General features: G+C 34.7%; 100 protein-coding genes, 2 tRNA genes and 1 pseudogene (1 of these 103 running past the window's edge). 56 read left to right on the top strand and 47 right to left on the bottom strand.

The features are described from left to right. The first annotated feature begins 18 nt into the window (after nucleotides 1-18). The 14 genes from ACFEMA_RS02580 to ACFEMA_RS02645 are packed head-to-tail and all read left to right on the top strand — an operon-like array spanning nucleotide 19 to nucleotide 11,843. A complete protein-coding gene (locus tag ACFEMA_RS02580; protein ID WP_411766806.1) occupies nucleotides 19-696 on the top strand; it encodes a DUF6090 family protein in 678 nt (225 codons plus the stop codon). Between the two features lie 42 nt (nucleotides 697-738). Beyond that, the gene (locus ACFEMA_RS02585; RefSeq protein ID WP_411766422.1) at nucleotides 739-1,446 is read left to right on the top strand and encodes a DUF6090 family protein; all 708 of its coding nucleotides are present in this window, start codon (nucleotides 739-741) and stop codon (nucleotides 1,444-1,446) included. Next, nucleotides 1,443-2,216 carry a DUF6090 family protein gene (locus tag ACFEMA_RS02590; RefSeq protein ID WP_411766423.1) on the top strand — a complete coding sequence of 258 codons (774 nt, stop codon included), beginning with the start codon at nucleotides 1,443-1,445 and terminating at the stop codon, nucleotides 2,214-2,216. The genes ACFEMA_RS02585 and ACFEMA_RS02590 overlap by 4 nt, the downstream gene beginning before the upstream one ends. After that, nucleotides 2,209-2,973 (top strand): DUF6090 family protein, encoded by a 765-nt coding sequence (locus ACFEMA_RS02595; protein WP_411766424.1) that lies wholly within the window; start codon nucleotides 2,209-2,211, stop codon nucleotides 2,971-2,973. The genes ACFEMA_RS02590 and ACFEMA_RS02595 overlap by 8 nt, the downstream gene beginning before the upstream one ends. A 42-nt stretch (nucleotides 2,974-3,015) precedes the next feature. Further along, nucleotides 3,016-3,699 (top strand): DUF6090 family protein, encoded by a 684-nt coding sequence (locus tag ACFEMA_RS02600; RefSeq protein ID WP_411766425.1) that lies wholly within the window; start codon nucleotides 3,016-3,018, stop codon nucleotides 3,697-3,699. Between the two features lie 32 nt (nucleotides 3,700-3,731). Beyond that, on the top strand, nucleotides 3,732-4,436 hold the full coding sequence (locus ACFEMA_RS02605) for a DUF6090 family protein (RefSeq protein WP_411766426.1): 705 nt from the start codon (nucleotides 3,732-3,734) through the stop codon (nucleotides 4,434-4,436). Then, nucleotides 4,429-5,199: a DUF6090 family protein gene (locus ACFEMA_RS02610; protein WP_411766427.1), complete on the top strand. Its 771-nt coding sequence runs from the start codon at nucleotides 4,429-4,431 to the stop codon at nucleotides 5,197-5,199. The genes ACFEMA_RS02605 and ACFEMA_RS02610 overlap by 8 nt, the downstream gene beginning before the upstream one ends. Then, the gene (locus ACFEMA_RS02615) at nucleotides 5,192-5,977 is read left to right on the top strand and encodes a DUF6090 family protein (RefSeq protein WP_411766428.1); all 786 of its coding nucleotides are present in this window, start codon (nucleotides 5,192-5,194) and stop codon (nucleotides 5,975-5,977) included. The genes ACFEMA_RS02610 and ACFEMA_RS02615 overlap by 8 nt, the downstream gene beginning before the upstream one ends. 32 nt (nucleotides 5,978-6,009) lie before the next feature. Next, nucleotides 6,010-6,774 carry a DUF6090 family protein gene (locus ACFEMA_RS02620; protein WP_411766429.1) on the top strand — a complete coding sequence of 255 codons (765 nt, stop codon included), beginning with the start codon at nucleotides 6,010-6,012 and terminating at the stop codon, nucleotides 6,772-6,774. Continuing rightward, nucleotides 6,767-7,531: a DUF6090 family protein gene (locus tag ACFEMA_RS02625; protein WP_411766430.1), complete on the top strand. Its 765-nt coding sequence runs from the start codon at nucleotides 6,767-6,769 to the stop codon at nucleotides 7,529-7,531. The genes ACFEMA_RS02620 and ACFEMA_RS02625 overlap by 8 nt, the downstream gene beginning before the upstream one ends. Continuing rightward, a complete protein-coding gene (locus ACFEMA_RS02630; protein WP_411766431.1) occupies nucleotides 7,524-8,309 on the top strand; it encodes a DUF6090 family protein in 786 nt (261 codons plus the stop codon). The genes ACFEMA_RS02625 and ACFEMA_RS02630 overlap by 8 nt, the downstream gene beginning before the upstream one ends. Nucleotides 8,310-8,340: 31 nt before the next feature. Further along, nucleotides 8,341-8,733: a cupin domain-containing protein gene (locus ACFEMA_RS02635; RefSeq protein ID WP_411766432.1), complete on the top strand. Its 393-nt coding sequence runs from the start codon at nucleotides 8,341-8,343 to the stop codon at nucleotides 8,731-8,733. 34 nt (nucleotides 8,734-8,767) lie between these two features. Beyond that, complete coding sequence (locus tag ACFEMA_RS02640; protein WP_411766433.1) at nucleotides 8,768-9,217, top strand: Na(+)-translocating NADH-quinone reductase subunit F; 450 nt, start codon at nucleotides 8,768-8,770, stop codon at nucleotides 9,215-9,217. Nucleotides 9,218-9,245: 28 nt separating this feature from the next. Continuing rightward, complete coding sequence (locus ACFEMA_RS02645) at nucleotides 9,246-11,843, top strand: NACHT domain-containing protein (protein WP_411766434.1); 2,598 nt, start codon at nucleotides 9,246-9,248, stop codon at nucleotides 11,841-11,843. 77 nt (nucleotides 11,844-11,920) lie between these two features. Here the strand turns inward: ACFEMA_RS02645 and nqrF are convergent, their stop codons facing one another. The 6 genes from nqrF to ACFEMA_RS02675 all read right to left on the bottom strand — a co-directional run bounded on the left by nqrF (nucleotide 11,921) and on the right by ACFEMA_RS02675 (nucleotide 18,155). Continuing rightward, entirely contained in the window at nucleotides 11,921-13,231 is a 1,311-nt protein-coding gene (nqrF, locus tag ACFEMA_RS02650) for an NADH:ubiquinone reductase (Na(+)-transporting) subunit F (RefSeq protein ID WP_411766807.1), read from the bottom strand. Between the two features lie 4 nt (nucleotides 13,232-13,235). Next, on the bottom strand, nucleotides 13,236-13,982 hold the full coding sequence (nqrE, locus tag ACFEMA_RS02655; protein ID WP_411766435.1) for an NADH:ubiquinone reductase (Na(+)-transporting) subunit E: 747 nt from the start codon (nucleotides 13,980-13,982) through the stop codon (nucleotides 13,236-13,238). Between the two features lie 84 nt (nucleotides 13,983-14,066). Beyond that, the gene (locus ACFEMA_RS02660) at nucleotides 14,067-14,711 is read right to left on the bottom strand and encodes an NADH:ubiquinone reductase (Na(+)-transporting) subunit D (RefSeq protein WP_411766436.1); all 645 of its coding nucleotides are present in this window, start codon (nucleotides 14,709-14,711) and stop codon (nucleotides 14,067-14,069) included. 7 nt (nucleotides 14,712-14,718) lie between these two features. Next, nucleotides 14,719-15,507 (bottom strand): Na(+)-translocating NADH-quinone reductase subunit C, encoded by a 789-nt coding sequence (locus ACFEMA_RS02665; RefSeq protein WP_411766437.1) that lies wholly within the window; start codon nucleotides 15,505-15,507, stop codon nucleotides 14,719-14,721. Between the two features lie 2 nt (nucleotides 15,508-15,509). Next, entirely contained in the window at nucleotides 15,510-16,736 is a 1,227-nt protein-coding gene (locus ACFEMA_RS02670; protein WP_411766438.1) for an NADH:ubiquinone reductase (Na(+)-transporting) subunit B, read from the bottom strand. Nucleotides 16,737-16,802: 66 nt separating this feature from the next. Beyond that, a complete protein-coding gene (locus ACFEMA_RS02675; protein ID WP_411766439.1) occupies nucleotides 16,803-18,155 on the bottom strand; it encodes a Na(+)-translocating NADH-quinone reductase subunit A in 1,353 nt (450 codons plus the stop codon). 165 nt (nucleotides 18,156-18,320) lie between these two features. Between ACFEMA_RS02675 and ACFEMA_RS02680 the strand changes: the two genes are divergently transcribed. The 4 genes from ACFEMA_RS02680 to apaG all read left to right on the top strand — a co-directional run bounded on the left by ACFEMA_RS02680 (nucleotide 18,321) and on the right by apaG (nucleotide 22,264). Then, entirely contained in the window at nucleotides 18,321-19,100 is a 780-nt protein-coding gene (locus ACFEMA_RS02680) for a DUF6090 family protein (RefSeq protein WP_411766440.1), read from the top strand. A gap of 46 nt (nucleotides 19,101-19,146) precedes the next feature. Continuing rightward, nucleotides 19,147-20,388, top strand: coding sequence for a DUF5103 domain-containing protein (locus ACFEMA_RS02685; protein ID WP_411766441.1), 1,242 nt, complete (start codon nucleotides 19,147-19,149; stop codon nucleotides 20,386-20,388). A gap of 79 nt (nucleotides 20,389-20,467) precedes the next feature. Then, the gene (locus ACFEMA_RS02690) at nucleotides 20,468-21,853 is read left to right on the top strand and encodes a pyridoxal phosphate-dependent decarboxylase family protein (RefSeq protein WP_411766442.1); all 1,386 of its coding nucleotides are present in this window, start codon (nucleotides 20,468-20,470) and stop codon (nucleotides 21,851-21,853) included. Nucleotides 21,854-21,877: 24 nt separating this feature from the next. Beyond that, the gene (gene apaG / locus ACFEMA_RS02695) at nucleotides 21,878-22,264 is read left to right on the top strand and encodes a Co2+/Mg2+ efflux protein ApaG (RefSeq protein WP_411766444.1); all 387 of its coding nucleotides are present in this window, start codon (nucleotides 21,878-21,880) and stop codon (nucleotides 22,262-22,264) included. On the opposite strand, the gene ACFEMA_RS02700 is transcribed toward apaG, so the two are convergent. Continuing rightward, a complete protein-coding gene (locus ACFEMA_RS02700; RefSeq protein ID WP_411766445.1) occupies nucleotides 22,261-23,268 on the bottom strand; it encodes a DUF6695 family protein in 1,008 nt (335 codons plus the stop codon). The genes apaG and ACFEMA_RS02700 overlap by 4 nt on opposite strands. Before the next feature lie 171 nt (nucleotides 23,269-23,439). Between ACFEMA_RS02700 and pruA the strand changes: the two genes are divergently transcribed. Beyond that, nucleotides 23,440-25,065: an L-glutamate gamma-semialdehyde dehydrogenase gene (gene pruA / locus ACFEMA_RS02705; protein ID WP_411766446.1), complete on the top strand. Its 1,626-nt coding sequence runs from the start codon at nucleotides 23,440-23,442 to the stop codon at nucleotides 25,063-25,065. A gap of 154 nt (nucleotides 25,066-25,219) precedes the next feature. Here the strand turns inward: pruA and rsmG are convergent, their stop codons facing one another. Beyond that, a complete protein-coding gene (gene rsmG / locus ACFEMA_RS02710) occupies nucleotides 25,220-25,846 on the bottom strand; it encodes a 16S rRNA (guanine(527)-N(7))-methyltransferase RsmG (protein ID WP_411766447.1) in 627 nt (208 codons plus the stop codon). Nucleotides 25,847-25,988: 142 nt separating this feature from the next. Between rsmG and ACFEMA_RS02715 the strand changes: the two genes are divergently transcribed. Together ACFEMA_RS02715 and ACFEMA_RS02720 are read left to right on the top strand one after the other, a co-directional pair. After that, nucleotides 25,989-27,089, top strand: coding sequence for a fatty acid desaturase family protein (locus ACFEMA_RS02715; RefSeq protein WP_411766448.1), 1,101 nt, complete (start codon nucleotides 25,989-25,991; stop codon nucleotides 27,087-27,089). 21 nt (nucleotides 27,090-27,110) lie between these two features. Next, nucleotides 27,111-28,295, top strand: coding sequence for a pyridoxal phosphate-dependent aminotransferase (locus tag ACFEMA_RS02720; RefSeq protein WP_411766449.1), 1,185 nt, complete (start codon nucleotides 27,111-27,113; stop codon nucleotides 28,293-28,295). Between the two features lie 5 nt (nucleotides 28,296-28,300). Here the strand turns inward: ACFEMA_RS02720 and ACFEMA_RS02725 are convergent, their stop codons facing one another. From ACFEMA_RS02725 to trkA, 4 genes are all read right to left on the bottom strand, one after another. Then, nucleotides 28,301-28,564, bottom strand: a complete 264-nt coding sequence (locus ACFEMA_RS02725) for a hypothetical protein (RefSeq protein WP_411766450.1) — start codon at nucleotides 28,562-28,564, stop codon at nucleotides 28,301-28,303. Nucleotides 28,565-28,726: 162 nt separating this feature from the next. Beyond that, a complete protein-coding gene (locus tag ACFEMA_RS02730) occupies nucleotides 28,727-28,975 on the bottom strand; it encodes a hypothetical protein (protein WP_411766452.1) in 249 nt (82 codons plus the stop codon). A gap of 152 nt (nucleotides 28,976-29,127) precedes the next feature. Then, nucleotides 29,128-30,630, bottom strand: coding sequence for a TrkH family potassium uptake protein (locus ACFEMA_RS02735; RefSeq protein ID WP_411766453.1), 1,503 nt, complete (start codon nucleotides 30,628-30,630; stop codon nucleotides 29,128-29,130). A gap of 3 nt (nucleotides 30,631-30,633) precedes the next feature. Continuing rightward, nucleotides 30,634-31,983 (bottom strand): Trk system potassium transporter TrkA, encoded by a 1,350-nt coding sequence (gene trkA / locus ACFEMA_RS02740; protein WP_411766454.1) that lies wholly within the window; start codon nucleotides 31,981-31,983, stop codon nucleotides 30,634-30,636. Nucleotides 31,984-32,115: 132 nt separating this feature from the next. Here trkA and ubiE point away from each other — a divergent pair, with 132 nt between their 5' ends. Together ubiE and ACFEMA_RS02750 are read left to right on the top strand one after the other, a co-directional pair. After that, nucleotides 32,116-32,847 carry a bifunctional demethylmenaquinone methyltransferase/2-methoxy-6-polyprenyl-1,4-benzoquinol methylase UbiE gene (gene ubiE, locus ACFEMA_RS02745; protein ID WP_411766808.1) on the top strand — a complete coding sequence of 244 codons (732 nt, stop codon included), beginning with the start codon at nucleotides 32,116-32,118 and terminating at the stop codon, nucleotides 32,845-32,847. Nucleotide 32,848: 1 nt separating this feature from the next. Then, on the top strand, nucleotides 32,849-33,562 hold the full coding sequence (locus tag ACFEMA_RS02750; protein ID WP_411766455.1) for a porin family protein: 714 nt from the start codon (nucleotides 32,849-32,851) through the stop codon (nucleotides 33,560-33,562). On the opposite strand, the gene ACFEMA_RS02755 is transcribed toward ACFEMA_RS02750, so the two are convergent. Then, nucleotides 33,555-34,283: a TrmH family RNA methyltransferase gene (locus ACFEMA_RS02755; RefSeq protein ID WP_411766456.1), complete on the bottom strand. Its 729-nt coding sequence runs from the start codon at nucleotides 34,281-34,283 to the stop codon at nucleotides 33,555-33,557. The genes ACFEMA_RS02750 and ACFEMA_RS02755 overlap by 8 nt on opposite strands. A 108-nt stretch (nucleotides 34,284-34,391) precedes the next feature. Here ACFEMA_RS02755 and ACFEMA_RS02760 point away from each other — a divergent pair, with 108 nt between their 5' ends. The 3 genes from ACFEMA_RS02760 to accD all read left to right on the top strand — a co-directional run bounded on the left by ACFEMA_RS02760 (nucleotide 34,392) and on the right by accD (nucleotide 39,136). Then, nucleotides 34,392-36,959, top strand: a complete 2,568-nt coding sequence (locus ACFEMA_RS02760) for a POTRA domain-containing protein (RefSeq protein ID WP_411766457.1) — start codon at nucleotides 34,392-34,394, stop codon at nucleotides 36,957-36,959. Nucleotides 36,960-37,083: 124 nt separating this feature from the next. Further along, entirely contained in the window at nucleotides 37,084-38,151 is a 1,068-nt protein-coding gene (gene fbaA, locus ACFEMA_RS02765; protein WP_411766458.1) for a class II fructose-bisphosphate aldolase, read from the top strand. Nucleotides 38,152-38,278: 127 nt separating this feature from the next. Next, a complete protein-coding gene (gene accD / locus ACFEMA_RS02770; RefSeq protein WP_411766459.1) occupies nucleotides 38,279-39,136 on the top strand; it encodes an acetyl-CoA carboxylase, carboxyltransferase subunit beta in 858 nt (285 codons plus the stop codon). A gap of 51 nt (nucleotides 39,137-39,187) precedes the next feature. Here accD and ACFEMA_RS02775 read toward each other — a convergent pair whose 3' ends face one another. Then, nucleotides 39,188-40,033, bottom strand: a complete 846-nt coding sequence (locus tag ACFEMA_RS02775) for a hypothetical protein (protein ID WP_411766460.1) — start codon at nucleotides 40,031-40,033, stop codon at nucleotides 39,188-39,190. Nucleotides 40,034-40,214: 181 nt separating this feature from the next. Between ACFEMA_RS02775 and rpsO the strand changes: the two genes are divergently transcribed. Together rpsO and ACFEMA_RS02785 are read left to right on the top strand one after the other, a co-directional pair. Beyond that, nucleotides 40,215-40,484, top strand: a complete 270-nt coding sequence (rpsO, locus tag ACFEMA_RS02780; protein ID WP_411766461.1) for a 30S ribosomal protein S15 — start codon at nucleotides 40,215-40,217, stop codon at nucleotides 40,482-40,484. A 329-nt stretch (nucleotides 40,485-40,813) separates the two neighbouring features. Beyond that, a pseudogene (locus ACFEMA_RS02785) lies at nucleotides 40,814-43,070 on the top strand (polyribonucleotide nucleotidyltransferase). 99 nt (nucleotides 43,071-43,169) lie between these two features. Here ACFEMA_RS02785 and ACFEMA_RS02790 read toward each other — a convergent pair. Beyond that, nucleotides 43,170-43,685 carry a hypothetical protein gene (locus ACFEMA_RS02790; protein WP_411766462.1) on the bottom strand — a complete coding sequence of 172 codons (516 nt, stop codon included), beginning with the start codon at nucleotides 43,683-43,685 and terminating at the stop codon, nucleotides 43,170-43,172. Between the two features lie 314 nt (nucleotides 43,686-43,999). Between ACFEMA_RS02790 and proC the strand changes: the two genes are divergently transcribed. The 6 genes from proC (at nucleotide 44,000) to rpe (ending at nucleotide 49,100) form a co-directional block, all read left to right on the top strand. Further along, complete coding sequence (gene proC, locus ACFEMA_RS02795; protein ID WP_411766463.1) at nucleotides 44,000-44,806, top strand: pyrroline-5-carboxylate reductase; 807 nt, start codon at nucleotides 44,000-44,002, stop codon at nucleotides 44,804-44,806. A gap of 1 nt (nucleotide 44,807) precedes the next feature. Next, a complete protein-coding gene (gene proB, locus ACFEMA_RS02800; RefSeq protein WP_411766464.1) occupies nucleotides 44,808-45,587 on the top strand; it encodes a glutamate 5-kinase in 780 nt (259 codons plus the stop codon). Between the two features lie 12 nt (nucleotides 45,588-45,599). Next, a complete protein-coding gene (locus ACFEMA_RS02805) occupies nucleotides 45,600-46,799 on the top strand; it encodes a glutamate-5-semialdehyde dehydrogenase (RefSeq protein ID WP_411766465.1) in 1,200 nt (399 codons plus the stop codon). A gap of 78 nt (nucleotides 46,800-46,877) precedes the next feature. Beyond that, the gene (locus tag ACFEMA_RS02810; RefSeq protein ID WP_411766466.1) at nucleotides 46,878-47,252 is read left to right on the top strand and encodes a hypothetical protein; all 375 of its coding nucleotides are present in this window, start codon (nucleotides 46,878-46,880) and stop codon (nucleotides 47,250-47,252) included. A 94-nt stretch (nucleotides 47,253-47,346) separates the two neighbouring features. Further along, nucleotides 47,347-48,210, top strand: coding sequence for an RNA polymerase sigma factor RpoD/SigA (locus tag ACFEMA_RS02815; RefSeq protein WP_094967995.1), 864 nt, complete (start codon nucleotides 47,347-47,349; stop codon nucleotides 48,208-48,210). Nucleotides 48,211-48,437: 227 nt separating this feature from the next. Then, complete coding sequence (gene rpe, locus ACFEMA_RS02820; protein ID WP_411766467.1) at nucleotides 48,438-49,100, top strand: ribulose-phosphate 3-epimerase; 663 nt, start codon at nucleotides 48,438-48,440, stop codon at nucleotides 49,098-49,100. Here rpe and wecB read toward each other — a convergent pair. Both wecB and ACFEMA_RS02830 read right to left on the bottom strand, forming a co-directional pair. Next, entirely contained in the window at nucleotides 49,097-50,203 is a 1,107-nt protein-coding gene (gene wecB, locus ACFEMA_RS02825) for a non-hydrolyzing UDP-N-acetylglucosamine 2-epimerase (protein ID WP_411766468.1), read from the bottom strand. The genes rpe and wecB overlap by 4 nt on opposite strands. A gap of 43 nt (nucleotides 50,204-50,246) precedes the next feature. Further along, nucleotides 50,247-51,101, bottom strand: a complete 855-nt coding sequence (locus ACFEMA_RS02830) for a zinc-dependent peptidase (RefSeq protein WP_411766469.1) — start codon at nucleotides 51,099-51,101, stop codon at nucleotides 50,247-50,249. Between the two features lie 172 nt (nucleotides 51,102-51,273). Here ACFEMA_RS02830 and ACFEMA_RS02835 point away from each other — a divergent pair, with 172 nt between their 5' ends. The 9 genes from ACFEMA_RS02835 (at nucleotide 51,274) to ACFEMA_RS02875 (ending at nucleotide 67,152) form a co-directional block, all read left to right on the top strand. Next, nucleotides 51,274-51,747, top strand: coding sequence for a hypothetical protein (locus tag ACFEMA_RS02835; RefSeq protein ID WP_411766470.1), 474 nt, complete (start codon nucleotides 51,274-51,276; stop codon nucleotides 51,745-51,747). Between the two features lie 265 nt (nucleotides 51,748-52,012). Then, nucleotides 52,013-53,779 (top strand): hypothetical protein, encoded by a 1,767-nt coding sequence (locus ACFEMA_RS02840; RefSeq protein ID WP_411766471.1) that lies wholly within the window; start codon nucleotides 52,013-52,015, stop codon nucleotides 53,777-53,779. Nucleotides 53,780-53,825: 46 nt separating this feature from the next. After that, nucleotides 53,826-54,617, top strand: a complete 792-nt coding sequence (locus ACFEMA_RS02845; protein ID WP_411766472.1) for a gamma-glutamylcyclotransferase family protein — start codon at nucleotides 53,826-53,828, stop codon at nucleotides 54,615-54,617. Nucleotides 54,618-54,643: 26 nt separating this feature from the next. Beyond that, on the top strand, nucleotides 54,644-55,360 hold the full coding sequence (locus tag ACFEMA_RS02850; protein WP_411766473.1) for a hypothetical protein: 717 nt from the start codon (nucleotides 54,644-54,646) through the stop codon (nucleotides 55,358-55,360). Then, nucleotides 55,360-60,741: an AAA family ATPase gene (locus ACFEMA_RS02855; protein WP_411766475.1), complete on the top strand. Its 5,382-nt coding sequence runs from the start codon at nucleotides 55,360-55,362 to the stop codon at nucleotides 60,739-60,741. The genes ACFEMA_RS02850 and ACFEMA_RS02855 overlap by 1 nt, the downstream gene beginning before the upstream one ends. Nucleotides 60,742-60,792: 51 nt before the next feature. Further along, nucleotides 60,793-61,773 (top strand): glutathione synthase, encoded by a 981-nt coding sequence (gshB, locus tag ACFEMA_RS02860; RefSeq protein WP_411766477.1) that lies wholly within the window; start codon nucleotides 60,793-60,795, stop codon nucleotides 61,771-61,773. Then, nucleotides 61,770-63,104, top strand: coding sequence for a glutamate-cysteine ligase family protein (locus ACFEMA_RS02865; protein ID WP_411766479.1), 1,335 nt, complete (start codon nucleotides 61,770-61,772; stop codon nucleotides 63,102-63,104). Before gshB ends, ACFEMA_RS02865 begins: the two co-directional genes overlap by 4 nt. A gap of 164 nt (nucleotides 63,105-63,268) precedes the next feature. Beyond that, nucleotides 63,269-64,585, top strand: a complete 1,317-nt coding sequence (locus ACFEMA_RS02870) for a hypothetical protein (RefSeq protein ID WP_411766481.1) — start codon at nucleotides 63,269-63,271, stop codon at nucleotides 64,583-64,585. Between the two features lie 44 nt (nucleotides 64,586-64,629). After that, nucleotides 64,630-67,152: an alkaline phosphatase family protein gene (locus ACFEMA_RS02875; RefSeq protein WP_411766482.1), complete on the top strand. Its 2,523-nt coding sequence runs from the start codon at nucleotides 64,630-64,632 to the stop codon at nucleotides 67,150-67,152. A gap of 13 nt (nucleotides 67,153-67,165) precedes the next feature. On the opposite strand, the gene ACFEMA_RS02880 is transcribed toward ACFEMA_RS02875, so the two are convergent. Beyond that, a complete protein-coding gene (locus ACFEMA_RS02880; protein WP_411766484.1) occupies nucleotides 67,166-68,662 on the bottom strand; it encodes a pyridoxal phosphate-dependent decarboxylase family protein in 1,497 nt (498 codons plus the stop codon). A 328-nt stretch (nucleotides 68,663-68,990) separates the two neighbouring features. Between ACFEMA_RS02880 and ACFEMA_RS02885 the strand changes: the two genes are divergently transcribed. After that, nucleotides 68,991-70,088, top strand: coding sequence for a formylglycine-generating enzyme family protein (locus ACFEMA_RS02885; protein ID WP_411766485.1), 1,098 nt, complete (start codon nucleotides 68,991-68,993; stop codon nucleotides 70,086-70,088). Between the two features lie 137 nt (nucleotides 70,089-70,225). Here the strand turns inward: ACFEMA_RS02885 and ACFEMA_RS02890 are convergent. From ACFEMA_RS02890 to mraZ, 15 genes are all read right to left on the bottom strand, one after another. Continuing rightward, a tRNA-Arg gene (locus ACFEMA_RS02890) sits at nucleotides 70,226-70,299 on the bottom strand. Nucleotides 70,300-70,333: 34 nt separating this feature from the next. Then, nucleotides 70,334-70,786 carry a GatB/YqeY domain-containing protein gene (locus tag ACFEMA_RS02895; protein ID WP_411766486.1) on the bottom strand — a complete coding sequence of 151 codons (453 nt, stop codon included), beginning with the start codon at nucleotides 70,784-70,786 and terminating at the stop codon, nucleotides 70,334-70,336. Between the two features lie 140 nt (nucleotides 70,787-70,926). After that, nucleotides 70,927-72,834 carry a cell division protein FtsZ gene (gene ftsZ, locus ACFEMA_RS02900; RefSeq protein ID WP_411766487.1) on the bottom strand — a complete coding sequence of 636 codons (1,908 nt, stop codon included), beginning with the start codon at nucleotides 72,832-72,834 and terminating at the stop codon, nucleotides 70,927-70,929. 43 nt (nucleotides 72,835-72,877) lie between these two features. Continuing rightward, nucleotides 72,878-74,209, bottom strand: a complete 1,332-nt coding sequence (ftsA, locus tag ACFEMA_RS02905; RefSeq protein WP_411766488.1) for a cell division protein FtsA — start codon at nucleotides 74,207-74,209, stop codon at nucleotides 72,878-72,880. A 3-nt stretch (nucleotides 74,210-74,212) separates the two neighbouring features. Further along, nucleotides 74,213-74,887 (bottom strand): cell division protein FtsQ/DivIB, encoded by a 675-nt coding sequence (locus ACFEMA_RS02910; RefSeq protein ID WP_411766809.1) that lies wholly within the window; start codon nucleotides 74,885-74,887, stop codon nucleotides 74,213-74,215. Nucleotides 74,888-74,921: 34 nt separating this feature from the next. Further along, the gene (gene murC, locus ACFEMA_RS02915) at nucleotides 74,922-76,274 is read right to left on the bottom strand and encodes a UDP-N-acetylmuramate--L-alanine ligase (RefSeq protein ID WP_411766810.1); all 1,353 of its coding nucleotides are present in this window, start codon (nucleotides 76,272-76,274) and stop codon (nucleotides 74,922-74,924) included. After that, entirely contained in the window at nucleotides 76,271-77,365 is a 1,095-nt protein-coding gene (murG, locus tag ACFEMA_RS02920; protein WP_411766490.1) for an undecaprenyldiphospho-muramoylpentapeptide beta-N-acetylglucosaminyltransferase, read from the bottom strand. The genes murC and murG overlap by 4 nt, the downstream gene beginning before the upstream one ends. After that, on the bottom strand, nucleotides 77,365-78,555 hold the full coding sequence (locus ACFEMA_RS02925; RefSeq protein ID WP_411766491.1) for an FtsW/RodA/SpoVE family cell cycle protein: 1,191 nt from the start codon (nucleotides 78,553-78,555) through the stop codon (nucleotides 77,365-77,367). The genes murG and ACFEMA_RS02925 overlap by 1 nt, the downstream gene beginning before the upstream one ends. 11 nt (nucleotides 78,556-78,566) lie before the next feature. Beyond that, nucleotides 78,567-79,898, bottom strand: a complete 1,332-nt coding sequence (murD, locus tag ACFEMA_RS02930; protein WP_411766493.1) for a UDP-N-acetylmuramoyl-L-alanine--D-glutamate ligase — start codon at nucleotides 79,896-79,898, stop codon at nucleotides 78,567-78,569. Beyond that, on the bottom strand, nucleotides 79,899-81,140 hold the full coding sequence (gene mraY / locus ACFEMA_RS02935) for a phospho-N-acetylmuramoyl-pentapeptide-transferase (RefSeq protein ID WP_411766494.1): 1,242 nt from the start codon (nucleotides 81,138-81,140) through the stop codon (nucleotides 79,899-79,901). A gap of 1 nt (nucleotide 81,141) precedes the next feature. Further along, nucleotides 81,142-82,605, bottom strand: coding sequence for a UDP-N-acetylmuramoyl-L-alanyl-D-glutamate--2,6-diaminopimelate ligase (locus tag ACFEMA_RS02940; protein WP_411766496.1), 1,464 nt, complete (start codon nucleotides 82,603-82,605; stop codon nucleotides 81,142-81,144). Beyond that, nucleotides 82,602-84,614 carry a penicillin-binding protein gene (locus tag ACFEMA_RS02945; RefSeq protein WP_411766498.1) on the bottom strand — a complete coding sequence of 671 codons (2,013 nt, stop codon included), beginning with the start codon at nucleotides 84,612-84,614 and terminating at the stop codon, nucleotides 82,602-82,604. Before ACFEMA_RS02945 ends, ACFEMA_RS02940 begins: the two co-directional genes overlap by 4 nt. After that, the gene (locus tag ACFEMA_RS02950; RefSeq protein ID WP_411766500.1) at nucleotides 84,615-84,935 is read right to left on the bottom strand and encodes an FtsL-like putative cell division protein; all 321 of its coding nucleotides are present in this window, start codon (nucleotides 84,933-84,935) and stop codon (nucleotides 84,615-84,617) included. Next, entirely contained in the window at nucleotides 84,932-85,828 is an 897-nt protein-coding gene (gene rsmH, locus ACFEMA_RS02955) for a 16S rRNA (cytosine(1402)-N(4))-methyltransferase RsmH (protein WP_411766502.1), read from the bottom strand. The genes ACFEMA_RS02950 and rsmH overlap by 4 nt, the downstream gene beginning before the upstream one ends. After that, nucleotides 85,815-86,285: a division/cell wall cluster transcriptional repressor MraZ gene (gene mraZ / locus ACFEMA_RS02960; protein ID WP_411766504.1), complete on the bottom strand. Its 471-nt coding sequence runs from the start codon at nucleotides 86,283-86,285 to the stop codon at nucleotides 85,815-85,817. Before mraZ ends, rsmH begins: the two co-directional genes overlap by 14 nt. Before the next feature lie 285 nt (nucleotides 86,286-86,570). Between mraZ and ACFEMA_RS02965 the strand changes: the two genes are divergently transcribed. Together ACFEMA_RS02965 and yihA are read left to right on the top strand one after the other, a co-directional pair. Then, complete coding sequence (locus tag ACFEMA_RS02965; protein ID WP_411766506.1) at nucleotides 86,571-87,335, top strand: alpha/beta fold hydrolase; 765 nt, start codon at nucleotides 86,571-86,573, stop codon at nucleotides 87,333-87,335. A gap of 30 nt (nucleotides 87,336-87,365) precedes the next feature. Further along, a complete protein-coding gene (yihA, locus tag ACFEMA_RS02970; RefSeq protein ID WP_411766507.1) occupies nucleotides 87,366-87,983 on the top strand; it encodes a ribosome biogenesis GTP-binding protein YihA/YsxC in 618 nt (205 codons plus the stop codon). On the opposite strand, the gene ACFEMA_RS02975 is transcribed toward yihA, so the two are convergent. Both ACFEMA_RS02975 and ACFEMA_RS02980 read right to left on the bottom strand, forming a co-directional pair. After that, entirely contained in the window at nucleotides 87,980-89,074 is a 1,095-nt protein-coding gene (locus ACFEMA_RS02975; RefSeq protein WP_411766509.1) for an ABC transporter permease, read from the bottom strand. The two genes, yihA and ACFEMA_RS02975, sit on opposite strands and share 4 nt — an antisense overlap. A gap of 9 nt (nucleotides 89,075-89,083) precedes the next feature. Further along, nucleotides 89,084-91,216, bottom strand: coding sequence for a carboxy terminal-processing peptidase (locus ACFEMA_RS02980; protein ID WP_411766511.1), 2,133 nt, complete (start codon nucleotides 91,214-91,216; stop codon nucleotides 89,084-89,086). Between the two features lie 160 nt (nucleotides 91,217-91,376). Between ACFEMA_RS02980 and surE the strand changes: the two genes are divergently transcribed. The 5 genes from surE to ACFEMA_RS03005 are packed head-to-tail and all read left to right on the top strand — an operon-like array spanning nucleotide 91,377 to nucleotide 96,124. Further along, nucleotides 91,377-92,153, top strand: a complete 777-nt coding sequence (gene surE / locus ACFEMA_RS02985; protein WP_411766512.1) for a 5'/3'-nucleotidase SurE — start codon at nucleotides 91,377-91,379, stop codon at nucleotides 92,151-92,153. Beyond that, complete coding sequence (locus tag ACFEMA_RS02990; protein ID WP_411766513.1) at nucleotides 92,146-92,433, top strand: hypothetical protein; 288 nt, start codon at nucleotides 92,146-92,148, stop codon at nucleotides 92,431-92,433. The genes surE and ACFEMA_RS02990 overlap by 8 nt, the downstream gene beginning before the upstream one ends. Then, nucleotides 92,433-93,545 carry a lipid-A-disaccharide synthase gene (gene lpxB, locus ACFEMA_RS02995; RefSeq protein ID WP_411766515.1) on the top strand — a complete coding sequence of 371 codons (1,113 nt, stop codon included), beginning with the start codon at nucleotides 92,433-92,435 and terminating at the stop codon, nucleotides 93,543-93,545. The genes ACFEMA_RS02990 and lpxB overlap by 1 nt, the downstream gene beginning before the upstream one ends. Beyond that, on the top strand, nucleotides 93,529-94,065 hold the full coding sequence (locus tag ACFEMA_RS03000; RefSeq protein WP_411766517.1) for a C40 family peptidase: 537 nt from the start codon (nucleotides 93,529-93,531) through the stop codon (nucleotides 94,063-94,065). The genes lpxB and ACFEMA_RS03000 overlap by 17 nt, the downstream gene beginning before the upstream one ends. Nucleotides 94,066-94,087: 22 nt before the next feature. After that, a complete protein-coding gene (locus tag ACFEMA_RS03005; RefSeq protein WP_411766519.1) occupies nucleotides 94,088-96,124 on the top strand; it encodes a ComEC/Rec2 family competence protein in 2,037 nt (678 codons plus the stop codon). Here ACFEMA_RS03005 and ACFEMA_RS03010 read toward each other — a convergent pair whose 3' ends face one another. From ACFEMA_RS03010 to ACFEMA_RS03020, 3 genes are all read right to left on the bottom strand, one after another. Next, on the bottom strand, nucleotides 96,125-96,679 hold the full coding sequence (locus ACFEMA_RS03010; protein ID WP_411766520.1) for a thioredoxin family protein: 555 nt from the start codon (nucleotides 96,677-96,679) through the stop codon (nucleotides 96,125-96,127). An 83-nt stretch (nucleotides 96,680-96,762) separates the two neighbouring features. Continuing rightward, nucleotides 96,763-98,358, bottom strand: coding sequence for a peptide MFS transporter (locus tag ACFEMA_RS03015; RefSeq protein ID WP_411766521.1), 1,596 nt, complete (start codon nucleotides 98,356-98,358; stop codon nucleotides 96,763-96,765). A 25-nt stretch (nucleotides 98,359-98,383) separates the two neighbouring features. Continuing rightward, nucleotides 98,384-100,615 (bottom strand): S9 family peptidase, encoded by a 2,232-nt coding sequence (locus tag ACFEMA_RS03020; RefSeq protein WP_411766522.1) that lies wholly within the window; start codon nucleotides 100,613-100,615, stop codon nucleotides 98,384-98,386. Nucleotides 100,616-100,763: 148 nt separating this feature from the next. Between ACFEMA_RS03020 and ACFEMA_RS03025 the strand changes: the two genes are divergently transcribed. Both ACFEMA_RS03025 and ACFEMA_RS03030 read left to right on the top strand, forming a co-directional pair. Then, entirely contained in the window at nucleotides 100,764-102,065 is a 1,302-nt protein-coding gene (locus ACFEMA_RS03025) for a hydroxymethylglutaryl-CoA reductase, degradative (protein ID WP_411766523.1), read from the top strand. Between the two features lies 1 nt (nucleotide 102,066). Next, a complete protein-coding gene (locus tag ACFEMA_RS03030; protein ID WP_411766524.1) occupies nucleotides 102,067-102,978 on the top strand; it encodes a GYDIA family GHMP kinase in 912 nt (303 codons plus the stop codon). A gap of 52 nt (nucleotides 102,979-103,030) precedes the next feature. On the opposite strand, the gene ACFEMA_RS03035 is transcribed toward ACFEMA_RS03030, so the two are convergent. The 7 genes from ACFEMA_RS03035 to ACFEMA_RS03065 all read right to left on the bottom strand — a co-directional run bounded on the left by ACFEMA_RS03035 (nucleotide 103,031) and on the right by ACFEMA_RS03065 (nucleotide 110,803). Beyond that, nucleotides 103,031-105,181, bottom strand: a complete 2,151-nt coding sequence (locus tag ACFEMA_RS03035; protein WP_411766525.1) for a peptidylprolyl isomerase — start codon at nucleotides 105,179-105,181, stop codon at nucleotides 103,031-103,033. A 97-nt stretch (nucleotides 105,182-105,278) separates the two neighbouring features. Beyond that, complete coding sequence (locus ACFEMA_RS03040) at nucleotides 105,279-106,568, bottom strand: hemolysin family protein (RefSeq protein ID WP_411766526.1); 1,290 nt, start codon at nucleotides 106,566-106,568, stop codon at nucleotides 105,279-105,281. 3 nt (nucleotides 106,569-106,571) lie between these two features. Then, nucleotides 106,572-106,763, bottom strand: a complete 192-nt coding sequence (locus ACFEMA_RS03045) for a hypothetical protein (protein ID WP_411766527.1) — start codon at nucleotides 106,761-106,763, stop codon at nucleotides 106,572-106,574. 32 nt (nucleotides 106,764-106,795) lie between these two features. Continuing rightward, nucleotides 106,796-107,314 (bottom strand): LPS export ABC transporter periplasmic protein LptC, encoded by a 519-nt coding sequence (lptC, locus tag ACFEMA_RS03050; RefSeq protein WP_411766528.1) that lies wholly within the window; start codon nucleotides 107,312-107,314, stop codon nucleotides 106,796-106,798. A 39-nt stretch (nucleotides 107,315-107,353) separates the two neighbouring features. Continuing rightward, complete coding sequence (locus tag ACFEMA_RS03055; RefSeq protein WP_411766529.1) at nucleotides 107,354-108,730, bottom strand: hypothetical protein; 1,377 nt, start codon at nucleotides 108,728-108,730, stop codon at nucleotides 107,354-107,356. Between the two features lie 16 nt (nucleotides 108,731-108,746). Further along, on the bottom strand, nucleotides 108,747-110,075 hold the full coding sequence (locus ACFEMA_RS03060) for a hypothetical protein (RefSeq protein WP_411766530.1): 1,329 nt from the start codon (nucleotides 110,073-110,075) through the stop codon (nucleotides 108,747-108,749). Continuing rightward, nucleotides 110,075-110,803: a type III pantothenate kinase gene (locus tag ACFEMA_RS03065; protein ID WP_411766531.1), complete on the bottom strand. Its 729-nt coding sequence runs from the start codon at nucleotides 110,801-110,803 to the stop codon at nucleotides 110,075-110,077. Before ACFEMA_RS03065 ends, ACFEMA_RS03060 begins: the two co-directional genes overlap by 1 nt. A gap of 139 nt (nucleotides 110,804-110,942) precedes the next feature. Here ACFEMA_RS03065 and ACFEMA_RS03070 point away from each other — a divergent pair. From ACFEMA_RS03070 to ACFEMA_RS03080, 3 genes are all read left to right on the top strand, one after another. Next, a tRNA-Phe gene (locus ACFEMA_RS03070) sits at nucleotides 110,943-111,015 on the top strand. A 231-nt stretch (nucleotides 111,016-111,246) separates the two neighbouring features. After that, nucleotides 111,247-112,560 carry a carboxypeptidase-like regulatory domain-containing protein gene (locus ACFEMA_RS03075; protein WP_411766532.1) on the top strand — a complete coding sequence of 438 codons (1,314 nt, stop codon included), beginning with the start codon at nucleotides 111,247-111,249 and terminating at the stop codon, nucleotides 112,558-112,560. Nucleotides 112,561-112,735: 175 nt separating this feature from the next. After that, nucleotides 112,736-113,188, top strand: a complete 453-nt coding sequence (locus ACFEMA_RS03080) for a hypothetical protein (RefSeq protein WP_411766533.1) — start codon at nucleotides 112,736-112,738, stop codon at nucleotides 113,186-113,188. Nucleotides 113,189-113,528: 340 nt separating this feature from the next. On the opposite strand, the gene ACFEMA_RS03085 is transcribed toward ACFEMA_RS03080, so the two are convergent. After that, nucleotides 113,529-114,905: a sugar porter family MFS transporter gene (locus ACFEMA_RS03085; protein ID WP_411766534.1), complete on the bottom strand. Its 1,377-nt coding sequence runs from the start codon at nucleotides 114,903-114,905 to the stop codon at nucleotides 113,529-113,531. Nucleotides 114,906-115,021: 116 nt separating this feature from the next. Further along, nucleotides 115,022-115,343 carry the 3' end of an endonuclease/exonuclease/phosphatase family protein gene (locus tag ACFEMA_RS03090; protein ID WP_411766535.1) on the bottom strand. It continues 482 nt past the right edge of the window, so the window shows 322 of its 804 coding nt (coding positions 483-804); its start codon lies beyond the right edge, outside the window; its stop codon occupies nucleotides 115,022-115,024.

Consider the following 115,343-nt stretch of genomic DNA (forward strand, 5'->3'; position numbering starts at 1 on the left):
ATCCGTCAATCTTTAATTATGGAAAACAAAACTTCTAAATACTTTAAATACGCCATTGGCGAAATCATACTCGTAGTCATTGGGATTCTTATTGCATTGAGCATAAACAACTGGAATGAAAACCGAAAATTAAAAAACAAAACCCAAGGCTATATAGAAAGTCTTCGGTCTGATTTAATTAGAGATACAACAAATATCAATAACCATATAGGAGTAGGTAAATCTCAATTACTGGAAATCGGGAAATTCAAATCTTTTTCAGCTCAAAGCACTATTTCTATTGAACAAAAGCTTGACAGTTCGCTTAATCTCAACACACTTTTTTATCGTTATTTCCCTATCAATCAAACATTTTTGGACATGCAATCTTCTGGCAATTCTGCTTTGTTGACGGAAGATCAGCGACGCGCTTTAATTGAATTAGGGTATTTGCAGAATCGATTGGTTATAGCCAATGATAAAATCATAGATATCGCCATTGGCGAAATTAGTGAACGAAATAAATATATTACAGAAGGTTATGATTTTTATAAATCCCAGGGCATAGAACCAGATAAAAACACCCTCATTAAAGCACTGCTACATCAGCACAACCGTCTTGAAGAAATGGAAGATCTTGCCAATGTCATGGAGCGTTTTGGGACAATGATAAAAGACAAATCAAAAGAAGCCCTGTTATTATTAGAACAATTATAATTGAGAATGAAAAGCCTTTTACGAAAAATAAGATATGACCTTATGAGTCAAAACAAAACTGGTAAACCTGCCTTACCGGCAGGCAGGTACCTCAAATACGCCATAGGAGAAATTATTCTCGTGGTTATAGGCATTCTAATTGCATTACAAATAAATAATTGGAATGAGAATAGAATCAGTCGTAAAAAAGAAAGGTCTATTATATCAGAAATCCATCAAGAATTTCTAAAGAATAAAGACCAGTTGGCCTTTATAAAAACCAAGCACCAAGGTCATTTATATTATATAAATAAAGTTGTAGCGCAGTTTCCTATTGATTCTAAAACAGTAAATTTAGACTCAGTGTCCCATTTTATGCGAATGTCTTTTGCAGATTGGACGTTTGAACCTGTCCAAGGTAGAATTGAATGGCTGATAAACAGCTCTAACTTTGACCTTGTACAAAATGACGAACTTAAGGACGCCCTGCTTTTATGGCAGCCAACATTTGAAGATTATCACGAGGACGAACAATCGGCGTTGAACTTTAATGAACAAAGCCTATATCCTTATTTGAGAAAAAACTTTAGCCAAACAATAAATTTAAAAGACGAACGGATGAAACTTCAAGTTTTGGAATCCATGGAGTATGAACATATGATGCTCAGTCGTAAAAACAGATTAAGAGCTATTCTAGAAAATGACACTAATGAACTTCAGCGGCTCGAAGAACTAATTGATAAAATCATCTTATTGACATATCAAAAATGATTAAATTCTTTAGACATATTAGATACAATCTCATGGAAACAGGAAAAACTTCTCGGTATCTCAAATACGCCATAGGCGAAATTATTCTCGTGGTTATAGGCATTCTAATTGCATTACAGATTAATAACTGGAATGAAAATCGGAAAACTGAAGTTACTTCACAAAAACTATTTAATGAACTTTATAATGAATACATAGTAGCAGGCAAACATTTTAAAAATTCCTTCGAGGCAAATAGTCTTTACATTTCCTTTTTAGAGGATATACTAATGAATTGGTCCCAATTGAATATTGAAACAGTTAATGAGTTTCAGCAGAAATATTTTAAAGTGAACTTATCCACCACATTCTATCTATCCTCTTACTCACAGTTTAACGATCCTGAGATTGTTATATTTCAGAAAGCGGTAAATGATGGCACGATTAATTTGGTAAATAACGAATTTGCAAAATCAATTTCCAGAAGATATAACGGAATCAATAGATTAAACGAAATGATTACGCAAGAGTACCAGATTGGGCAAGAAATCAACCTCCATATAGCCAAGTCTTATAGTAAGATATTGGTTGGATTTAAAGAAAATAGAACGGTAAATATAGACGCTAAAACCTTGGACACGCTTTTTAAAGCATTCAGGTCTGATGGTACACTTAAATTTTTAATACGTTCGCGCTTGGATTTAGCAAAAATAAGAGGTTTTATATTAAAAGGTGATTATGAGGAGATAGAAAACGATCTCACAAAATTTAAAAGTTTATTGGATGATTAAATTCTTTAGACATATTAGAAGAAATCTCATGGAGCAGAACAAAACTTCCAAATATCTAAAATACGCTATAGGCGAAATCATCCTAGTAGTTATAGGTATTCTCATCGCTTTACAAATTAACAACTGGAATGAAGAAAGAAAGGCCAATAGCGAGGAACAAAATTTATTTAAAAATCTAAAGATTGATTTTGAGTCACGTTTATTGGAGTTTAAGGAAATGAATTCGGCAAGAGAAGTTGCAACAAATAGTTTATTAAGATTAAATAAGATCATTGCTCAAAAAGACAGTCTTTTTATTGAGGCAGAAATTGATAGCCTACTTTCAACTTTAATTAACGGATTTAAATTTAATGAAGAGTTTAAAATGCTCGATGTTGTTTTCAATACAGGCTTAATAAATGACATAAAAAATGAAAACCTAAAACGCCAGCTCATTGATTGGCCTCAAAAGGTTGAGGAAATGTTAGAAGAACAACGCATGCATAATCACTTAATTGATGACCAATGGATCTACCATTTATCTAAATATCTATCTATTAGAGACATCTATGAAAAATTTAATTTTAGAGAATACAAAATACCTACAGGTGAACCCGTGACACTCAAAAAAGACTATACCGGTTTTTTAACTGATATACGAACAGAGAACTATTTAGCCCAATTTCAACTATTAATGAGAGTAAATCATATTGACACCCAGACATTAATTGCTTCGGCAGAAGATATTATACGATTGTTAGATCAAGAAATACTATAATTTATCGTGATTAAATTCTTTCGCAAAATACGCTACAACCTTATGGAAACAGGAAAAACTTCTCGGTATCTCAAATACGCAATAGGCGAAATCATCCTTGTGGTTATTGGGATTCTCATTGCTCTTCAGATTAATAATTGGAATGAAAACAGAAAGTTACATTTAGAAGTAACTAAAAGCCTCAAAGAAATAAGACACAATCTTGTGGGGGATAGCATCCCTATTTTTTATGTGTTAAAAACTCAGCGAAAAGACGTAAAAATGCAAAGAGAGCTTGTAGCAAAGTTAGAGTCCAAGGAACTTTTAGACAGCAGTTTTAATGAACATTTTGGTAGAGTTTTGATTATGCGCCGAATCCTACTGGTTGATAATGGCTATAATACCCTTAAAAAATTAGGAATGGAACAGCTCAAAAATGATGCTTTTGAGAAACAAATCATTAGATACTATAATATTTTGTTGAGCAATCTCAATTCAGCTACCCTTGATGATGAAACAGAATTTTTAACTGACTGGCGACCTTATTTAATAAATAATTTCAAGGACTGGAAGTTTGGTGAGTATGGCATACCTAGTGATTACCAAAACCTCAGTAATGATTCACGACTTTTAATGATGCTGAAAATGAACCTTGGCAATAGGGAATCTACGCTACAAAGCTTGGAAATTACTCAAAAAGAAAACAGAGAACTTATAAAGGCAATTGATAAATATTTAAAGAAATGATAAAGTTCTTTAGACAAATAAGATATAACCTAATGAATCAGAACAAGACCTCTCGTTATTTCAAATACGCCATTGGCGAAATCATCCTCGTGGTAATAGGTATTCTCATTGCGCTACAGATTAACAATTGGAATGAAGGTAAAAAAGCAAAAGAAAAAGAATGTCAAGTACTAACTGAGATTATTTCTGACTTAGAGTATACACTTGCAGATATAGATAGAGTTCTTAATACAAGAACAAATAATCTAAAAAGAACTATTAACTCTATGAAAACGATAATAACAGTTCTAAAAACAAATCAACCCTATTATGATTCCTTAGCCTATAATTTTAGAGCCATAAATGCTTACGATGAAATTAATTTTAAAACAAGTGGGTATCAATCCTTAGTATCCATAGGAACTGATCTTGTTGAAAATCCAGAGCTTCGTTCTTCGATAGGACAATTTCATACCTCATCAATAAATTCAATCAAAGGAGGTTTTCAAGAAATACATTTAGATTTTTATAGCTATATGATAGATTTTTATAGAAAAAAGTTTACCACAAGTTTTAATCAGGAAGGCCTTGATAAATTGGTCCCCAATGATTTTGAAGCCTTAAAAAAAGACAAAGAATACCTACAATCACTACACGCTTTTTTGGGTGTTAATATTGCTTATTTAGACATATTAAATGAAGCCTATGCAGAAGCTGAACAGCTAAAAAAAGATATTGAAACTTACATAAATGATTAAATTCTTTCGCCAAATACGCTATAATCTTATGGAAACAGGAAAAACAGGCAAATACTTTAAATACGCTATTGGCGAGATTATCCTAGTGGTTATCGGTATTCTCTTTGCACTACAGATTAATAACTGGAATGAAAAGCGAAAAGACAGAACAAAAGAACAGACCGTTTTAATAAGCCTACAAGCAGACTTTAAAACCAATATTGCTAATGTAGACTTTGCATACAATAGCTTTTTAGAAGCTTATGAGGCATCAGTAGATTTGCTCGAGATTATTGGCGATACTGATGATATTAATGGCTCAGAAATTGAAAAATTAATAGACGAAATTACTAATAAAACGATGTCACTAGATATCATTACTGGGTCATTAGACGAAATGCTTAACACAGGTTCCATTAACTTAATAAGAGACACTAACTTAAAGAGTCAGCTATCTAATTGGTCTTATTTTAAAACCGATACAGAAGATGATATTGTTATATACAGAAACTACTTATTTGATTTCTTTATTCCTTCATTGACCAATAAAGCGCTTTTAAGAAACATGGAAAACCCTAGTTTTTTTGAAGACGATCTTAACCTAAGAAAAATCACGAAATCTAAATTCAAAATTAATTACAACACTACAATTAGAACTGTTGAATTTGAAAATGAACTTTATAATAACACCTTAAACTATATGTACACCATTAATTCTTATAAGGTGTTTAAAGGGTATTTAATGGATACTTTAAAACTCATAGAATCAAATATCAATGATTAAATTCTTTCGTCAAATACGATACAATCTTATGGAGCAAAACAAAACTGGGCGTTACCTTAAATACGCCATTGGTGAAATCATCCTCGTGGTTATAGGAATCTTAATTGCGTTACAAATCAATAATTGGAATGAGCAGCGCAAGGAAAACATACAAGAACAAGCTATCCTCAAAAGATTACAAAAAGAATTTAATTCTAACAAAGAGCAACTTCAACAAAAAGTTACGATACGAGATAGAATTATTAGAAATTGCACCGAATTATTAGAGTATTTTAATGACCCAAATGAAGCAACACTAGATAGTATTATTGTTAAACATTCGAGATTAATGACACCAACAAGTTTTGATCCTATCCAGAACGATTTAGTAAGCTCAGGAAATATTGAGATTTTAAAGAGTGAAGAACTAAAGCAATTACTCATTAATTGGAGCACTGATGTCATTCAGTTACAAGAAGTAGAACAAATGTTTTATAGGTATCACGAAAATAATGTAGTGCCATATCTCGATGAAATAGGCTTACAAAGAAATATTATGTATGCCTTTTGGGAAGACAATCCTATAAACCTATTAGAATCTAAATCTTATAAAAACCCCATATCGGGTAAGTCTAAACTCTTTAATACAACTAAAGATGACTTATTAAATAATACTAAGTTAGAGAGTCAAATTGTCTATACATTGACCTTAAATGAGTTTAACAATCAGGAGTCCATAACACTTATGAAACGCATTGAGGAAATATTAGAAACGATTAAATCTGAAATTAAGAAATGATGAAATTCTTCCGAAAAATACGCTATAAACTTATGAGTAAAAACAAATCTGGACGTTACTTCAAATACGCCATAGGCGAAATTATCCTTGTAGTCATTGGTATTCTCATTGCTTTGCAGATTAACAATTGGAATGAAAATAGAAAAACCAAAAAGGAAGAGTTAATTGTGCTTAAACAAATGCAATTAGGCTTTAAAAGTAATTTAAAACAGCTTCGACAAAAAATAGACATACGTAATCAACAATTTGCGGCTATCGATTCACTTTTTATGATGATAGACAATAATGAATTAAGATCGGTGAAGAAATTTAATCGATTACTTACAACAACAATGACCTACACTACTTTTGATCCATATAATAACGATTTCTCTAACTCAACTAACCTGAAAATTATTCAAAACGATTCTTTAAAAACCTACCTCTCTTCATGGACTAGCGATTTGGTTCAGGTCACCGAAGAAGAGCAAAACTGGAAATCTCATAGAGAGCAATTTTACATCCCATTTATTTTTGAGCATTACCAATTAAGAACCGCCAGAAACGAATCTTACGAAAGAAGGTTTTCGCAAAGCTTTTTAATTGACAACAGAGCTAATGAAATATCGAATATCGGCGAATCTAAACACCCAATTGATATAGAAAATATATTGGATCATCCAGAATTTGAAGACCATTTATCTAGAGCGCATTTTGTATTAAGGATAACAAACTTACAATCAAAAATTTTAGAAGAACGTATTGAAAAAATATTAGAACTTCTACAGAGTGAAATTAAACTGAATGAGAATGATTAAATTTTTCCGTCAAATACGATACAACCTCATGGCACAAAACAAAACGGGTAAATATTTTAAATACGCTATAGGTGAAATTGTCCTCGTCGTGATAGGAATTCTTATTGCACTGCAGATTAATAACTGGAATGAAACTAAAAAGGAGCAAGCTGAGTTGAATGGTTATCTCAATAATATTTCAAAAAATATAATGTCCGATATAACTGAACTTTCTAATATTAAAGCATTTAGGGACAGTGCTAAATTGGGGGCTCAGCAATTTGTTAAGCTCAGTAACCAAGAGAACATAACACCCAATGAGTTTAGCAGTTATACTTCTACGTATTTACAAAAGTATTTACCGTTTTTTGACATCTATTTTAAAGCTGATAAAAGTGGCTTTGAAGCCTTAAAAAATTCTGGATATCTCAACAAAATTCATGGCACAGACCTAGAAACGAAACTTTACGACTACTACAAGGCAATTGCCTCTCTAGAGGAAGAAGAGAAAAGCCTTAATAACTTTATCGAGGAAATGGAATACGACATGTTTAAATCTAATGTGGTTTTAGACTTTATAGATGTGACAAGAGATATAAATCAACAACCGACTCATGATAACCTAAAAAAAGTACACCAACTTATGAATTTCCCTTCTTTTAAAGGGGTTAACTATAGAGTTTCTAGGTTAAACACTATTCTTAAACGCTATGAGATTACCAGTGATTTAGGTCAAGATGTTATATTATTAATAGATAAAGAAGACAAAAGTGATTAAATTCTTCAGACAAATAAGACACAACCTCATGGAAACCCCGCCCGAACGTACCGATTCGGTACGGGCAAGAGGAAAAACAAGTCGCTATTTTAAATACGCTATAGGTGAAATCGTCCTCGTCGTGATAGGAATTCTTATTGCGCTACAGATTAATAACTGGAATCAAGATAGACTAAACCAAATTGAAAAAAAGGAACTACTTTCAAAATTACATATAGAATTTAAAGCTAATAAGAAGACGCTGTCTAAAAATAGAGAAGCAGAAAATAGAGCTATGAGTGCAGGTATAGCACTAATGGAGTTAATTGGTGCCTCCGAAGAGGAACTATCAAAACATAATTTAGACAGTTTGCTTTTTGAATCTTTCCCTTCTAATGAATTGGCATTTGCCAATAATGCTGTAAATAATATTGTACAAAATGGGCGTCTTAACCTATTTCAGGACGAATTAATTGATGAGTTGCTTAATCAATGGAATTCTATAAGTGCAATTCGTAAAGCTCGTATTGAAAAACTCGACTCTTGGAATAATGTTCAATTTTTGCCTTTTTTATTACCTTACATTTCATTAAAAGAAATGGACAGCAATGCCAACTATAGATGGACTGGAACATCTAAAGTAAAACCTAATTATTATCCATTATTTCAAAGAATTGAATTCGAAAATTTATTAGATAATTCTCTATGGCTACATCAAAATATTATTGAACGACTAGATGAAACTGAAGCTCTTATCGATAACATTATTCAGACTACTAATCCAAAAAACTACGATTAAATTCCTCAGTCAAATATCCCAACCTTTAATTATGCAAAAAAAGTCCCTTAAACATTCCTCAGGTGAAATACTTCTTTTTCTTATAATCATTTTATTTTCTAGTTGTAAAAACAAACAAGAACTGCCAGATCCATTAGAAGCAGGATGGCAAGGACAATCTGTCTGTGAGGTATTAGAAGATAATAAAGAACTGCGCTTATTAAAATGTACCTTTCCACCAAATGTTGGGCATGAGAAACATTACCATAATCCCCATACTGGTTATACCATAGCCGGGAGTACGTTTAGAATAACGGATAGTGAAGGCACAAGAGAAGTCGATGTGCCAGCAGGCTACACCTTTAGTAATGATAGCATAACAGAGCACGAAGTATTAAACATCGGTGATTCTACTGCTGTATTCCTAATTATGGAATACAAATAGATTTTGTATCTTTTTAGAAAGAAATCTATTTGCTATGGAAACTTCTAAACGATTTGGTGACGCCATTAAAAAACTATACACTGCTTTTTATAACAAAACGCTGAACCCAGAATGCTGTAAACAGTGTGCTGTTGGTAACATCTTAGACCAAAATGATAGTTGGAAACATTTATCTGATCATCATGGCACTACTGAATTAAATTATGTCGGCAGAGTCCACCAGTTAATGGGAAGACGTTTTAATGGGTACACACCGTTAGAGTTATTAAAAATTGAATCCGTTTTTCTTAAAGCTTGTGGTTTTCAGATTCCGATTCACTACAAAAATCAAAAGCCAAAAAATCCAACAAACCCAGACATTTTATTTAAAGGTCTTTCGGAAGTGGTGAGATATCTATGCCGACTAGATAGAATTGAAAATGTTATGGATTACACCTCTATTTTTAAGCAGCAATCAACGGCCAAAAAAACATTAAAACTGTAAATAAGATAGATATCTAAAACTTATTTAAATGAAAATAAAACTTAATAGCTCTAAGCTAGATTATAAAATAGAAAAGAAGAAAATTTTTCAAAATTTATTTGATTTTAATTTAGGTTCTACTGTTTCTGAGATTCTGGATGTAAACAAATCTAAGGAAAGTAAAGCTTTTGAACTTCTTTATAACACAACTCAAAAAACAAATATTGAGCTTTCTAAGGAATTAGATCAAAAAATTATAGATAATACAAAAAACTTAGTTGTAAAATACGAAAGCATTATAGGTGAATGGAAAGAATTTTTTGAACAAGAAATAACTATTAGTGCTGAATTTTTTCATGATGTATTGCAGCACGACCCTGAATATCTTAAAAAATCCTTTATATTATTTTCTAAGTATTTATCCTTATTAAAAATAAATATTCCGAATGGCTATTATTACAAATATTATGTACGTTACAGAAATAATTTATCACAAGAATTTGAGACAAACCCTTCTAAATATCAAGTGTTAATTGATGCTTTTAGTAATCCAATTGAGTTAGGAAATCCATCCTTTACAAATTTAATGAACCATTATATTTCTATAAATAAGCACTACATATCCTATCTTCAACCTGATGTACCAGATTCTAATGAAACCTTAGCTGATTTATATACTGAACCTTATTTCAAGGTATATAAAAACAACTTATCAAAGAAAAGTAGTGAAAATACTGACTTCTTAAATCCATCAAAAAAATTAACTATCCACGACTATTTAAATAATTACTATTTAATTGATAAGCCACTACCTGGGTCTAGGAAAAATTATAATATGATTTTTATTTTAGGTCAACCTGGGCAAGGAAAAACTTCATTTTGTTACAAATTAGTATATGACATATTAAAAAAATCAAATGGTTTACCAAATACCCCACTGCTTTTTATTAAAATACGTGATTTAGTTGCAAAAGATTTTATTAATGACACATTTAACACGATAAACAATCATTTATCTCAAAACATAAATTTTACCAAAGATGGTTGTTTATTGGTACTTGATGGGTTAGATGAAGCTTATATGAGTGGTGGACTTACTGATGAAGATTTGAAGAATCTTTACGAAAGGCTCAACAAAACATCTCAACAAAATAATAATTTAAAGATAGTCCTTACTTCAAGGCTTAATTACCTTAAATATAATGATCCAAGTGTTGAAGGATCAATGGTTTTATACTTGAGCGTACTTGATGATAAGCAATTAAAATCTTATGTTGATAAATTCACTGGCTTCTATCCTGAAAATCATCTAACAAAAAAAATTGATGACATAATTCAAAAGAAAAATTATGCCCATATAAAGGAATTGTTACAGCAACCAGTTATAATGTATTTTATAGCACTAGCTGACATAATCATAGATCGATCTGATTCTAAGGCTATTATTTATGACAAAATCTTTGATTCACTGGCAAAAAGGAGCTGGGATAAAAATGGTCAATTAAATTATATTAAACCTTCATTGAAGGAAGATTATGGAAAATACAGTAAGTATTTAAGACAGTTTATCAGAAATATTGCTTTTGAAATTTACCAATCACCTAATCTTCATATATCAGTGAAAAAACTGAATTCATTAGATTCAACTGCCAATTTTATTAAGAAATGTTTTCATAATGACCTAAGTAAAGATTCGGAAAGGATTAAAGAAGTAAGCAAGTATCTTTTAATCAGTTTTTATTTTCAACAGTCAAATAAGGATCAAGAAGAAGATACGGCCATTGAATTTTTCCATAATTCATTATGGGAATTTTTAACTGCCGAGTATATGTGGGAAGAAAATAAGAGATTGGTTCTGAATAAAGATGAGGACAATGATTTAATTCCATTAGGAATGGAAAATTATTTTGCCTTATTACAAGGGTTAATAGGTAATAAAGAATTAAAGGCAGAAATAAGAGAAAACATAAAAAACATTATCCGAATTGAAAAAAGCGATTTAAAAAAGCAGATAACAAAGCAAACAAAAAGTGTATTCTATAAACTTATAAAGCAAGAAATAGTTCTCGACTATAATTACAAAGTTGAAAATTTAAACGTAGTTGAGAAATCACAGAGTATATTTGAGTTATTATGGACATTTTATTATGAATCTGGTATTGATTTTAATAACAAAATAGCTACTAATACCTCATTAAATAATTATTTATTGTTTAAATCCCCTTTTTCACACAGGTATTATCTTAAAAATATTGAGTTTAATGACGACATGAACGATTCTTATATTACTCAATGTGAAATTGTTAATGTTGATTTCAACCTACACATTGTTACCATTTACCTTGACTCAAACCGTATTTTAGATTCAAAATTTACTGGAATTTTTTATGACTTAAAAATGCATCATTCTAATTTGGTAAATGTTAGTTTTATTAATTCATATATATCAGATAATTCAATATTAAAAGAGAATTCTTTTAAAAATTGTAAGTTTGAAAATGTCCAAGTTAAAAATAGGAAGTGGTTTAACCAATTCAAAAAAGACAATAGTTTTGATGAAGCTACTATAAAAAATTTAAAACTTACTTTAAAAAATAATGATGTCAATTCAGACAAACAAACTAAAACTTATCATATGAATAACTAGCAACTAGCCAACATATAAAATAAAGCTAAATTCAGATATTATTTTTAAAGTGTATAATATTTAATTTTGGAAGTGACCTATCCCCCAAAGTCATCAAATCTAATATGCTCATCTGGGATTCCAAAATCTTCACCCATTTTCTGTACCGCTTGGTTCATTAATGGAGGCCCACAGAAGTACAATTCAATATCTTCTGGTGCATCGTGATCATTGAGATAGTTATCAATCACACAATTGTGAATAAAGCCTACAAAACCATCTCCTTCTTCATCATCAATATTTTCCTTCACTTTCCAGTTATCCTCTTCTAAAGGCTCTGACAATGCCATGTAGAATTTAAAATTAGGGAAGTCTTTTTCGAGTTCTCTAAAGTGATCGATGTAGAATAACTCTCGCTTAGAACGTCCACCATACCAATAGGTGACTTTACGACCTGTCTTAATCGTTTTGAACAAGTGATATAAATGAGAACGCATCGGTGCCATACCAGCTCCACCACCTACATATAACATTTCACTTTCGGACTCATTGATGAAGAATTCACCATAAGGTCCTGATATCGTTACTTTATCACCTTGTTTCTGCGCAAATATATAAGACGACGCAATACCTGGATTAACATCCATCCATCCATTTTTTGCTCTGTCCCATGGTGGAGTTGCAATACGTACATTCAACATAATTTCACGTCCTTCAGCTGGGTAAGACGCCATAGAATAAGCTCGTTCCACAGTCTCATCATTCTTCATTACTAAGGGCCACAAGTTGAACTTATCCCACTCTTCTTGAAACTTATCTGGTTTGTCGTGCTCTTCTGGGTGTGCCGTAATATCAATATCTTCATATTTAATGGTACATGGAGGAATTTCAATCTGAATATATCCACCTGCCTTATACCCCATATCTTCAGGAATCTCAACGACGAATTCCTTAATAAAGGATGCTACGTTATAGTTACGTACAACAGTGGCTTCCCATTTTTTAATACCAAAAACTTCTTCAGGAATGGTGATTTCCATATCCTGCTTCACTTTTACTTGGCAAGCTAGACGGGCACCATCTTTCAATTCTTTTCTTGAAAAGTGAGGAGTCTCTGTTGGTAGTGCTTCACCTCCACCTTCTAAAACATGGCACTCACACTGAATACAAGTTCCACCACCACCACATGCAGATGGTAAAAACACTTTATTACTACCTAATGTAGATAATAAGGTTCCGCCAGAAGATACTTCAATCTCTCGTTCTCCGTTAATCATAATCTTAACAGGCCCCGAAGGCGATAACTTTTGTTTTACAAATAATAAAAGTGAAACTAAAACGAGTGTCACCAACAAGAAAGCAGCTACTGTAGCTATTACTGTTCCGACTGTATTTGCGGCTAATAAAATCATATTAATTTAGTTCTTTATTAGTGTTTTCGGCTACTTCTAATTTATCCTCTTTAGCAACCTTTGTATCAACGTCTTCTTCTATTTTTTCTTCAATGGAAACTGTTTCTTCCTTTGGCGCTTCACCTTCATCTCCTCCTGTTAACATACCACCAAAACTCATAAAACCGATAGCCATAAGCCCAGTAATGATAAATGTAATTCCTAGTCCTCTCAACGGAGCAGGAACCGCACTATATCTAATTTTTTCACGAATGGCAGCAATGGCCAAAATAGCTAAAAACCAACCAATTCCCGATGCTACTCCATAATTTAATGCCAATCCTAAAGTGGCAATTTCTCTAGACTGCATAAATAATGATCCCCCTAAAATAGCACAGTTTACTGCAATTAATGGTAAAAATATCCCCAATGAATTATATAAAGATGGTGAAAACTTCTCCACCACAATCTCAACCAATTGCACCATAGTTGCTATAGTAGCAATAAACATAATAAAGGATAAGAAACTTAAATCATAATCAGCATACTCAGGGCCTAACCACGTTAACGCTCCAGGCTGTAAAATATATTGATCTAACAACCAGTTTAGCGGCACCGTAATGGCCAATACAAAGATTACCGCTGCTCCTAACCCTACTGCTGTTGACACCTTTTTAGATACTGCTAGGTAAGAACACATTCCTAAGAACGTGGCAAATACCATGTTATCTATAAAAATCGATTTGAAAAATAATTCTATATGTTCCATTTTTTTTAAGTCTTCAGTTTGCAGTTTGCAGGTCTTCAGTTTCAGCATTGACTGCTAACTGAATACTGTTTTACTGCTAACTAATTAATCTTCTATTAATGCTTTATTTCTACTACGTTGTACCCAAATAATAATACCTACAACAATTAATGCCATTGGTGATAACAGCATAAAGCCATTATTCTCATAACCTATTGAATATAATCCTGTTTTCTCTATCGGATCTCCCAATACAGGAATACCTAATAAAGTACCAGAACCTAATAACTCTCTAAAGAAACCAACAATGATTAATATAACACCATATCCTAGAGCGTTTCCGATACCATCCAAAAAAGATTTCCATGGCCCATTACCAAGGGCAAAGGCTTCAAAACGTCCCATAATAATACAGTTGGTAATTATAAGTCCAACAAATACAGATAAGGTTTTACTCAATTGGTAGGCAAATGCCTTCAACACCAAGTCCACAATAATAACAAGCGTTGCAACAACGATAAGTTGCACTATAATTCTAATTTTTGAAGGAATGATATTTCGCATCAACGAGATAACAACGTTACCAACACCCAATACAAATAGTACTGAAATTGACATTACAATAGAAGCTTCGAGCTCTGCTGTAATTGCCAATGCCGAACAAATCCCCAATACTTGTATGGTAATAGGGTTATTATCCGCTAGTGGATCTGTTATTAATTTGCCGTCTTTTTTTGATAAAAGTCCCATAAATTAATTAAGGTTTTAAAGTTTTAAAATAAGGCACATAAAGCTTAAGATCGTTTTTAATCATCGCTGTAACCCCATCTCCAGTAATTGTTGCACCTGCCAAGGCATCAACCTCATTATCTGTTTTATTTTCGTTTTTAGGATCTGCATTACCCTTTGCAACAGTTATGCCTTTAAATGCACCACTTTTTGATAATAAATGCTCACCTTGAAAATCGTCCATAAAGTAACGTTGCTTAATATTGGCTCCAAGACCCGGTGTTTCTCCCTTATGGTCAAAATATGCTCCCCTAACAATCATTTCTTCATCCATAGACACATACCCCCAAATGGCATCCCAAAGTCCTTTACCGTATATCGGTGCTATATAAAATGTCTTTCCGTCCTTTTCACCTACAAATAATGGCAACTGACGAGGTTCGCCCTTTTTGGCCATTGTTTTTTGTTTCTTAATGTCAATAAGATACGGCTCTTTATTATACTCAGCGACATACTCATCCCGCGTCTGTTTCTTTATGTTATTACCTGAAGCATCAACTGTCAGTACCAACTGTTCCTTTATATATTTACTAAAGGCTTCTGGTGCTTCTTCTGTAGAAATAAATACGGCGCTTCCCTCCTCATTATCATTTACACCCATGGCATAAAGGATGTTTTGTTGTTTTTCTAAACGTTCGTTTTCAGAAATAGTCGGTTTTAAAGATGAAGCCAAATACGCTAATAATGAACCAACAACTAACACCATGCCTATGGCGAATATAACTGTATATGAATTTTTTTCTGTTTTTTGTCCCATGATTACGCTGCTTTAACTTTAACACGTTTTAATCTTCGCTTTACATTGCCTTGCACTACATAGTGGTCAATGGTTGGAGCAAATACATTCATCAATAAAATAGCTAAAAATACTCCTTCTGGATAGGCTGGATTGAACACTCGAATCATAATGGAGATAAACCCTATTAAAAATCCATAAATCCATTTTCCTTTATTGGTTTGAGAGGCTGTTACAGGGTCTGTGGCCATATAAACGGCTCCAAACAAAATACTTCCAATAATGAGATGTTGCCAGAATGGAACACTCATTAATCCGTAGAATTTACTGGTATCACTTATCCATCCTGCATCTACAACTCCATTAAAAATAAGTCCCATCACTAAAGCTCCGATTATAGTACTAAGCATAATCCTCCAACTTCCAATCTTGGTAAAGATTAAGAATAACGCCCCTATAATAATCAAGAATTTTGAGGTCTCTCCTACTGAACCAGGAATTAATCCCCAGAACATATCCCAATAGTCAATACCAGCGAGAGAACTATTTTGAGCATACGCTCCTAATATGGTTTCACCAGAAATAGCATCTACATTTTGACCAGCAGCAATCATCTGATCGCGTTCAACTGCTCCGTGAACCCATACTTTATCTCCAGACATCCATGTTGGATAGGCGAAAAACAAAAACGCTCTAATGGTTAGTGCAGGGTTTAGAATATTCATACCTGTACCACCAAAAATCTCTTTTCCGATAACAACACCAAATACCACTGCTACAGCTAACATCCATAACGGAATATCAACCGGCACAATCAATGGCACTAACATCCCCGTTACCAAATAGCCTTCCTCTACTTCGTGACCTTTTATCACTGCAAATAGAAACTCTACTGCAAGACCAACACCATAAGACACGACGACAAGCGGTAACACTTGCCAAAGACCGACAATGAAATTATCCATTGTCCAAAATGAAGCTCCTAAAAATCCATTGGCTGCCTCTATTTCACCAAGCGCTAAATAATGTTGATACCCTGCATTGAACATACCGAAAATTAAACATGGCACTAAAGCCATGATTACGGTATTCATCGTACGCTTTAAATCATCAACTGCTTTTATATGTGTACCGCCATGTGTAGTTTCGTTTGGCGTATACAAAAACGTAAAAAGTGCATTAAAGCCAGGAAGCCATTTCTTGTCTTTATTTTTTACTTTAAAATTGTGTAAACTTTGTTTTAAACCCATTTTAAAAATGTTTAGCATTTAGATGCTTCGACTGCGCTCAGCGTGACACCTAAATTCCTATAATTACTAGCCTATTTCTTTAAGCATTAAGTCTAAGCCTTCTCTTATTATTTTTTGATGTGGTTGTTTAGACACACAAATAAACTCTGTAAGTGCAAAATCTTCTGGTGCGACCTCGTACATTCCCAAACCTTCCATTTCATCCAAATCTTGGTACATACAAGCCTTTAAAATTTGAAGCGGATAGATATCTAATGGAAAAACCTGTTCGTAGTTACCTGTAACTACAAAAGCACGGTGCTCGCCATTGGTATTGGTATCTAAATCGTATTTTTTGTTTGGAGTCAACCATGAAAATGTCAAAGCTCGTGATGGTGATATTTTATCAAATACCGGCTTGTTCCATCCAAAAAACTCGTAATCATCTCCTTCTGGTATAACAGTAATCACATTGCTGTAATAATCTAAATTACCATCTGGCTTCACCTCTTTTCCTGTTAATACATTACCCGAAATGATTCGGTCATTACCATCTTGCTCAACGCCATTATCATAAACCATTGTAGAAACTTCAGAACCTATTTTAGTTCTAAAATATCTGGGCTTTTTAACTGAAGAACCAGCCAGAGCGATAACACGTTCTGCGTTGAATTTTCCAGTCAATAACAGTTCGCCAATAATGACTAAATCTTGTGCACTAACCGTCCAAACCGTTTCTCCTTTATTGATGGGATCCACTTTATTAATCAATGTACCTACGTTACCCGATGGATGTGGACCAGACACTTTATGAATAGTGACATCATTTAAACCAGCTAATGGAGAATCAGAATTTTTCCCTACAGAAATATGTACAGCTCCTTCTGTTAATTTAGACAATGCTGTTACAGCAGCTTGTAACTCTGCCTCTTTACCTTGTAATGTAAAATCTAAATCTGCTGCTAAAGGCGCACTGGCATAACCCGAAATAAAAATAGCTTTAGGAGCCACATCTGGTTTTGCAACAACATCATAAGGTCTTTGCTTAATAAATGCCCAACAACCAGAAGCTAATAAATGTGCTTTTATTTTTTCAGCGTCCAATGACATATCAAACTTGCCATGATCTACATAGCTCTGCTCTTTGTCTGCCGTAATCTTAATGGCCTCGATGCGTCTTCTTGCTCCACGTTTTACTTCTACAACCTCACCAGAAACTGGTGATACAAATTTCATAGCTTCAATATCCTTATTGTAAAATAAGGTCTCCCCAGCTTTTACTCTCGCACCCTCTTTAGCTATTAATTTTGGCTTAATACTATGGAAATCTTCGGGCCTTACTGTATAAGAATTGCTAATGATAGCACTTTCTATGTTCTTGTCTGCTTCACCAACAAGTTTTATATCTAAACCCTTTTTAATTCTAATGTCCTTTGACATATTTCTTAAAGATTAGTTATCTAAAAATCGCTGCAAATTTACGAATTAACTGTGAAAAAGTTTTTATAAATACGCATCTTTTTTATTTATAGTGATTATAAATAAGGCGTCTTTTTATGGCGTGTTTTTATTAAGTATATTTAAACCCAGCCAATTAGCAACGTAATGATTAAATTTTTCAGAACTATTAGAAAACGAACCATTGAAGATAATAAATCTGCTCGCTACTTTAAATATGCTATAGGCGAAATCATCCTTGTTGTTATAGGTATTTTGATTGCCTTACAGATTAACACTTGGAATGAAAACAGAAAAGCTAAAGCCGAAGAACAAAAAATCCTAAAAGCTTTACAGTCTGACTTTAAAGTTTCTAAAACCAGAATTGAGGAAACTCTTTCAGTACAAACTAGAGTAATGATCTGTAGTAAAACTTTAATTAATATTCACGAAAGAAATAACTCTGAAGAATATCTGTATTTTAACACGCATTTAGATTCATTAGATTATTTAACTTCTTACGGTACCTCATGGTATAGAGCCGAGCCTGTTACTGGAGCTTACAATTCTTTAATTAGTGCTGGAAAAATTGATTTAATACGCAGCGAAGACCTTAGACACCTATTAGCGCAATTTGCAGCAGATTTAGATTCAGGATTTGAGGATCAAGATACCGCAATGATTCTTTTAAATGATCTCAATGACATAATAAATCCTTTTACACTAAAAATAGCAACCAATAAATTTAGAAAACGTTTAAACTTAAATCCAAGAAAAATTCAAAATCTAGAAATCTCTGAAGAGTTTTTTAATAATGAGGCTTTTTTTGGAAAATTATATTTAAAAAGCATATTAGAGTATAACAGGATTACCCGGCAAAAGAAATTTTTAGAACAAGTTAATTCTATTTTAAGATTAATTGAAGAAGGGCTTCAAAATTCAGCATGAGAAAACAGGCACAGAAATTGATTATCTTTGTTAAAATTGAGATTCGATGCGATTAGTACTATTATATTCATTATTTCTCTTTTCAATAATTGGGTATACCCAAGTTGAAGAGGTCAATCCACCAGACTTTATAAAGACTATCACTTTTGCGAGTAACACACCGCAAAGTCAACTACCAATTTTAAGATTAGGCGAACCTTTGAGGCTTCAATTTGATGCACTGACTGGTAACGAAGAAGATTTTTACTATAAAATTGAGCACTTTAATTACGATTGGACACCGTCTAGCCTTGCCAAAGGTGAATACCTGAGAGGATTGGATAATCAACGCATCCGAAACTACCTCAATTCACTGAATACCTATCAAATCTATTCGCATTACGATTTAAGAATCCCGAATGAAAACACAAGAGCACTTCTAAAAAGTGGAAACTATTTGATTTCTGTTTACGACAACTATGGCGAGTTGATGTTTTCTAGAAAGTTTATGATTTACGAAGATTTAACCTCGGTTGGTGCAGCGGTAAAACGAACTCGGAGTTTAGAAACCATAAACGAAAAGCAAACATTTCAAATAACCATTAATTCTGGAGAAACCATCTTGAATAATCCCTTGGAAACCGTAAAGACCATGATTATTCAAAACAATAACCTTTCAACAGCCATCACAGATTTAAAACCACAATACACGCTTGGCAACCAATTAATCTATCGCTACGACCAAGAGTCCGCTTTTTGGGGTGGTAATGAATACTTGTTTTTTGAGAATAAGGATGTAAGGGCTGCCACTGTTGCTATTCAGTTTATTGATCTTTTAGACGTATACCACAATTACCTTTTCGCCAACATTAATAGAAGTAAGCGACCATATACCTATTACCCCGACATTAATGGCAATTTTCAAGTTAATGTCATTGATAGGGACAATGCTAATATTGAAGCTGATTACACGGTCATTCATTTTACATTAAAACATGATGAGTTAAAAGGAAAGAATGTTTATGTGTACGGCAATTACAATAATTATGCATTAGACGAATTCAATCTTATGGCATATAATTATGAAAAGCGGGCTTACGAAGCTCAAATTCTTTTAAAACAAGGCTTCTACAATTATAAATATGTAGTCGTTGATGGCAAAGGAGACATGGACGAAGGTGCTATCAGCGGTAATTTTTGGCAAACTGAGAACAACTACAAAATTTTGGTTTACTACCGTGATTTAGGGGCACGTTTTGATCGTATCATTGGTTTAGGCGAAGCCAATTCTGAAAACATCACCAATTAAATTTCCCTATTCATCTTTAAGTTTGTAAGTTTTAAGGGTATTTTTGACCAATACAATGAAATTACGACCTTCTAATACTATGAAAAACGATATTGCCCTATTTTCAGACTTGTGTGATATACTATTAACAGAAGAGAAAGAAAACCCAGTTGCAAAACCCATTTCTACAAATAAGTTATTACAAGAACTTGATTTACATTTATCGGACGCTCCTACACTTGATGACGACTTAAAAAATGTCTTGGCAGATATTATAAAGAGCACGCCAAAAACAGCTTCTAAAGCTTTTTTCAATCAATTGTTTGGTGGACGAATGAGTAAAGCTACACTTGGGGATTTGTTAGCCGTAATGCTTAATAACAGCATGTACACCTACAAGGTAGCTGGCCCTCAAGTAGGCATTGAAAAAGAAATTATTAATAATATAAGCAAACTTGTTGGCTATCCCGAAAATAGTAACGGCACCTTAGCTCCTGGCGGATCCATGACCAATATGATGGCCATGCTTATGGCTAGAGACGCTAAACGCCCAAATATAAGAACCGAAGGGTCCAAAGAAAACCTCATCGTTTATACTTCAGAAACGTCTCACTACTCTATCGCCAAGAATGCCGCTATGGCCGGAATAGGAAAAAACAACGTTCGCTTGGTCAATACCAATGAACAAGGTGAGCTATTGGTTGCCCATTTAGAAGCTTTGATAAATGAAGATCTAAGAAAAGGAAACGTTCCATTCTTTGTTAATGCCACAGCTGGTACAACGGTGCTTGGAGCTTTTGATGATATTACTGCCATTAGCAGAACATGTAAGTTATACGAATTATGGCTACATGTTGATGGAGCCTATTGTGGAGGAGTTATTTTTAGTCAACGTTACAAACATTTAGCTAAAGGTGTTGAACTTTCGGATTCATTTAGTATCAATGCCCATAAGATGCTGGGGACTCCACTCGGTTGCTCAATCATTGTGACCAAACATAGAGAGCAATTGCATCATAGCTTTTCTAATGAAGCGGATTATCTTTACCAAACCGATGGGGATGATTTTAATCTCGGCAAAACCTCTATACAGTGTGGTCGCAGAAATGACGCCCTTAAGCTATGGACACTTTGGAAATCCATAGGCACAAACGGCTTGGAGGATCTTGTGAACAAACAATTTAAACTTGCCGAAGCTGCAAGAGATTATATAAGTAACCACCCTGATTATACTTTAGAAAGTTTTGACGACTCTATCTCAGTTTGTTTTAATTATAAGGACATTCCTGCCAAGGAGCTTTGTACAAAACTATACAAAGACGCACAGTTGATGGTTGGCTTTGGATCTTTTAGGGATAAAGAGTTTGTAAGAATGGTGACCATCAATTCAGTCTTAGAAAAAGAGGATATACTCAATTTCTTTGAAACTTTAGAAATTTTTGCTGAAACACAAATGCCAAAATTGGTTGAAAATGCACATCATTAAAAAATTTAGTATTTTAGTCCAAGCATGGTACAACAAGTTACAAGTGGTATAAAGATTTCGGTGGACACCGAATTTGAAGGTACGTTTTATAAAGACTATAAAGTGACCTTTGCTTTTGGCTATAAAATTACCATTGAAAATCAAAGTAAAGACGTGGTGCAGCTAACATCTCGCTATTGGCATATCCTTGATGCTTTAAACCATGAAGAGACCGTAGAGGGAGAGGGAGTTATAGGACAAAAACCGATGCTTTCACCAGGACAGTCGCATACATACACCTCTGGCTGTTTACTTAATGCACCATTTGGCACAATGAGCGGACATTACAATATGATGAATTTTTCAACAGGAAAACTATTTAAGGTCTTTATCCCTGCGTTTAAATTAAATGCTCCTTTTGCACTGAATTAAGCATTTAGCTTCTCTTTAAAATTAAATCTGTATCGTTGCCCATTTTGTTCAACATGAAAATATAAGCAATTAGAATATTGAACAAATTTATAGTCCAAAGCATAAACGAAACTTTGATTATCTATTTCAAATAAACCATCAATATCTATATGTCCATCTGGAGACACACGCCTAAACCTGTATTGACCATCTTCATTTTTGGAGTATAATTCAAACCAAGCACCAGCAGCAATACCAGATAACCATTGCGCATGATTCGCTTTTTCAGCATTCTCTTTTGGCTTTAAAGTACCAATAAAATTCGGTCTGTATTCCCTTAATCGATCTAAAAATAATCGCCTGTTTTCTTTTGAGGTATTCGATGAAAACTTACCAATATTTCCATTAATATCGACTTCATAAATACGTTGCTCAGTATCTGCAATAACCACATTACCAATTGTGCTTGGTGTAAACCATTTTGAGCGTTTCAATTTTGCGACTATCTCATTATTCGTTACGCTGGCGATAAGTGCATCCGTAACAAATCTGGCACAATTACAAGCCACTTTTTTAAAAGCTGCGTAAATGATAAATTCTTCAGCCTGCATGTCATCGATATGCTGTCGTGCTTTTTCATAATTCACAAAAGTGCAAAGCGATGCTACCAATTTACCTTCCCCATGAGTTAGTTTTGGATGGGTCGCCAAGAATTTCAGAATATCCTCTAAATTCAGAATTGTGTTATTTTCAATCTCTGCTTTTAAAGGAAAGTCCAACTCAGTATCAGTTTTTTTTCCTCTCACTCTACCATAAGGTTCTGGCGTTATGTACCGCCCAAAATCATGATACTCTAAAATTCCTGTACTTTTTTCAATAAGCACTAAGGCCGCGTGACCAGCTCTTACATAGTTTTTTTTTCCAACCCCAACAACATGAAGATACTTAGAATACCATTCATCGGCAACCATAACTATAGTTTCAGGGTAAGCTAGGGTTAAAATAATCGCATCATTTTGCTTCATGTAATTATGAAAAAGATTTTGTTATGGACTACAGTCAATTTTGTGGCTGACAACTTACAAAATATTAGATAAACATTAAGGTTTCCTTAAGAGCAATTCCCTTTTAGACTCTATTAAAAATTGTACATTTGCAATTCATAAAAATGTATAATACTAAAAACAAAATATAACATGGGAAAAGGATTCTTCAACGTACCAGTAGCCATAAACGAACCGGTAAGATCTTATGCTCCTGGCTCACCTGAACGCGAAGACGTTTTAAAAGCCTACAAATCACTTTTTAATAGTACTACGGATGTGCCAATGTATATTAATGGTAAGGATGTGACAACAGGAAACACCAAGCCCATGTCTCCACCACACGACCATAAACACATTGTTGGTCAGTATCATTTAGCAGAGCAAAAACATGTCGAAGAAGCTATTGCAACAGCTTTAGAAGCTCGCAAAACATGGTCTAAAATGGACTGGGAGCAACGTGCAGGTATCTTTTTAAAAGCTGCTGAATTGGTAGCCGGGCCGTATAGAGATAAAATCAATGCTGCAACAATGATTGGTCAGTCAAAGACCATTCACCAAGCTGAGATTGATTCCGCCTGTGAGTTGGTAGATTTTCTGCGTTTTAATGTACAATACATGACTGACATCTATCACGATCAGCCAGAAAGCACAAGTGATGCATGGAACCGATTAGAATATAGACCTCTTGAAGGTTTTACCTATGCAGTAACACCTTTCAACTTTACTGCTATCGCAGGTAATTTACCTGCATGTATGGCACTGATGGGGAATGTTGTGGTTTGGAAACCAAGTGATAGCCAGATTTATTCTGCAAAAGTCATTATGGATATTTTTAAAGAAGCCGGTGTTCCCGATGGCGTTATTAATGTCGTATTTGGTGACCCAGTGATGATAACCAATACGATATTGGCCAGTCCAGATTTCTCTGGCTTACACTTTACAGGTTCTACACACGTCTTTAAAGAATTGTGGAAACAAATTGGAAACAACATCCATAATTACAAAACCTATCCACGCATTGTTGGTGAAACAGGTGGTAAAGATTTTATCATCGCTCATAAATCAGCCAATGCAAAACAAGTGGCTACTGCTATTTCTAGAGGTGCTTTTGAATTTCAAGGACAAAAATGTAGTGCTGCATCAAGAGCTTATGTACCTTCAAATTTATGGGAAGAGGTTAAAAATTATGTCATTGAAGATGTAAAGTCTTTCAAAATGGGTTCACCAGAAGACATGAGTAATTTTGTAACTGCCGTAATCCATGAAGGGTCATTTGATAAATTAGCGAAATATATTGATGGAGCTAAAAATGATGCGGATGCTGAAATTATTGTTGGTGGCAACTATGATAAATCCAAAGGCTATTTTATTGAGCCGACAGTCATTTTAACATCGAACCCAAAATACACAACCATGTGTACCGAATTATTTGGGCCTGTTATCACTATTTATGTGTATGATGGAGATCAATATTCCGAAACTTTAAAATTAGTTGACGAAACAAGTGAATATGCATTGACTGGTGCTATTTTATCTGCGGACAGATATGCCATCCAAGAAGCCACAGACGTTTTGCAAAATGCTGCAGGTAATTTCTATATAAACGACAAACCAACGGGAGCTGTAGTTGGTCAACAACCTTTCGGAGGAGCAAGAGCTTCTGGGACTAATGACAAGGCTGGTAGTGCTCTTAACTTGTTGCGTTGGGTTTCACCGCGTATGATTAAGGAAACCTTTGTAACACCAACTGATTATAGATATCCATTTTTAGGATAAAAATATTTGTCATTCTGAAATTTGTCATTCTGAGTGAAACGAAGAGTCTCTGCTAATAATATGTAAGATTCTTCACTTGCTTCGCAAGATACTTTCAATCAAAAAATATTTTGATTTCAGTAGTGTTTAGAATGACATTTTGCATTTTTAGAATTTATCTATACTTCAACGGCAAGTGAATTACCTTTTTAGTTTCAAAAAAGTCTTCTTCAAAATAATCGGATAGCAAATAAGCTTTTACAGTCTTATATTGCTTCAGTTCCTCAGTTAAGTCTCCACCTTTTAAATACAAGATGCTATTTTTAAGGCTATTTTTTTGTGGTTTTGAAATCTTGCCTTTTACCCATTTTGTAAATTCTGGCATAGCTGTCACTGCTCTACTGACTATAAAATCATAGGTCTCATCAATCGCTTCTACTCTACTGTGAGTGGTTCTAATATTATTTAATTCTAATGTTTCAGCAACACCATTAATCACTTTCAGTTTTTTACCGATACTATCTACTAAATGAAATTTACAATTTGGAAATAAAATGGCCAATGGCACGCCGGGAAATCCACCACCAGTACCGACGTCTAATATAGAACTGTCATCCGAAAATTCAATAACTTTTGCTATGCCTAAGGAATGTAGCACATGCCTTAGGTACAGCTCATCTATATCCTTGCGGGAAATGACATTGATCTTGGTGTTCCAGTCTTTATAGAGATGCTCTAAAGCTGAAAATTGCTCTATTTGATGTTCAGATAAATTCGGAAAATATTTTAAGATGAGCTCCATTCTAATAATTTGTCGCAAAAATAGTTAATTTTTATGGGGATAATTTATGATAATATAAGGTTGGTGGCTTTGATTTATTAATATCTTTGCCCTTTCCATAATGAATAATTTTTATATTCGTTATGGTTTAAATTAATTTATTATGTCTCAACAAACATTATCATTTTCTAGAGCTGACTCAGCAAAGTTCTTTAGAACATTGAACAAAAGAGTAAATACCTACTTTAAGGAAAATGACATTAAACGTACAGGTAACTGGAAACTTTGGCTAAAAACCATAGTGATGTTTGCCATTTTTTTAACTCCTTATTTTTTATTGTTAACGCTTAACATTCCTGCATGGGCACAAATACTTTTAACCATTGTCATGGGTATTGGTATGGCCGGTGTCGGTATGAATGTGATGCACGATGGCAATCACGGCTCATTCTCAAACAAAGAATGGATCAACCGATTAATGGGAAGCAGCATCTATATTTTAGCAGGAAACGTTTACAACTGGAAAGTTCAACACAATGTCTTGCACCACACCTACACCAATATTCACGGGCATGACGAGGATTTGGAAGCCGGGCGAATTTTACGCTTTTCAAAACATTCAAAATGGCATAAATACCATAAATTTCAGCATTATTACTCTATTTTATTATACGGATTATTAACTATAAACTGGGCAATTACCACAGATTTTCAACAGATGAAACGCTACATGAAGCGTAAATTATCTTATGGTAAATTACCGAACCCCGTTGTAAACTGGAGCAAGCTAGTGATATCTAAACTTATATATGTGGCCATGTGGATTGTTATTCCAATTGCGTTAACTGACTTAGCTTGGTACGAAGTATTGATTGGGTTCTTTATAATGCATTATGTGGCTGGTCTTATTCTTAGTGTGGTCTTCCAATTGGCACATGTTATGGATGAAGCTGAAATGTTAATGCCAGAGGAAGATGGTACCATGAAAAATACTTGGGCTATTCACCAGTTAAAAACCACTGTTAATTTTGGTGCAAAAAACTGGCTAGTTAACTGGTACACCGGAGGTTTAAACCATCAAGTTGAACATCATATTTTTCCACATATCAGCCATATCCATTATGGCAAAATTGCTGAAATTGTAAAAAGTACAGCTAAAGAATTCAATTTACCTTACAAAGAGTATAAAACCACAAGAAAGGCCATTGCAGCCCATTTTAAATTTCTAAAGGAAATGGGAACAAAACCAGCTATGGCAGTTTAATTAATAGTTTACAAAGAAAGCATGAACCAACTTTCTGATAGAATTAACAAGCTATCGACCTCTGCAACATTGGCTATGGCAGCAAAAGCTAGAGAATTGCGTGCTGAAGGCAAGGACATCATTGGACTAAGTTTAGGCGAACCAGATTTTAACACTCCTGATTTCATTAAAGACGCTGCTATACAGGCTATTAATGACAACTACAGCAGTTATACTCCGGTTGATGGTTATGTAGAACTTAAAGAAGCTATTATAAATAAGTTTAGAAGGGATAATCAACTAAACTATACATTACCACAAATAGTAGTGTCCACAGGTGCAAAACAATCGTTGGCAAATGTGGCTTCTGTAATGCTTAATGATGGTGACGAAGTCATTTTACCATGTCCATATTGGGTGAGTTATGCTGACATTGTAAAACTGAACGGAGGAGTCCCTGTTGAAGTGAAAACGGATATCACTAACGATTTTAAGATGACTGCGGATCAGTTAGAGGCTGCCATTACCCCAAAGACCAAAATGATTTGGTACAGCTCCCCTTGTAACCCTAGTGGCTCTGTTTATAGTAAAGAAGAGTTGCGTGCATTGGCAGATGTGCTTCAAAAACACCCAAACATTTATGTGGTTTCTGATGAAATCTACGAGCACATCAATTTTATTGGAGGCCATTTTAGTATGGCTCAGTTTGAAGACATGTACGATAGGACGATTACCGTTAATGGAGTGTCTAAAGCTTTCGCCATGACAGGCTGGAGAATTGGTTACATTGGCGCTCCAGGTTGGGTTGCGCGTGCTTGTAACAAATATCAAGGTCAGATTACAAGTGGTGCCAATTGTATTGCCCAACGTGCCGTAATTACAGCTTTAAATGCAGATCCTTCGAAGGTGCAATATATGATTGACCAATTTAAAGAACGCCGTCAATTAATTTTAGGGCTTTTAAATGAGATTGAAGGTTTTAAATCCAATGAACCAGAAGGTGCGTTTTACGTATTTCCTAACGTATCCCATTATTTTGGAAAAACCATAAAAGGAAAAACCATTAACAATGCTTCCGACTTCTCTTTATTTTTATTGGAAGAAGCCCATGTTGCTACTGTTACCGGTGACGCTTTTGGAAACCCCGACTGCATCCGTATTTCTTATGCTGCTTCTAAAGAGCAGATTGTTGAAGCTTTAAAGCGTATCAAGGACGTTTTAAGTTAACAAGTTTACTTTATTACTAGAAAATAAAACAAGACAATAACTCCTACAATACCAATTATAGTTAGGGTAATCATTTTTAGCCACCAAAGTTGTCTTTCCGTTTTAAGTCTTTTTCTAATGGTGCGTAATTGCTTTTCAGATGCTTTAGGCAGATTAAATTCAGAGCTATTTCCAGTATCATAACCACCAAGTGTTTTCTTAAATCTTTCGCGCTTTGTGCGCATAAGATTATTGTTCCTAATAGCTGTATTCATTGCTTGTATAGCCATAATAGTGGATTTTATAAATGATTTGTAATTTACTGCTGCAAGAGCGGGATTAATTCTACCATCTATTCTGAATAAACTTTCTCAGGCTTTTCAAAATAGAGTTTAATAAAAAATGCTTTCCGTTTTGGAAAGCATCAGTTAAAGGTCTTTTTTATGTTCTTTCTAAAAGAGAATTGCGAGTACTACTGCAAATATTGAAACTTTTAGAACGACGTCAATAGGTAAAATACTATTGAAACGCTTTATTTTAAGATGCTGTCTTATTCCGAATACGGAGGTTGAACTTGCCGATTTATATGTTTTGTCTGCTATTTTTTTATAGTTTGAATTAGACAATGGTTCTACGGCAAAATTATGATATCTGGGTTCAGGTTCCGAAGATATTGCTCGATTGGTTACAAATAATTCCATGATTGATAAAGTTAATTGGTTACATCTATATGACGCTAAACACTTAAAAATGTTACAAGTAGAAATTAAAAAAACATAAAATGCAAACACGCAAATATCCTGAAGATATGATAAACTCTAATAATTTCAGGAAAATAACCTATGTAAAAAATTTATCTATTTCGCCAAAAGAATGGCGTTAATAATATAAGAACTGTGAACAATTCTAAACGTCCAATAAGCATTAAAAAGGAAGCCCACCATTTACCTAAATCGGGTAATGCTGCATAATTGTTTACAGGACCAAAATCCCCCAAAGCCGGTCCAACATTCCCTAAGCTTGAAGCTGAAAGACCAATTGCTGATTCAAAATCAATGTTAAAGGTCGAAAATACTAGGGCACCAACAATAAAGGACAGCATGTATAAAATGAAAAAGCCTAAGATATTAAATACAATACCACCTGAAATTGACTTATTGTTATATCTCACTGGTAGAATAGCATTTGGGTGCAAGGCTCTTTTAAATTCTAGAAAACCATTTTTAATTAACACCAAATGTCTCACTACTTTTACACCACCAGAAGTACTCCCTGCTGAACCACCAAGGAACATTAAACCAAAAAAGAAAACAGTTAAAAAAGGTGTCCATGCAGTATAGTCGGCTGTAACAAAACCTGTAGTAGTAACAATTGCCAACACCTGGAATAGCGCATGTCTAATTGTAGCTTCTACTTCTCCAAATACCATAGGATGCTCTACTGTAGAGTCTGAAAAATCTGCCTTAAAATAAATAACAAGAGCTGCAATTATGGTAAAACTTGCAATAAACTTAAAATACAGCTTAAACTCTTCGTCCTTTATTATTTTCTGAACTCTACCCTTAAAAGCAAAGTAGCTCAACACAAAGTTAGCACCAGCTACAAACATGAAAAGTATAACGATATATTGAATCTCTGGAATAGCGTTCCAATGTGCTAGACTAGCATTCTTTGTTGAAAAACCTCCTGTAGATAAAGTACTCATCGCATGGTTAATGGCATCAAAAAACGTCATTCCAGCAGCATCTAACAAGATGGTTTCTGCAATGGTATAGCCAACATATATAAGCCATAGACGTTTCGCTGTATCCGTAATTCTTGGATGCAACTTATCGCCACCAGGCCCAGGCGCTTCAGCTGCAAATAATTGCATACCGCCAATACCTAACAATGGTAATATTGCAATAGCCAAAACAATAATCCCCATACCACCAATCCAATGCGTAGTACTTCTCCAAAATAAAACTCCTTCGGGGATGACTTCAATATCATTTAAAATACTCGCCCCTGTTGTGGTATAACCAGACATGGTTTCAAAAAAAGCATCTGTAAAGCTAGGGATAGCTTCTGTAATCAAATAGGGTAAACTTCCAGACAAAGACATAATTATCCACCCAAAAGCCACCACCATATACCCTTCCCGTTTATTCATTTCTTGAGAATGTTTACGAGTAGCCAACATTAACAATGCGCCAGCGGCAAGTACAGTAATTCCGGATAAGAGTAGTTTTAAGGTAACACCATCTTTGTAGATATAACTTATTAAAGTAGCAAGCAGCATAAACCCACCATTAAAAAGCAGGAGTAACCCAAAAAAATAAAGAATGATTTTATAATTAAGTTTAAATGAAGCCATTGCTTAAGAGAAAAACTTTTCAACTTCGGAAATGGATCGCGGCAAACAACACACAACAACTTTATCACCTGCACGGATACTAAAATCACCTAAAGGAATCACCCCTTCTCCATCTCTTATCACTCCACCAAATATTGCTGACCTTGGGAATTTTAAATCTTTAATAGGTTTTTGGGTGATTTTTGTTCCTGCTTTAACGACAAACTCTAATAATTCGGCATTCATATTAGTCAGTTTAGTCATAGCAACAACTTCCCCCTTTCTTATATATCTAAATATATTGTTTGCAGCAAGTAGCTTTTTATTAATTAAAGTATCAATACCAATAGATTGAGACAATTGGTAATAATCCATGTTTTCGACTAAAGCAATGGTTTTTTTTACTCCTTTGGACTTAGCTAAAAGACATGACATTATATTGGTTTCTGAATTGCCAGTTACAGAAATAAAGGCATCCATATCAGAAATATTCTCTTCTTCTAAGATCTCAACATTTCTACCATCGCCACAAATAATTAGAGCATTAGGGAGTTCATCGGCCAAATCCTCTGCTGAATCTCTTTTATTTTCTATAAGCTTAACGTTAAACTTACTCGCACAAAGATCTTTTGCAGTTTTATAGCCAATTTTACTTCCTCCTAAAATCATCACATTCTTAATCTCAACGGCAACTTTTCCAGAAAGTTCAAAAAGCTCTTGGTCACCTCCTTCTGTCGTCACAAAAACAACCTTGTCACCTTCTTTAAAATAAGTATCCCCTCTTGGTATTATTGTATATTGAGTTCCAAAACGTTGAATGGCAATCGGAATAAAATGTAACTCAGGATAAATTTCAGCAGCCTCCTTAACTGTTTTACCAACAAAAACCGCAGTCCTTGACAAGCGTAAACCAAGCATAGTGAGTTCACCACTTTCAAACTCAAAAGTATCATTAAAACCGTACTGATTTAGTAACAGCTCAATTTCAGAAGCTGCTAATGATTCTGGCGAAATGAGTTCATCAATTCCAAATTTTGAGAAACCAGCAACTTCCTTGTTGTCAATAAACTCAGTATTAGAAATTCTGGCAATAGTACGTTTTGCCCCTAACTGCTTTGCCAATACACAGGCAGTAATGTTTGTAGTTTCGGAAGATGTCACAGCTATGAACAAACCAGATTGATCTATACGGGATTCCTGCAACACTTTTATAGAAGTGGTATCTCCCTTTATGGTTCTGATGTCTAAATGTTCATCAGCATAAGTTAGTCCTTCCTTATTAATATCAATCAAGGTAATCTCTTGGGATTCAAAGGACAAAAGCTTTGCCAAATGGAATCCAACCTCACCTGCACCAGCAATGATTATTTTCATGTAATTATGACTTGAAAAATCATACAAATATACATTTATTTTAAGGCATGCTTCAAAATTATGGTCATTATAATATTAGACGCAGACCATCAAAAAACAGATTTGAAACTGTTATATTTGCCAAAATTTCTAATGTCAGAAAAAGTAAAACCATACAAGGATAGTGACCTCAATAAAAAAGAGCAGGTTACCAAAATGTTCGACACCATTTCTAAGGAATACGATGGGCTAAACCGTGTTATTTCTTTTGGTATTGATGTGAAATGGCGCAAAAAGGTGGTTAATCTTGTCAAGGAAACAGAACCTAATAATATTTTGGACATAGCTACAGGAACGGGTGATTTGGCCATTAATTTAGTTAAAACTGGTGCTGACGAGATTATTGGACTTGATATCAGTGATGGTATGTTAGAAGTCGGACGTCAAAAAATAAAAACAAAAAATCTAGATGGTGTCATTAAAATGGTCATTGGCGATTCTGAAGATCTTCCTTTTGAGTCGAATTCCTTTGATGCCATTACAGTAGCATTTGGAGTTCGTAACTTTATGAACCTCGAAAAGGGATTGGCTGAAATATTACGTGTCCTAAAACCTAATGGCATTTTTGTGATTTTAGAAACTTCTGTGCCAACAAAACCGATTTATAAGCAAGGATATTTAGTCTATTCAAAATATATTTTACCAACTATCGGAAAGGTGTTTTCCAAAGATCGAAGTGCATACAAATACTTAAGTGAGTCTGCCTCTGTTTTTCCTTATGGTGAAGCTTTGAACAATATTTTAAGAAAAACTGGGTTTATAAATGTCGAAGATCATCCACAAACGTTTGGTGTCGCAACAATTTATACAGCATCTAAATCATAATATGAAAAAATTAATAATCGTCTTACTTACTGTATGTAGTTTCAATACTGCCTTTGGACAATTGTTCAGCAAGGAAAAGATTATTAACCTAGAGAATATGGACAAAAAAGTATTGTCTTGGGGTTATTTTTTAGGGTTTAATAGTTATGACTTTAAGTTTGAATACGAAGAAGATTTACGGGACATTTTGGTTGATAGATCAGCAGGATTTCAATTAGGATTAACAGGGGATTTAAGAATAAATGAACACATCAACCTAAGGTTTGAGCCTGGTGTTTATTTTACGACCCGCAACCTACGCTATGACGAAAGTTATTTTGATGGTACTGATTTTAATGATTCGGATTTACTGCGTGAAGTAAAATCCACCTATGTACATTTCCCGCTGTTATTAAAATTTTCGACCAAGCGCATCAATAATTTTAGGCCCTTTATTGTTGGTGGAGTATCGACATCCATTAATCTTTCGAGCAACGAAAAAAACCCTGATGATAATAACGCAGGGCAGTTTAGGATGACTACCAATTCGTATTACTACGAACTTGGTTTTGGCATTGACCTATATCTACTCTATTTTAAGTTTACACCCTCAATCCGTGGTGTATTTGCGTTAAATGACGAAATTATTAGGGATCGTGACCCAAATAGTCCATGGACAGGAAACATTCATAGTATGAAGACCCGTGGGATTTTTATCAACTTTACCTTCAGGTAGTAGAACGCTTAAATTCACTCAAGCAAATTGATGTTGCCGTTGCCACATTTAAACTTTCGGTGATCTTTAAATTTCCAAATCTTGGAATAGATAACTTTTTATTTATTAGTCTTTCAATCGCTTCTGATATGCCATTAGCCTCATTGCCCATTACTAAAATACCTTTGTCAGGCAAGGAGGTTTTGTAAATGGACTCCCCTTTCATAAAAGTGCCATATGTTATGGATTCCGTGGTTTCTAGGAAGTGCTCTAAATCCAAATAACAAATATTTACTCTTGTCAATGACCCCATGCTTGACTGCACTACCTTTGGATTAAAGCAATCTACCGTCGTTTTACTGCACACCAAATCATTAACACCAAACCAATCGCAAAGCCTAATTATTGTTCCTAAATTACCAGGATCACGAACAGCATCCAGTGCCACAATTAGCTGAGAGTCTACTATAGTTTTTGGCTTGGGCATTTTAAAAACCCCTACAGCTTTGTTTGGGGATTTAAGTTGGCTCACTTGTTTCAACTGAGCTTCAGAAATTAAAGAATAGTGTGCTGTAGACACTTTAAAAATATCTTCAGTTGTGTATAAATAATAAAGTTCAATATCTGAATTTAGAAATTCTTCAATCCCTTTTACCCCTTCGACCACAAAAAGGCCATTCTGCTCCCTATATTTTTTTTGAGCTAAACTTTTAATTAATTTTATCTTGGCCTTTGATAACATCAAAATGTATTTACATTTGTTAGAACAAATTTAATCTTTAATTAAATATCGGTTTGGACTACTTTTTGTTATAGCATAACAAATCAAAACTATCAATTCAACTTGAACTTGCAACATCTTACAACTTTACAATTATTTTCTGGCAAAATGATGTTGCGGTTTCTTTTTTTACTGGTCTTTATCCTTTTAAATTCGTGCAGTGCCGTAAAACGTGTTAAAGATGGAGAGCATCTACTTACAGACAACACCATAATTGTTGACGATAAAGTCATTAAGACTGAGCGGGTCAATAATATTCCGCTACAAAAACCTAACGCAACAATCCCTTTGTTAAACACACCTTTGCGTCTGCATGTTTATAATTTAGCTAGACCCAATATAGATTCTATCATCCATGAAGATCTTTATGGGGATCCAAAAAAAGCCCGAAGAAGGATCAGATTACTTTCTAAAAAACAAGTAGATCGGTTAGCAGAATCCCGAAAAGCCTTTAATTCATGGTTAAAACGAACAGGTGAAGCCCCGACGATTTTAAATGATGCTAAAACTGAAAAATCAAAAAACCGCTTACGTTCTTATTATTTTCAAAATGGGTGGTTTAATAATGTCGTGAATACTGAAGTGGTAAGAGACTCTAATAAGCGTGCTGAAGTGACTTATAAAGTTACAAAAGGTCAACCTTATATGCTCGATACGCTAAAGACATTTATCAGTACACCCGCTATCGATTCTATTTATAAGGGCAACACAACCGACTCTTTTATAAAAAAAGGCGATCAATATAAGGAAGAGAATTACGAGAAAGAACGATCTCGTATCAATGAGGTTATGAGAAACTCTGGTGTTTATCATTTTGGCACTGAAAATGTCAGTTTTGTTTTGGATACTATTGGTTTTGACAATGCTTTTAATGCCGAACTCTATATTAATGACAGAACCATTAGAGGGTTAGATTCGACTAGAGTGGAACCTTTTAAAATTTACAAGATTAAAGAGGTAAATATTTTTACAGATTATTCTTTTGAAAATCAAACCAACAAAGAGGTTTCTGATTCCACTACTTATGAAGGCTACAATATCTATAGTTTTGATAAGTTACGATTTAGACCTCAGGCACTGACTGATGCTGTTTTTATAAAGGAGGGTGATTTATACAAGGATATCAACCGAACACGGACGTCGAGATATATTAATCGTCTTCAGATGTTTAGGTTCCCGGATATTGAATATATAGAAAATCCAGAAGACACCACACTAACGGCAAATATTAGACTCTCGCCTTTAAAAAAATACAATCTAGGGTTTTCGTTTGATGTCTCTCAAAGTAATATTCAGACCATAGGCTTTGCATTTAGTACAGGTCTTAAAATAAGGAATGTATTTAAAGGAGCTGAAGTGCTAAATATATCAGCTTTGGGTTCCATTGGAGCATCAAAAGACAGTGGTGACCCTAATGATCCTTTTTTCGATATTAACGAGTTTGGAGGGACTATTGGCTTAACTATGCCTCGATTTTATTTTCCCTTTAATACCGAAAGAATTATCCCAAAATACATGTCGCCAACGACAACAATGAATATTTCGGCGACGAGCCAAACCAATATAGGTTTAGATAAACAAAACCTCTCGAGTATTTTTGGGTATAATTGGTTGCCGTCAGAAACGGTTTCTAATAGTCTTGAGTTATTTAATATTCAGTTTGTAAAAAACCTAAACACCAGCAACTACTTTGGGGTTTATGGCAATTCTTATAACCGTTTAAATAACATCGCAAGAAACATAAACTATATTGGAAATACGGATGATTTAACAATCCCTGAAGGGACAAATATGTTCATCGATGACGTACTGTCTAATAACACATCCTTAAACCCTTCAGATACAGACTATGTTACTGTTAATAATATTGATCAACGTCGAGATAGGTTAACTGAAGATAACCTTATTATATCTACGAGCTTTGATTATAAAAAGGATAAGCGTGAAAGTATTTTTGACAATAACTTCTCAACCTTCAAATTCCATTTAGAAGTTGCGGGTAACATTCTTTCTGCTGTTTCTGATTTCGCTGGGGTAGAAAAAAACGAAAACGATCGTTATGAAGTATTTGGGGTGGCATTTTCACAATACTTTAAAGCAGAGTTAGATTATATAAAGTACTTTGAAACCGGAGGGAAAAGCGTATTGGCATTTCGAAGCTATTTTGGGGTGGCTATACCTTACGGCAATTCTGGAAGCATACCTTTTGTAGAAAGTTTTTTTGGAGGTGGCCCAAATGACAATAGAGCTTGGACAGCATATAATTTAGGCCCAGGCAGCTCTCAAAACACCAATGAATTTAGTGAAGCTAATTTAAAATTACACTTCAGCTTAGAGCAAAGGTTTAACCTATTTGGTCGCTTTTATGGTGCTTTATTTGCTGATGCTGGTAATATCTGGAACGCTTTCGGCAATGTTAACGATGACCCTCCTTCAACGTTTAATAATTTGAGTTCCTTAAAAGATATAGCTGTCGGTAGTGGGTTTGGTGTCCGCTACGATTTTACATTTTTTGTATTTCGTTTTGACGTTGGTTTTAAAACCTATGACCCATCGAAAGAAGTTGGCAATCGTTGGTTTACCGATTATAACTTTAGAAACGCGGTTTACAATATCGGTATCAATTATCCTTTTTAAACTCCTTCAACGAAACAAAATCTACATCGTTTTCGTAACTTTTCCTTTAATCAAAGGCTGTTTCAAGGTTATAAGTATTTAAAAATTATGTATTTTTGAATCTAACTTTTCAACTAAAAAAACGATGAGTCATAATATCAAACCTGGAGTTGCAACAGGAAAAGAAGTTCAAGACATTTTTAATTTAGCTAAGGAAAAAGGATTTGCTTTACCTGCAGTCAATGTTATTGGATCTAACACAATAAATGGAGTATTAGAAACAGCCAAAGCGTTAAACGCTCCTGTGATTATTCAATTTTCAAATGGTGGTGCGCAATTCAACGCTGGGAAAGGACTTAGCAATGAGGGTCAAAAAGCAGCTATTGCAGGTTCCATAGCAGGAGCTAAACATGTACATCAAATGGCAGAAGCCTACGGTGTTCCGGTAATATTACACACAGACCATTGCGCTAAAAAATTATTACCATGGATCGATGGTCTTTTAGATGCTAGCGAACAGCATTTTAAAGAAACAGGAAAATCTCTCTATAGCTCTCACATGATCGACTTATCTGAAGAGCCTCTTGAAGAAAATATAGCCATCTGCAAAACGTATTTGGAGCGCATGAGCAAGATGGGCATGACCTTAGAAATAGAATTAGGTATTACCGGTGGTGAGGAAGACGGTGTTGATAATACAGATGTTGATGATTCTAAGTTGTACACACAGCCTGAAGAAGTGGCCTATGCTTACGAAGAATTAAGTAAAGTCAGTGACCAGTTTACAATTGCTGCTGCTTTTGGGAATGTTCATGGTGTTTATAGACCTGGAAATGTAAAATTAACGCCAAAAATTCTTAAAAATTCTCAAGAATACATTTCAGAAAAGTATGGGGTTGAGCATAATCATATCGACTTTGTATTTCACGGTGGCTCTGGTTCTACAGTTGAAGAAATCAGGGAAGGTATCAGCTATGGTGTTATAAAAATGAATATTGACACAGACATGCAATGGGCATTTTTAAGCGGTGTTAGGGATTATATTCAAGACAAGGCTGATTATCTTCAAACTCAAATTGGAAATCCTGATGGAGACGATGTGCCTAATAAAAAATACTACGATCCTCGTGTATGGTTGCGTAAAGGGGAAGATGCCTTTGTGACTCGCCTTAAAAAAGCATTTGAGGACCTCAATAACGTTGATACTTTATAATTATCTAGCTTTAATTCTTAAATTGGTTATTTAATAAAGTTATACATTTGCATTAAATAACTAACTAAACTTTTATAGAACGAGGGCTAACTTGTACCCAAATTCTAAATCTAAAAATCGTAAATCAATGGCTTGGTTTAAAAGAAAAGATAAAGGCATACAAACAGCTACCGAAGAAAAGAAAGACACCCCGAAGGGTCTTTGGTATAAATCACCAACAGGGAAAATCATCGACACTAAGGAATTAGAACAAAATTTCTACGTCAGTCCAGAAGACGGTTACCATGTAAGAATTGGAAGTAAGGAATATTTTGAAATTCTTTTCGACGACAATAAATTTAAAGAACTAGATGCTGGATTATCTTCAAAAGACCCATTGAAGTTTGAAGACACTAAAAAATACCCTGATAGATTAAAAGCTGCTCAGGCAAAAACAAAACTCAAAGATGCTGTTCGGACAGCAGTAGGAAAGTCTAAGGGGAAGGACTTAGTGATTGCTTGCATGGATTTTACATTTATTGGTGGTTCTATGGGAAGTGTTGTTGGTGAAAAAATTGCACGTGCAGCTGATTATGCTTTAGAAAAGAAAATCCCATTTATGATTATCAGTAAGTCTGGTGGAGCCCGTATGATGGAAGCGGCACTATCCTTAATGCAATTGGCAAAAACCTCAGTTAAATTAGCTCAGTTAGCTGATGCTGGGATTCCTTATATTTCTTTATGTACCGATCCAACGACTGGTGGTACTACAGCTTCTTTTGCTATGTTGGGAGACATTAATATTGCAGAACCAGGAGCCTTAATTGGTTTTGCTGGACCTCGCGTCGTGAGAGATACTACAGGTAAAGAACTTCCTGAAGGATTTCAAACTTCAGAATTTTTGCTAGAACACGGCTTTCTAGATTTTATTACGCACCGAGCAAAATTAAAAAACAAGGTCAATCAGTATATTGATTTGATTACAAATCAACCATTAAGAGCATAAAAAAAGCGAGCCTCACAGCTCGCTTTTTTCAACTTAACTCAACCAAAGAATTTAATTCAAGGTTATTTCTATTTCATTTCCGTTATTGAACGTAAATGTTGCTTTATTATCACAATCACCTTCACCAAAATCTAGAGTACCGCCAAAGTTAGTCCGCTGAACATCAACTGTTCCTGAGACAAAATAGGTACAGATTACTTCGCGACGCAATGGCTGCATGACTTCGTAAGTGTGGGTGTTTCCATTCACAAAAGTTGTTGTCCAATTCCCGGAAACTTCAAATACATTATCACTAAATACACCACTCCCAAAGCCTTCAATCCATTCTCTAATTTTTGTACCTTCTCGTGAGGCTTGTAATCCATTCGGCCAAATAACAGTTAAATCAACCGTATGGGTAAATTGCGGGTTACCATTGTCGTTAGATAACTCTTTTAAAATGGTTCTACTGCCAATTACAGCTTTGGCGTCAATAAAAAAGTCTTCGAGCTCATAAGTAATCACTCGTTGTTGAGCTTCGGGGTCACGCGTCCAACTCAAAATAATTTTCCCCATGAGTTCATGTCCTCTTACCATACATCCTTCTGAACCGAAATCTATGGTAACTTCTCGGAAGTTTTGCTGGGCAATTATAGTAATGGTTACACAATCTGGTAATTGAGGAGGTTGAACCACTCGACCAGTTTCAGAGGCTTCTTGATTTTCATAAACTTCAATAACCAAATCCTCTAAAGCTCCTTCTATAGCATCTACTTCTGCTGAAGCTTCAATTTCTGTAATATCCAAATTAGAGTCTTCAACTTCTGTTGTCTCATTGTCTTTAGAACACGACACTACAACTGTACTAAAAAGTAGTAGAGCAAAACATGCTTTTAATGTTGATTGTAAGGTTTTCATAATATTTCATTTTAGATTTGTTTCATAATTAAGACCTAACAGATTTAAAAAGGTTTAATGCAGTTCGTCGAAAACTTAAAACAATCCCTAAAAAGAGGTGTAAATTTCTAAATATTACTATCTTTGCCGCTCGAAAGAAAAACTTTCGACGTACATAACAATCATTTACAATAATATTAGCATGTATATTACTAAAGAAAAAAAGGAAGAAATCTTCGCAAAGTACGGATCTGGCAAAAAAGACACAGGTTCAGCAGAAGGTCAAATTGCATTATTTACTGAAAGAATCAATCACTTAACAGAACACTTAAAAACAAATCGTAAAGATTTTAATACTGAGCGTTCATTAGTAAGTTTGGTAGGTAAGCGCCGTGCGCTATTAGACTACTTAACCAAAAAAGATATCTTAAGATATCGTGCAATCGTTAAGGAATTAAAATTAAGAAAATAATTTTTTCAACATAAAGACCACGTTTTTTAGCGTGGTTTTTTATTTTAGTCACTGAGGCGATGTGTTGAGTTTATCGAAACATTACTCAAAGTGATATATATAACGCAATCGGAAGCGTTTAAAATCCGAAATTATAATTAAGCAGATATTGTCCTGAATCGAGTTCAGGATTTGCAGTTTTTCATTGGTCAAGGCATAAATGCCATACACAACACTACACACAACAACACAGCGACCATTGTTTAACATTGTTTTGGTGGCTGAGGCTTGGTCATTGAGCTTGTCGAAATGCTCGAAGTCACGAAACCAAAACACGAATTAAAAAATTTATGATTCCAAAGACTTACAAAGAGGTCATAGACCTTGGTGACGGTAGGGAAATTTCTATCGAAACCGGAAAACTAGCAAAACAAGCGCATGGTAGCGTTGTTGTGCAATCAGGAAAATGTATGCTACTGTGTACAGTTGTTTCCAATTATGAACAGAAAGACCTTAACTTTCTACCTTTAACAGTAGATTATCGCGAAAAATTTGCTGCTGCAGGTCGTTATCCAGGTGGTTTCTTTAAAAGAGAAGCAAGACCAAGTGACGGTGAAGTTTTAACAATGCGTTTAGTGGATCGTGTTTTACGTCCATTATTCCCAAAAGATTATCATTCTGAAACTCAAGTGATGATTCAGTTAATGTCTCATGACGATGATGTTATGCCAGATGCTATGGCAGGTTTAGCGGCTTCTGCTGCAATTCAATTGTCAGATTTTCCTTTTGAATGTCCAATCTCTGAAGCCAGAGTTGGTCGTGTAAATGGTGAATTTATTATCAACCCAACATTTGCGCAATTAGAAGAATCTGATTTAGATATGATGATTGGTGCCTCTGCAGATTCTGTAATGATGGTAGAAGGTGAAATGGATGAGATTTCTGAAGAGGAAATGGCAGATGCCATTAAGTTTGCTCACGAAGCTATTAAAGAGCAATGTGCTGCACAAGTACGCTTAGCTGAAGCATTTGGTAAAAAAGAAGTACGTGAATACGAAGGTGAAAGAGAAGAAGAAGATTTAGAAAAGAAAATTCACGATATGGCATATGATAAAGTTTATGCTATTGCAAAAGCTGGATCTGCTAAACATGAAAGAAGTACTGCGTTTTCTGAAATAAAAGAAGAAATTAAAGCGACTTTTTCTGAAGAAGAATTAGAAGACTTTGGTGACTTAGTGTCTAAATATTACTACAAAGCTGAAAAAGCTGCGATTAGAGATTTAACCTTAAATGAAGGGTTACGTTTAGATGGGAGAAAAACTGATGAGATTAGACCAATTTGGTGTGAAGTGGATTACTTACCATCAACACATGGGTCTTCAATCTTTACACGTGGAGAAACTCAAGCTTTAGCGACAGTAACTTTAGGAACATCTAGAGATGCTAACCAAATAGATATGCCATCTCAAGAAGGGGAAGAGCGTTTCTATTTACATTATAACTTCCCTCCATTTTCAACTGGTGAAGCTAGACCAATCCGTGGAACATCTCGAAGAGAAGTTGGACATGGTAATTTGGCACAACGTGCCTTAAAAGGTATGGTTCCAGATGAATGTCCATACACAGTACGTGTTGTATCTGAAGTTTTAGAATCTAACGGTTCTTCTTCTATGGCAACCGTGTGTGCAGGCACAATGGCATTAATGGACGCAGGTGTACAATTAAAAAAGCCTGTTTCTGGTATTGCCATGGGATTAATTTCTCAAGGTGAAAAATATGCTGTTCTTTCCGATATTTTAGGTGATGAAGATCATCTTGGAGATATGGACTTTAAAGTTACGGGTACGGCAGACGGTATTACTGCTTGCCAAATGGATATTAAAGTCAAAGGACTGTCTTACGAAATTTTAGTAAATGCATTAAAGCAAGCTAGAGAAGGAAGGCTTCATATCTTAGGAAAACTAACAGACACTATAGCTACTCCAGCTGAAGATGTTAAGGCTCATGCTCCTAAAATGATTACACGTCGCATCCCGAATGAATTCATTGGTGCATTGATTGGTCCTGGTGGAAAAGTCATCCAAGAATTACAAAAAGAAACTGACACGACTATCGTTATCAACGAAGACCCTGTAACTGAAGAAGGTATTGTTGAAATCTTAGGTACAGATCAAAATGGTATAGACCAAGTATTAGCTAAGATTGACTCCTTAATGTTTAAACCAGAAGTTGGTAGCGTTTACGAAGTTAAAGTCATTAAGATGCTAGATTTTGGTGCTGTTGTAGAATATGTTGAAGCACCAGGAAACGAAGTGCTGCTTCATGTATCCGAATTAGCTTGGGAGCGTACCGAAAATGTATCTGATGTTGTAAACATGGGAGACGTTTTTGATGTGAAGTATTTCGGCATCGATTCAAGAACCAGAAAAGAGAAAGTCTCTCGTAAAGCTATTTTACCAAAACCAGAAGGCTTTAAGGAAAGACCACCAAGAGATAATAACCGAGGACGTGATAATCGCGGACGTGATAATCGTGGACGCGACAACCGTAACAGGGGATAATCGTAGAGACGATAGAAAACCTCGTAATGAGAATAAAGAAGATTAATAACTAATCTTTTTGAGAATTTAGAACCGCTTCAGTATTGGAGCGGTTTTTTTATAACCACAAACTAAATAAAAAATAATATGTCTGAATAGATATGATTCAATCATTTTTTATAATTGCATAATTCTTTATTTCACTTAGACTATTTAGATACTTAGTGACATTAAAATCAATATCAATCTTCTTCTTACCAGTACCTATTATTGCACCTACTCCACCACCGATTAACCCTAAAGTAATTCCACTTATCAGTCCTTTTTCCTCTTTAGATAAAGAAAAAAACCCTCCTTGATCATCCCCATCAGCATACCCAACTATAAATCCTAATGTTCCCCCAATGGATGCACCTATTAAAGTCCCTCTAACTACACGTCCTTTCTTTCCTATTTTAATTCTTCTAATATCAGTATTTTTTACAGTTATTAAGTTAGGTTCACGGTCTTTAACATCTTCTAAAACATTTAATTTAGAAGTATCAGCAGAATGTAAAAAGCCTTCTATTCTTTCACTTTCAGTAATAACTATAACTTTATAGGCCTTTATTTTTTCACTTTCGGTCTGGGCAAATGAAAAAAAGTTTAAGCTTAGTACAAACAATAATATGATTGATTTCATAATTTAAATTGAATCAAAAACAACTATCTTCTAAATATAAGTTTTTTACACTTGTAAATAACAAAATAGCTATACCTATTAAATAGTTCATTAAAAGATATGGCACATTATGTCACCGACAAACTGTCACATTTTCAGTCTCTTCTAAAAATTCAAATTTACATATCAACAAACTATGGTGTCAAAACCCTCCATAATCGCACCTTTTGCTATTAAAACTTTCGGATTCGTGAATTCTTAAAATTAAAACCTCGTTTTGGCACTGTCGCACAGTCCTTGAGGCTTATAGAGTATATTTATTATAAAATAAAATTATGAAAGTATTAGTCATTGGAGCTGGTAACATGGGTTTGACCTATTCTGAAGGAATGGTAAAAACATCACTTTTAGGAAAAAAACGCCTAAAGATTTATGATACAGATCCAAAAAAAATTAAAACTTTAAGAGAAGAACCTCACTTTGAGGTGTACAATGCATTGGGAGATTGCCTTCCGCATGCCGATATTGTATTTATTGCCGTAAAGCCATACCATTGCGATGCTCTTTTTGAAGAAATGAGATCCATGGTAAACAGTGAACAACTATTTGTTTCACTCATGGCCGGTGTGACAATCGAAACTATTCAAGAGAAACTGAATATCAAAAAGGTGGTCCGTACAATGCCAAATCTCCCTGCAAAGGTTGGTAAAGGAGTCACTTCCTATACCGAAGCAAAAGAAGTGTCGCGAGTTGAGTTACTCATGGTGAGGCATTTATTAGACTCTACTGGGACATCCATCCATGTTAAAAACGAAAACTACATTGATGCTTCAACAGGAATTTCAGGTAGTGGTCCTGCATATGTCTTTTACTTTATGCAATCTATGTTAGAAGCAGCACTAAAAATGGGCTTTTCTGATTACGATTCTAAAGTATTGGTGAGTAATACTTTTGAAGGAGCTATAGAATTATTCAATCAGTCAAATTTATCTCCTGAACGCTGGATTGATAAGGTGGCTTCCAAAGGAGGAACAACTCAGGCTGCCATAGACTCTATGGAAGATAATAATGTAAAGCAACTTATACAAGATGCTGCTTATGCTGCATTTGATAGAGCTGTGGAACTTGGAGAAAACAAGTAATATGAAAACAGATATTAAACGTATTGTTGTTAAAGTTGGTACTAATGTACTAACCAATAGAGATAACAGAATTTTAGGACCAATTTTAAGGGAATTGGTAAGACAAATCTCTGTATTATACGAACAAGATATTATGGTCGTCCTGGTCAGCTCTGGTTCTGCAATGGCAGGCATGGAAGTTCTTGGTGACACCAAAATACAAGACAAAGCGATAAGAAGACAAGTTTATTCTTCTGTTGGGCAGCCAAGGATGATGAGACATTACTACAGTATTTTTCATGACTATGGAATGCGCTGTGCCCAGGTTTTAGCAACAAAGCGCGATTTTGACCCAGGTAAGCATCGACAAAACATGATTAATTGTTACGAAGGTTTATTGTCAGAGGGAGTTATACCGATCGCTAATGAGGATGATGCTGTATCACTATCCATGTCTATGTTTTCAGACAATGATGAATTGGCCAGTTTGGTAGCAGAATTATTGGACGCAGACCGATTGATTATTTTGTCAGATACAGATGGGCTTTACACGGGACACCCTGATGATGAAAATTCCACAAAACTAAACGAGGTTAAAACAAACCAAAACGTTGAAAAATATGTGAAAGCATCTAACAAAAAAGAAGGTGAAGGTCGTGGCGGCATGGAGTCAAAATTAAAGATTGCCAAAGGGACAGCACAAAAAAACATTCCGACCTATATCGCAAACGGAAAACGAGAAAATGTCATTGTTGACATTGTAAACGATATGCCTGTTGGAACAAAATTTATTCACGCTTAAAAAAAACAAACAATGAAACTTATACATACAGATAAAAAAAATAACGTTTTAAAATCTATGATTCGGATTATAGATGAAGAACGTTCTAATATAATAGCAGAAAACAAAAAAGATCTTGAAGCTTTTAACAGAGACGACCAAGCACTATACGATCGCTTGGTGGTTAATGACAGAAAAGTCGATGATATGATTGCGGCTGTAAAAGCAGTAAAAAACCAAGATGACCCTGTCGGGAAAGAACTATCCAATCTTACGTTAGACAGTGGGCTAAACATCGTTAACAAGACGTCCCCTTTCGGAACAATCTTGATTATATACGAATCTCGCCCAGATGTCACAATTGAAGCTGCTGTATTAGCTTTTAAGGCCAACAATAAAATTTTATTAAAAGGAGGAAAAGAAGCTTATAATAGTAACATCATTCTCGAAAAATGCTGGCACAAGGCATTGGAAGAAAATGGGCTTTCAAAAGAATGGATTAAGCTTTTACATTTAAAAAGAGAAGAGACCCAAGAATTTTTAAGAAACCCTTCAGAACCTTTGGATTTAATTGTTCCAAGAGGTGGAGAACGTCTTATTAAATTTGTGAAAGACCATGCAGAATGTGCAGTTTTAGTTAGTGGTCGAGGAAATAACTTTCTGTATGTATCTGAGCATGCAGATTGGGGCAAAGCCGTAAAAGTTATTATCAATGCAAAAACGGATAAGATTTCTGGTTGCAATGCTTTGGATAAGGTACTTATCAATAAAAATCTACCGGAATATGAGAAAAAGGTAAACGTATTGAGTGAAAAACTTAAACAAGCTAATGTTGAAATTGTTGTAGATGACAAGATTTCAAAGGTATTGCCTAACGAGGAAACCATACCTAGCAAGGAGTTATGGTACGAAGAATTTTTAGCTTTAAAAATACTAATAGCCGAAGTCAACACTATTGAAGATGCTATTGATAATATAAACACCTTTTCTGGAAAGCATTCCGCAGCAATTATTACAGAAGACAACTCCGAAGCTGAGACATTTATGCAAAATGTTGATAGTGCAGCCGTTTACCACAATGCCTCTACTCGGTTTACTGATGGTGGACAAATGGGAGTTGGAGCAGAATTGGCTATTAGTACGGACAAATTGCACCATCGCGGACCACTTGGACTAAATCAACTAGTCACCAATAAATATTATGTATTTGGAGATGGACATGTAAGAGTCTAAGCAGCAGTTATACTGTATTTATGTGTTCAAAGGGTTCAATATTTTGAATTGTGCTCAAAAATGCTTATATTATCGGTTATGATACAGCAAGATAAAGACAAGTACCAAGAAGAATTAAGCGCATCAATCAGTTATTTAGAGAACCTAGGTTACAATAATATTAAAGCAGATATGGAAGGTTACGAAACACCAAAATCGTACCTAAAAAAAGGGAGTGATGTTTCCGTAACACCAGATATAGTGGCAGAAAAAGAAGGCAGGAGATATATGTTCGATTTAAGCCTTAAAAGTGTTAAACCAAGATTATTAAAGTCAAAATGGTTGTTTTTAAACACATTAAGCCAAATAAAGTCATATCGATTTAGGCTAATTACCAAACGTGGTCACTATAAGTTTTCTAGTGAAATTACAGATGCCATTAATTTGGATACTGTTAAAATCATTAAATTATAAACTTTTTTTTAAAGTATTGTAACATTTTCATGCATATTTACGTATAACTACTTAGCAACACGAAGTTGCTGTTAATTTGTATAGTAAATAAAGCATGAGACAGCTTAAAATTACAAAGCAGGTTACCAATAGGGAAACTGCTTCTTTAGACAAATATTTACAAGAAATTGGAAAGGTTGACCTTATCACAGCTGATGAAGAGGTAGAATTGGCACAGCGTATAAAAGCTGGTGATCAAATTGCTCTTGAAAAGCTAACTAAAGCGAATTTACGATTTGTGGTTTCTGTTGCAAAGCAATACCAAAACCAAGGTTTAACATTGCCAGATTTAATCAATGAAGGTAATTTAGGTCTTATAAAAGCAGCGCAACGTTTTGATGAAACCCGTGGTTTTAAGTTCATTTCTTATGCGGTGTGGTGGATTAGACAATCGATTTTACAGGCCTTAGCTGAACAATCTCGTATTGTTAGATTACCGCTTAATAAGATTGGTTCTATTAATAAAATCAATAAGACGTTTGCCTTTTTAGAGCAAAGTCATGAGCGTCCACCTTCGGCTGAGGAAATTGCCAAGGAGTTGGATATGACCATAAACGACGTAAAGGAATCAATGAAGAATTCTGGCCGTCACGTCTCAATGGACGCACCATTGGTTGAAGGAGAAGATTCTAACCTCTATGATGTATTACGTAGTGGTGAATCACCAAATCCGGATAAAGATTTGTTGCATGAATCTCTAAGAACTGAGATTGAGCGTGCATTAGAAACATTGACACCACGTGAAGCAGATGTTATTAGGTTATATTTTGGTTTAGGTAACCAACACCCAATGACTCTAGAGGAAATTGGTGAAACATTTGATTTAACTCGTGAGCGTGTTAGACAAATTAAAGAAAAAGCAATTAGACGTTTAAAACATACGTCTAGAAGTAAAATATTAAAAACATATTTAGGTTAGTAAACTTTTTACGACCTAATGAAGGCAACAACAGTTACAAACATAACTGTTCGTTTTTTGATTGATGAAAGAACCCACGGCTGATTACCGTGGGTTCACTTTTATATATAGTCTACATTTTAAAATCTTCTTTATAAGCTGTTAGTAATTCTTAAAAGTCTTGGAATTCTAATCCCTTTCAAAATTCATTTTTAACTACTTTTGTATAAATTAAAATTCTACAAATAATGGCTGAAAAATTAATTGCCCCATCAATGTTGGCATCCGACTTTGGAAACCTACAACGCGATACAGAAATGGTAAATAACAGTGATGCTGATTGGTTTCACATCGATGTTATGGATGGACATTTTGTTCCTAATATTTCTTATGGGATGCCAGTAATTTCAGCTATTAAAAAACATGCCACCAAGCCACTTGATGTACATCTTATGATTGAAAAGCCCGAGCGTTATATTGAAGAATTTGCTAAAGTTGGGGCGGACATTATAACCGTACATCACGAATCGACTGTTCACCTTCATAGAACGTTAAGACAAATTAAAGATGCTGGTTGTAAAGCGGGCATTGTTTTAAATTTAACGACACCTGTTTCTGTTCTTGAGGATATTTTACCCGAGTGTTATATGATTCTATTAATGTCCATTAATCCTGGATTTGGTGGTCAAAAATTTGAAGACATTACCTATCAGCGTATTAAAAAGCTACGTAAGATGATTGACGACAGAAATTTAAACACACTTATAGAAATCGATGGTGGTGTTACTGACAAAAACATTAAAAAACTTGTGGATGCTGGTGCTGATGTGTTTGTTGCAGGCAGCCATGTATTTAGAAGTGAGAGTCAACCACAAACTATAAAAACACTGAAAGAATTAGCTAATTCTTAAGCCTCAGAAACACCTTCTGCTTCTAGCAAAGCTTTGAGCAATCGCTCGGCGGTTTGCCCATCCCACAAAGGTATTTTACGACCCTTTTTCCAATTGCCTTCAAAAAGGCGATCAAAAAGTGGTTTTAAATTTTCAGGTTGTGTTCCTGCTAAAATATTAGTTCCCAAGCTAATGGTTTCAGGACGTTCAGTATTATTACGTAATGTAATGCATGGCACATTTAAAACAGAGGCTTCTTCCGTTATACCGCCAGAATCTGTGATTACGGCTTTTGCATGTTCTACCAAGTAATTGAATTCTAAATACGATAAGGGTTTAACAATATGTAATCGCTCATCTTCAATATGCAGTTTAGATAGCATTTTGACTGTTCGTGGATGTGCCGGAAAAATAATTGGCAACTCACGAGTTTGAACAATGATTTCTTTTAGCAACTCCTGTAATTTCTCTTGTGCATCGACATTAGCTGGCCGATGCATGGTTAAAACAAAATAATTCTGGTTTTTTAAACCAATGCTATCCCAACATGGTGGTTTTATAAAATTAGGCTGTTGTTTTAAAAGAGTATCTATCATAGTATTACCAACCAAAAACAATTGCTCTTCTCCCATACCCTGCTGCTCTAAGTTTTCATTTGCTTTTTTGGAAGTGGTAAAGAAATAATCTGTTATGCTATCAGTAATTATTCTATTAACTTCTTCTGGCATATTGATGTCACCAGACCGAATACCACCTTCTACATGCGCTACTTTTGTATGCATCTTTTTAGCCACAATCGCACAGGCCATTGTTGAAGTAACATCACCAACAACCATCACTAAGTTCGATGGGTGCTCAATTAAATCCTTTTCAAAAGCAATCATAATGGCTGCTGTTTGCTCCGCTTGTGAATTTCCTGAACATTCTAGGTTTATGTGTGGATCTGGAATTTCTAACTGTTCAAAAAAACTACCAGACATATTCTTATCGTAATGCTGACCAGTATGCACCAATCGGTAATCTATTTGCACACCATTTTGCTCCAAACGCTCTATTTCGTGGATTATCGGAGCAATTTTCATAAAATTAGGACGTGCCCCAGCAACAATGGTAATTCTATACATGACTAATTTCTTTATACTTTCAAAAATAAGCTATTCAGAAAAACTAATACCCTGCAAAATTAAAATTGAGCATCTGTTTGGTGTATTCATAAAGTTTTGGGAATTGAGCTTTAAAATCCCTTGGGGTCTCTATAAAACATTCGAGTAAGACAGCAGTAAATTCAAATTCATTGGTATAAGCATAGGTTCTAAAATAATGAGAGGCAATTAATTTTTGACGTATTGGCTCATTATCTCTTAAGTAGCGCTTGAGTTCCTTAAGGCCATTACTAAAGATAACAGCACTGATGTCTTCGTTCCTAAAACTATTAAAGTGAATAGCATGGCCAAACTCGTGAATCCCCAAATTAAGATTGTCGTTACCAATTTCATAACCAAATTTAAAATCCTCCCAAGAAATGACAATGGCACCCATCTTAGGGTTAAATTCACCTTTATGTAAAACTCCAGATTTGTTGATGTATTTAGTTGGGTATATTAAAATCGCATCTATAATGTCCAGTATATAATGCTTAAAACCAAAAGTTAAAGTGGTTGCAGTAGCGGCAATCAAGACTTTCATTTCATCTGTAACGGTGAGCCCTTCCCTACCAACAAAATCCTTGGAGTCGATAAATGTGGCCACTCTATGTCTAAAGATTCTTTTCTCTTTTAAGTTCAACTTCTTATAAAACGAATAGTGGTTCCGTAGGATGTGACGTTGACTTTTGCTTAATTTCTTTCTGAAAACAATTGGACTATAAAAAAAAGGTCTATTATATTTTTCAGCATAAAGTTGCTCAAAATATATATAGAAACGGCTTAGAACAATCCAAGCCATACCCACAAAAAAAATGATGATAAGCACCAAACGGGTCGTTGGGTGCATTTCTATGGCAATAGTTAGGGGCGTACTCATTTTACAAATATAATCAAGACTACAATACCATTATTTTTCTAAACAAAACGAAGATGTTTTAGATGAATTGTAACTATTGACCAAAAAGAATTAGCGGTTATTGGTTATCTTTGGAATATAAGACAACTACAATTGTGTTTGCCTAACCGTTACTAATTAATCAAAAAAGACCATGATTGAAAAAGGAAATTTAAATAGTTTACATCTATTTGGTATCTGTGTCTTCTCATTTCTTTCCATTTATGAGTTTACAAGTCTTATTGAATACCTTTCTGAACAGGTTTTGTTTATAAACATCCCTAATTCCATTTCCATTCTTTGGTTGCCAGAAGCGATTGGTTTAACTACATATATCCTTCTATTAGTATGGCTGGTCAAAAAAATAAGAAAACAAGAACTGATCTATTCAAAAAGGTTATTGGCAACCTCTATTTTTATCTTTTTAGGCCTGATCCTTTTTAGGTTTTTATACTCTTTCTATGGCACAGGATTACTTTTTGAAAGCTTTCCGGAAGCGTTTGATGCATTTCACCAATTAAGGGAGGAAAATCAGAATCTTCAGCGTATTACGTCTTTTGTCCCTACATTAAAATATGTGATATTGGCTACGTTACTACTCTTTAATAAAAAATTGTTTCATACTTAGAATATAAATCACTGGCCAATAATACACTACTTAACTTAAAGGTAATAGTAAAATTTTATTATTATTACTTACCCCCACGATATAATTTATCATCATCATAATTCTTAAAAAAACTTCTTTTTTCATTTAACAATAATTTCATACCTTCAAGGTCGGTTTCCTACGCTGCCTTATGATATAGATTTCGACTGATTTAATCAATAGTCGTTGATGATTGCCCTATCAAATCACAATTGAATATTAATTGAATTAAAAAGCCAGAAATATGTCAAATAAAATGGATTCTTCTAAATGGAAATCTGATCCAAAAACTAATTTTTGGAACAATCAAAGCAATTGGGAATCAGATAATATACCAAGTAAACTTGCTATTTTTTCAATCTCCTGTAATACAAATATTGGATTCACTGAGGATAGTGAAGCTCAAATTGACCAGATAGAATTTACAGAAGACGCCCCCTCCTATAACTTCAATATAAAAATATACAAACAAATTCCAGCTTTAACAATTAAAGGAAAAGGAGTAATTAATAACTCTAAGAGGCAACAGTGCTTTAGTATTGCTTCGAGAGGTGTTGGTCGTGGTACACCGCAATTGAAATTTGCAAATAATGCATCAGCTGGAAATTTTAATATGCTCTATTATGCAGGGCCTGAATCATTAGAAAATGGATTTGGAGGCGGCGTTATCGCTTTTACTGATAAATCAACAGGTGGCTCGGCCTTTTTCACAATCAGAACAGGTAAACTTAGACCACCATCAGAAAATAGTACCGTTGGCGCAGAGGTAAGCTTTAATGATTTTTCTAATGCAGGCAATGCTCGTTTTACAGTGTTTGGCACACTAGGAACAGATGGAGATACCTTTGGAAATGCTGTTTTTCATGATAATGCTTCAGCCGAGCAGGCAGTGTTTACTAATATTGGAGGAACAGTACATAGTGGAGATGGCGGTAATACGCAATTTTATGACAAGACAACAGCTGCATTCGGAACATACGATAACTACGGTGGCAATGTAGAGAAAGCAAACGGTGGAGATGTAGCTTTTGACGGAGTTGCGACAGCTGGCAATGGCTTATTTTATAATAGAGCAGCTAAGGTTGACGGGGCTTATGGTGGTGTCACTAGTTTTAACAATAATCCTAATATTTTTAGTAACCACCCTCATATTACTACTAAAAAAGGTGCAACCGCAGGCTCAGCTACACTTCATAATTTTGGTGCTTCAGAAAATTATTTAGGCGGTGGCGGACATACAGAATTCACAGCAAAATACGCGTGTTGCACTGCAGGCAACGGCACTTTTTATAATTATGGAAGCATCTTAAACAAAAGATCTTCTGCTGGGCATACAATTTTTTCTGTTAGTAAACCAACTAAAAACTTTCCTTCTGCAGGCAATGGTACGTTTTATAATTATCCAAGCACTGTAAAAAATGGTGCTGGTGGATTTACCGAATTTAGTATGTATGATGAAGGTACTTATATTGAGCCACCGACTGCTGAGCAAGGAACGTTTATCAATCTAGGTGCATCAGTTAAAGGTGCTAATGGCGGATATACATCTTTCTCTAACGAAACAACAGCTTCAAAATCTACACTAATTGCCTACGGTGGAATAAACGGTGGCAATGGTGGACGGGTACTGTTTAATGACAATAGTAACGGCGGCTCATCAAATATCGAACTTTTTGGTAACGCTGAATTAGATTTAAGTTACCATAATGGTCCAATTACTATTAAAAGTTTGAGCTTACAAGGAGGTATAATTAAAATGGCTATTAACGATAATCCTACAGCAATAAAGGTATCTCAAAAATTAATTTTAAACTCTTCAGAAATAAATTTCTCATTTTATCTAGACGAAAAAAATGGATTTAAATATGATACACCATACTCTATTTTGTTTGCAAAAAACTTAAATAAATTTGAAACGAGTATATTTAAAGGAACCAAAGTCAATAATATAGACCCTGTTTTTACTATTGCAGAAAATGTATTATTTGTAATCTATCCTACAAAAAATTAGGAATACAAAAAACTTGGTTTCTAGGACTAAGCAATAAATTTATTAGATGTTTAATTATTTCGGATATGGGTCGAATATTAATTTAACCGCTCTTAAAGCAAAGGGCGTAGAACCACTTTCTTCAGAGGTTGGAAAACTAAAAGGCTGGCGTTTAAAATTTAATGTGCAACACTGGTTTAAACATGAAGGTGGAATGGGCAATATTGAAAAAACTAATTCTATTAACGATTATGTGGAGGGAATTCTCCATGTGTGTGAGGACGACTCTTTAATTCAGCTAGATAAGTTAGAAGCATTAGGTATCGGCTATGACCGAATCGAAATAGATGTTGAAACAAAAAATGGTCGGGTAAAGGCCCTAACTTATGTTGGGTTGCCAAATTTTATTAATAATAATTGCTTACCAACTCAAAGGTACAAGAACATAATAGTTTCGGGGGCTGAGAAAGCTGGTCTTACAAGCTCATACATAAATAAAATAAAAAAAGTTAAAACCCATAAAATAGCAGACTATCCAAAATTTGTATACCCTTTACAAAATAATAATACTTTCAATAAAAAAACGCTTTCTGATAAAACCTATTTAACGGCATTAAATGGATTTGTTTTTGATATGAGAAATTCAAGAAAAGAATTAGAATGTCTATTAGATATTTTTGGAGGTAAGGACATGACACTTTTTCATTTAAAACGATTGGATAGTAGTAAGGGAAATGAATCTTTAGAAGATATTATAAATGGCAATATTAGTGAAGAGGGATTAAATTACATAAACATCTATTTACACGAATATTCAAAAGAATTTAAGTGTGTTGGCAGATATACCTACACACAATAATTGTTAACCAACTAAACCATATTGTAATGTGTAATCAACAAGAAATAGTAAATCATAGTAAAATCCAAAAAATCTTTGAAGATGTTTTTTTTGTAACAGGAACGATGAAAAATGAATTTTTTGGTTCCATGTGGCAGTTTAGCAGAAATATGACAATTGTTAGGGAGGATGGAAACCTCAGCATTTTTAATTCAGTTAAGTTAAATGAAGATGGACTGAAAGCATTAGATGAGCTTGGAAAGGTAACCAATGTTGTAAGAATTGGCGATATGCATGGAATTGACGATGAATTCTATATAAAACGCTACAACGCTAAATTTTGGGCATTACCAGATATGACTATAGAAAGTGCTCTAAAAATTGATGAACCTTTAATTGAAGGTAATAAGTTGCCTATAAAAAATGCTTCCTTATTTATATTTAATACTGTAAAGCGTCCAGAATGTATTATTAGACTCGACAAAGAAGGTGGGATTATGATTGCCTGCGATTCTCTTCAAAATTGGGAAGCCCCAGATGAATTTTTTGATGAATCAACGATAAAAACAATGAAGCAGATGAACTTTTTTCAATCTGCTAACCTTGGTCCTGCTTGGATGCATGAGAGTCAACCTCAAAAAGATGATTTTGTAAGATTAAAAGACATCCAATTTAAACATGCCCTTTGCGGTCATGGCACACCTCTATTGCACAATGCACAACAAGCATTTCAGGAAAGGTTTAAACAAGCTTTTAATATTTAATGTCTCTAAAATTAAATAAAGAATATTTAGAAATTATACCTGGGTATATGCTTAATGATGAGATTCATAGATCTCAAAAACACGTATTATATAAGGCCACAAGAAAGACAGATAATCTAGATGTTGTTATTAAGACTTTTAATTCTGAATTTTTAAAGAAAGACGATTTATTAAAAATTAGGAGGGAGTACGAAATAATTACACAATTTGAAGATGATCATATTATTAAATGCCATGATTTAATACAATATGGTAATGCAAATGTTGGACTAGTATTAGAGGATTTTGGAATTTCACTAAGTAACTACCAGAAACAACATTCCCAAGATGTGTATTCTATTAACGACTTTTTATCAATTGCAACAGACTTGGTAAATACTATTAATGTTGTTCATAGCTATGGTATCGTTCATAATAATATCGAGACATCTAACTTTTTAATACATCCAAAAACAAAAAAAATCAAATTAATCGATTTTGATCAATCTTCTGCACTATCGCAAGAGTACTTAGAATCATCATCATTAAAAAATTGGGCCATAAAGTCTTTACCGTATTTATCCCCAGAACAAACAGGGAGGATAAACCGAGGTGTAGACTATAGATCAGATTTTTATGCCTTAGGTGCCGTATTCTATAAATTGCTAACTGGCCAGTATCTCTTTGAAGCTAATGATAATTTAGAATGGGTATACCATATTATAAGTAAAGAGCCAAAAGCACCAAACTTAATTAATAAAAATATTCCTGAAGTCTTATCTAAAATTATATTAAAATTAGTTTCGAAAAACGCTGAAAACAGGTATCAAAGTAATTATGGGCTTTTAATTGATTTACAGAAATGTAAAGAGCAAATTAAAATCCATGGTAATGATTTTTATTTTGATATTGCCCAGTCAGATATATCACAGAAATTTAAAGTTCCTCAAAAGCTCTATGGCAGAGAAAAGGAAATTAAAAAATTAGAGTCACACTTGCAAAATGCAAGTTTGGGAAGTGTTGAATTCTGCTTAGTATCTGGTTATTCAGGAGTCGGTAAAACCGCAATAGTAAAAGAATTAGGAAGAAGCATTGCGAGTAAAAATGGCTTTTTAATTGAGGGTAAATTCGATCAATTTAAACAAAACGCACCATACACAACTATTATTAGTGCCCTTGGTAATTTAATAAAGCTTTTACTAGGTGAGCCTATAAATCGATTAAAAGCCTGGAAAAAAAGAATTCTTAACGCCTTGGGAAGCAACGGTCAACTTATTATAGATTACATACCCGAACTAGAACTTATCATTGGGCAACAAGAATCGGTTTTAAACCTCCCTATAGAAGAAAGTCATAACCGTTTCCTTACTTGCTTAATTAATTTTATAAATGTTTTTGGCAGTGAAAATTATCCTCTAGTTATTTTCCTCGATGACCTTCAATGGAGCGATATCCCAACCCTAAATCTAATTAAACAATTGGTGTTATCCGAAGAATTAAACTATGTTTTTCTAATTGGCGCATATCGTAATAATGAAGTTGATGCCACGCATCCGTTAGATTTAACTCTTAGGGAAATTGAAAGGCAAAGGTTTGTAGACAACCTAGTTTTAAACCCTCTAAACAAATCTGCTACTTCATCACTAGTAAAGGATACTTTGCTCTGTAATTTAATCTTGGCAAAAGAATTGACTCAAAAAGTTTACGAAAAAACACATGGTAATCCGTTTTTTTTAATTGAGCTTTTAAAAAACTTAAAAGATAAAGGTGTTATCTATTTTGATTTAGATAAAGGTTATTGGAACTGCAATATTAATGCCTTAAATAAAGAAAAATATTCGGATAATGTTATTGACATTTTAGTAAGTAGGCAATTAGAACTTGGGGCAACAACCCAAAAAGCACTTCAGTTAGCTGCATGTATTGGATCCACATTCGATTTAAATACACTATCCATCATTCAAGAAGACTCCTTTGAAGAAACAGGTGCTTGTCTTTACGAAGCACTATTGCAAAACATGATTACACCTCTTGACGATAACTATAAATTTTTTGAAGACTACAAGAGTAAAAAGAACATAAATATAAGCTCATCTAAAACTATAAATCCAGTATATAAGTTTCAACACGACAGGGTTCAACAGGCAGCCTATTCGCAAATACCAGAGAACAAAAAAGAAACTATTCATCTGTCTATCGGAAGATTGTTACTTAAAAATTCGAAAGAAGTAAATCAAGATGAGAAATTCCTAGATATTATTAATCATTTAAATATTGGCAGACAATTAATAACTGAACAAGAAAACAGAATTCATATTGCAAAACTTAATTTAGAAGCAGGTAGAAAAGCCAAGGAATCATCAGCATATTCTTCAGCATTAGACTATTTAAAGATTGGGCGTGAAATGCTTGGTAAAATGTCCTGGCAAATCAACTATCAGCTAACATGGGAACTACACAACGAATTACAATACAGTTATTACTTAACCGGGGACTGGGAAAATGCCGATAAACTCACAAATACACTTCTAGAAAAATCAAAAACACCAATTGAGAAAGGGCTAGTATTGTCGTCTAGGACTAGACAATATTCTACAACCCAAAGGATGAAAGAATCTATTAAAGCCGCTTATGATGGCCTTTTAATATTAGGGTTCAATTTTAATGACAACCCTTCAACTAAAGATGTAGACAAAGAAGTAGAATTGGTAAAAAAACACTTAAATAATCGAGAAGTTTCAGACCTAATTCATCTACCAGAAATAAAAGATCAAAAAGCACAAATCGCGAGCCAATTAATTATGGAGATTTTCCCCGCAGCTTTTTTATCCGGAAGCGGAGAAATGTTTCCTTATTTGGTATTAAAATCTGTAAATATTGGTCTTCAATATGGTAACAGCCCAGAAACTGCATTCTCGTATGCTGCGTATGGGATGTTATTATGTGGTCACTTTAATGATACTGCCCAAGGGTACGAGTACGGAAAATTGGGAGTAAAACTCATTGAGAAATTAGATAATGTGCCTCTTAGAGCGCGCATAATGTATGTTTATGCCATGTTTGTGCATCATTGGAACAACCACTGGTCTACCATGACTCCTTGGTTTAGAAAAGGCATTGAAGCTGGCTACCAATCAGGCGATCTATTATATCTTGCATATAGTGCTCAAGACTGTATAATTTGGGATCCGTCTCTAGACCTTGAAACCTCATCTACTGAACATAAAAAATTATTAGAAATAGTTAGAGAATGTGAATATAAAGACTCACTAGATTCTGGTACTTTGTTTTTGCAAATGCAACTTAACTTTATGGGCTTAACGGTAGGAAAATTTTCACTTACCGACGAAAATTATGATGAAGATGAATGCCTAAAAGGCATGCACCAACGTCATTTTATGACTGGGATATGTAATTATCATTTGTATAAGGCTGAAATTTACCTTTTATATAACGACCCGGAAGGTGCCTTACCCCATATTATTAAATTAGAGGAAAACATCTCATCCTTTATGGCGCTTCCGCAGGCAACTAGATTTCAAATTGTTGCTTTTTTAGTGAGAGCCATGCTGATAAACCTAAATCCCAAAAAAAACAAGGGTCAATGTTTATTAAAAATGATAGAGAATCGGGATATTGTTTCAAAATGGGCCAATCAATGTCCAGAAAATTTTATGCACTTACTTCGTTTAATGGAAGCTGAACTAGCAAATATTTCAGGTAATATAGATACTGCTATAACTTTATATGAAAGCTCCATCAAACTTTCAAAAGACAATAATTACAGAAGGGATGAAGCAATGGCAAATGAGTTTACAGGAAAGTTCTTTCTAAAAAACAATCTCGTAAAAGCAGCGGAAGGCTATCTTAAAGAATCTCAGTTTTTGTACTACAGATGGGGAGCAGCTAGAAAAGTTAATGAAATGACCAAATCGTATGGTATTTATACAAATAACTCTAGAGACTCTACTAAAAAACTATTCTCCAATGACAATACGGACCAAGACACATCGCTTGATTTTAGCTCAATTTTAAAGGCTTCCCAATCCATCTCTGGAGAATTAATTTTAGATAAGCTATTGCTTTCTACCTTAACTATTTTAATGGAAAATGCAGGTGCACAAAGAGGCTTCTTACTGCTAGAAAAAGAAAATAAAATACAACTGGTAAAGTATAGGGATGGCACAAAAACTGAATTAAAAATATCAAATAACTTAAAAGACAATGAAGGCATCCCAGTGTTACCGTTAACATTAATAAATAATGCCCTAAGAACTCAAAAGCCAATAGTTATTGACAATGCTAGCGGAATTCACACCTTTTCCTCAGATCCTTATTTAAAAAAGAAAAAACCTCTTTCGATTTTATGTATTCCACTTCCAAAGCATGGTAAATGGCCAATGGCCATATATCTTGAGAATAACATTATTTCTGGCGCTTTTACCGAGGAAAGAGTGAAGGTTATAAACCTTTTGGCAAGTCAAGCCTCTATATCAATGGAAAATGCAAGAATATACGAGCAACAAAAAAGTCTTTTAAAGGCTCAAGAGCGTTTTGTGCCCGGAGAATTCCTCAAACATCTCGGTCATGAAAGTATTACAAATGTTAAACTGGGTGAATCCGTTTCAATGGAAATGAACGTTCTATTCTCGGACATATTAAATTTCACCCCATTGGTTGAAAAGCTTTCACCTAAGGCAGTCATACAATTTTTGAATAGACTATTTAATGAAATGGGTATCGTTATAAAAGGTATGGGAGGGTTTATTGACTCCTATCAGGGTGATCAAATAATGGCATTATTCCCAACATCAAGTTTTAAAGCTGTAAAAGCTGCAATAGAAATGACAAGGGCTTTATCAAATTTTAATGATTCTTCAAAAAACGAAAATATCCCACCAATAAGTATTGGAGTGGGCATTAATACAGGTCCATTAGTATTAGGAACAATGGGAGCATTAAATAGAATGCAATGTTCTGTTTTGGGAGATACCGTCAATCTTGCCTCACGGATCGAAAGTTTAACTCGGTTGTATGGAGCAAAATTACTTATTAGTGAACACACCTATAAAACTATTGAGGATAAAGACTATTTTACTTTAAGAATGGTCGATTACGTTGCAGTAAAAGGTAAAGATACGGCTGTTAAATTGTATGAAGTGATTGATGCTGAAAATGAAACCAACCGAGAGTTAAAGAAAAAAACTATGACATTAGTATCTCAAGGGATGGACCTATATTTTTCTAGAGATTTTAAAAATGCAAAAACAATATTTCTTAATGCCCGCGAAATTGACCCAACAGATAACGTTGTAAATCTCTTTCTAAATCGTATTAAAACGTATTTGAAAAACCCTCCAGATAAATCTTGGAGAGGTTATGAAAGCTTAAAACACAAATAAAACAAACAATATTTTAATTAATTTGAGTACATCTAACACATAAAAATGCACATGAGTCGAATGAGAGTTGGGTTTGTAATGGACCCTATAGAAACAATAAATCCAAAAAAAGATTCAACGCTAGCACTTATGTTAGAGGCTCAGTCTCGTGGGTGGGAAATACTATATTTAACTCTAAATGATATAGAAATAAAAAATGACTCTGCTTATGGTAAAATTACATCTATAGACGTAAATAATAAATCAGAAACGTGGTTCGAGGTTAAGCAAGAGTCTTTTGATGTATTAAGTAGTTTGGACATTATTTTTATGAGAAAAGATCCACCTTTCAATATTCAATATGTTATTTCAACATATATCCTTGAGAAAGCAGAAAAGGAAGGTGTACTTGTACTAAACAAACCTTCTGCACTAAGAAATGCCAATGAAAAGGTTTTTGCTTCAAATTTTCCACAATGTTGTCCTCCTTCGATTTTTACACGTTCTAAAAAGTCCATTTTAGATTTTTTAGAAAAGCACAATAAAATTGTTCTTAAGCCTATTGATAAAATGGGAGGGGAATCGGTGTTTATAATCAGTAAAAATGACCCAAATACTATTGTAATTATTGAGGAAGTCACTAAAAAAGAAACAGTGTACATTGTAGCTCAACTCTATTTGTCGGACATTGAAATCTCTGGTGATAAACGTATTATTTTAATTAACGGAGTACCAATACAAAATGGGATTGCACGATTTCCTCAAGGTGTTGACCATAGAGGGAATATGGCGGTTGGAAGCAAAGTAGTTGGGTTTGAACTCACCGAAAGGGATCTTTGGATTTGTTCTCAAATAAAAAATGAACTTAAGTCACAAGGCCTATTCTTTGTAGGAATAGATGTAATCGGCAATTACATAACAGAAATAAATGTAACAAGCCCAACAGGGTTAAATGAAATAAAACAAACTTCTGGTATTGATGTTTCACAAACAGTATTGGATTCAGCTAAAGTGATTTATGATGGGCATATAAAAGAACGGGAGAATAGATGAAGCAGCGTAAACTCTCTGCCGATATCATCCGCAGCTACATCGAGTCAGATTTATTAGGTCTTCAAAAAAAAACAGGCGTATCAGAACCGTTAAAAATTGGTGTAGAATTAGAACTCTTCCCTATCTCCGAAAATTCGATTAATGAAATTAAGCCTGCTCAACTTTACAATGGTAATAACCCTATAATACCATCATTAATTAAAATATCTGAGCAATACGACAAAATTTCAAAATCTAGAGCCTTTAAAATAAATCCCAATACCGATTTAACCTTAGTGGATAAGATTCCTTTTTCTAATGGGAACAGCATCTTTTTTGAACCTGGAGGCCAATTAGAAATTAGTACTAAGCCATGCCTAAGCTTAGCAGATTTAGAACATCAGATAAAATTTGGTCAAAAGATCTTAAAAGAAGTAACTCATCTATCTGGTATAAATTTTCAACAATATGGTATTAATCCTATTAAGATTAAAAAGCTTACTAACCAATTACAAAAACCAAGATATATAGCTTTAGAAAATTACTTAAATAGCATTAGTAAATACGGAAGGAAAATGATGTTAAAAACCTGTTCAATGCACATTAATGTTGATGTTGGGGATGAAGAAAGCATAAAAGCAAAACGTTTAATTGCTGCTAATTTACTTGTCCCCTTTACTACCGCAATATTTGCCAACTCCTATAAAATTAATAAAAACAGAAAGCCTTTTAAATCTTACAGAAGTTATATTTGGCAAAACATGGACAATTCTAGAACTGGAATTCTATCCCTGCACAAGCCTCTCCAATCTTTATCGATACAAGATCTTGTCGATGAGTACTATAAGTTTACAATCAATGCCCCTTTAATTTATATGTCAGAATTTGGAGCACAAGTTTTGAGCAAAGAAATGACATTAAAATATTGGATGGGTAATAAAATAAATGATGCTTGGCCAACTGTTTTAGATCTTAAAAATCATATTTCCTTACTATTCCCAGAGGTAAGAATCCAAAAAGGCTACCTAGAACTCAGGTCTATTGATTCGCCTCCTTTAGAATGGCAGTTGTCCCCAATTTGCTTTTACACAGGGTTACTTTATGATTCTAAAAATTTAGATACTATAATAGACCTACTAAAACCTTTATACCCCATATACAGTGTACTTTACAAAGAATCTTGTTATGGGTTAGAATCAAAAAAAATACGTGATATCTCTAAAACACTTATGGGTTTATCTATTGAGGGATTTTCTCGTTTACCTAGTAGTTTTAAAAATGAAGGCTACAAAGAGAAACTTGAGCACTTCAATAATAAATTTTTAATTCATGGTAAAAATTTCACAGATTAAATTACATCATAATTATTGTATGTTAATCTTGTAATCGAAAAAAATCATTATCTTACTCGTTCCTAATAGATTAAAAATCTCAATGATACATCCCAATTGAGATTTTATCAATTTACAAGACCCAAATCATTATTTAGTTTATAGTCTAACATAATATTAAATATATGGTTACACATAGTTACATTTTAGGTGCAGTAAAACCTATTGAAGAGTTATTTCCTGATCCAGAAATTGCAGATAAAAGTTTAAAATTTCAAAATTATTCAGATGTTATTAGTTACTACACCCATAATTCACTAAAAGCAGATGGCGTCAGTGAAATTCTAAATGTAGAAGTGACACCTAAAAAAGGTAATTATGAAGTAACACTCAGTAGCTCTGGTTCAAAATCTCAACTTGTTAGATTTGCAGAACGACATGTAGAAATATTCAATAAAAACCATGCTCAAAAAGCAATAAAGGGAATGGAATTGCTTAAGGAATTCGGTGTATGGAATCCAATGAAAAACTATCATGTAAATGATAGCCCATCCGATGGCACATCTAAATGGTGCCTATTTCCTCCATTAGGTCTCAATGTTATGGGGCAAAAAGGGCTTCTGTTAATGCATTATCCACCGTGGGCTGTTCCACAATTAGCGACATTTAACAATGCTATGACAATGAATCGATGGGAAAGGATTTTGAAATCCGCTGGAGTTCTTCCTGATGATGTTGACTATTACAAAACATTTATAGATGTCAACCCTATTGCAGCACCAGGTTCTGGAGAAAGTGAATACCCTAATGATTATTTCCCCATTATGATGGCTTCAGCTTTTTTTGATGGCCCAAAAGACAGAGATTATATAAAGTCTATGTTGGAGTTATATCTAACTCCACCAGGCTGGGAAGAAGACAATAAGTACACACTGCCTCTCTTAATTTGTGGCTCACCTTTATATGATCCGCAAGCACCAGGTTGGTTTAGGACTGCATATACTGATATCTTACCTCAAGACGCAAATAAAATCCCTCAAGTTAATGTGATGCAAGTTGGGACTTTTAAGGTAAGGCCTGACTCAAAAAGAGAAACACCATATTTTATTGGAAATCATATGATTGCAGCAGGTGTAACAGGTAAATGCACTAAGCACCCAGACAAGATACCCGACATACGCCAATACCAAGCTCAAGATTTGGTAGCCGCGACATTTTTAAAATTATACCATGACAATCCAAATATTCATCCTGAAGAAGCAAAGCGCCAGGCCTGTGAGCGATGGTATGGAAATCCCTACGGATTAGGTGCACCAGAACCTAAGGCCCCTAATGACCGTCGCACAATTTGTGCCCTAGCCCAAATGGATTTATTTTTTGAGCCACTTCCTAAGCCTCATCCAAAATATACATTTGAAGAAGCATGGAAAAGATGTGCGGATGCAGAAAAGCAAGACAACCCGTGTTCTGGTAAAATAAAACCTGGGGGCACCAAAGGATAAGGAAATTTATATTAAAGAATTAATCAACCAAAAATAAAACACAAATGCCTAGTCAAAATTATCAATACGTTATCAGCCAAAACAGTAAAAATAGTTCCTATCAAATATGGAGTTTCGACATTAATCACCCATCATTACTAAAAGAAATAAAGTATAATAATCCATTGATTATTCCAGAAGGAGATCAAATAATTCAAGTTGGAAATTATGTGTTGCAATGGAGTGCCATGAATAAGGATGAACAATACACCTATAGGTTATTAGAATTTAATCCTGAAGCAGATGACCCTCTAGGTAGTTTTAACACTAATACATGGACAAACAAAGCTGTACAAGCAGGTACGTGGGCCAAGAAAAAATTTTTTGGTTCAAGGTCCGACTTTTCTAACCCACAAGGTGCAAAAAAGGGCTATGAAAAAGGCGACACCCTAAAATTAGTCTCCCTTCATAATTTTGTTCTCAATTGGATACCTACTCAAGGTAGGGGGACATACCAATTATTTAATTTTGATAATGGGAGCTCGGATCCACTACCAGCACCTGTAACACCTCAAGGAGCTTGGCTATCTGTTGAGTTAGGCCATGAGCTGATTCCTATAGGCGGCTACGTTATTGATTATGAAAAGGAAACCGGCAATTATAATATCTGGCAGTTCGATGCCCAAAGCGAAAATCCTCTGAGTTATCCAGCAATAAATAAAGGTAACTGGAATTCTTTAGGAATAACTGAAGATCATGAACTTATAGTAATGGGTACGCAGGTCATCAGTTGGAATACTAAAACAAATGAATTTCAACTTTGGAATTTTAATGCAACAAGTGCTGACGTTTTAATATCTGCAGGCAAGACCGGAAAATTACCTAATGGCATAAATGAAAACTCCATATTAAATGCTGTAGAAACACTTATTCCATATAATGAAAAAGAAGCTGACACACCAGGAACAATGGATTTTATGCGTGATAAAATAGAACATGTAATCTACTATATGATAGAAAACAGATCGTTTGACCATGTGTGCGGTTGGTTGTATGAGAATAATGCTAATTACAAAGTAATTGGGCGTGAGGGGACTTTTGACGGTGTTGATAAGTCTTTTACTAACGAGTATCTGGGTAAAGAGTTTGCGATTACTAAATATAACAACGGTAAATTACCAGATCCAAATACATTAAAATATAAAAAGGGTAAACCATGTTATCCAGTTACAGGTAATGATAAACCAGGCGATGAGGAGAATTGCTTTGTGCTTGATTTAGATGAGAATGATCCGTACCATAATAACTCTGATGTACTACGGCAAATGTTTAATGATAAAAAAACATTGCAAAAATATCTTAATGGTGAAAAGCCTGAACCAGATATGGGAGGGTTTGCGATAAATAATGGTACTCGAGAAGTTATGCTTAGCTACACCCCTGAGCAATTACCAGTACTAAATGGTTTAGCTGAAAATTTTGCAATTTCAGATGATTGGTTTTGTTCAATGCCTGGCGGAACAGATGTTAATAGAGCTTTTGCTTTAACAGGATCTTCTCTCGGACATTTAGATAATTTTCAGAACGGTGTAGAATATACCGAATGGTCAGAGTATCCACATCGACCGTCAATTTGGAAAGTGTTATGGAGTAATGGAATAAAAGATTTTAAGATTTATAACGCTGTAGAATGGATTGGATGCCAATTTACCTATAATTTATTTCTTAAGGGACAAATACCATCAATCGATAATCCGTTTGTCATTGGCAACTATGCACCACAGTTAAATCAATTTTATGACGATTTAAAATATGGCACCTTACCTAAGTTTTCTTTTATTGAGCCTAAATGGGTGGCTAGCAATGGCTCGACATCGTATCACCCAGGTAATGATTTAATTCCAGGTGAACGAACCCTAAATGATATTTTTAATGCTATCCAAGATAGCCCATTATGGGAAAAGACTCTGTTTGTAATAACATTTGATGAACACGGAGGTATAGCAGACCATGTTAAGCCTCCCTATGCGGCAAACCCTTATCCAAATGATTCCATTGATGGATTTAATTTTGATATTATGGGAGTTAGAATTCCAACTATTCTTGTTTCACCTTGGATAGGAAAAAACACGGTTTTTAGATCTGGAACAGGTATATCTTATGATTCAACTTCTATATTGGCAACATTGTTAGAGTGGTCTGGTATTCCAAAATCAAGATGGTGTCTTGGTGAAAGAACTAATCAGGCTCCTACGTTTGAAGAAGTACTTACAGAAAATAACCCAAGGCAAGATAAAATAACTTTAACTGTACCTTATGATTCTAACTTCCCTTTACCTAATAAAGATGACGTTAAGAGAGGTCAAAATGGTCAAACCCAAATAAATCTGGCAAATTTACCAATTCATGGACTACATGAATTAACCGTTCCTAGAATGATAACTGATATGACACCTAATTTAAGTCAAGACGAAAGGGAAAAATTAACAGAAAATATTATGAGTACTTCTGTAAATTTAAAAGAGCTATATCACAGGTTAGATGATGTAAATAAAAAGCATAATAAAGCGCACACAACAACAGTATAGCTAAATTGAAAAATTAAATACTCTTAGAAGACATTTCTAAGTGAATCTGTTTTCCTGTTTTAACGATAATATCGATACATTCTTTTATATCTTCTTCAGAAGTTTTAAAATTGACTATACATGCTCTTAAACTAAATTTTTTATTGATTATAGCATTAGACAGAAATAACTCCCCGCTTTTCTGCAAGCTACTAAGAAGTTTTTCGTTAAGTCTATTCAAATAATTCAAATCTGAATATATGTTGTTATTAGCTTCATTTGGAATATAGCGTAAAGTCGTAATACTTAAATTTTGAGTAATAGCTTCTAAATTTGGATTAGCACTTGCTAAATTGTAAAATAGTCTAGAGAGTTCTATGTCTTTTCTAATGGCATCTATTATCCCTTTTTTACCAGAATGCTGTAATACTAACCATACTTTTAAAGCTCTAAATCCTCTAGAGTTTTGCATTCCGTATTCATAAAAATTATGCGCTAATTCTGGATTAAACCCATCGAAATTATAATATTCTGGTCGTGAACTAAAGGTATCTGTTAAATGTTCAGGGGTTTTAACTAAAATACAGCCAGCCTCTAAAGGTGCATATAGCCATTTGTGAGGGTCTAAAGCAATGGAGTCTGCCTCAGTTATACCAGAGAAAGTCTCACTTAATTCAGGTAATGCTGCTGCTGGAGTCCCGTAAGCACCATCGATATGAAACCATAATTCATACTTTTTACAAATTTCAGAAATTCGCTTAAGATTATCAACCGCACCTGTACTTACATCACCAGCGGTACCAACAACCATAAAAGGTGAATCACCATTTTTTATATCCTCAAGAATACTATTTTCTAATTGATTATCGTCAATTTTATTATCACCATCAACAGGTATCCATCTTACCGAATCTAGGCCATGCCCAAATAAAACTACTGCTTTTTCAATCCATGTATGTGTCGCTTCAGAGCAATATACTATCCATTTAGCCTTTAGGCATGAAAATCCTTTTTCTTTAAATTTTATAGGTATTTTGGAAGTTCTTGCCGTTAGAAAACCTGTAAAATTTGCCATATTACCACCACTAACCAAAAGGCCACCATAACCACTATCGATTCCAATAAAATCACTTATCCATTCAATAGTCTGCTTTTCGATCTCGGTTGCAATAGGACTCAGAATCTGTGCACTAACGTTTGGGTTAATAGCAGACCCCAATAGATCTCCTAAAATACCAATGGGTGCAGGAGCAGAGGTAATAAAACCCATAAATTTTGGATGGCCATTAAACAAAGAGTAATTAATTAAAAGTTCGGTTGTTTTATTAAATAGCTCTTTTGCAGAAACACCTTCATCTGATATTGAATGACCTATTAACTGAGCTCTTAATTCTTCAGTTGAAACATCAGTAGTCAACGCCAAATCGGACATATTATTAATTAAATGAGCAATGGAGTCTATTAATTGATAGCCAATTTCTTTAAATTCCTTTTCATTTAATTCTAAAGCGGATTTCTTAGGATGGGGCATACAAACTTACTCTTTTAAATACTTAATAATTAAACTTTAATAAACACCAAATCAATTAAGTATTTAACAAGGATATTGGATGATGAGAATTATTTTTGATTTTAAATTGAATTTAAAATCTAGTCGTCTAATATAATAAAAATCAACATACTATTAATCAAAATCTTAAGCGTTAATTAAGTTTCATATAACTATGTAAAATAAAAACTGTTGAAATAGTAAGTCCTAAGATTTATAAACCCCTTAGTTTTGAGCTTTAGATACAAATAAAATTATATTCACAAAATAAATGACTTATTCTATGAGGTTCCACATTTTTATAATCAGCATGTTTTTGATACTCGTTTTTGGATGTAAGTCTGAAACAAAAAGTGGAGAACAAATCAATACCGTCACAACAAAAGAGAAAAAGAATGACAGCGATATTCAGCTCCTAGTCGATCAACCAAAGGGTTTAAAAACACCCGAAGGTATGGTATGGGTTGATGGAAAAACATTCATCCAAGGAGCAAAGGCCAACGACAGATTTGCCATGATGCGAGAAAAACCAGCACACAAGGTGGCTGTTGATGGTTTTTTTATTGACATAACAGAGGTGACAAATAAAGATTATAAAGCATTTGTTGATGCTACTGGGTATGTAACAGTTGCTGAGCGCCCAATCGATTGGGAAGAAATGAAAAAAGAATTACCTCCAGGAACCCCAAAACCACACGATTCCATACTGCGACCAGGAAGTCTTATATTCAATAAAGAAGTACAGACAGTTGTAAATATGGAAAACTACAGTCAATGGTGGACTTGGAAGATTGGCGCTAACTGGAGAATGCCCGAAGGTCCTGGAAGTTCGATTGAAGACAAAGATGATTATCCGGTGGTGCATATAGCCCTAGAGGATGCACTAGCTTATTGCAAATGGGCCAATAGGAGGTTGCCAACCGAAGCTGAGTGGGAATCTGCTGCCCAGGGCACAGCAACAGAACAAATTTATACCTGGGGTAATAATTATGAGGTCTTAAATAGTAAAGCCAATACTTGGCAGGGGAGGTTTCCCACTAAAAATGAAGGTTTGGATGGTTTTGAAATGCTATCCCCAGTTAAATCCTATGCGCCAAACAGTATTGGCATCTATGATATGCTAGGCAATGTTTGGGAACTAACCAGTGACCTCTTCAAAGTTAACCATTATAAGGAAATCGACACCTCTAAAGTTCTATTAAATCCGCAAGGGGCATCAATGGCTTACAACCCAAATAATCCATATCAAAAAGAGGTTATTATAAAAGGAGGTTCCTTTTTATGTCATGCCTCCTATTGCGCTAGTTTTAGGATTTCTGCAAAAATGGGAACAAGCATGGATTCTGCATCTGACCACACAGGGTTTAGAACTGTAGCAACTAAACAAATGCTAGAAACTGTAAAATGAGATTATAATGCCTATTGAATTTTTAATTGTTGAATAAATTTATACCTTTCTAAAAGGTAAATGATGGTCACAAATCGGTCACAACAAAAAACAAAAATCCTAACTCACTTATAATAAGTAAATTAGGATTTAACTTGTGACCGCGGAGGGATTCAAACCCCCAACCCTCAGAGCCGAAATCTGATGCGCTATTCAGTTGCGCCACGCGGCCTTTTAATTCCTATGAAAGCAGGAATCTATACTATCTAAGACATTAATTTTGCCTTAACAATTGTTGAAATGGTTTTTCCGTCTGCTTTACCAGCTAATTGTTTACTCACCATTCCCATAACTTTGCCCATGTCTTTCATACCTTCTGCATTGACATCTGCAATTACGTTTTCAACAACTTCAGCAATTTTATCCTCACTTAATTGTTCTGGTAAAAATTGTGATATAACTTCAGCTTGTGCTAATTCTGGCTCTGCCAAGTCTTCACGGTTTTGCTCAGTAAAAATAGCGGCACTATCCTTTCGTTGCTTTACAAGCTTAGATAGAATTTTTATTTCTTCTTCCTCGGTCAATGCGTCGTTAGAAGCAGAAGCCGTCTGAGCTAAAAGTATCTCCGACTTCACTGCACGTAAGGCTGCTAAAGCTGTTTGATCTTTTTCTTTCATCGCTGTCTTCATCGCCGTCATTACATCTGCTTGTAAACTCATAACTCTCTTTATTATTTGCGCTGCGAATATACTAAAGAATTTGGAGTCTTTTCTTTAAACAAATAAGAAACCAATGAAAAAGCCCGAAAAACTTTGGGGGTGTTTTCGGGCTTTGGTAAAGCACCTATTTGGTACAGCTATTAATCAACATTATCGTGCAAAAAAGAATTATTGCTTCTCAGTTGAATATCATCGTTATCATCCGTTCCTACTGAAGTACGAGACGCATTAGTTTCGGAAGAATGTTGTGCTTGCTCTAGATTTACTCCTTGTCTTTTGTATGCAGGTTCTTTCTCTATTTCATCAATCTTTGCATTATTGAATTTATAGTTGAAGTCCTTCATCATACGGCGACGTTCATCAGCACGTGCTTTTAAAATTTCTGAAATCGGGCTATTCATAGGATCAACATCCTCTAATGGCACCTCTTCTGTTTTCTCTTCAGAAAGCACTTTCTTTTCAAAAACCACCTCTTCTTTTACTTCTGTGTCATTGGATTTATTAACGTTAGAATCATAGGTTGAAAATTCTTCTAAAGCATAACGCTTTTCACCTTCTTCATTGACTTCGGTTACAGAAATTAACTCAATAGGATCATTGACATCAATCTCATTAACCTCGTCATCTAACTGAAACATCATGCCTTTATCAGTATTCTCATCTTTCTCAGATTCATCTTTTGTATGTGTTGAGGATAGAGGCAAATCAAAAGTCAAAGTGATTTGTTCTTCGTCACTTTCAGGAGTCACCTCTTCGGCTTTTGGACTCACTGGGGTTATCACAAAATCATCTTCAACCACAGGTTTTATATCTAAAACTTCATCATAAATGACATTAATATTTCTTATTTCGTCTGTGGTCTTTATCAAATCTGAATCCGAATCATCAACCATATCGCTTTCATCACTTAAGGTGTGAACAATTGGCTTTTCCTTTTCATCTTCAAGAACTATATCTGGTGTAATGATAGCAGGATCACGATCAACGTTTCCCATATCACTATGATCTTCCTCCAAAGCATGAATCACTTTTTTAGTTTCTGTATTAGAAATTTCATTTTGCTGGTCTATATCAAATCCTGTAGCTATAATAGTTACTGAAATTGATTCTTCTAAGGCTTCATCTTCACCAACACCCATAATAATATTGGCTCCATAGCCAGCTTCGGCTTGGATATGATCATTGATTTCACCGATTTCATCAATAGTAATTTCCTGAGAACCAGAAACGATAAGCAACAATACGTTTTTGGCTCCTGTAATTTTATTATCATTTAATAAAGGTGAATCTAAAGCTTTCATAATGGCTTCCTGAGCACGTGTTTGACCAGAAGCGGTTGCAGATCCCATAATTGCTGTACCGCTATTACTCAATACCGTTTTGGCATCACGTAAATCAATATTTTGTGTATAATGATGCGTTATCACTTCTGCGATCCCTCTTGATGCCGTAGCTAACACTTCATCGGCTTTTGAAAACCCAGCTTTAAATCCTAGGTTGCCATAAACTTCCCTAAGCTTATTGTTGTTAATAACAACCAATGAATCTACATGATGACGCAAATTTTCGATACCACGCTGTGCTTGGTCATTACGCATTTTACCTTCAAACTGAAAAGGCATGGTAACGATTCCTACAGTCAAAATATCTAATTCGCGTGCCATTTTAGCAATGATAGGTGCCGCACCAGTACCTGTACCACCGCCCATACCAGCAGTAATAAATATCATTTTGGTATTGGTATCCAACATTCGGCGGATGTCCTCCAAACTTTCTACAGCAGCCTGTTCACCAACATCTGGATTGGCTCCTGCACCTAATCCTTCTGTTAGATTAACTCCTAGTTGAATTTTATTTGGCACGCCGCTATTATGTAGTGCTTGTGCATCTGTGTTACAAATCACAAAATCAACACCTTTAATGCCTTGTTGAAACATGTGATTGATGGCATTGCTTCCGCCTCCACCAACACCAATCACTTTTATGACATTGGATTGATTTTTTGGTAGGTCGAATGAAATGTTCCCAAATTCATTGTTGTTGCTCATATTGACTTATCTTATGGGTTTATATTTACTTTAAAATTTTTATTTACTCTGCGTTGTCTAGAAAATCCTTAACCCGCTCGGTTAATTTATCTAAAAATGAACGCCGTTCTTTTATTGGTGTGGTATTTTCAACTTCACTATTTGTAGCTTCACCTCCATCGGATGTTGCCTCTTCTATTTGCTTAGCTTCCAATGCTTCCGCACGTTTTCTGTCTTGCCGTTTTAAACCATCCATAACTAGACCAACTGCCGTTGCATACAAAGGGCTAGCAATGTCGTCATCACTATCACCAGCTAAATGCTCATTCGGATACCCTATTCTTGTATCCATTCCTGTTATGTACTCTACTAGTTGCTTAAGATGTTTTAATTGACTACCACCTCCTGTTAATACAATACCTGCAATTAACTTTTTCTTTTGTTCTTCATGACCGTAGTTTTTAATCTCCACGTACACTTGTTCAATAATTTCGACGACACGTGCATGAATAATTTTAGAGAGATTCTTTAAGGTTATTTCTTTAGGATCTCTCCCTCTTAATCCTGGAATTGATACAATTTCATTATCCTTATTCTCGCCTGGCCATGCCGAGCCAAATTTTATTTTTAAGAGTTCGGCTTGCTTTTCAATAATGGAGCAGCCTTCTTTTATATCTTCAGTAATCACATTACCTCCAAACGGAATCACGGCTGTATGACGAATTATTCCATCTTTAAAAACTGCCAAATCTGTTGTTCCGCCTCCAATATCGATTAATGCTACACCCGCTTCTTTTTCTTCTTGACTCAACACCGCATTTGCAGAAGCTAAAGGCTCTAACGTAATACCTTCTAATTCTAATCCAGAACTTTGAACACAGCGCCCAATGTTTCTAATGGAAGATACTTGTCCAACCACAACATGGAAATTAGCTTCTAGACGACCACCGTACATTCCAATAGGTTCTTTGATTTCAGCTTGCCCATCAACTTTAAATTCTTGCGGCAAAACATGAATAATTTCCTCCCCTGGTAACATTACCAGTTTGTGTACTTGGTTGATGAGTCTATCAATATCCGCTTCGTCGATAACCAATTCGGAATTAGCTCGAGTAATATAATCGCTGTGCTGAAGACTTCTAATGTGTTGACCCGCAATACCAACAGTAACATCCTCAATTTTTTCTGAGCTTGCAGCCTCAGCCTCTTGTACAGCCTGTTGAATGGACTGAATGGTTTGGGTAATATTATTTACTACACCTCTATGTACGCCAAGACTTTTGGACTTACCAACCCCTAAAATCTCAACTTTACCATAATCATTTTTACGACCAATCATCGCCACAATTTTTGTGGTTCCAATATCAAGTCCTACCGAAATTTTCTGCTTCTCCATGGCTTATTTTTTGGTGCAAATCACCTGGCTATCAAACCTTAAATTAATTCTGCTGTATAATTCTATTGTTTTGTCCTTCAATGCCTTTTTATAAAATGCTCTAAAATTATTTACCTTCTTCTCTAAATTATCTAATGTCCCAAGCTCTACTATAAAATCAAAAGTTCTCATCTTTAGATTGATGGTTTCATCAGCGTTTTGATGAATCTCAATCACATGTTTTTTTAAAAATTCATCGTCATTGATAGCTTTTGAAATCGTATATATAGTATTTAAATTATTCTTTCTTACCGTACCTGTTACCAAAGGAACTCTTGCAGAATAATTTGATGACAGAGGCATATATTGACCTTCGTCATCCACATAATATGATGCGTTTGTATGAACTCTGGCTATAGGTTGCTTTTGTTCAATATCGGCAGAAAGCACACCATTTACTGACATATAAACCTGTGCTTTCTTTACCATTGGATTAGAGTTTAGGGCAGTTTCTAATCGATTCAAATCTATAATTTCTTTATGCTTGTCTGAAACACTGGCTTGATTTTGTATTAACAATTTACTAACATTCTGATGCGTTATGAATAGATTCTCTTCACCCATAAAATTAATATCAGGTTTACCTACTACCCTGACAGCATTTCTATGATTTGAAAAGGCATACAAGAACATGACCATAATGATCAATAAAAAAACTTTTATATATCCGTAATTAACTCGCAACGCTTAAGGCTTGTTTAATATGTTTTACTTCTTCTCCTATATCTCCTGCTCCTATTGTTAAAATTATAGAGGCATCACTGTTTTGAACATGATCAATAATCTCTGATTTAGAAATCACTTTTTTATTAGGATTGCTAATTTTACTTAAAAGCCAGTCCGAAGTGACTCCTTCAATTGGCAATTCCCTTGCAGGATAAATATCCAGTAACAACAGTTCATTGAATCCTGAAAGTGATTCCGCAAATTCATCAGCAAAATCTCGTGTTCTTGAATATAAATGTGGCTGAAATATGGCCAACACTTTTTTATGTGGATACATTTCATCCAATGCATCCTTTACTGCACTAATTTCCTTTGGGTGGTGAGCATAATCATCAATAAATACAAGGTTATCCGTTTTAATCTGATACGTAAATCGTCTTTTAACCCCTTTGTAAGATGCTAAAGCTTTGGCGAGCTGCGGCTGAGGGATGCCATATTCTACAGACATCGCCAAGGCTATTGTTGCATTCGACAGGTTGTGTCGTCCAGGTAGGTTAAATTGAAAGTCTTTATATGTTGCAGTTGGTGTTTTTAAATCGAACACATAACTGCCATTTACAATTTTTATGTTTTGGGCAGAATAATCTGATGCATCTTCTAAGCCATAAGAAATACCCTTTATAGGCAATCCACTTTTTACAAATAGTTTCCCATTTGCTTTTACGCGTTTTGAAAATTCCTCAAAAGACTTAGTCAATTCTGTAGCATCCCCATAAATATCCAGATGATCAGCGTCCATTGACGTTACGCAAGCATAGTCTGGAGAAAGCGTTAAGAAAGAACGGTCAAATTCATCCGCTTCTACAACGGAAAGTTCTGTTCCACTTGAAATAAAATTAGAATCATAATTTTCACTCACTCCACCCAAAAACGCCGTTACAGGAGCTTTTGACTGATACAATAAATGTCCTAAAATACTAGTGGTTGTTGTTTTACCGTGAGTTCCTGCAATTGCAAAACAAATGGTATTTTTAGTAATGGCACCGAGTACTTCTGAGCGCTTTTTAATATTAAAATTATGCTCAATAAAATAATTGAGTTGCTTGTTAGCTTTAGGGATTGCTGGTGTATAGACGACAGCTGTAAGTTCAGGGTTTTTAAATTCATTTGGAATGGTAGCGATGTCATCTTCAAAAGTTACTGAAATGCCTAATGCTTCCAATCCAGAAGTAATATCCGACGGAGTTTTATCGTAGCCAGAGACGGTATTGCCATTCGCCTTAAAGTACCGTGCCAAAGCACTCATACCGATACCCCCAATGCCTATAAAATAAATATGTTGTCTTTGACTAATCACTATTTTTTTAACAATTTTTCAACCTCATTAACTATTGAACTGGTTGCGTTTACTAATGCTAATGTTTTAATATTAGTTGATAATTCTTTTTGCTTTTCTTCAGAATTTAGAAGTGCTAAAAATTCACTTTCAAATTGGTCGTTTAACTCAGATTCTTTAATTAGGATAGCTGCCTTTTTATCAGCAACTGCCTTCGCGTTCTTCGTTTGATGATCCTCCGCAACGTTTGGCGACGGGATAAAAATCACTGGTTTTGCAGCCACACATAATTCTGAAACAGAGCTTGCCCCTGCCCGGGAAATTATTATATCCGCAGCAGCGTACGCCATATCCATTTCATTTAAAAAGGCATGAACTTGCACGTTATCTAAACTGTTACAGCCTTTGTATTGCTCGTAGTATAATTTTCCACACTGCCATATCAACTGCACATTGTTCTCGGCAAAAAATTCTAACTTTTCTTCAATAAGTTGATTGACTCTACGTGCACCCAAACTACCTCCTAGAACTAAAAGTGTATGCATATTATGCTTTAGAACGAATGTGTCTTTAGCTTCAATCTGTTTCCCTTCAATATTTAATAAATCTTTTCTTATAGGGTTTCCTGTTAGAACAATCTTTTCTTTTGGAAAGTATTTTTCAAGGCCTTCGTAAGCAACACATATCGTATCTGCTTTTTTGCTCAGGAGTTTATTTGTTATGCCCGGGAAAGAGTTTTGCTCTTGAATCAATGTTGGTATACCTTTAGAATTGGCCGCATGTAGCAAAGGTCCACTAGCAAAGCCTCCCGTACCAATAGCAACATCTGGTTGAAATGTTTTAATGATTTTCCGCGAACGCAATAAGCTCACTATCAGTTTAAAGGGAAACATTAAATTTTTAAGTGTTAATTTTCGCTGTAACCCAGAAATCCAAAGCCCTTCAATGGTATATCCCGCTTGAGGTACTTTATCCATCTCCATACGATCATAAGCACCAACAAATAAAAATTCAGATTCAGGGTAGCGTGATTTAATTTCATCCGCAATAGCGATTGCAGGATAAATATGTCCTCCTGTTCCTCCTCCTGATATGATAATTTTATAGTTACTCATTAAATCGTTTCGGATAAAATGTCCAACGGATTTTCTTCGTTATTTTCTAATTCCTTAATCTCTTCTCGTTTTGCGCTAACACTTAAAATAATTCCTATGGCCAAGCATGTCATCCAAATGGATGTTCCCCCACTACTTATCAATGGTAGTGTTTGACCAGTTACAGGGAAAAGTTCAACTGCAACTGCCATGTTTATTAATGCCTGAAATACAATCGGCAAACCAACACCTAGCACTAATAATTTTCCAAAAACCGTATCGGATTTTTGGGACACAATGACCAACCTAAACAACAACCAAGAGTAAAGAATTAACAAAAACACACCTCCAATAAGTCCATATTCCTCAATAATAATTGCGAAAATGAAGTCTGAAGATGATTGTGGCAACAGGTTTTTTTGTTTGCTTTTACCTGGACCAGAACCGCTTATTCCGCCAGAAGCTATAGCTATTTTTGCTTGCTCAATCTGATAGTCTTCAACTGTTTCTTCCGTGCTTGTAAAACTCTCAATTCGGCTCATCCAGGTATCTACACGGTTAGGCATGGCATCAGGAAATGATTTTGCTACTAAAATGAAAAATACTAATGCCATAATACCTGTTCCGATAATAACCAGTAGATATTTAATAGGATATCCGCCTATAAAAGACAATAGCATTATCATAACAAAAATGATAGCTGTTGTAGAAAAGTTAGCAGGGAGAATTAAAGCCAAAACCAAAAACACAGGTGCCCACAACGGCAATAGCGTCTCTTTAAAGCTCACTTTTTTGTCCTTGATTTTCGATAAATACCTTGCCACATAAACCATTAAAACCACTGAAGCTAAAGTTGATGTCTGAAAAGACATATTTACTAGTGGAATCTGGATCCAGCGACTCGCATTAGCCCCATCGATTGTGGTGCCTTGAAGAACCGTGACAATTAATAGAACAAAAACAATAGGTAACATCACCATCGATAGTCCTCGGAAGTAACGGTAAGGGATTTTGTGAACTCCGTACATAATAGCAAAGCCCAACAATAAATGCATAAAGTGTTTTACAAAATAAGTGAAGGTATTACCCACACCACCAGTATATGCCAAATTACTAGCAGCAGAATACACAGGTAAAAATGAGAATATAGCAAGCAAGGCTGCTATTGCCCAAATCAACCTATCTCCTTTTATTTGCTTAAACAACTCCAAATTAATTTCTCTTAGAGGTTACGCACTGCAGCTTTAAATTGACGCCCACGATCTTCGTAATTTTCAAAAAGATCAAAACTTGCACACGCTGGAGACAGCAATACATTATCACCAGCCTCAGCAACCTTATAGGCAATTTTAACAGCTTCGCTCATATATTGAGTTTCTATAATGACATCTACCATATTACCAAAAGTCCTCATCAGCTTTTCGTTATCTACACCCAAGCAGATAATGGCTTTAACCTTCTCATTAACGAAAGGAAATAATTCTTTATAATCGTTCCCTTTATCTGTACCACCGACGATCCATACAGTAGGTGCGTCCATACTTTCTAAAGCAAAATACGTTGCATTGACGTTGGTTGCTTTTGAGTCATTGATATATTGAACTTTATTAATCCGCACTACATTTTCTAAGCGGTGCTCCACACCTTGAAAGTTTTCTAAACTCTCACGTATGGTTTGCTTTCTAATCTTTAGCAAATGAGCTACTGTAGAAGCAGCCATCGCATTTTTAATGTTGTGCTTTCCTTCTAAGGCAAGTTTGTTTATTGGCATAATTATTTGATTGTTATCTATTGTTATTATTATGTTTTTGTCTTTTAAATAAGCACCATTCTCAATATCCTTTAGTAATGAAAATGGCAACTTTTGAGATTTGATGGGATGTGTTATTAGCCATTCTCTAATCACTGAATCGTCAGCGTCGTAAATGAAATAATCTTCTTCTGTTTGATTTTCAACAACCCTGAATTTTGAAGTCACATAGTTTTCAAAATTATTGTCGTATCGATCCAAATGATCTGGTGTAATGTTTGTTAAAACAGCAATATGTGGTTTAAAATTTACGATGCCATCTAACTGAAAACTACTGATCTCCAAAACATAGTTTGGGTAATTTTTCTCTAGAATTTGCTTTGCAAAACTGTCTCCTATATTACCTGCTAATCCTACATTTATTTGTTGTTTCAACACATGATGCGTCAAAGTTGCAGTGGTTGTTTTACCATTACTACCTGTAATTGCAACCAGAGTAGCATCAGTATATCTAGAAGCGAATTCAATCTCAGAAATTACTGAAACCCTAATTGAAATCAGCTTTTGGACCAATTCAACCTTATCAGGAATACCTGGACTTTTCATTACAACATCTGCATTCAATATTTTTGAATCCGAATGTTGGTTTTCCTCCCATTCAATCTCATGATGTATAAGAACGTCCTTGTATTTTTTCTTTATCTCTCCTTTATCTGAAACAAAGACCTCAAACCCTTTTTCTTTTCCTAAGAGTGCCGTACCTACTCCACTTTCACCTCCACCAAGCACAACTAGCCGTTTCATCTATCTAATCTTCAAGGTTACAATCGTTAGAATTGCCAAGAAAATGCCAACAATCCAAAACCGTGTAACTATTTTACTTTCGTGATATCCTGATTTTTGATAATGGTGGTGTAATGGAGACATCTTAAAAATCCGCCTTCCTTCTCCATACTTTTTCCGTGTGTATTTGAAATAGCTCACCTGCATCATAACAGATAAATTTTCCGCTAAGAAAATGCCACACAGCAACGGAATCAACCATTCCTTACGAACTGCAATTGCAATGACCGCAATGATACCGCCAATAGTTAAACTTCCTGTATCACCCATAAATACTTGTGCCGGATAGGTGTTGTACCATAAAAATCCAACTAAGGCACCAACAAATGCTGCTATATAAATAGTGATTTCCTCAACCCTTGGGATGTACATAATATTGAGGTATTCTGAGAAAATAATGTTACCAGAAACCCATGCGAATATGCCCAAAGTCAATACAATTATGGCTGAGGATCCGGCTGCCAAGCCATCGATGCCATCGGTAAGATTGGCTCCATTAGAAACCGCAGTTATAATAAATATTGCTGCCAAGATGAATACAATCCACGCATAATCCTTAAGACCAGGACTAATCCAAGTAATTAAGTCTGAATAATCAAATTCATTTCCCTTTACAAATGGAATAGTTGTTTTTGTGGATTTAGATTCCTCTTCAAAAAGTTCAGATGCTGCAATTTGAGGGTTTTCAGCTATCAAAATTTCCTGTTGCTCCACAGGCAACTTTTCTTTCATCGTCACATCTTGATGAAAGTATAACGTCGCTCCTACGATTAGACCTAAACCAACTTGCCCTAAAACTTTAAACTTCCCTTTTAGACCTTCTTTATCGTTTTTGAATTTTTTTATGTAATCATCCAAAAACCCGATAGCTCCCATCCAAATGGTAGTAATCAATAAAAGTATGATGTAAATATTTTCAAGCTTGGCTAATAGAAGTACCGGAATTAGGGTCGCCAAAATGATAATGATTCCACCCATTGTTGGCGTACCAGCTTTCTCAACCTGACCTTCTAACCCTAAGTCGCGTATGGTTTCACCCACTTGTTGTTTTTGTAAGTAAGCAATGATACGCTTACCGAATACGATAGAAATCAGCAATGACAAAATAATAGCAACAGCAGCTCTAAATGTTATAAAACCAAAAAGCGATGCTCCAGGAAACTCAAATGTTTGTTCTAAATATTCAAATAGGTAATACAGCATCTTACTTTTGTAATTGTTTTAAATAATCTTGCACCACTTTATAATCATCAAAATCAGTTCTTTTTCCATTTACTTCTTGGTAAGTTTCGTGCCCCTTACCGGCAATCAACACAATGTCATTAGCATTAGCCATCTGACAGGCTGTTTTTATAGCTTGTTTTCTGTCTGATATAGAAAGTGTTTTCTTATAATTTTGAGGCTCCACCCCTGCTTCTATATCTTCAATAATCTTTAATGGGTCTTCAGTCCGCGGGTTATCACTTGTAAAAATCACTTTGGTGCTTAACGCTGAAGCAATATGCCCCATTTTAGGACGCTTGGTTGCATCTCTGTCACCACCACAACCCACTACAGTAATGAGTTCTTCATTCTTAGTTCGGATAGAGTTGATCGTTTCTAACACATTTTTTAAAGCATCTGGGGTGTGCGCATAATCTACAATGGCTGTGATTTTTTCATCGGAAATTAAATACTGAAAACGACCATTAACACTATCTAATTCACTAATAATTCTAAGGGCTTCTTCATTTTCTAACCCGAGTAATTCTGCCGTGGCATAAATGGCCAAAAGATTATAGGCATTGAAACTACCTATCAGTTTAGACCACACTTCATTGTCATTCAATTTTAAAAGAAGTCCACTGAATTGGTTTTCTAAGATTTGAGCACGATAATCGGCATAACTTTTTAAGGCATAAGTGTACTTTTTGGCTTGAGTGTTTTGTAGCATTACCAAGCCGTTTTTATCATCAATGTTAACAAGGGCAAATGCTTTTTTAGAGAGACCATCAAAAAATGCTTTTTTTACATCCCTGTACTCTGCAAAGGTTTTGTGATAATCCAAATGGTCGTGAGAAAGATTTGTAAAAATTCCACCTTCAAAATAAAGCCCTTCAGTTCTACTTTGATGAATGCCGTGAGAGCTCACCTCCATAAAACAGTACTCCACCCCTTCAGAATTCATCAGTTGCAAATAGCTATTAATTGTCAATGAATCAGGTGTGGTATGTGTTGCTTTATATTCTTTATCAGCTACCATAATTTTTACTGTGGACAATAAACCAACCTTATAGCCTGCCTTTGTAAATAATTGATATAACAATGAGCTTACGGTGGTTTTTCCGTTAGTACCCGTCACTCCAACAAGCCTTAAGTTTTGAGATGGATTCTCGTAGTAATTGGCTGCCATAAAAGCCAATGCTTTATTTGAGTTATCCACTTTTATATAAGTGACATTTGCTTTTAAATCTCTTGGCAACTCTTCACAAATAACTGCTATAGATCCGTCAGAAATAGCCTTTTCAATATAATTATGGCCATCAACTACTGTTCCTCTAATTGCCACAAAAACATCGTTAGATTTTATTTGACGTGAATCAAATTCAATTTTATTAATCTTCACATCCGTACTGCCTGTCACAGCAGTGATAGTAACCTTATACAATATGTCCTTTAAACTCTTCATGATGCTTCTAAGACAATGGTTTGGTTAGGGCTTAACTTTATGTTTTTTGAAATAGACTGTTTTTTTACGATGCCATTTCCTTTCAATGTCACTTTTACATCTACTTCCATATTTTCTAGTATGGCAAGTGCATCCATAGCAGGAAGACCTACCACATTAGGCATAATGGTTTTATAAGTATTTGCTAAATCATTATAGGTCTTGAAGTTATTGTCAACCTCCGCATTTTGAACTTCTAAGGATTTTATTTCATCAATTAACGGAGTGTCCGTATAAATCTTTTGGGCAATTCTTTTAAAAACAGGACCAGTAACATCGGCTCCGTAATAACCTATTTCAGTACTCGGTTTATGAATGACAACTATACATGAATATATAGGGTTATCAGCAGGAAAATAACCCACAAAAGAGGAAACATACTTTCTGTCTTTACGCCAAGCTTCTATATCAGCGTAATCTGTCCAAGCAGTACCAGTTTTACCCGCCATAGAAAATGTACTAGAATACAACCGCTTACCTGTTCCTCTGACGACGACATTTTTAAGGATATTCTTTACTTCTAATAGTGTCTTATCAGAACAGATTTTATCAACCAGAACTTCTTTTTCAAAAACTTCGATCTCACGGTCAAATTCTTTAACAGCTTTTAAAAATCTCGGCTTCACTAATTCGCCATTATTTGCGATAGCATTGTAAAACGCTAAAGTTTGTAAAGGGGTTAATTCCATATTATAACCATAGGCCATGGATGGTAAAGCATTTCTACTCCAATTTGCCGCACCAGGTCTTGGAATATCAGGTAAGCCCTCACCAATTATTGAAACACCTAATGGTTGATCGAGACGCCATTTTTCTATTCTATCTAAAAATTTTTCAGGATTATTTGAGTAATGCTCATCGATGATTGTAGCCAGACCAATATTTGAGGATACTTCTAAAGCTCTTGCAGCAGTTATCTTACCATGGCCAGAGCCAGAGTCGTAGATAGTTCTGCCATAAAACTGCTTACTTCCATTTTGAGTATCTACTATAGTTGAAGTATCAATTACTTTATCTTCTAGGGCAGCCATTAAAGCCATTACCTTAAAGGTAGAACCAGGCTCATGGCTTTCTCCTACCGCATAATTGAGACGCTCATAATATTTGCCCTCTGTGTTTCTACCAAGGTTAGAAATGGCTTTAATCTCACCCGTCTTCACCTCCATAACCACTACCGTTCCATGATCGGCTTCATAATGTTCTAACTGACCTAATAGTGAATGATGCGCTATATCCTGAATATTGACATCGATTGTCGTGTAAACATCTAAACCATTCTCAGGCTCTACTTCATTAGCATCCCTAACCGGTTTCCATTTACCATTACCGATACGTTGTTTCAAACGTTTGCCATTCTTTCCTCTTAAATACTTAACCCCAAAAGCACCATCGATACCGACTCTTGTCGCATAACCGTTTTCATCAATTCGCTCATAGCCAATAGATCGTTCAGCAACGCCTCCCATCGGATGCTCACGCTTGGTTTCCTGCTCTACAACCAAACCACCGCGAATAGCTCCTAGTTCTAAAAGTGGGAAATTTCTAAAGCGCACATAATCTGAATAACTTATGTCTCTAACCAACAATAAATATTGCCCCTTACTTGCTCTGGCTTTTCTTATCCTGTTTTGAAAACTAGAAGAAGATTTACCAGTGTATGCCTGTAACGAATCGCACAATGGCTTTATATACTTTTCAAAATCCTTATTAGAAGATGTCAAAGGATCAATAGCAATATTATACTTCGGAATCGAAGTCGCCAACAAACTCCCATCAGCAGAATACACATTACCACGATTTGCAGGAATTTCCATCTCCTTTACCGTTCTCTTCTGCGCCATTGCACGATAACGATCTCCTTCCACAAACTGAATAGAGCACAGCTTAAAAACTACTGCCAAAGCAAAAACAAATAGGCTGCCAGAAACAAAGTATAGCCTGTTTAATATGTTTTTCTCAGTTGTTGCCAATTAATCTTCTGTTGATTTAATTCTTATTTTTTGTGGTGGATTTTCAGAAATTTCCAATCCTTTTTCCGTCATTTTTCTAATAATCGATGATTCCATTTTTAAAGTCATCAGTTTTGTTCTTCTATCGAACATTTGAGAACGCAACTCTTTTACCTCCTCATTCAATCGAGCAATTTCATAGACTTTTTTATCTGCACTATGTGCACTAGCTATCATGACTATTGCCAAGCCCGAAATAAAAATGATGACACGCCAATTTTTAAACGAATCATCACTGATAAGAAAAGTCCCTCTTAATATGCTGTAGATGCTTTTCTTCATATTTTCTCGGCGACTCTTAGTTTAGCACTTCGTGCCCGATTATTTTCCTTAATTTCTTTTGCCGATGGCACAATCAATTTTCCTACTTTTTTTAAAGGGACTTCGAAACGTCCAAAAACATCACGTTCTGGCTCACCTTCAAACAAGCCGTTTCTTATAAATCTTTTAACCAGTCTATCCTCGAGCGAGTGATACGAAATACAACTTAACCGCCCTCCATCTTTTAATAATTCTGGTGTTTGCAATAACAATTCCTTTAAGGCCTCTATTTCTTGATTGACCTCAATGCGTATGGCTTGATAAATTTGTGCCAGCACCTTGTTTTCTTTTTTATGTTGTAAAAACCGTTTTAATACAGATTTTAATTGTTCGCTTGTTTTTATAGGCTCATTATTCCGCTCATGAACAATAACCCTTGCCATAGCTGGCGCTTGTCTTAACTCACCATATTGGAACAAAACATCTCGTAACTGCTCTTCAGTATAGGTATTTATAACCTCGAATGCTGACAATTTACTGTCCTGGTTCATGCGCATATCTAAATCTGACTCAAAACGGGTGGAGAATCCACGTTCAGCAACATCGAACTGATGTGAAGACACACCAAAATCTGCTAAAATTCCATCTACCTCCTTAACTCCATAAAACCTTAGAAATCTCTTAATGAATCTGAAATTTTCATGAATTAGAGTAAAACGCTCATCCTCAATTTTATTCTCTAACGCATCCTTATCCTGATCAAAGGCATATAATTTTCCTCCCTCCCCTAAACGACTTAAAATTTCTTTGCTATGACCACCGCCACCAAAAGTGACGTCAACATAAACCCCGTTTGGTTTAATAGCCAAGCCATCTACGGTCTCTTTTAGAAGTACTGCATTATGATATTCCATCACCTCCATCATCTTGTCCCATTACTTCTTCAGCCAAATCGGCAAAATCTCCAGCAGCATCATCTATAGCTTTTTCATAGCGCTCTTTATCCCATATTTCAATAATATTTACAGCAGATGCCAAAACAGTCTGTTTTGATATGCCTGAGAATGCCAATAAATCTTTCGGTATTAAAAATCTTCCGGCGTTATCCACCTCAACGATCTTTACACCTGCAGTAAAACGACGAATAAAAGCGTCATTCTTTTTGTTGAATCGGTTTAGCTTGTTCACCTTTTCCATCAAGATTTGCCATTCTGCCATTGGATACAATTCCAAACAATTCTGAAATACCGCACGCTTTAGAACAAAGCCATCATTGACCACACCACCCATCTGCTTTTTAAGCGGAGCAGGCAACATCAACCGACCTTTTGTGTCAGCTTTTGCTTCGTATGTACCAATGAATGAATTCAATGCGATTGATTTAGCGTTAGAACGATTGAAAACCAAATATATTGAAAAATTACCCACATTTTACCACTATTTCCCACTTTTGTTGATAAGTTTTGATTTTTTCGATGAAATACATCTTAAATCCCTCTAATAAAATGGCTTATAAAATCTATGGAAATCCATTTTAAATCACTTGTATTATCACCACTCATCAAGGGTTTTAATTAATTTTGAGAGAATTAGATATAAGACTAAAATTCTAAAGGATTTAGTTATATTTGTTTTTAACAAAGCACCAACTATTGCATGGCACACCTTTTAAAAAAAGAAAAGGAATACAGATATATTGAAGTGGGAGAAGGCACACCTATCATTGTGCTTCACGGATTAATGGGTGGCTTGAGCAATTTTGATTCAGTTACTAATTATTTTAGTGAACAAGGCTACAAAGTTGTTATTCCCGAGCTTCCGATTTACACCATGTCCCTTCTTAAAACCAATGTCAAGGCTTTTGCCAATTACCTAAAAGCTTTTATTGATTTTAAAGGGTTTAAGGAAGTTATCTTATTGGGTAATTCCCTTGGTGGACATATTGGATTGTACCACACAAAAATGTTCCCAGAAAAGGTAAAAGCTCTTATCATTACTGGCAGTTCTGGCTTATATGAAAGCGCTATGGGAGGTGGTTACACCAAGCGTAGTGATTATGAGGTTATCAAGAAAAAAGCACAAGATGTTTTTTATGACCCAGAAGTTGCCACTAAAGAAATTGTTGATGAAGTTTACGACACTGTAAATGACAGAAATAAACTCATAAAAACATTAGCTATCGCTAAAAGTGCTATTCGCCACAACATGTCTAAGGACTTGCCAAATATGGAAACTCCAACATGCATCATCTGGGGCAAAAATGACACTGTCACACCTCCTGAGGTTGCAGAAGAATTCAATGAACTATTACCAAATTCAGATTTATTTTGGATTGATAAATGCGGTCATGCTGCTATGATGGAACACCCAGATACTTTTAATGACATTCTCCATAAGTGGCTTTCTGAAAAGAAGTTTTAAGATTCTGGAAAAACTTTAAATTATACTCTTTTGAAAATAAAATCAGCTGAATTTGTTGTTAGTAATTCTGAAGTGGCAAAATGCCCAAAAGATCAGCTCCCCGAATATGCTTTTATCGGGCGAAGTAATGTCGGCAAGTCTTCTTTAATCAATATGCTTACCAACAGAAAGAGTTTAGCTAAGATTTCTGGAAGACCCGGAAAAACGCAGCTTATTAATCATTTTATAATTAATAAGAATTGGTATTTAGTAGATCTTCCTGGCTATGGTTATGCTCGAGTTTCTAAATCTTCTAAAAAGACATTTCAGAAGTTTATTACCAACTATTTTGAAAAACGTCAGCAGCTCATTTCTGCTTTTGTGCTTGTGGACATTCGTCACAATCCACAACCCATAGATTTAGAGTTTATGCAATATCTTGGTGAACGACGCATTCCGTTCTCTATCATTTTTACCAAAGCTGATAAATTGAAACCCAAGGCCATTGAACGCAATGTAAAGGACTACTGCAATGAATTATTAAAGACTTGGGAAGAATTACCTCAGTATTTTATCACCTCATCTAGCAAAGGCATAGGACAAGATGATGTTTTGGATTTTATTGGGGCTACTAATGAAGAGATTGAAAAACTGAGAACTAAGATTTAAGTCTTCACATCCAAAGCATCCCTAAGGGCATTGCCGATTAACATAAATGCCATTACCAAAATCATAATGCATAATCCAGGAATTAGAGCTAAATAGGGTTTTCCTAGTATGATATAATTATAATGATCCTTAATCATTGCGCCCCAACTCGCCATTGGTGGTTGTGCACCAATTCCTAAAAAGCTTAAGCCACTTTCAATTAAAATAGCAGCTGCAAAGTTAGCCGCAGAAATGACAATCAATGGTGCCATAATGTTAGGAAGAATGTGCTTTGTTATAATTCTAAAATCGGTATAACCAAGTGCTCTCGCCGCAGTAACATATTGTAGCTCCTTAGCACTAATAATTTGACCACGAACTACTCTTGCCACTTCTACCCACATCGTCAAACCAACAGCAATAAAGACTTGCCAAAACCCTTTCCCTAAAGCCAAAGTAATGGCAATGACCAAAAGTAACGTTGGTATGGACCACGTAATGTTAATAATCCACATGATAAACGCATCAATTTTGCCACCGTAATAACCTGCAATACTTCCCATTAAAAGTCCCACTAAAAGCGAAATTAATACTGCGACAAAACCTATAAAAAACGAAATTCGAGACCCAATTAAAATACGGCTTAAATAATCGCGCCCATATTTATCTGTACCAAATAAAAAGGTTTTGGTCTGTATATAATTCGCAATATATCCATTAGGAAACTTACTGATTTCAATATCCTTTTCAGGACCTACCAATCCATCCGAAGCATATTCGGTATAAATCAATATTCCGTTTTCAACCTTATAATCAGTAATAGGAATTTCTGTCTTGGTATTTTTCTTTCCGTATAACCACTTAGACAACAGGCTTTGGGAGCTTTCAACTTCAAATGGCAGAGTCAACATATCGACTTTAAATTCTGGTGGTTTTGAGTGAATGGATAAATGCATCTGATTGGCGTACTGCGAGTCATCGGGTGCCAAAACATAGGCAAATACTGATATAAGCCCCACAAGTACAATAATTCCAAAACTAAAAACGCCCCAAAAATTCTTTTTGAATTTTTGAAGCGCTAATCTTGTCAGTGAATTGCTGTTGTTAGACATTCACGTGTATTAATTTTTTACGGAAGATGCTACGTTTGGTTTTATAGCATAGCTTAGCTTTAAATCGTTAAGCACGTTGAGAGCTTCCTCAACATAAACATCACTTGTTAAACTTGTATGCCAACGCGCCCTTCTGTCTCTTAAAACGGAATCTTTTTCAATCAAATCTAATTCATAAGGCAAAGAATTGAATGTCAAATTTGTTTTGTAATCCGATATTTTTTCGAAACGCTCAGCCTCTTTCTGATTGGCTTCTAAACGCGCTTTATAATCCTCATATCTTAAGGAGAAATTATCTCTTTCACGAATGGTGTTTATCCATTTAGCGTAATTATCGATGAGTTGCAACTGTTCATTATTTTCTAAACGCTTTCTACTATTTTCAATAGCAGCATCATAATCGTAATAATTTTCCCAAACACTATATTCTGCAGCATCAATTTTATCCCAAGGTAATGGATTATCATAGATCTTTCCTTCACTAATACCAATATACTTATAACGGTCTGGCATAATAATATCACTTTTTACACCTTCTAATTGTGTAGAACCACCATCAATACGATAATACTTTTGGGTTGTAAATTTTAAGGCACCCATATCACCGCTCGAATTGTTACGCACCATTCTATTGAGGTCTATTATAGTTTGAACAGATCCTTTTCCATAGGTTTGTTGACTACCGATAACAATGCCTCGTTTATAATCTTGCACTGCTGCTGCTAAAATCTCAGATGCAGAAGCAGAAGCTTCATTCACCAAAACAACCAATGGCCCATCCCAGGTAATCGATTGGTCAGCGTCCTTTAATACCTCTTTTGGCTCTCCTGTAGTTTTTACTTGTACTACCGGGCCATCTTTTATAAAAAGGCCTACCATGTCAACCACTGTTTGGAGAGATCCACCCCCATTATTTCTAACATCTAAAATTAACCCTTCAATGCCTTCTTTTTTAAGACGCTCTATTTCTAACTTTACATCAGTAGCTGCATTTCTTTCATTTTTATAATCATCAAAATTGACATAAAAACTAGGCAGGTCTATAATTCCGTATTTTTTATCATCTTTTATTACTGTTGATGACTTTGCATAGGTCTCTTCTAATTCAACAACATCTCTTGTAATGGTAATATCTTCTATAGTTCCATCTACCTTCTTTAAAGTTAATGTCACTTTTGTTCCTTTTGGGCCTTTAATGAACTTAATAGCATCTTCCAAACGCATACCGAGAACACTCATAGGCTCTTCTTCGTCCTCTTGCTTTACTTTTAGAATTTGGTCTCCCACTTCGAGCTCCCCTTGTTTCCATGCAGGACCTCCACTTATAACTTCATTAACAGAAATCACATCCATTCGCTTTTGTAAACGGGCACCGATACCTTCAAACTTACCCGTCATTCTTACATCAAAACGCTCCTTATCCTCAGGCGCAAAATAATAGGTGTGTGGATCAAATATCTCGATAGCAGCGTTGACATACACTACAAACCAATCCTCACGATCTCTCTCATTTATAAAATTATCATATAGCTCGTCTAAAAACGTTCGTGTTGTTTCTCTTGCTTCTTTTTCTAACTCTTCTAAAGACTTTTTTTCATCATCTTCGAGTTCTTCATTTAAAGTATAAGCTTCGTCATAATTAGAAATCGTAGCAAACTTCAACTGCTTTTCCCATCTCTCCTTCATTTGCCTTTTATTCTTAACATATGGCAAAGCCTCATAGTCCGCATTATATTCTTCATCTTGAGAAAAATCAAATGGCTCATCTAAAATTTGATTGTAAATATCTTTAGATTCAGCTATCCGCTCTAAAAGCCTTGAGTATGTTAAGTTAAAAAACTCAAACTCGTACGACTTTAATTGATCATCAATCTGCGACCTGTATGCGGCAAAGTCGTCCATATCGGACTGATAGAAATAACGCTTTAATGGATCGAGTTGTTCAACATAACTTTGAAAAACCTTCTCAGAAAATTCATCATTTAAATCTTGCGGCGCAATATGCCCTTGATCTAATACATAAGTAATGATTTGTATAAGCATTTTATCCTTGTCAGGATCATCGAATGTTTTTGAAGTAAAGCTACACGATGCAAAAGCAATCAGAACAGCTAGTAATAAAAACTTATAATTCCCTTTCATAGTATCCTCGTTTATTTTGGGGTGAAATATTAATTTTACTAAAATAGCAGAAAAAACCATGCCACAAAAAATACATGCTACTAATTTTATGTTAAACCATTAGCTTAGGGCTTTCCTAAGTAATTTAGTATTTTAGCAGTAATCAAAAAAATGCCCTTATATGACTAAACGACCGCTTATTCTTGTTACCAATGACGATGGTATTTCGGCACCAGGGTTACGCACCTTAATTTCAGTAATGAAAACACTTGGAGATGTGGTAGTGGTTGCTCCAGATAGCCCACAGAGCGGCATGGGGCATGCCATAACCATTAACTCTACGCTATTTGTCGAAAAGATAAATATTGATGACGGTGTACAAGAAGAATACAGCTGTTCAGGAACTCCTGCTGATTGTGTAAAATTAGCTATAAACGAAATTTTGGGACGCAGACCTGACCTTTGTGTTTCTGGAATTAACCACGGTTCTAATTCATCGATTAATGTTATTTATTCTGGCACAATGAGTGCTGCTCTTGAAGCTGGTATAGAAGGCATCCCTGCCATTGGGTTTTCATTATTGGATTATGACTGGAATGCCAATTTTGAACATTGTAAATCTTTTGTAAAAACAATTGCGAAAAATGTCTTAGAACATGGCTTACAAGATGGAGTTGTTCTGAATGTTAACCTTCCAAATTTACATGAAAAAGACATAAAAGGGATCAGAGTTTGCAGGCAAGCAAGAGCGAACTGGAAGGAAGAATTCGATAAACGCCAAAACCCTATGGGTCGAGATTATTATTGGCTTACGGGTAAGTTTGTAAATATGGACAATGGTGAGGACACAGATGAATGGGCTTTAGAAAACGGATATGTATCTGTGGTGCCAGTACAATTTGACTTAACCGCCCATCAAAGTATAAAAACATTAAACACCTGGGATTTTAATGATTAGGAAAGAAGTTATTGTTGGCTTTGTTGTTGGTTTACTATCAGCCTTTATTGGTATTATTTTATTTGACATTATCATTGGCTACTTTAATGATTTGAGTCTCTCTGAATCTCTAAATAGAGCTTGGAGTACTCGACTTTTGGGTAAAAGAGTAAGTATTGGCGCACTTATTAATTTACCTGTTTTCTATTTTTTTTTAAACAAGAAAAAAGATTACCATGCTCGTGGAGTTTTAATGGCTACTATTATGATTGCTGTTATTTTTATAATTAATAAATTCTGATGAAATATTATATACTTGCTGGCGAGGCCTCTGGAGACTTACATGGGTCCAACCTAATGAAAGCATTGCTAAAGCAAGATGCCCAAGCAGATTTTCGTTTTTGGGGTGGTGATTTAATGGCGAGCGTTGGTGGCACATTAGTCACCCATTATAAAGAGCGCTCTTTTATGGGTTTTGCTGAAGTGATTCTTAATATTAGAAAAATACTAGGGCTTATTAAGTTCTGTAAAAAGGATATTACCGAATACCAACCTGATGTTATCATTTTCATTGATAATTCTGGTTTTAACTTACGCATTGCTAAATGGGCGAAAAACTTAGGCATTAAAACACATTATTATATTTCCCCGCAGGTATGGGCATCTAGGGCTAGACGTGTTGAGAAGATAAAACGGGATATTGATGCCATGTATGTTATTCTTCCTTTTGAAAAGGAATTTTATAAAACCCACAACTATGATGTTCATTTTGTAGGCCACCCGTTGATAGACGCTATTGCTGAAACTTCTGGAGTCAACGAAAAAGAATTTCGTACAACTTATGACCTAAGCGATAAGCCTATTATTGCTTTACTCCCAGGAAGCCGTAAACAAGAAATCACTAAAATGCTGGGGGTTATGTTGAGTTTGGTTGATGATTTTAAAGACTATCAATTTGTTATTGCGGGTGCACCAAGTCAAGATCAGTCATTTTATGAATCGTTCACAAAAAACAGAAATGTTCATTTCATCTCAAATAAAACTTATGACCTGTTACGTTTCTCCTATGCCGCTTTAGTAACCTCTGGAACAGCAACATTGGAGACTGCACTTTTTAAGGTACCACAGGTTGTTTGCTACAAGGCCAACCCCATATCTTACCACATTGCAAAACGCATCATCACTTTAAAGTTTATTTCACTGGTAAATCTTATTATGGATAGAGAAGTTGTTACTGAGCTTATTCAGAACGACCTCAACAAAAACCGTCTAAAAAAGGAACTTTTAAAGATTTTAGATACTAAAACCCGAGAACAACAGTTTTTAGACTATTACGAATTGGAACGCAAACTCGGTGGTCGCGGCGCTAGCGAAAACACTGCCAAATTGATTTATAATGCCCTTACAACATAATCCTACTTATTATATTGTCCTGTTTTTATCCCTAATTCTTTTGAGTAGTTGCGGGGCTTCAAAACGCAATAGGGTTGTTGTAAAAAAATCAAAAAGCGTAACCTCAGAACGTTCAACGCCTAAAGTAAAACCAAGTGAAACTGCCAAGGATATTATTGATTTCGCAACCTCTTTTGAAGGGGTACGTTATAAATACGGTGGTACAACAAAAAGAGGTATGGATTGCTCTGGGCTTATCTATAGAAGTTTTGGAGAATATAATATCAGTATGCCGAGAACAACAACAGCCTTAGCTTCTTCGGGGAATTGGGTGGATGTTAAGGAGGTTATTCCTGGAGATTTGGTCTTTTTTGCGACCAGAAAGAACAGCAGAAAGGTTAATCATGTCGGGATTGTCACTGAAGTGAAAAGAGGTGACTTTTCATTTATACATGCCTCATCAAGTAGAGGAGTTATGATTTCTAAACTGTCGGACACGTATTGGTATTTGGCATACGTACAAGCACGACGTTTTCTTTAGAAAATTTTAGTAATTTCATATAATGAAGTTACTGAATTTCAGCGTCATAAAATTAACTCTATGTCTTATCATAGGCATACTCATCGGACACTATCTAAGTCCGTCCTTACTATTTACAGTTTTAAGCTTAGTCATTCTTTTTGTGTGTCTTTCTGTAGTTTTTATCTACAATTCATTTAAAACCAATCAGAATCCATGGTTTGGTATCCTTGCTTTTTTAAGCATGATTTTCATTGGAGTTCTAATTTTTCAATTACAGGATGAACGATTAAGTACTAACCATTACATCCATTCTAAAACTGACTTAGCATCCTCAAATGCCTTAATTTTTAAAATCAGAAAAAAGCTAAAACCTGACGCCTATAACTACAAGTTTATTGCTGAAGTTGTATCTATAAACCATAAACCACATTCTGGTCAATTGCTCTTGAATATTTCTAAAGATTCTAGTGATTTGGATTTTGGAGTTGACGATCTCTTCTTTACTTCTGCATCGCTTACAGAGGTACAAAGACCAAAAAATCCGTATCAATTTAATTACAATAATTACCTACAACAGCGACAAGTGTATCACCAAACCTACTTAAGACCATCTGAATTATTTCAACTTGATTCAGAGAAAACCTCGATTTACGGCTATGCTGATGAGTTTAGGTCTAAAGTTAATAGAAAACTAAAAGCTTCAGGCTTTGAAAAAGAATCGCTAAGCATCATTAACGCATTGCTTTTGGGTCAGCGCCAGGATATTGATGCTACAATTTATAATAACTATGTTAATGCAGGCACCATTCATATTTTAGCAGTTTCTGGGTTGCATGTTGGCATTATCTTATTAATACTTCAGTTTATTCTAAAGCCTTTGCTGTATGTTAAACAGGGGCGAACGCTTCAAATTATAATTATTGTTATAGCCTTGTGGTCTTTTGCAATTATAGCCGGGCTTTCCCCTTCTGTAACAAGAGCGGTGACCATGTTTAGTGTTATTGCAATTGCTATGCAACTAAAGCGCCCGACTAACATCTACAATACTCTGACCATTTCAGCATTTATTATTTTGCTTTTTAAGCCTATTTATGTATTCGACGTTGGCTTTCAGATGAGTTATTTAGCCGTTTTGGCTATTGTTAGTTTTCAGCCCATATTTTACAAACTTTGGCAGCCTAAATTATGGGCAATAGATAAATTGTGGCAAATATTTACTGTGACCTTGGCTGCACAGATTGGAGTAGTTCCGATTAGTCTCTATTATTTCCATCAGTTTCCAGGTTTATTCTTTATTTCAAATTTGGTGATCATCCCATTTTTGGGTCTAATTTTATCTACAGGAATACTTATCATTGCTTTAGCACTATTAAATAGTCTTCCTAAATTTTTAGTCGATACATTTAGTTTTATTATTGAAAGCTTAAATGCGTTTATTGCTTGGATTGCTCAGTTTGAAAACTTTCTACTTAGGGATATTCCTATCTCCCTGTTACAGGTTTTAGCTTCATATTTAGGAATAGCCACTCTACTTTGGGTCATTAAACAAAAATCGTTTAGAGCCTTGACCCTCTTTTTAACAAGCATCATTCTTTTCTTAGGAGCATCAACCTGGAATAGCTTCACCACTTCAAATTCCGAAGTTATTGTGTTTAATAAAAGTCGCCATACCATTATAGGGCAAAAATCGGGGACTTCTTTGAAGACGTATTCTACGCTTCCAGATTCAATGTTACACATCGACAATAGTGTTAAAAACTATAAAGTGGGTGCTTTTATTTCTGAAATAGAGAATGACACGTTAACGTCTGTTTACCAGTTTAATGGCAATAAAGTTCTTGTCGTGGATAGCCTGGGAGTTTATATGGTTAATTCTTTTCAACCTGATGTTGTATTATTAAGAGAGTCACCTAAAGTGAATCTCAACAGGCTCATAGACCATATTCAACCTAAGCTTATCATTGCAGATGCAAGCAATTATAAAACGTATGTTGCTCGATGGAAAGCTACTTGTTTAAATAAAAAAATCCCCTTCCATTACACTAATGAAAAGGGATTTTATAAACTTAATCTATAATTATTGAGAATCTTTAAACTCTGGCTTAAAATTCTCAAAATAGGTGTTAAATGCTTCTTGGGTCGTCATGCTTTTGTATTCATCTGACTTAAATAACTTTAGATATAACTCCAATTGTTTTGGCTTTTGGTAACCTCTAATCGGAGCAATCATTTTCTGTTCTTCATCTAAAAATACAATTGTAGGATAAGCATTAACTTTTAAAAACCGCGTGAACTGATGCGCACTGTTACGTCTGTTAGCATTTTCTGGTTTGTAACCTGGGTTCTCAAATTTCTTACCATCGAAATTAACAACATCGTTACCTTCTGCATTGAATTTTACAGCATAATAATGCTCATTAACATAATCAACCACATCCTTATTATGAAAGGTGTTTTTATCCAATAATTTACAGGGCCCACACCAATTGGTATAGACATCCATCATTATCTTCTTCGGATTCTTTTTCTGAAGGGCAATAGCCTCATCCAAACTTACCCAATTAATCTCTTGAGCCGGAATTGCCAACACCGTAAAGAGTGCTATAATTCCTATTAGTACAATTCTTTTCATGTCTGATTTGTTGCAATTATAATACCAAACTTACAAAATAAAAAACGTCTCTGAGAGACGTTTTTTAAAATTTTAAGACTTAATTATCTGATTCCGTGCATCATCTTTTTTATCTTTCTATTTAATAAAAGCATAATAATCCCAGCACCAATTGGAATTAATGTAAATATTAAAAAGAAAGTTGTGAGTCCAGATTCTTCTAAGATTGGATCCATAAAACTTGCAGTCCATCCCCCAATTACACCTGCCAGAAAGTTTGATATAAACCAGATACCAAACATCATACCTACTAACTTAGCAGGAGCTAATTTACTAACATAAGATAGACCTACGGGCGAAAGACATAATTCTCCTAGTGTATGTAATAAAAAAGCCAAAACAAGCCACAACATACTAACAGAAGCGGTTTTTGCTCCTAAAGGAATTTCAAGAGACCCATATGCTAATGCTGAAAATCCTACTCCAACTAGAATAAGACCCAAAGCAAATTTAATCGGTCCTGAAGGGTTATATTTACTTTCCCAAATTTTAGAAAATAAAGGAGCAAATAAAATAATGAATAATGAATTTAATACCGAAAACCAAGTTGCTGGCACCTCATTAGTTTCCGCATTAAAATCTCTGTAAAGCATCCAAATTACTATTCCCCAAATGATAACAAAACTTGTCCCTAAAAATATATTCGAAAGCGCATATTTACTAAATGTTTGCTTAAACAGCATAATTAATACCCAAGTCAATACAAATAATGGAACTATTGTTATTATAGTATTTATTATGTTAAATGTGGTGGCGGAGCTACCTGTTAATATTCTATCCGTATAATCATTAGCAAAAATAGTCATTGAGCTACCTGCTTGTTCGAACGCCCACCAAAAGAATGTTGTAAATAATGCAAAAATTGCAATAACAGTAATTCTGTCTCTTACTATTTTTGAGTTTTCAGCTTCATCAACAACTTCTTCAATATTATTTTCTAATTTCTCAAGAGAATCTTCAACTGTTTCATCGATTTCTCTACTTTGCTTTGGCGTTAAGCCAATATTACCAAAAATACTTTGTGCGAAATGAAACTGTAGCATTCCAAAAAACATAAAGATACCTGCAAGACCAAAGCCATAGTGCCAACCTACATTCTTACCTATATAACCACAAAGTAAAATACCCAAGAAAGCACCTGCATTAATACCCATATAGAAAATGGTATAACCTGCATCTTTCTCTTTACCCTGGCTTTTATATAATTGCCCAACAATAGACGAAATATTCGGCTTAAACATACCATTACCCAATATTAACAACACCAAACCTATATAAAAAAACCAATCACCAACTATTTCTAAGGCCATTGAGGCATGACCTAGAGTCATTATAAATGCACCTATTATTACAGCTTTTCTATACCCTGTGAATTTATCGGCAATGTATCCTCCAATTATTGGTGTTAAATACACTAAACCTATATACCAACCATATAAGATTGCAGCATCAGCTCTTTCCCATCCCCAACCTGTATTTTCACCGGTCATAGCCGCAATTAAAAATAAGACAAGTAGGGCACGCATTCCATAATAAGAAAAACGCTCCCACATTTCAGTAAAAAACAGTACAAATAGACCTGATGGGTGCCCTAATACAGTTCTTTGATTGGTTTCTGAACCTCCAAATTTAAATTCCATATTTATTAGTGTTTAGTTAGTTATTTTATCCTTTAATATTAGAAGATGTTTCTTTTTTTTCTTCCTTTTTTACACGTTTATCACCCAAAGTAGTGTGAATGAAGTTTGTCATCTTGTTGTACAAATGCAAGCGCGTGTTACCACCATAGATACCGTGGTTTTTATCAGGGTATATCATCCACTCAAACTGCTTGTTCGCTTGGATTAAAGCTTCGACCATACGCATGGTGTTTTGTACATGGACATTATCATCTCCAGTACCATGAATCAATAAAAAGTCACCCTCTAATTTATCCACGTGATTTATCGGCGAATTTTCGTCATAACCACTTGGATTTTCCTGTGGTGTGGTCATATAACGTTCGGTATAAATAGTATCATAAAATCTCCAACTTGTTACAGGTGCCACTGCAATCGCCATTTTAAATGTATCAGCACCTTTAAATAGAGCGTTACTGCTCATAAAACCACCATAACTCCAGCCCCAAATACCAATTCTTGAAGCATCTATATAAGGTCGTTCTCCTAATTTTTTAGCAGCAGCAATCTGGTCCTCAACTTCGTATTTACCCAATTCATTTTGGGTAACCTTCTTAAACTCGGCACCTTTTAGACCCGTTCCTCTTCCATCGACGCAAGCAACTATATAGCCTTCTTGAGCCAAGTGTTGATACCAATAATCGTTAGCACCATTCCAGCGATTAGCGACTTGCTGTGAACCTGGACCAGAATATTGATACATAAACAACGGGTATTGTTTATTAGGGTCAAAATCAGCTGGTTTAATCATCCACATATTTAGCTCATTCCCGTTAACGTTTATGGTACTAAACTCTTTTTTAGACGTTTTATATTCTTCCAGTTTTGAAGCTAAGGCATCATTATCCTTAATAATCTTAATGACATTACCACTATCAGCATTGTTTAGAGTATATTCTGGTGGTGAGGTAGCACTAGAGTGTGTATTGATAAAATAGGTGAAATCAGCACTAAAAGACGCATTGTTAGTGCCGTCCGTTTTTGTTAAGCGCTCTTTATTCTGTCCATCTAATTCTATAGAATATATATCTCGGTTGATTGACCCATTTTCGACCGATTGGTAGTAAACGGTGTTATCTTTCTCATTATATCCATAATAATTGGTGACTTCCCAATCACCATTTGTGACCTGATTAATTAAATCGCCGTTATTGTTATAATGATAGATATGGTTGTAACCATCTTTCTCACTCGTCCAGATAAAACTATTATCATCGAGAAACGTTAAATCGAAAGTAACGTCAACATACGCTTTGTCTTTTTCAGAAAGCACAATTTTTGAAGTATCAGATGCAGAATCAATAAACCATAGATCTAATTCATTCTGATGACGATTCATGTATTGCACACTTAAAACATCTGCCTCATTGGTCCACTTTAATCTTGGAATGTAGAAGTCTTCATACGTTTTATTTACAGTTAATTCTTCAAGTGAGTTAGAACTTAAATCGTATAAATGCAATGACACTTTAGAGTTGACCTCACCTGCTTTAGGATATTTAAATACTTGTTGTGTTTGGTATAAATCCGAACCATAAACATCCATCGAAAATTCTGGAACTTCAGTTTCATCGAATCGTATAAAAGCAATTTTATCACCGTCGGCATTCCAGTCGAATGCACGTACAAAACTGAATTCTTCTTCATACACCCAATCCGTTATACCATTTATGATTTCGTTCTTTTTTCCATCAGAAGTCAATTGAATAACAACCTGTGTTTCCAAATCCTTCACATACAAATTATTATTATAGCCATAAGCTATTTTAGAGGCATCTGGTGAGAATGTTGGCTCTTGTACAAAATCATCAGACAATTTAGATACGGATTTTGAAGCAATGTCATAGACATAATATTCCCCAAGTGTAGAGCGTCTAAATATTGGTTTTGAATTGGTCGTCAATAATACCTTCGATTCATCTGCACTAAATTCATAATCAAAAAACGATTGAATTTCAGACAAATCTGAAGAACTTACAATCGTTTTTACTTTTTTAAGCGTCTCATAATCATAGATATCTATAGAAGCCTCTTTTGTTTGTCTATTAAAATTTAACACTGAATATTGAACACCATTATTCATAGAATGCAAGGCTTGCATGCCTTCACTTCTAAATGTTCCGTTCCAAATATCTTCTAATTGTATTTCTTTGTTTTGTGCCACTGAGAGTGTAGTGACTAAAAAGCCAATGATGGCTAAAACTCGGGTCATTTTCATGAAAATCCTTTTTAAATAAAGCAATGCCAAGTTTACTAAAAATTCAGCAAAAAACAGGTATTATTAACAGTAAATCAGCAATAATTGATAGATATCAAGCACATTTTGTACCAATCGTACTATCTTTGCATCTTAAATTACAACTCGCATGCAAAAACCTGTTAATGGCTTTTCTAAGTTATCTAAAACCGAAAAGATTGATTGGCTGCTAGATACCTATTTTGAAGATTCTGAAACTGCAAAAGCTTTGATTTCTCAATACTGGAATGACGACACTTCCCTACAACAGTTGCATGATGAATTTATTGAAAATACCATTAGTAATTTTTATTTGCCTCTAGGCATAGCTCCCAATTTTTTAATTAATAAAGAACTTTATGCCATACCTATGGCCATTGAAGAAAGTTCAGTAGTCGCAGCGGCTAGCAAAGCTGCTAAGTTTTGGTTAGATCGTGGCGGATTTAAAGCAGAAGTATTATCAACCCAAAAGATTGGACAGGTTCATTTTACCTATGAAGGTAATCCTGATGAGTTAAAAGCCTTTATTGATACTATTAAACCAAGGTTTTTTGATGATAGCGCATCTATTACTAAAAACATGGAAAAGCGTGGTGGTGGTATATTGGACATTGAATTGCGAGATAAAACAAAGGAATTAAAGCACTATTATCAACTCCACGCTACATTTGATACTTTAGATGCCATGGGTGCTAATTTCATTAATTCTTGCTTGGAACAATTTGCAGAAACACTAAAACAAGAAGCGAAAAATCATTTAGAAAGAGATTTAACTATTGTAATGAGCATTCTCTCCAATTACGTTCCAGAATGTATCGTAAAAGCTGAAGTGAGCTGCAGTATCGATCTGCTAAAAGAAAAAGACATCCCTAAGCCAAAAGTGTTTGCAGAAAAATTTAAACAAGCTGTCACCATAGCTGAGGTTGAACCTTATAGGGCAGTGACACACAATAAAGGCATAATGAATGGCATTGACGCTGTTGTACTTGCTACAGGAAATGATTTTAGAGCTGTGGAAGCCGGTATCCATGCTTACGCTTCTAAATCTGGACAATATTCTAGCCTCACACATTGCAGTATTGAAAATGGAGTTTTTAAATTTTGGATTGAGATTCCTTTAGCTTTGGGAACTGTAGGAGGGCTAACAAAACTACATCCCTTAGTGAAATTTTCATTACAGCTACTCAAAAACCCAACTGCCAAATCATTGATGAAAATTGTGGCTGTTGCAGGATTGGCTCAGAATTTTGCGGCCTTAAAATCATTGACTACCACAGGTATTCAACAAGGTCACATGAAAATGCACTTAATGAATATATTGAATCAGCATGAAGCAACACCATTGGAAAAAAATAAGCTGTTAGAGTATTTTAAAACTAACACTGTTTCGCATAGTGAAGTAGTTTCAAAATTGAAAAGTTTACGCAATTAACATGTCAGTATTTAAAAGCCATGGCAAACTACTCCTCACAGGAGAATACTTAGTTCTCGATGGCGCAAAGGCTTTGGCTGTGCCGACCAAATTTGGACAAACCTTAAAATTTAAGGAAGAAGAATCTGGTGTTTTAAAATGGCGTAGTTATGATGAGCAGAACACACTTTGGTTTGAAGCTACTTTTAAAATTCAAGATTCTGAAGTAGCAACTTTAAAATCATCTGACATTAAAGTCTCACAAAGACTTGAAACTATTCTAAACTCCACCTTAAAATTAAACTCAGAATGGCTACAAGAAACCAAGGGCTATAATATTGAAACTTATTTAGATTTCAATCTTTATTGGGGGTTAGGAACTTCTTCGACGTTAATAAATAATTTAGCTTCTTCCGCAGGTGTTGACCCCTATACCTTATTAAAAATGACATTCGGCGGTAGTGGTTATGACATCGCTTGTGCTAAAGCCAGCGGCCCTATCACATTTCAATTAGGCAGTCCCTATCCAAAAGTAGCTGAAGTCAGCTTTAATCCAGATTTTAAGGATAAACTCTATTTTGTTTATCTCAATAAAAAACAAAATAGTAGAGATGGCATACAACATTACAAAAACCAAAAGCCAATTAACAGTGCTGTTTTTTCTGACGTTAATACCATTACAGAGGCTATGATTAGTTGTAAAACACTAAATGATTTTGAGTCGTTACTAGAATCCCATGAAAGTTTGATTTCAAAAATTATTAAGCAAGACCCTATTCAAAAATCATTCTCAGAGTATCATGGCAAACTAAAAAGCTTAGGTGCATGGGGTGGAGACTTTATATTAGCAACAAGTGAGATAGACCCAAGAGCCTACTTTAAATCCAAAGGCCTTGACACTGTAATTCCTTATGTGGAAATGGTCTTAAAATAAAAATGGCCTTACATTTCTGCAAAGCCATATCTACAATTTATAGTTTTAAAGCCTAATAGACTGTTTTAGCTCTATTATCTTCTATTTCTGCTTTTTTCTCTAAAGCCGCATATACTTTTGTCTGTACAGTATTTCTACGCGCATTAGTTAATCTGCTTTGGATTGCTGAGAAATTATCCAATTCCTGAGCTTCTTTCACTGCTGTTACCTCAACTACAAAAACACCCTTTTCTCCATCAATAGGTTTTGATGTTGCACCTTGTGCTAATCCTAATGCGGTACCAACCACTTTAGGTTCTACACCTGCACCCGTTAAAGTCGTGTTCTTTAATGTTAAGCCAGATGCTGTTCTAGGCGACTGTCCTTGATTACTTGCAATTTCATCAACGGTAGTTGCAGTAATTTTTGCCCTAATCATTTCAGCTTTCTTTTCTTTTCGAACCTCAATCAATACCGGTGTGGTGGCGTTGTCAACACTCATTAAACCTTCTTTATTGATATCTACCAATTGCGCTACAATAAATCCGACTCCTGCAATGGAAAAACGCTTGTACTCCCCTACTTCTGTATCATCATTAAATGCCCAACGCACTACTTGTCGCTGACTTCCAAGACCAGGAATATTCTCATCTAATTCTTTAAAGGTTGCTGGTTTTACAGCCAACTCTCTTTCCTTTGCTAATTCAGTGAAATCTCCATTTTCTGCAGCAATTTCAAATTTTGAAACTGCATTAAACACAGCATCGATAGTTTCTTCTGATGGTTCAATTTCTCTTGCCACAGTCGCCAACTTAATTGTTGGGTTAAAAGCGGATTGGTCTAATATTTCAATAATATGATATCCAAATGACGTTTCAACCACATCAACATCTCCTTTTTGGTTATCAAATGAAAATGCTTTAAACTCTGGTGCGAATGCTTGATTATAAGTAAACTCTATAATTCCTTCATTTTCGTTACTTACTTTATCAGACGATAAATCCAATACCTCCAAAAATTTAGAACGATTGCCCTTAACCACATTTAAAATACTATCCGCTTTAGCTTCAGCTTTTTCTTTAGTATAGGTAATAGAAGGATCAACTCTATTTGCACCAACATACGGGATTAATATGTGACGCACCTTAACAGAATCAGGACGTGTTTCCTTAGCCAACACTTTTGATAATTTATAATAACCCGCATCTTTATATGGGCCATAATAGTCACCAACATTGGCTGCTAATAATGAATCTCTTTCTGCAACTGGCAACTGATTTACTCTTAGATAGGCATCATTGTATTTAATATCAGAATTTGAATTCACAAAAGCCTCAACATTAGTAGTGTTATCAAATCCAACAATAGTATCCGTTGTTTTTGTGACGTCCGAAAACTCAACTCTGTCTTGTTTTAAAGCGATAAGGTTATTTTTAATTTCATCCTCATCACCAATTGAAGCATCCTCTCTAAACTCTACATAAACAATTTCTCTTGTAGCATCTACTTGATATTGCTCCTTATGTTTTTCCATATACGCCTTAATCTCAGACTTAGTGACTTTAACCAAGCTGTCTGCTATTGATGTGTATGGTATTTGCACGTACTTTACATCTACCGATCTTGCTCCAGCAACATGCTCATCCTTAGCTTCTACCAATGAAGCACCAACACCTGCCTTAATTAAATTGTAATATTGCTGTTGCAATGCACCAGAAGCTATAGCTTGCTCATTGTCCGTCCAACTTTGGTAATTCACCTGAACATTTCCTAAAGGAGCCGCTTGTGGAGCAATTTCTTTAAGGTTAGCGATGAATGCATTTAAACGATTGACGTCATATACACTATCCTGATTTTGAAACTCTGGATAAGACTGAAAGGTGTTTTTCAACAAATCACGCATCTTATCTTTCTCAACAGATAACCCTAGTTCATCATATTCTGTTTCAAGAATGATTTTACGCAACTCTTGGTTGTAAATCGCATTCATGCTTTGTACCGAAGTACTGTTAGGCCCGACTCTACGCTGATAATTTTCAACCTTAAACATAAACTCATCACGTTTTATGTCTTCACCATTTACCGTTGCGATAGTGTCTTGGGAAACTCCCGTTAAAGCATCAGAATTCTTGAACAAATCACCAATAACAAAAGAGAATAATGCTAATGCGATGACTAAAATCAAGATTAAAGAACGCTGTCTAATTTTATTTAAAACTGCCATTTTATGGTATTAAAGTATTTAAAACAAGTGTGCGAAAATAGTATTTTCTAACAAATAATAAAAGTAGAATCTTAGTTTTTATAGCCAATAAAACCCATTAATCCAAAGGCATTATCTTAAGATGTACAATGTCAATTTTTGTAGAGGACACTTCGGTAATCGTAAACTGAAAATTGTTGACACGAACGATTGCATCTACTTCTGGAATTCCTTGTGTATGGTTAACGATAAATCCACCCAAAGTTTCGTAATGGTCACTTTCAGGGATATTCAATTTATACGTTTCATTAAGGTAATCTACCTCTAAACGTGCAGAAAACTTATAGTGTGTTTCATCTAATTGCTCTTCAATTAAAGCCACACTATCGTGCTCATCTTCAATCTCACCAAATAATTCTTCAACAATATCCTCAACCGTCATCACACCCGACGTACCGCCATACTCATCAATAACAATGGCCATACTTCGTCGCTTTTTAGTTAGGATATTGAGTACGTCTTTAATGAGAATGGTCTCTGGCACAAAGCCAATCGGAATAAGAATAGAGGAAATGTTTTTCGGCTTTTTAAACAACTCAAAAGAATGTACGTAACCTAGTATATCGTCCAAAGATTCTTTGTAAACTATAATTTTGGTATAACCGGTTTCAATAAAAAGCTGTCTTAGGTTTTCAATCGAATCTGAAATGTCTATCCCGGTAATTTCTGTTCTTGGCACCATAACTTCCCTTGCTTTAACTTCGGAAAATTCTAAAGCATTCTGAAATATCTGAATTTCGCTATCCACTTCATCGTGCTCTTCAACCGATTCCATTTGCTCGGTAATATAATTACCCAACTCCACCTTGGTCAAGGCCAAGGCAACTGTATCGCCTTCTGTTTTAAAAAACAATTTAAGGACCCAATCAGAAATCCAAATGACAAAGTCCGAAATAAACCAGAAGACTCCATAGAAGAAATAGGTCGGTAAGGCAAAGAGTTTTAAAAAGGTATTGGCATAAATTTGAAAAAAAACCTTTGGCAAAAACTCAGCGGTAATTAAAATTATTAATGTAGAAATCACGGTTTGCGACAACAGTTGTAAATCCGAAAACAAATAATTCAACACACTACTGTCCGAAGGCAAAATAGAATTAAACCATTTTACTAAGGCTTCACCCATTTTAAATCCGTAGATAACCAATGCTATATTATTACCAATAAGCATGGTAGCAATAAATTTTGAAGGCTTTGCCGTTAGCTTACCCAATATTTTTCCTAAAAAATCTCCTTGAATTTTCTCTAATTCAATATGAATTTTATTGGAAGACACATAGGCAATCTCCATCCCCGAAAAGAATGCAGATAATATTAAAGACAGAATAATTATAAGAGTATCGACCGACATCAACTAGCGTTTATCGCGATCTTCAAACTTTTTTCTGAAGCGCTTTCTAAAGAAAAACATAAAAATAGCCACTGCCGTAAATAGTAAGGAAATATAAGAGCGGGTTCTATCTGTCGACCAATTTTCAATAGCATCATAGAGAAATAAGACCGCAAATATGAGGTAGGCGTATTGAAAAAACTTAAGGATTTTCATATAGTTAGTTTCATTGTATTGGGCAAAGATAACTAATTATCTATTTGTATGTCTCCAGCCATTTCGAGTATTTCAAAACCCTTAAAGTCACGGTCACTGTCGAAACCTCTCCCGTCAATGTTATTGGCTGTAGATCTTAACTTAACTTCCTGATTAGTAAAAACCCATTCATTTTTTTGATCGTAATACATTTGAGGAGCAAAAAGACTATCTCCTTTATGTGTCGCTAACAAAACATTACCCTGAAGGTCTATGAGATCTGTTTCATTATACGCAATTGCGTAATCAGCAAATATGGTACTCTTGTTATTGTTTTTGTCGTAAATAATAAGCTCAATACCCTCCGGGAATTCTGAAAAACTAAATGGCCTATTAGAATAGTCCATCATTTTTGGACTTAGTAGATTCGCCGTCAGTTTGGCTGAATCCGTGTATTTAAGATTAATAGTGTCCGCTTCTCCGATAGGAGCATTTTGAAGCACCCCGATCTGCTGTACTTCACTAAAATTATCCTTACAAGAAAAAAGCACAATGACTACAAGTGCAGTCATTGTGCTTTTTATAATATGTAATTTATGCTTTAGCATTAATTATGGTACTACGACCGAGCCACCAATCCAGCAACCAATATTTATGGTTTGACCTGAATTTCCTCTAGAGAAAATATCAGCTTTAGTAGGTGCCTTTGCTCTATAGTTAGCCGCATATTGAGCCGCTGTACTTTTTAATCTTGGGTCAACACGACCAGCTTTTTCAGCCTCATTAGCTGCATACCAAAATACTGCTCTTTTATCAAAAGTATCTGCTCCACAATTATTAGCACTATTTGCATACATAATAGCTATTTGGATATATGGACTACCGTCAGAAGGGTTAAGACTTAACGCTTCTCTATAATACTTTCTTGCCTGCCCATATTTACCAGAACTCTTAAACTTCTTAGCAATTCTATTTGCCAATCTTGCTTTTTTAGCTTTGTCTGTCTCTAAGTTATAAGATTGCTCTATATATTTATCGGCTTCAGAATCTTTACCTTGAGCGTAAAGAAGAGTCGCTACAAAATATTTGGTATCTGCAGTAGGTGCTGTTGCATCGTATTGCTTCACTAATTTTGTGTATAACTCAGAATCTGTACACTCTTTATTATACATTCTGCTTACAGAACGCTTTAGCCAGACTGCATCATTTTTATATTCTTCAAAATCCTTTTCGTATAAAGGTATTAAGACTTCACAATTTGCTCTATCACCAAGCTTTTTATCCATACTCTCAGAGATCTGATCAAATACTTCAAGGTATCTTGTATATTGTTTCTTCAGTGCACCTTCTCTTTTAGATAATGCAGCACCACCTTCTTCTTTTTCAACAAGCTTGTTTAATTTTTCAGTATTATCATCAACTTCAGTGAGAATTTTATCAGAAACATCATCATACTTATCAAACATTTCTTGAGCCTCTCTTTTCTTGGCATCGAACATATCAACCATTAAAGAGAAATACGTATATAATCCCTGTGGACTTGTAAAGTTTTCCTTGTCCTTGGTAAAGGCGTCATTGTACTTGTTATAGATTTCTTCATCAGATAATCCTAACTCTTTTCTATACTTGTACATTAACTGCGCTTGCTCAACATACATTTTACCTTCAGGGAACTTTGAAGAAAAATATTCATTGTATTGAGTATAGACTTTTAACAGGTCATTGATATGTCCTTTTTGCTCTTCACCTGTAGAGTTTTCTATCTTATATTCCAAGATGTTATCTCCATAAGCATAGATTGCCTGATTGAACTTTGGGCATTTATTTCTAAGTTTAGACCATGGCTCATAAGCTTCTGCATATCTTTTACTCTTTGCGTAAGGAGCAAAAATCTGAAGCCAGGTCATACATTCCTCATCTTGCTGTGCATGACTTGTATTGAATCCCACCAAAAGGGCCATCAATAGTAAAGTAACTTTCGTCTTCATGTTATTATAATTTATGTTAGTTATATTTTCTTTTTGCAAACCACCTGTCATTTAATGAAAGACTGATGTTTAAGTTAATAAAATTTTCTTTTATTAAATTTTGGTTGGTGGTTCCTCGTTGTCCGTATTCAAATCCGATGTTCAACTCTGATACTCCACCGCCAGTTCCACCACCAAGTGGTAAACCTAATCCAAAAGACATGCCAAACTCGTTTATAGATTCATTATTTATTATTAATCCCGATTTACCAAAGTTAAACCCACCTCTATAAACGACTCTTTTGAAGTAATTTGAGAACGAATTATAGTCTGGGATATAAAATCCTCCAACTGCAAAACTAGGAGAATCCTCAAAAGACGAGTTCTGAGTACTGAAAATTGGATTATCGTAATCCCCTGTTTTTTGTAGTACATATTCTGCACCTACAAACCACTTGGTCTCCTGACCAACCCCAAAACCTAAAGAAAACCTAGAAGGCAATGTTAAATCTGTATTCTTCAATCCTTCACTTTCTAAATCAGCGTCTTGTGTTTCTTGTACAAATTCTTCTTCTGTTGAATCATTATAAATAATAGTTGAAAAAGAACGTTGATTCTCGGATGAGAGCCTACTTTCTGGTGAGAATGTTGTTGTTGCAGACAGCATCAATTTTTCAGATATTTTCTTCTTGTAAGCCAAGCCTAAATTAAAATTAAGACCACTTAAATCTGATCGGTTATCTTGGCGTGTTTGGTATTGCGTCGGATTGCCATCACCATCATAACTAAATGCAATAGCACTGTTCTGTACATTTCCGAAATTATAATTAAGATCGATACCAAGGCTTAATGCATCAGAAATCTGATAGCCCATACCAACAAAAACTTTATTAAGACCACCTTCACCTCTATATCTATTCTGAAGTTCTTCGTCGTCATTAAGACTTTCTAATTTATATCCCACAGACGTAAATGGGAGCAATCCAAAACCTACTCCAAACTTTCTGCCAACAGGCATTGTCAATGCTATATAGTCAAAAGTAGAAGTATTTGCCTGTTCTGAACCTTGATTACTTTCAAGTTCCAAACTCGTAAATGTCCCTGCAACTGCAAATTTAACAGGGCGGCTTTCACCATTAAAAGGTTGTTGATCTAAATTCTTACCAGCATAAGCGGCAGGATTTCTTAAGTTAATATGAAGACTGTCTAAGTAAGTACTTATACCTCCCATGGCTCTATTCTCAACTGTTCCCTTAAATTTAAGGCTACCTATACCGTAAAAAGAATACGGTGATGCTGTACCCTGTTGTGCATAGGACTGACAGCTAAAAATTGTAATTACAATTACAACGAGTCTTTTAATCATTATTTTGAATTATAGTCAAGAATAAAATTCAAACCTTCAAGAAGAAAATTCGAGTTGGCAAATATGCTATTTTTTAATTTGTTTGACAACAATTTAGCGTCCCCACCTGTTAAAATAACTGTTAAATCTGGGTATTTTTGCCTGTACTCATCAATAACCCCATCAATTTCCTTATTTATCCCATAAAGAACACCAGAATGAATTGATGCCTTTGTTGAGTCCCCAATTATATTTTCTGGCAACTTAGTATCTAATAACGGTAAGTTTGCCGTAAAGGTATTTAATGACCTATAACGCATTCTAATCCCTGGTGAAATTGCTCCTCCAAGGTATTGATTTTTATCATCCAAAAAATCGTAAGTAATGCATGAACCTGCATCAATAATAAGGACATTTTTATTAGGATATTGAACTGCTGCACTACTGACTAAAGCAATTCTATCAACTCCTAAAGTTTTTGGCGTGCCGTAATTATTATTAAAAGGCACTTTTGTATTAGCATTTAATTCAAGAACATTATCGACCTCTTTTATCCTATTAATCTGTGTTTTATTTAGTCTCCCTACAGATGAGATAATTGCTCTATCAATTTTTGGATAGGTTTTTATCACTTTTTTAAAACTTGAAATGAATCGAGAGTGTTTATCACTAGATTTATAAATAAGTGTATTGTCCTTGAAAACAGAGAGTTTTATATATGAATTTCCAACATCAATAATAAGGTTCATAAAGATATATTAAGCTACAAAGTTATTAAATCAATTTTTGTGAAATTCATTTTGCGAATAATAAAATAGCATCTATATTTGCACCCGCCTGAACGATAAAACAAAAGTGATGTCGGGCAGGTCCGCATTTAAAGCGACTGGTGCCTTAGCTCAGTTGGTAGAGCAAAGGACTGAAAATCCTTGTGTCCCTGGTTCGATTCCTGGAGGCACCACTTTTAAACCCTGTAAACATTTGATTTACAGGGTTTTTTAGTTTTTAAGGGACAATAACGGGGGTAACAAATTTGAAATACTCCTATTACTTTTTCATTTTTTTTATTTTCGAGAAATTTATTAATCCCAAGCTTTTTGACTCAACTTCTTGAATATTGTTATAGCTTTATAGAATGATTATAATTAATTACTATACCCTATTGTTGGCACTCAATTAAAGAACAATAATTATGACAAAATTCATTTTACCTGTTTTTTTGATTTGTTTCAATTCAGTAATTTTTTCTCAAAATATTAAGATTACAGGAATAGTATTTAATGAACAATCTAAAAAACCTATTTCAGATGTTTTAATTATTGTTGATAACGAGATTTTGACATTCACAGATCTTGAAGGAAAATATTTTTTAGAGCTACCTAACCAACTAGAAAAGGAAATTATTTTTTCACATATTTCTTATCAAACTAAATCGTATAATTTAGATGATTTAATTATTACTACCCAAATAGCTTTATTTAGTAAAAACAACGAATTAGATGAAGTTGTTATTTCGGGAAAAAAAAGAACGAAAAAGGAAATTTTAAAATCAGCTATCACAAACTATAAAAATCAAGTTAGAAAAGAACCTTATTGGTCTTCAGTAAATTTAAAGCAAGTCACAAAATTAAATGATTCTCTACCTTCGTATATTGAAGTTGATGGAAATTTATTTTCATTAGGTGACGATAGAAATGTTTGGAATTTGCCGATATTAATTCCAAAACAATCTAGACGAACCAAAGAGAATTTTCTTGAATCTAGTAAAAATAATACTTCTTTAAAAGTCGACAATAAACCTTATATAAATTATGGGTTAGAAATTTTTAACAGTTCCTTTTTATTAAATTATCGATTTTTTGAAATTGGACATCCGCTAAGTAAAAATGGCAATAGCCTTTACAAATTTACTTTAGGAAACACAATTGAATTAAATAATGAAGAATGTTATATTATTAATTATGAAGCAAAAAAACCTAATGTAAAAATTAAAGGAAGAATATTCTATTCTATTCGAGGGCAAATAATAGTTACTAGAGATAATCTTACGCTAAAAAAAATGACATCTCTTTTTAGAAGGTCTAGGAGTAAAGATGGTGGAATCGATGTTATATTAACAATAGATTATAGTCAGATAGAAAAATTAATTTATCCAAAAGATATTTTATATAAGGTTATGTTCTTTAATTTTGAATCTAAAGGTGTACTTCATTTTAATAATATCGACATAACACCGAGAGAGAATTATCGTAATTCTATTTCTTCTAACAGGTTCCTTTTTCAATATTCTCAAGTTTATAATAATTATAGTTCTTCTTATTGGAAAAACAAACCTGTAATGGATGATTTTATAGACACAGAATTGAAAAATCTCTTTAAAGAAAAAAACCTAAATGACCTCTTTATTATTGGGAACAATCAAAAAATTAAAGTAAACACTAAAGATCTGAACACCGAGCTACCAGAAAAAGCAATTTTAACTTTAATGAATAGCGATATGAATTAATATTTCATTAAAAATTAAAACGAAATACCAACATCGTTTATGAATCATTGCTAGCGTTAGCCTTGTCATTAAAATGATAGCGACTTTTCTATTCGGTTTGTATTTGCTAATTTAGTAACTGAATTAGTATCGTAATCATACTTAGAAATGTTGTATTTAATTTAAAATAATAAACATGAAAAAAATAGTTCTTTGCATTTTTCTTATTTCTATTGCTAATAACACTTTTTCTCAGCAATTAGATTTTCCTTTCTTAAATAAGCTGACAAAAATATCCATTAATGATGTAGAAGAATATATGATTAATTATTATGGTTTTGAAAAAATTGAAAGTAAAAGCCAAGCCAATGTAATGACTTACGGTAGATATTATAATCACGATTTAGATAATTCCATCATTATTTCCATTTCGTTCGTAGATGACAAACCAAATACCCTCGAATTATCAATAGCTGAAAATTATGACATTAAGGCAATTAAAAAAGAGTTAATAAAACGTGGTTATAAGAAGCACCCACTTATAGATTTTGAATTTGTCACTTTCAAAAAGGAAAAATCCATCGTTTTAGTTTCGATTATCCCAAATGAATTTGGTAAAAGCAAAATAAAGTTTGTTTCTGAATCATAATTCGATTTAGTTTTCTATTTATTGAATATAGTTAGATAAAATATCTATACACCACAGTATATAAAAAATTGCTGGTGTTACTCTTAAACAAAGGTCGTTGCACGTTTGCTACGTCTGAATTTCCATATACAAAACCGATCCTTAGATACACCACCATCAAAAACCCAATTCAAATGAATCGGTTTTTTAGTTTTTAGGGTGCTAATTAGGGTCGATTTAAACAACTTTTTTACTTAATTGAAACTCCTGTTTTGTTTAATAAGCAACCCTTAGAAGATCAATGAGAGGTTGACTTCTCTATAACTTCAAAGCTCGAAGCAATAACAAATTTTAGTGCTTTTTACTCCCAAAATGCTTCTATCTCCTCTAAAGTTTTTCCTTTTGTTTCAGGTATAAACTTATAAGTTATAAAAATGATGACTAATATAAATGCAATGAAGATAAAGTAAGGCATTGAGCCATTCCATGGAGCACTATTATTTGCCTCACTTTCCATAACAATAGGAAACGATTGGGATACTACATAGTTGGCAGCCCATTGAGCAGCAACAGCTACGGACATTGCAACACTACGTATTTTATTTGGAAACATTTCTGATAAAACGACCCATACTACTGGTCCCATAGACATCGCAAATGAACCTATGAAAACAAGAACTCCTATTAAAGATACTAGGCCAACTGTATTTTGCTGTAATGACACACCTAATAGTAAAAAACCTATAATCATACCTACGGAACCTATATAAATCAATGGCTTTCTTCCATATTTATCAACAGTGAACATGGCAACAAATGTAAATACTAGATTAACAAAGGCTAATAAGATTTGCTGTGCCAAAACATCCTCCTTACCAAAACCTAGTGCTTTTTCAAATATATCTGCTCCGTAATACAGTACAGCATTAATCCCTGTAAATTGCTGCAAAACAGAAAGTACAGTTCCTATAACTATAATTCCCAACACCACTTTTGAAAAATAATTGATTTTTATCTTAGTCTCTTTTGCTTCGAGTGAGGTTTTAATTTCCAGCATCTCCTTTTGGGCTTGTTCCTCTCCATGAACTTTCTTTAAGATAGTTAAGGCAGCGTCATCATCACCTTTAAGTGCCAACCAACGTGGGCTTTTTGGGACAAAAAATAAGAGTATTAAAAACAGTCCGCTAGGTATAAGCTCAGACCAAAACATGCGCTTCCATCCGAATTCTATGTTTTCTAGTTCTGTTAAGTTGTTCCCTATAAAATAAGTGGCCAAAAAAACCACAAAAAAGCCAACAACAATAGCCAATTGATAGTAGGTCACCATTTTCCCCCTTATATCGCTTGGAGCAATTTCAGCGATGTACATTGGCGCATTCATGGAGGCTATACCAATACCTAAACCACCTATAATTCTAAATACCACAAGTAAGCTCACAGACTCTTCAAACAATGATGGTAGACCAGAACCCCAAGCTGAGAGAGTAAATAGTACAGCAGAGATTATAAGCGACTTTTTTCTACCTAATTTTATACTCAATGGGCCTGCAACTATAGCACCCATAAAACACCCTAAGAGCGCACTACCTACTACCCAACCTTTCATAGCAGAGTCTAGATCAAAATGCTTACTGAGATAAAATTGTGCGCCGTTAATTACACCTGTGTCGTATCCAAATAATAATCCACCTAAGGCCGAAACCGCTGTAATCAGTAATAAGAAAGTCTTTTTATTCATAGTAGTAATGATTAGATAAGTTTAGTTAGTTTTTCAAAATTTAAATATAGACGAATTCAATTCAAAGGTGTTTTAAATAACGTCTATAAAGGTATGTTTAAGGTCAAAAGCATTACCTACTTTAATTTAAAATTAATAAGTACTGGCAAATGATCTGAAGGATATTTCAAATCCCAATTATCGCTTAACACTGCATATTTAGACACTTTAATATTGGTACTTACAAAAGCATAATCAATTCGCCTCGTAACAGGCTTGTCAAAATGAAATCCATTAAATGTGCCTTCTGGACCAAAATCTAGTTCTGCTATCTCTTTTGAATCTTCTAAAACAGTTTTTATATATTTTACACTATCATGATCTGGTTCCATATTAAAATCACCTATTAATATTATGGGATGATTATCAGAATTTAGTGCCTTTATTTTTTCAATTATT

Origin of the sequence: Winogradskyella sp. A3E31, assembly GCF_046720935.1 — a bacterium.
In the GTDB taxonomy this organism is placed as follows: Bacteria; Bacteroidota; Bacteroidia; order Flavobacteriales; family Flavobacteriaceae; genus Winogradskyella.

Bases quoted from the DNA above. Each gene is read 5' to 3' on its own strand.
- ACFEMA_RS02580 (WP_411766806.1), top strand. From the start codon at position 19: ATGGAAAACAAAACTTCTAAATACTTTAAATACGCCATTGGCGAAATC.
- ACFEMA_RS02585 (WP_411766422.1), top strand. From the start codon at position 739: ATGAGTCAAAACAAAACTGGTAAACCTGCCTTACCGGCAGGCAGGTAC.
- ACFEMA_RS02590 (WP_411766423.1), top strand. From the start codon at position 1,443: ATGATTAAATTCTTTAGACATATTAGATACAATCTCATGGAAACAGGA.
- ACFEMA_RS02595 (WP_411766424.1), top strand. From the start codon at position 2,209: ATGATTAAATTCTTTAGACATATTAGAAGAAATCTCATGGAGCAGAAC.
- ACFEMA_RS02600 (WP_411766425.1), top strand. From the start codon at position 3,016: ATGGAAACAGGAAAAACTTCTCGGTATCTCAAATACGCAATAGGCGAA.
- ACFEMA_RS02605 (WP_411766426.1), top strand. From the start codon at position 3,732: ATGAATCAGAACAAGACCTCTCGTTATTTCAAATACGCCATTGGCGAA.
- ACFEMA_RS02610 (WP_411766427.1), top strand. From the start codon at position 4,429: ATGATTAAATTCTTTCGCCAAATACGCTATAATCTTATGGAAACAGGA.
- ACFEMA_RS02615 (WP_411766428.1), top strand. From the start codon at position 5,192: ATGATTAAATTCTTTCGTCAAATACGATACAATCTTATGGAGCAAAAC.
- ACFEMA_RS02620 (WP_411766429.1), top strand. From the start codon at position 6,010: ATGAGTAAAAACAAATCTGGACGTTACTTCAAATACGCCATAGGCGAA.
- ACFEMA_RS02625 (WP_411766430.1), top strand. From the start codon at position 6,767: ATGATTAAATTTTTCCGTCAAATACGATACAACCTCATGGCACAAAAC.
- ACFEMA_RS02635 (WP_411766432.1), top strand. From the start codon at position 8,341: ATGCAAAAAAAGTCCCTTAAACATTCCTCAGGTGAAATACTTCTTTTT.
- ACFEMA_RS02640 (WP_411766433.1), top strand. From the start codon at position 8,768: ATGGAAACTTCTAAACGATTTGGTGACGCCATTAAAAAACTATACACT.
- ACFEMA_RS02645 (WP_411766434.1), top strand. From the start codon at position 9,246: ATGAAAATAAAACTTAATAGCTCTAAGCTAGATTATAAAATAGAAAAG.
- nqrE (WP_411766435.1), bottom strand. From the start codon at position 13,982: ATGGAACATATAGAATTATTTTTCAAATCGATTTTTATAGATAACATG.
- ACFEMA_RS02660 (WP_411766436.1), bottom strand. From the start codon at position 14,711: ATGGGACTTTTATCAAAAAAAGACGGCAAATTAATAACAGATCCACTA.
- ACFEMA_RS02665 (WP_411766437.1), bottom strand. From the start codon at position 15,507: ATGGGACAAAAAACAGAAAAAAATTCATATACAGTTATATTCGCCATA.
- ACFEMA_RS02670 (WP_411766438.1), bottom strand. From the start codon at position 16,736: ATGGGTTTAAAACAAAGTTTACACAATTTTAAAGTAAAAAATAAAGAC.
- ACFEMA_RS02675 (WP_411766439.1), bottom strand. From the start codon at position 18,155: ATGTCAAAGGACATTAGAATTAAAAAGGGTTTAGATATAAAACTTGTT.
- ACFEMA_RS02680 (WP_411766440.1), top strand. From the start codon at position 18,321: ATGATTAAATTTTTCAGAACTATTAGAAAACGAACCATTGAAGATAAT.
- ACFEMA_RS02685 (WP_411766441.1), top strand. From the start codon at position 19,147: ATGCGATTAGTACTATTATATTCATTATTTCTCTTTTCAATAATTGGG.
- ACFEMA_RS02690 (WP_411766442.1), top strand. From the start codon at position 20,468: ATGAAAAACGATATTGCCCTATTTTCAGACTTGTGTGATATACTATTA.
- apaG (WP_411766444.1), top strand. From the start codon at position 21,878: ATGGTACAACAAGTTACAAGTGGTATAAAGATTTCGGTGGACACCGAA.
- ACFEMA_RS02700 (WP_411766445.1), bottom strand. From the start codon at position 23,268: ATGAAGCAAAATGATGCGATTATTTTAACCCTAGCTTACCCTGAAACT.
- pruA (WP_411766446.1), top strand. From the start codon at position 23,440: ATGGGAAAAGGATTCTTCAACGTACCAGTAGCCATAAACGAACCGGTA.
- rsmG (WP_411766447.1), bottom strand. From the start codon at position 25,846: ATGGAGCTCATCTTAAAATATTTTCCGAATTTATCTGAACATCAAATA.
- ACFEMA_RS02715 (WP_411766448.1), top strand. From the start codon at position 25,989: ATGTCTCAACAAACATTATCATTTTCTAGAGCTGACTCAGCAAAGTTC.
- ACFEMA_RS02720 (WP_411766449.1), top strand. From the start codon at position 27,111: ATGAACCAACTTTCTGATAGAATTAACAAGCTATCGACCTCTGCAACA.
- ACFEMA_RS02725 (WP_411766450.1), bottom strand. From the start codon at position 28,564: ATGGCTATACAAGCAATGAATACAGCTATTAGGAACAATAATCTTATG.
- ACFEMA_RS02730 (WP_411766452.1), bottom strand. From the start codon at position 28,975: ATGGAATTATTTGTAACCAATCGAGCAATATCTTCGGAACCTGAACCC.
- ACFEMA_RS02735 (WP_411766453.1), bottom strand. From the start codon at position 30,630: ATGGCTTCATTTAAACTTAATTATAAAATCATTCTTTATTTTTTTGGG.
- trkA (WP_411766454.1), bottom strand. From the start codon at position 31,983: ATGAAAATAATCATTGCTGGTGCAGGTGAGGTTGGATTCCATTTGGCA.
- ubiE (WP_411766808.1), top strand. From the start codon at position 32,116: ATGTCAGAAAAAGTAAAACCATACAAGGATAGTGACCTCAATAAAAAA.
- ACFEMA_RS02750 (WP_411766455.1), top strand. From the start codon at position 32,849: ATGAAAAAATTAATAATCGTCTTACTTACTGTATGTAGTTTCAATACT.
- ACFEMA_RS02755 (WP_411766456.1), bottom strand. From the start codon at position 34,283: ATGTTATCAAAGGCCAAGATAAAATTAATTAAAAGTTTAGCTCAAAAA.
- fbaA (WP_411766458.1), top strand. From the start codon at position 37,084: ATGAGTCATAATATCAAACCTGGAGTTGCAACAGGAAAAGAAGTTCAA.
- accD (WP_411766459.1), top strand. From the start codon at position 38,279: ATGGCTTGGTTTAAAAGAAAAGATAAAGGCATACAAACAGCTACCGAA.
- ACFEMA_RS02775 (WP_411766460.1), bottom strand. From the start codon at position 40,033: ATGAAAACCTTACAATCAACATTAAAAGCATGTTTTGCTCTACTACTT.
- rpsO (WP_411766461.1), top strand. From the start codon at position 40,215: ATGTATATTACTAAAGAAAAAAAGGAAGAAATCTTCGCAAAGTACGGA.
- ACFEMA_RS02790 (WP_411766462.1), bottom strand. From the start codon at position 43,685: ATGAAATCAATCATATTATTGTTTGTACTAAGCTTAAACTTTTTTTCA.
- proC (WP_411766463.1), top strand. From the start codon at position 44,000: ATGAAAGTATTAGTCATTGGAGCTGGTAACATGGGTTTGACCTATTCT.
- proB (WP_411766464.1), top strand. From the start codon at position 44,808: ATGAAAACAGATATTAAACGTATTGTTGTTAAAGTTGGTACTAATGTA.
- ACFEMA_RS02805 (WP_411766465.1), top strand. From the start codon at position 45,600: ATGAAACTTATACATACAGATAAAAAAAATAACGTTTTAAAATCTATG.
- ACFEMA_RS02810 (WP_411766466.1), top strand. From the start codon at position 46,878: ATGATACAGCAAGATAAAGACAAGTACCAAGAAGAATTAAGCGCATCA.
- ACFEMA_RS02815 (WP_094967995.1), top strand. From the start codon at position 47,347: ATGAGACAGCTTAAAATTACAAAGCAGGTTACCAATAGGGAAACTGCT.
- rpe (WP_411766467.1), top strand. From the start codon at position 48,438: ATGGCTGAAAAATTAATTGCCCCATCAATGTTGGCATCCGACTTTGGA.
- wecB (WP_411766468.1), bottom strand. From the start codon at position 50,203: ATGTATAGAATTACCATTGTTGCTGGGGCACGTCCTAATTTTATGAAA.
- ACFEMA_RS02830 (WP_411766469.1), bottom strand. From the start codon at position 51,101: ATGAGTACGCCCCTAACTATTGCCATAGAAATGCACCCAACGACCCGT.
- ACFEMA_RS02835 (WP_411766470.1), top strand. From the start codon at position 51,274: ATGATTGAAAAAGGAAATTTAAATAGTTTACATCTATTTGGTATCTGT.
- ACFEMA_RS02840 (WP_411766471.1), top strand. From the start codon at position 52,013: ATGTCAAATAAAATGGATTCTTCTAAATGGAAATCTGATCCAAAAACT.
- ACFEMA_RS02845 (WP_411766472.1), top strand. From the start codon at position 53,826: ATGTTTAATTATTTCGGATATGGGTCGAATATTAATTTAACCGCTCTT.
- ACFEMA_RS02850 (WP_411766473.1), top strand. From the start codon at position 54,644: ATGTGTAATCAACAAGAAATAGTAAATCATAGTAAAATCCAAAAAATC.
- ACFEMA_RS02855 (WP_411766475.1), top strand. From the start codon at position 55,360: ATGTCTCTAAAATTAAATAAAGAATATTTAGAAATTATACCTGGGTAT.
- gshB (WP_411766477.1), top strand. From the start codon at position 60,793: ATGAGTCGAATGAGAGTTGGGTTTGTAATGGACCCTATAGAAACAATA.
- ACFEMA_RS02865 (WP_411766479.1), top strand. From the start codon at position 61,770: ATGAAGCAGCGTAAACTCTCTGCCGATATCATCCGCAGCTACATCGAG.
- ACFEMA_RS02870 (WP_411766481.1), top strand. From the start codon at position 63,269: ATGGTTACACATAGTTACATTTTAGGTGCAGTAAAACCTATTGAAGAG.
- ACFEMA_RS02875 (WP_411766482.1), top strand. From the start codon at position 64,630: ATGCCTAGTCAAAATTATCAATACGTTATCAGCCAAAACAGTAAAAAT.
- ACFEMA_RS02880 (WP_411766484.1), bottom strand. From the start codon at position 68,662: ATGCCCCATCCTAAGAAATCCGCTTTAGAATTAAATGAAAAGGAATTT.
- ACFEMA_RS02885 (WP_411766485.1), top strand. From the start codon at position 68,991: ATGTTTTTGATACTCGTTTTTGGATGTAAGTCTGAAACAAAAAGTGGA.
- ACFEMA_RS02895 (WP_411766486.1), bottom strand. From the start codon at position 70,786: ATGAGTTTACAAGCAGATGTAATGACGGCGATGAAGACAGCGATGAAA.
- ftsZ (WP_411766487.1), bottom strand. From the start codon at position 72,834: ATGAGCAACAACAATGAATTTGGGAACATTTCATTCGACCTACCAAAA.
- ftsA (WP_411766488.1), bottom strand. From the start codon at position 74,209: ATGGAGAAGCAGAAAATTTCGGTAGGACTTGATATTGGAACCACAAAA.
- ACFEMA_RS02910 (WP_411766809.1), bottom strand. From the start codon at position 74,887: ATGGTCATGTTCTTGTATGCCTTTTCAAATCATAGAAATGCTGTCAGG.
- murG (WP_411766490.1), bottom strand. From the start codon at position 77,365: ATGAGTAACTATAAAATTATCATATCAGGAGGAGGAACAGGAGGACAT.
- murD (WP_411766493.1), bottom strand. From the start codon at position 79,898: ATGAAACGGCTAGTTGTGCTTGGTGGAGGTGAAAGTGGAGTAGGTACG.
- mraY (WP_411766494.1), bottom strand. From the start codon at position 81,140: ATGCTGTATTACCTATTTGAATATTTAGAACAAACATTTGAGTTTCCT.
- ACFEMA_RS02940 (WP_411766496.1), bottom strand. From the start codon at position 82,605: ATGAAGAGTTTAAAGGACATATTGTATAAGGTTACTATCACTGCTGTG.
- ACFEMA_RS02950 (WP_411766500.1), bottom strand. From the start codon at position 84,935: ATGAAGAAAAGCATCTACAGCATATTAAGAGGGACTTTTCTTATCAGT.
- rsmH (WP_411766502.1), bottom strand. From the start codon at position 85,828: ATGGAATATCATAATGCAGTACTTCTAAAAGAGACCGTAGATGGCTTG.
- ACFEMA_RS02965 (WP_411766506.1), top strand. From the start codon at position 86,571: ATGGCACACCTTTTAAAAAAAGAAAAGGAATACAGATATATTGAAGTG.
- ACFEMA_RS02975 (WP_411766509.1), bottom strand. From the start codon at position 89,074: ATGTCTAACAACAGCAATTCACTGACAAGATTAGCGCTTCAAAAATTC.
- ACFEMA_RS02980 (WP_411766511.1), bottom strand. From the start codon at position 91,216: ATGAAAGGGAATTATAAGTTTTTATTACTAGCTGTTCTGATTGCTTTT.
- surE (WP_411766512.1), top strand. From the start codon at position 91,377: ATGACTAAACGACCGCTTATTCTTGTTACCAATGACGATGGTATTTCG.
- ACFEMA_RS02990 (WP_411766513.1), top strand. From the start codon at position 92,146: ATGATTAGGAAAGAAGTTATTGTTGGCTTTGTTGTTGGTTTACTATCA.
- lpxB (WP_411766515.1), top strand. From the start codon at position 92,433: ATGAAATATTATATACTTGCTGGCGAGGCCTCTGGAGACTTACATGGG.
- ACFEMA_RS03000 (WP_411766517.1), top strand. From the start codon at position 93,529: ATGCCCTTACAACATAATCCTACTTATTATATTGTCCTGTTTTTATCC.
- ACFEMA_RS03005 (WP_411766519.1), top strand. From the start codon at position 94,088: ATGAAGTTACTGAATTTCAGCGTCATAAAATTAACTCTATGTCTTATC.
- ACFEMA_RS03010 (WP_411766520.1), bottom strand. From the start codon at position 96,679: ATGAAAAGAATTGTACTAATAGGAATTATAGCACTCTTTACGGTGTTG.
- ACFEMA_RS03015 (WP_411766521.1), bottom strand. From the start codon at position 98,358: ATGGAATTTAAATTTGGAGGTTCAGAAACCAATCAAAGAACTGTATTA.
- ACFEMA_RS03020 (WP_411766522.1), bottom strand. From the start codon at position 100,615: ATGAAAATGACCCGAGTTTTAGCCATCATTGGCTTTTTAGTCACTACA.
- ACFEMA_RS03025 (WP_411766523.1), top strand. From the start codon at position 100,764: ATGCAAAAACCTGTTAATGGCTTTTCTAAGTTATCTAAAACCGAAAAG.
- ACFEMA_RS03030 (WP_411766524.1), top strand. From the start codon at position 102,067: ATGTCAGTATTTAAAAGCCATGGCAAACTACTCCTCACAGGAGAATAC.
- ACFEMA_RS03035 (WP_411766525.1), bottom strand. From the start codon at position 105,181: ATGGCAGTTTTAAATAAAATTAGACAGCGTTCTTTAATCTTGATTTTA.
- ACFEMA_RS03040 (WP_411766526.1), bottom strand. From the start codon at position 106,568: ATGTCGGTCGATACTCTTATAATTATTCTGTCTTTAATATTATCTGCA.
- ACFEMA_RS03045 (WP_411766527.1), bottom strand. From the start codon at position 106,763: ATGAAAATCCTTAAGTTTTTTCAATACGCCTACCTCATATTTGCGGTC.
- lptC (WP_411766528.1), bottom strand. From the start codon at position 107,314: ATGACTGCACTTGTAGTCATTGTGCTTTTTTCTTGTAAGGATAATTTT.
- ACFEMA_RS03055 (WP_411766529.1), bottom strand. From the start codon at position 108,730: ATGAAGACGAAAGTTACTTTACTATTGATGGCCCTTTTGGTGGGATTC.
- ACFEMA_RS03060 (WP_411766530.1), bottom strand. From the start codon at position 110,075: ATGATTAAAAGACTCGTTGTAATTGTAATTACAATTTTTAGCTGTCAG.
- ACFEMA_RS03065 (WP_411766531.1), bottom strand. From the start codon at position 110,803: ATGAACCTTATTATTGATGTTGGAAATTCATATATAAAACTCTCTGTT.
- ACFEMA_RS03075 (WP_411766532.1), top strand. From the start codon at position 111,247: ATGACAAAATTCATTTTACCTGTTTTTTTGATTTGTTTCAATTCAGTA.
- ACFEMA_RS03080 (WP_411766533.1), top strand. From the start codon at position 112,736: ATGAAAAAAATAGTTCTTTGCATTTTTCTTATTTCTATTGCTAATAAC.
- ACFEMA_RS03085 (WP_411766534.1), bottom strand. From the start codon at position 114,905: ATGAATAAAAAGACTTTCTTATTACTGATTACAGCGGTTTCGGCCTTA.